103 protein-coding genes, 1 pseudogene and 1 other annotated feature (1 of these 105 only partly in view) are annotated in these 115,343 nt (G+C 51.2%); of the genes and pseudogenes, 84 read left to right on the top strand and 20 right to left on the bottom strand.

Features of this window, described 5'->3' with window-relative positions:
* Positions 1 to 113: 113 nt before the first annotated feature.
* Positions 114 to 398: pseudogene (locus T458_RS56400) on the top strand (zinc ribbon domain-containing protein); the annotation flags it as partial.
* A gap of 236 nt (positions 399 to 634) precedes the next feature.
* On the opposite strand, the gene T458_RS36315 reads toward T458_RS56400, so the two are convergent.
* Positions 635 to 1,891 (bottom strand): dicarboxylate/amino acid:cation symporter, encoded by a 1,257-nt coding sequence (locus T458_RS36315; protein WP_023555938.1) that lies wholly within the window; start codon positions 1,889 to 1,891, stop codon positions 635 to 637.
* Positions 1,892 to 2,126: 235 nt separating this feature from the next.
* On the opposite strand from T458_RS36315, the gene T458_RS36310 reads away from it, so the two are divergent.
* The 3 genes from T458_RS36310 to T458_RS36300 all read left to right on the top strand — a co-directional run bounded on the left by T458_RS36310 (position 2,127) and on the right by T458_RS36300 (position 5,121).
* Entirely contained in the window at positions 2,127 to 2,864 is a 738-nt protein-coding gene (locus T458_RS36310; protein WP_023555936.1) for a copper amine oxidase N-terminal domain-containing protein, read from the top strand.
* Positions 2,865 to 3,032: 168 nt separating this feature from the next.
* Positions 3,033 to 3,722 (top strand): response regulator transcription factor, encoded by a 690-nt coding sequence (locus tag T458_RS36305; protein WP_023555935.1) that lies wholly within the window; start codon positions 3,033 to 3,035, stop codon positions 3,720 to 3,722.
* Entirely contained in the window at positions 3,703 to 5,121 is a 1,419-nt protein-coding gene (locus T458_RS36300) for a HAMP domain-containing sensor histidine kinase (RefSeq protein WP_023555934.1), read from the top strand. The genes T458_RS36305 and T458_RS36300 overlap by 20 nt, the downstream gene beginning before the upstream one ends.
* 10 nt (positions 5,122 to 5,131) lie before the next feature.
* On the opposite strand, the gene T458_RS36295 is transcribed toward T458_RS36300, so the two are convergent.
* Complete coding sequence (locus T458_RS36295; RefSeq protein WP_023555933.1) at positions 5,132 to 6,184, bottom strand: DctP family TRAP transporter solute-binding subunit; 1,053 nt, start codon at positions 6,182 to 6,184, stop codon at positions 5,132 to 5,134.
* Positions 6,185 to 6,277: 93 nt separating this feature from the next.
* Between T458_RS36295 and T458_RS36290 the strand changes: the two genes are divergently transcribed.
* The 6 genes from T458_RS36290 to T458_RS36265 all read left to right on the top strand — a co-directional run bounded on the left by T458_RS36290 (position 6,278) and on the right by T458_RS36265 (position 13,018).
* Complete coding sequence (locus T458_RS36290; RefSeq protein WP_023555932.1) at positions 6,278 to 7,870, top strand: ATP-binding protein; 1,593 nt, start codon at positions 6,278 to 6,280, stop codon at positions 7,868 to 7,870.
* Entirely contained in the window at positions 7,867 to 8,580 is a 714-nt protein-coding gene (locus T458_RS36285; protein ID WP_023555931.1) for a response regulator, read from the top strand. Before T458_RS36290 ends, T458_RS36285 begins: the two co-directional genes overlap by 4 nt.
* Positions 8,581 to 8,681: 101 nt before the next feature.
* On the top strand, positions 8,682 to 10,331 hold the full coding sequence (locus T458_RS36280) for a peptide ABC transporter substrate-binding protein (RefSeq protein ID WP_023555930.1): 1,650 nt from the start codon (positions 8,682 to 8,684) through the stop codon (positions 10,329 to 10,331).
* Positions 10,332 to 10,336: 5 nt separating this feature from the next.
* Complete coding sequence (locus T458_RS36275) at positions 10,337 to 11,266, top strand: S66 peptidase family protein (protein ID WP_031305515.1); 930 nt, start codon at positions 10,337 to 10,339, stop codon at positions 11,264 to 11,266.
* Positions 11,263 to 12,465, top strand: a complete 1,203-nt coding sequence (locus T458_RS36270) for a M20 metallopeptidase family protein (protein ID WP_023555928.1) — start codon at positions 11,263 to 11,265, stop codon at positions 12,463 to 12,465. Before T458_RS36275 ends, T458_RS36270 begins: the two co-directional genes overlap by 4 nt.
* A 100-nt stretch (positions 12,466 to 12,565) precedes the next feature.
* Positions 12,566 to 13,018: a Dps family protein gene (locus tag T458_RS36265; protein ID WP_023555927.1), complete on the top strand. Its 453-nt coding sequence runs from the start codon at positions 12,566 to 12,568 to the stop codon at positions 13,016 to 13,018.
* Positions 13,019 to 13,259: 241 nt separating this feature from the next.
* Here the strand turns inward: T458_RS36265 and T458_RS36260 are convergent, their stop codons facing one another.
* Positions 13,260 to 13,634, bottom strand: a complete 375-nt coding sequence (locus T458_RS36260; protein ID WP_023555926.1) for a hypothetical protein — start codon at positions 13,632 to 13,634, stop codon at positions 13,260 to 13,262.
* A 245-nt stretch (positions 13,635 to 13,879) separates the two neighbouring features.
* Here T458_RS36260 and coaA point away from each other — a divergent pair, with 245 nt between their 5' ends.
* Together coaA and T458_RS36250 are read left to right on the top strand one after the other, a co-directional pair.
* A complete protein-coding gene (gene coaA / locus T458_RS36255) occupies positions 13,880 to 14,806 on the top strand; it encodes a type I pantothenate kinase (RefSeq protein WP_023555925.1) in 927 nt (308 codons plus the stop codon).
* 61 nt (positions 14,807 to 14,867) lie between these two features.
* Positions 14,868 to 15,311 (top strand): 2-thiouracil desulfurase family protein, encoded by a 444-nt coding sequence (locus T458_RS36250; RefSeq protein ID WP_023555924.1) that lies wholly within the window; start codon positions 14,868 to 14,870, stop codon positions 15,309 to 15,311.
* 1 nt (position 15,312) lies between these two features.
* Here the strand turns inward: T458_RS36250 and T458_RS36245 are convergent, their stop codons facing one another.
* Positions 15,313 to 16,182, bottom strand: coding sequence for a LysR family transcriptional regulator (locus tag T458_RS36245; RefSeq protein WP_023555923.1), 870 nt, complete (start codon positions 16,180 to 16,182; stop codon positions 15,313 to 15,315).
* Positions 16,183 to 16,315: 133 nt separating this feature from the next.
* Here T458_RS36245 and T458_RS36240 point away from each other — a divergent pair, with 133 nt between their 5' ends.
* On the top strand, positions 16,316 to 17,608 hold the full coding sequence (locus T458_RS36240) for an NCS2 family permease (protein WP_023555922.1): 1,293 nt from the start codon (positions 16,316 to 16,318) through the stop codon (positions 17,606 to 17,608).
* Positions 17,609 to 18,089: 481 nt separating this feature from the next.
* On the opposite strand, the gene T458_RS36235 is transcribed toward T458_RS36240, so the two are convergent.
* Positions 18,090 to 18,755, bottom strand: coding sequence for a hypothetical protein (locus T458_RS36235; RefSeq protein ID WP_023555921.1), 666 nt, complete (start codon positions 18,753 to 18,755; stop codon positions 18,090 to 18,092).
* Between the two features lie 19 nt (positions 18,756 to 18,774).
* Positions 18,775 to 19,320, bottom strand: a complete 546-nt coding sequence (locus T458_RS0128560) for a papain-like cysteine protease family protein (RefSeq protein WP_023555920.1) — start codon at positions 19,318 to 19,320, stop codon at positions 18,775 to 18,777.
* Between the two features lie 803 nt (positions 19,321 to 20,123).
* Here T458_RS0128560 and T458_RS0128555 point away from each other — a divergent pair.
* Positions 20,124 to 20,639, top strand: a complete 516-nt coding sequence (locus T458_RS0128555) for a ferritin family protein (RefSeq protein ID WP_051410029.1) — start codon at positions 20,124 to 20,126, stop codon at positions 20,637 to 20,639.
* A 166-nt stretch (positions 20,640 to 20,805) separates the two neighbouring features.
* Positions 20,806 to 21,486: a queuosine precursor transporter gene (locus T458_RS36225; protein ID WP_023555918.1), complete on the top strand. Its 681-nt coding sequence runs from the start codon at positions 20,806 to 20,808 to the stop codon at positions 21,484 to 21,486.
* 777 nt (positions 21,487 to 22,263) lie between these two features.
* On the opposite strand, the gene T458_RS36220 is transcribed toward T458_RS36225, so the two are convergent.
* A complete protein-coding gene (locus T458_RS36220; protein WP_023555917.1) occupies positions 22,264 to 22,872 on the bottom strand; it encodes a hypothetical protein in 609 nt (202 codons plus the stop codon).
* 19 nt (positions 22,873 to 22,891) lie between these two features.
* Entirely contained in the window at positions 22,892 to 23,407 is a 516-nt protein-coding gene (locus T458_RS36215) for a matrixin family metalloprotease (protein ID WP_023555916.1), read from the bottom strand.
* 52 nt (positions 23,408 to 23,459) lie between these two features.
* On the opposite strand from T458_RS36215, the gene istA reads away from it, so the two are divergent.
* Positions 23,460 to 24,941 (top strand): IS21 family transposase, encoded by a 1,482-nt coding sequence (istA, locus tag T458_RS36210; protein ID WP_252989790.1) that lies wholly within the window; start codon positions 23,460 to 23,462, stop codon positions 24,939 to 24,941.
* On the opposite strand, the gene T458_RS36205 is transcribed toward istA, so the two are convergent.
* Positions 24,925 to 26,048, bottom strand: a protein-coding gene (locus T458_RS36205; protein WP_144083812.1) for an IS3 family transposase whose coding sequence is annotated in 2 segments (ribosomal slippage) — positions 24,925 to 25,799 and positions 25,799 to 26,048 — 1,125 coding nt in all. Because the reading frame shifts where the segments join, the coding sequence is not laid out codon by codon here. The genes istA and T458_RS36205 overlap by 17 nt on opposite strands.
* 211 nt (positions 26,049 to 26,259) lie before the next feature.
* On the opposite strand from T458_RS36205, the gene istB reads away from it, so the two are divergent.
* Positions 26,260 to 27,027: an IS21-like element helper ATPase IstB gene (gene istB, locus T458_RS36195; RefSeq protein ID WP_023555913.1), complete on the top strand. Its 768-nt coding sequence runs from the start codon at positions 26,260 to 26,262 to the stop codon at positions 27,025 to 27,027.
* 496 nt (positions 27,028 to 27,523) lie between these two features.
* Positions 27,524 to 28,474 carry an IS4 family transposase gene (locus T458_RS36185; RefSeq protein ID WP_051410028.1) on the top strand — a complete coding sequence of 317 codons (951 nt, stop codon included), beginning with the start codon at positions 27,524 to 27,526 and terminating at the stop codon, positions 28,472 to 28,474.
* Positions 28,475 to 28,741: 267 nt separating this feature from the next.
* Here the strand turns inward: T458_RS36185 and trpS are convergent, their stop codons facing one another.
* A complete protein-coding gene (gene trpS, locus T458_RS36180) occupies positions 28,742 to 29,728 on the bottom strand; it encodes a tryptophan--tRNA ligase (RefSeq protein ID WP_023555911.1) in 987 nt (328 codons plus the stop codon).
* Positions 29,729 to 29,800: 72 nt separating this feature from the next.
* Positions 29,801 to 30,071: a binding site (T-box leader), on the bottom strand.
* A gap of 129 nt (positions 30,072 to 30,200) precedes the next feature.
* Here trpS and T458_RS36175 point away from each other — a divergent pair.
* From T458_RS36175 to T458_RS36140, 9 genes are all read left to right on the top strand, one after another.
* Positions 30,201 to 30,785, top strand: coding sequence for a TetR/AcrR family transcriptional regulator (locus T458_RS36175; RefSeq protein WP_023555910.1), 585 nt, complete (start codon positions 30,201 to 30,203; stop codon positions 30,783 to 30,785).
* A gap of 43 nt (positions 30,786 to 30,828) precedes the next feature.
* Positions 30,829 to 31,362, top strand: a complete 534-nt coding sequence (locus T458_RS0128545; RefSeq protein WP_031305509.1) for an HXXEE domain-containing protein — start codon at positions 30,829 to 30,831, stop codon at positions 31,360 to 31,362.
* Positions 31,363 to 31,482: 120 nt separating this feature from the next.
* Positions 31,483 to 32,718: a Zn-dependent hydrolase gene (locus T458_RS36170; protein WP_023555909.1), complete on the top strand. Its 1,236-nt coding sequence runs from the start codon at positions 31,483 to 31,485 to the stop codon at positions 32,716 to 32,718.
* 27 nt (positions 32,719 to 32,745) lie between these two features.
* Positions 32,746 to 33,930 carry a M20 family metallopeptidase gene (locus T458_RS36165; RefSeq protein WP_023555908.1) on the top strand — a complete coding sequence of 395 codons (1,185 nt, stop codon included), beginning with the start codon at positions 32,746 to 32,748 and terminating at the stop codon, positions 33,928 to 33,930.
* Positions 33,931 to 34,389: 459 nt separating this feature from the next.
* Complete coding sequence (gene ltrA, locus T458_RS36160; protein ID WP_023555536.1) at positions 34,390 to 35,802, top strand: group II intron reverse transcriptase/maturase; 1,413 nt, start codon at positions 34,390 to 34,392, stop codon at positions 35,800 to 35,802.
* A gap of 207 nt (positions 35,803 to 36,009) precedes the next feature.
* Positions 36,010 to 36,696 carry an ABC transporter ATP-binding protein gene (locus T458_RS36155; protein WP_023555907.1) on the top strand — a complete coding sequence of 229 codons (687 nt, stop codon included), beginning with the start codon at positions 36,010 to 36,012 and terminating at the stop codon, positions 36,694 to 36,696.
* A complete protein-coding gene (locus T458_RS36150) occupies positions 36,647 to 37,843 on the top strand; it encodes an efflux RND transporter periplasmic adaptor subunit (RefSeq protein WP_023555906.1) in 1,197 nt (398 codons plus the stop codon). Before T458_RS36155 ends, T458_RS36150 begins: the two co-directional genes overlap by 50 nt.
* Before the next feature lie 20 nt (positions 37,844 to 37,863).
* Positions 37,864 to 40,731: an ABC transporter permease gene (locus T458_RS36145; protein ID WP_252989820.1), complete on the top strand. Its 2,868-nt coding sequence runs from the start codon at positions 37,864 to 37,866 to the stop codon at positions 40,729 to 40,731.
* A 4-nt stretch (positions 40,732 to 40,735) separates the two neighbouring features.
* A complete protein-coding gene (locus tag T458_RS36140) occupies positions 40,736 to 41,599 on the top strand; it encodes an ABC transporter ATP-binding protein (protein WP_023555904.1) in 864 nt (287 codons plus the stop codon).
* On the opposite strand, the gene T458_RS36135 is transcribed toward T458_RS36140, so the two are convergent.
* Complete coding sequence (locus T458_RS36135; RefSeq protein WP_023555903.1) at positions 41,596 to 42,201, bottom strand: MerR family transcriptional regulator; 606 nt, start codon at positions 42,199 to 42,201, stop codon at positions 41,596 to 41,598. The two genes, T458_RS36140 and T458_RS36135, sit on opposite strands and share 4 nt — an antisense overlap.
* 282 nt (positions 42,202 to 42,483) lie before the next feature.
* On the opposite strand from T458_RS36135, the gene T458_RS36130 reads away from it, so the two are divergent.
* The 3 genes from T458_RS36130 to T458_RS36120 all read left to right on the top strand — a co-directional run bounded on the left by T458_RS36130 (position 42,484) and on the right by T458_RS36120 (position 44,278).
* Complete coding sequence (locus T458_RS36130; protein WP_023555902.1) at positions 42,484 to 42,672, top strand: LSm family protein; 189 nt, start codon at positions 42,484 to 42,486, stop codon at positions 42,670 to 42,672.
* 201 nt (positions 42,673 to 42,873) lie between these two features.
* Positions 42,874 to 43,509 carry a cyclase family protein gene (locus tag T458_RS36125; RefSeq protein ID WP_023555901.1) on the top strand — a complete coding sequence of 212 codons (636 nt, stop codon included), beginning with the start codon at positions 42,874 to 42,876 and terminating at the stop codon, positions 43,507 to 43,509.
* 73 nt (positions 43,510 to 43,582) lie between these two features.
* On the top strand, positions 43,583 to 44,278 hold the full coding sequence (locus tag T458_RS36120; protein ID WP_031305507.1) for a metal-dependent hydrolase: 696 nt from the start codon (positions 43,583 to 43,585) through the stop codon (positions 44,276 to 44,278).
* Positions 44,279 to 44,352: 74 nt separating this feature from the next.
* Here the strand turns inward: T458_RS36120 and T458_RS36115 are convergent, their stop codons facing one another.
* The gene (locus T458_RS36115; RefSeq protein ID WP_023555899.1) at positions 44,353 to 45,651 is read right to left on the bottom strand and encodes an amidohydrolase; all 1,299 of its coding nucleotides are present in this window, start codon (positions 45,649 to 45,651) and stop codon (positions 44,353 to 44,355) included.
* Positions 45,652 to 45,817: 166 nt separating this feature from the next.
* Here T458_RS36115 and T458_RS36110 point away from each other — a divergent pair, with 166 nt between their 5' ends.
* The 28 genes from T458_RS36110 to T458_RS35975 all read left to right on the top strand — a co-directional run bounded on the left by T458_RS36110 (position 45,818) and on the right by T458_RS35975 (position 75,858).
* Positions 45,818 to 46,681, top strand: coding sequence for a MurR/RpiR family transcriptional regulator (locus T458_RS36110; protein WP_031305506.1), 864 nt, complete (start codon positions 45,818 to 45,820; stop codon positions 46,679 to 46,681).
* A 16-nt stretch (positions 46,682 to 46,697) separates the two neighbouring features.
* Positions 46,698 to 47,744: a serine hydrolase domain-containing protein gene (locus T458_RS36105; RefSeq protein ID WP_023555897.1), complete on the top strand. Its 1,047-nt coding sequence runs from the start codon at positions 46,698 to 46,700 to the stop codon at positions 47,742 to 47,744.
* 64 nt (positions 47,745 to 47,808) lie between these two features.
* A complete protein-coding gene (locus T458_RS36100; RefSeq protein WP_023555896.1) occupies positions 47,809 to 49,143 on the top strand; it encodes an ABC transporter substrate-binding protein in 1,335 nt (444 codons plus the stop codon).
* Positions 49,144 to 49,263: 120 nt separating this feature from the next.
* A complete protein-coding gene (locus T458_RS36095; RefSeq protein WP_035316157.1) occupies positions 49,264 to 50,160 on the top strand; it encodes a carbohydrate ABC transporter permease in 897 nt (298 codons plus the stop codon).
* A gap of 48 nt (positions 50,161 to 50,208) precedes the next feature.
* A complete protein-coding gene (locus T458_RS36090) occupies positions 50,209 to 51,033 on the top strand; it encodes a carbohydrate ABC transporter permease (protein ID WP_031305503.1) in 825 nt (274 codons plus the stop codon).
* Positions 51,020 to 52,009 carry an N-acetylglucosamine kinase gene (locus T458_RS36085; RefSeq protein ID WP_023555893.1) on the top strand — a complete coding sequence of 330 codons (990 nt, stop codon included), beginning with the start codon at positions 51,020 to 51,022 and terminating at the stop codon, positions 52,007 to 52,009. The genes T458_RS36090 and T458_RS36085 overlap by 14 nt, the downstream gene beginning before the upstream one ends.
* Positions 52,002 to 52,904, top strand: coding sequence for an N-acetylmuramic acid 6-phosphate etherase (gene murQ, locus T458_RS36080; RefSeq protein ID WP_031305501.1), 903 nt, complete (start codon positions 52,002 to 52,004; stop codon positions 52,902 to 52,904). The genes T458_RS36085 and murQ overlap by 8 nt, the downstream gene beginning before the upstream one ends.
* A 209-nt stretch (positions 52,905 to 53,113) precedes the next feature.
* Complete coding sequence (locus T458_RS36075; RefSeq protein ID WP_023555891.1) at positions 53,114 to 53,428, top strand: DUF3870 domain-containing protein; 315 nt, start codon at positions 53,114 to 53,116, stop codon at positions 53,426 to 53,428.
* Between the two features lie 24 nt (positions 53,429 to 53,452).
* Positions 53,453 to 54,664, top strand: coding sequence for a sensor domain-containing diguanylate cyclase (locus tag T458_RS36070; protein WP_023555890.1), 1,212 nt, complete (start codon positions 53,453 to 53,455; stop codon positions 54,662 to 54,664).
* Between the two features lie 5 nt (positions 54,665 to 54,669).
* A complete protein-coding gene (locus T458_RS36065) occupies positions 54,670 to 55,110 on the top strand; it encodes a hypothetical protein (protein ID WP_023555889.1) in 441 nt (146 codons plus the stop codon).
* A gap of 197 nt (positions 55,111 to 55,307) precedes the next feature.
* Positions 55,308 to 55,739, top strand: a complete 432-nt coding sequence (locus T458_RS36060; RefSeq protein ID WP_023555888.1) for a MarR family winged helix-turn-helix transcriptional regulator — start codon at positions 55,308 to 55,310, stop codon at positions 55,737 to 55,739.
* Positions 55,740 to 55,744: 5 nt separating this feature from the next.
* Entirely contained in the window at positions 55,745 to 57,022 is a 1,278-nt protein-coding gene (locus T458_RS36055) for an MFS transporter (RefSeq protein ID WP_023555887.1), read from the top strand.
* 629 nt (positions 57,023 to 57,651) lie between these two features.
* Positions 57,652 to 58,995, top strand: a complete 1,344-nt coding sequence (gene ltrA, locus T458_RS36050) for a group II intron reverse transcriptase/maturase (RefSeq protein WP_023555885.1) — start codon at positions 57,652 to 57,654, stop codon at positions 58,993 to 58,995.
* Between the two features lie 362 nt (positions 58,996 to 59,357).
* The gene (locus T458_RS36045; protein ID WP_023555884.1) at positions 59,358 to 60,281 is read left to right on the top strand and encodes an NAD(P)/FAD-dependent oxidoreductase; all 924 of its coding nucleotides are present in this window, start codon (positions 59,358 to 59,360) and stop codon (positions 60,279 to 60,281) included.
* Between the two features lie 27 nt (positions 60,282 to 60,308).
* Positions 60,309 to 60,557 carry a glutaredoxin family protein gene (locus T458_RS36040; RefSeq protein WP_023555883.1) on the top strand — a complete coding sequence of 83 codons (249 nt, stop codon included), beginning with the start codon at positions 60,309 to 60,311 and terminating at the stop codon, positions 60,555 to 60,557.
* Positions 60,558 to 60,626: 69 nt separating this feature from the next.
* Complete coding sequence (locus tag T458_RS36035) at positions 60,627 to 61,178, top strand: peroxiredoxin (protein WP_023555882.1); 552 nt, start codon at positions 60,627 to 60,629, stop codon at positions 61,176 to 61,178.
* A 114-nt stretch (positions 61,179 to 61,292) separates the two neighbouring features.
* Positions 61,293 to 61,718 carry a DUF2935 domain-containing protein gene (locus tag T458_RS36030; RefSeq protein WP_023555881.1) on the top strand — a complete coding sequence of 142 codons (426 nt, stop codon included), beginning with the start codon at positions 61,293 to 61,295 and terminating at the stop codon, positions 61,716 to 61,718.
* Positions 61,719 to 62,126: 408 nt separating this feature from the next.
* Positions 62,127 to 64,316, top strand: coding sequence for a hypothetical protein (locus T458_RS36025; protein ID WP_051410027.1), 2,190 nt, complete (start codon positions 62,127 to 62,129; stop codon positions 64,314 to 64,316).
* A gap of 18 nt (positions 64,317 to 64,334) precedes the next feature.
* A complete protein-coding gene (locus T458_RS36020; protein WP_023555879.1) occupies positions 64,335 to 65,510 on the top strand; it encodes a HEAT repeat domain-containing protein in 1,176 nt (391 codons plus the stop codon).
* A gap of 17 nt (positions 65,511 to 65,527) precedes the next feature.
* On the top strand, positions 65,528 to 66,970 hold the full coding sequence (locus T458_RS36015) for a glycosyltransferase family 2 protein (RefSeq protein WP_023555878.1): 1,443 nt from the start codon (positions 65,528 to 65,530) through the stop codon (positions 66,968 to 66,970).
* On the top strand, positions 66,967 to 67,755 hold the full coding sequence (locus tag T458_RS36010; protein WP_023555877.1) for a response regulator transcription factor: 789 nt from the start codon (positions 66,967 to 66,969) through the stop codon (positions 67,753 to 67,755). The genes T458_RS36015 and T458_RS36010 overlap by 4 nt, the downstream gene beginning before the upstream one ends.
* A gap of 26 nt (positions 67,756 to 67,781) precedes the next feature.
* A complete protein-coding gene (locus T458_RS36005) occupies positions 67,782 to 69,143 on the top strand; it encodes a nucleotide sugar dehydrogenase (protein WP_023555876.1) in 1,362 nt (453 codons plus the stop codon).
* Between the two features lie 49 nt (positions 69,144 to 69,192).
* Positions 69,193 to 71,025 (top strand): glutamine--fructose-6-phosphate transaminase (isomerizing), encoded by a 1,833-nt coding sequence (glmS, locus tag T458_RS36000; protein ID WP_023555875.1) that lies wholly within the window; start codon positions 69,193 to 69,195, stop codon positions 71,023 to 71,025.
* A 49-nt stretch (positions 71,026 to 71,074) separates the two neighbouring features.
* Positions 71,075 to 71,281, top strand: coding sequence for a hypothetical protein (locus tag T458_RS35995; RefSeq protein WP_023555874.1), 207 nt, complete (start codon positions 71,075 to 71,077; stop codon positions 71,279 to 71,281).
* On the top strand, positions 71,278 to 72,654 hold the full coding sequence (gene glmU / locus T458_RS35990) for a bifunctional UDP-N-acetylglucosamine diphosphorylase/glucosamine-1-phosphate N-acetyltransferase GlmU (protein ID WP_023555873.1): 1,377 nt from the start codon (positions 71,278 to 71,280) through the stop codon (positions 72,652 to 72,654). The genes T458_RS35995 and glmU overlap by 4 nt, the downstream gene beginning before the upstream one ends.
* Entirely contained in the window at positions 72,651 to 73,571 is a 921-nt protein-coding gene (locus T458_RS35985; protein WP_023555872.1) for a hypothetical protein, read from the top strand. Before glmU ends, T458_RS35985 begins: the two co-directional genes overlap by 4 nt.
* A gap of 9 nt (positions 73,572 to 73,580) precedes the next feature.
* A complete protein-coding gene (locus tag T458_RS35980; protein WP_023555871.1) occupies positions 73,581 to 75,278 on the top strand; it encodes a hypothetical protein in 1,698 nt (565 codons plus the stop codon).
* A gap of 58 nt (positions 75,279 to 75,336) precedes the next feature.
* Complete coding sequence (locus T458_RS35975) at positions 75,337 to 75,858, top strand: hypothetical protein (RefSeq protein WP_031305497.1); 522 nt, start codon at positions 75,337 to 75,339, stop codon at positions 75,856 to 75,858.
* A gap of 79 nt (positions 75,859 to 75,937) precedes the next feature.
* Here the strand turns inward: T458_RS35975 and T458_RS35970 are convergent, their stop codons facing one another.
* The 6 genes from T458_RS35970 to T458_RS35945 form a co-directional block, all read right to left on the bottom strand.
* Entirely contained in the window at positions 75,938 to 76,846 is a 909-nt protein-coding gene (locus tag T458_RS35970; protein WP_023555869.1) for a hypothetical protein, read from the bottom strand.
* A 110-nt stretch (positions 76,847 to 76,956) separates the two neighbouring features.
* A complete protein-coding gene (locus tag T458_RS35965) occupies positions 76,957 to 77,433 on the bottom strand; it encodes a GNAT family N-acetyltransferase (RefSeq protein ID WP_023555868.1) in 477 nt (158 codons plus the stop codon).
* A 12-nt stretch (positions 77,434 to 77,445) separates the two neighbouring features.
* A complete protein-coding gene (locus tag T458_RS35960; protein WP_023555867.1) occupies positions 77,446 to 78,756 on the bottom strand; it encodes a YheC/YheD family endospore coat-associated protein in 1,311 nt (436 codons plus the stop codon).
* A 42-nt stretch (positions 78,757 to 78,798) separates the two neighbouring features.
* Positions 78,799 to 80,175: a YheC/YheD family endospore coat-associated protein gene (locus T458_RS35955; protein WP_023555866.1), complete on the bottom strand. Its 1,377-nt coding sequence runs from the start codon at positions 80,173 to 80,175 to the stop codon at positions 78,799 to 78,801.
* Between the two features lie 13 nt (positions 80,176 to 80,188).
* Positions 80,189 to 81,265, bottom strand: a complete 1,077-nt coding sequence (locus T458_RS35950) for a YheC/YheD family endospore coat-associated protein (RefSeq protein WP_023555865.1) — start codon at positions 81,263 to 81,265, stop codon at positions 80,189 to 80,191.
* Positions 81,266 to 81,270: 5 nt separating this feature from the next.
* Positions 81,271 to 82,686: a YheC/YheD family endospore coat-associated protein gene (locus T458_RS35945; protein WP_023555864.1), complete on the bottom strand. Its 1,416-nt coding sequence runs from the start codon at positions 82,684 to 82,686 to the stop codon at positions 81,271 to 81,273.
* Positions 82,687 to 82,779: 93 nt separating this feature from the next.
* Between T458_RS35945 and T458_RS35940 the strand changes: the two genes are divergently transcribed.
* From T458_RS35940 to T458_RS35930, 3 genes are all read left to right on the top strand, one after another.
* Positions 82,780 to 83,937: a DUF445 domain-containing protein gene (locus T458_RS35940; protein WP_023555863.1), complete on the top strand. Its 1,158-nt coding sequence runs from the start codon at positions 82,780 to 82,782 to the stop codon at positions 83,935 to 83,937.
* A 204-nt stretch (positions 83,938 to 84,141) separates the two neighbouring features.
* Positions 84,142 to 85,452, top strand: coding sequence for a DRTGG domain-containing protein (locus tag T458_RS35935; protein WP_031305495.1), 1,311 nt, complete (start codon positions 84,142 to 84,144; stop codon positions 85,450 to 85,452).
* A 427-nt stretch (positions 85,453 to 85,879) separates the two neighbouring features.
* Positions 85,880 to 86,500 (top strand): DUF2087 domain-containing protein, encoded by a 621-nt coding sequence (locus T458_RS35930; RefSeq protein ID WP_023555861.1) that lies wholly within the window; start codon positions 85,880 to 85,882, stop codon positions 86,498 to 86,500.
* Positions 86,501 to 86,659: 159 nt separating this feature from the next.
* On the opposite strand, the gene T458_RS35925 is transcribed toward T458_RS35930, so the two are convergent.
* Positions 86,660 to 86,971, bottom strand: a complete 312-nt coding sequence (locus T458_RS35925) for a YtpI family protein (protein WP_023555860.1) — start codon at positions 86,969 to 86,971, stop codon at positions 86,660 to 86,662.
* A 160-nt stretch (positions 86,972 to 87,131) separates the two neighbouring features.
* Between T458_RS35925 and T458_RS35920 the strand changes: the two genes are divergently transcribed.
* From T458_RS35920 to T458_RS35855, 12 genes are all read left to right on the top strand, one after another.
* Entirely contained in the window at positions 87,132 to 87,896 is a 765-nt protein-coding gene (locus tag T458_RS35920; RefSeq protein ID WP_023555859.1) for an N-acetyltransferase, read from the top strand.
* A gap of 78 nt (positions 87,897 to 87,974) precedes the next feature.
* On the top strand, positions 87,975 to 91,415 hold the full coding sequence (locus tag T458_RS35915; protein WP_023555858.1) for a DNA polymerase III subunit alpha: 3,441 nt from the start codon (positions 87,975 to 87,977) through the stop codon (positions 91,413 to 91,415).
* Positions 91,416 to 91,589: 174 nt separating this feature from the next.
* Positions 91,590 to 92,834 (top strand): NADP-dependent malic enzyme, encoded by a 1,245-nt coding sequence (locus tag T458_RS35905; RefSeq protein WP_023555856.1) that lies wholly within the window; start codon positions 91,590 to 91,592, stop codon positions 92,832 to 92,834.
* Positions 92,835 to 92,924: 90 nt separating this feature from the next.
* Positions 92,925 to 93,596, top strand: a complete 672-nt coding sequence (locus tag T458_RS35900; protein ID WP_023555855.1) for a FadR/GntR family transcriptional regulator — start codon at positions 92,925 to 92,927, stop codon at positions 93,594 to 93,596.
* A 79-nt stretch (positions 93,597 to 93,675) separates the two neighbouring features.
* Entirely contained in the window at positions 93,676 to 93,858 is a 183-nt protein-coding gene (locus T458_RS35895) for a hypothetical protein (protein ID WP_023555854.1), read from the top strand.
* A gap of 21 nt (positions 93,859 to 93,879) precedes the next feature.
* On the top strand, positions 93,880 to 94,833 hold the full coding sequence (gene accD / locus T458_RS35890) for an acetyl-CoA carboxylase, carboxyltransferase subunit beta (RefSeq protein WP_023555853.1): 954 nt from the start codon (positions 93,880 to 93,882) through the stop codon (positions 94,831 to 94,833).
* A complete protein-coding gene (locus tag T458_RS35885) occupies positions 94,797 to 95,753 on the top strand; it encodes an acetyl-CoA carboxylase carboxyltransferase subunit alpha (RefSeq protein ID WP_023555852.1) in 957 nt (318 codons plus the stop codon). The genes accD and T458_RS35885 overlap by 37 nt, the downstream gene beginning before the upstream one ends.
* Positions 95,754 to 95,969: 216 nt before the next feature.
* Positions 95,970 to 96,929, top strand: coding sequence for a 6-phosphofructokinase (pfkA, locus tag T458_RS35880; RefSeq protein WP_031305492.1), 960 nt, complete (start codon positions 95,970 to 95,972; stop codon positions 96,927 to 96,929).
* 40 nt (positions 96,930 to 96,969) lie between these two features.
* A complete protein-coding gene (pyk, locus tag T458_RS35875) occupies positions 96,970 to 98,724 on the top strand; it encodes a pyruvate kinase (protein WP_023555850.1) in 1,755 nt (584 codons plus the stop codon).
* A gap of 353 nt (positions 98,725 to 99,077) precedes the next feature.
* Positions 99,078 to 101,339, top strand: coding sequence for a ribonucleoside-triphosphate reductase, adenosylcobalamin-dependent (nrdJ, locus tag T458_RS35870; RefSeq protein WP_023555849.1), 2,262 nt, complete (start codon positions 99,078 to 99,080; stop codon positions 101,337 to 101,339).
* Positions 101,340 to 102,063: 724 nt separating this feature from the next.
* Positions 102,064 to 102,498 carry an acyl-CoA thioesterase gene (locus T458_RS35860; protein WP_023555847.1) on the top strand — a complete coding sequence of 145 codons (435 nt, stop codon included), beginning with the start codon at positions 102,064 to 102,066 and terminating at the stop codon, positions 102,496 to 102,498.
* A gap of 22 nt (positions 102,499 to 102,520) precedes the next feature.
* Positions 102,521 to 102,916 (top strand): FxsA family protein, encoded by a 396-nt coding sequence (locus tag T458_RS35855; protein ID WP_031305491.1) that lies wholly within the window; start codon positions 102,521 to 102,523, stop codon positions 102,914 to 102,916.
* A 55-nt stretch (positions 102,917 to 102,971) separates the two neighbouring features.
* On the opposite strand, the gene ytvI is transcribed toward T458_RS35855, so the two are convergent.
* Positions 102,972 to 104,105, bottom strand: a complete 1,134-nt coding sequence (gene ytvI / locus T458_RS35850) for a sporulation integral membrane protein YtvI (RefSeq protein ID WP_023555845.1) — start codon at positions 104,103 to 104,105, stop codon at positions 102,972 to 102,974.
* Between the two features lie 419 nt (positions 104,106 to 104,524).
* Here ytvI and citZ point away from each other — a divergent pair, with 419 nt between their 5' ends.
* From citZ to T458_RS35790, 11 genes are all read left to right on the top strand, one after another.
* The gene (gene citZ / locus T458_RS35840; RefSeq protein ID WP_023555843.1) at positions 104,525 to 105,637 is read left to right on the top strand and encodes a citrate synthase; all 1,113 of its coding nucleotides are present in this window, start codon (positions 104,525 to 104,527) and stop codon (positions 105,635 to 105,637) included.
* Positions 105,638 to 105,780: 143 nt separating this feature from the next.
* Entirely contained in the window at positions 105,781 to 107,064 is a 1,284-nt protein-coding gene (gene icd / locus T458_RS35835; protein WP_023555842.1) for an NADP-dependent isocitrate dehydrogenase, read from the top strand.
* 54 nt (positions 107,065 to 107,118) lie between these two features.
* Entirely contained in the window at positions 107,119 to 108,057 is a 939-nt protein-coding gene (gene mdh, locus T458_RS35830; RefSeq protein ID WP_023555841.1) for a malate dehydrogenase, read from the top strand.
* A gap of 139 nt (positions 108,058 to 108,196) precedes the next feature.
* Entirely contained in the window at positions 108,197 to 108,892 is a 696-nt protein-coding gene (locus T458_RS35825) for a response regulator transcription factor (protein WP_023555840.1), read from the top strand.
* A 15-nt stretch (positions 108,893 to 108,907) separates the two neighbouring features.
* A complete protein-coding gene (gene pnpS, locus T458_RS35820; protein WP_023555839.1) occupies positions 108,908 to 110,683 on the top strand; it encodes a two-component system histidine kinase PnpS in 1,776 nt (591 codons plus the stop codon).
* Positions 110,684 to 110,761: 78 nt separating this feature from the next.
* Positions 110,762 to 111,418, top strand: coding sequence for a phosphate signaling complex protein PhoU (phoU, locus tag T458_RS35815; protein WP_023555838.1), 657 nt, complete (start codon positions 110,762 to 110,764; stop codon positions 111,416 to 111,418).
* 172 nt (positions 111,419 to 111,590) lie between these two features.
* The gene (locus T458_RS35810) at positions 111,591 to 112,679 is read left to right on the top strand and encodes a PRK06851 family protein (protein ID WP_023555837.1); all 1,089 of its coding nucleotides are present in this window, start codon (positions 111,591 to 111,593) and stop codon (positions 112,677 to 112,679) included.
* 51 nt (positions 112,680 to 112,730) lie between these two features.
* Positions 112,731 to 113,666, top strand: a complete 936-nt coding sequence (locus T458_RS35805; protein WP_023555836.1) for a VanW family protein — start codon at positions 112,731 to 112,733, stop codon at positions 113,664 to 113,666.
* Positions 113,667 to 113,803: 137 nt separating this feature from the next.
* Positions 113,804 to 114,232: a MarR family winged helix-turn-helix transcriptional regulator gene (locus T458_RS35800; protein WP_023555835.1), complete on the top strand. Its 429-nt coding sequence runs from the start codon at positions 113,804 to 113,806 to the stop codon at positions 114,230 to 114,232.
* A 9-nt stretch (positions 114,233 to 114,241) separates the two neighbouring features.
* Entirely contained in the window at positions 114,242 to 114,901 is a 660-nt protein-coding gene (locus tag T458_RS35795) for an HlyD family secretion protein (RefSeq protein WP_023555834.1), read from the top strand.
* 5 nt (positions 114,902 to 114,906) lie between these two features.
* Positions 114,907 to 115,343 carry the beginning of an efflux RND transporter periplasmic adaptor subunit gene (locus tag T458_RS35790; protein WP_023555833.1) on the top strand. Its footprint extends 781 nt past the window's final position, so the window shows 437 of its 1,218 coding nt (coding positions 1–437); it begins with the start codon at positions 114,907 to 114,909; the stop codon falls past the right edge of the window.

Genomic DNA, 115,343 nt, shown 5'->3' with positions numbered 1-115,343 from the left:
TCCTTGCCTGGCAGCTTTTCTGGGCGTAAGGCGTAGTGAGCCATATAGAACCCTCCAGAACAAATTTTACAGTAATTGCCGACTGAAAGCCCATGGTTTAAATCGTGGGATGAAAGAAGTCGGCAAGAACAAGCCGTAAAAACGCAAAGAATCTGCATCGTTGGACTTTCTATCAGCTTCAACAATTCATCTCCCACAAAGCAAGCCTTGTCTGCATAAAGGTTGTGGAGGTTAATCCTGCCTACACTTCTCAATCATGTCCTGTCTGCGGGGAGAGAAACCAAGCAAGAGACAGAAAGTACGAATGTTCATGTGGATTCAACACTCATCGTGATCGGGTTGGAGCCATCAATATCATGCGCCAACCTGTGGCAGATGGTAACAGTCTGCCAGCCTAAGATGCTATACGCACTGTCTTAGGACGGGCTGATAAGACAGCCCTGAACCTGGGGGAACTACGGTTAGCAGAAATGCACTACCGACTACCACCCAAGAATCCCACTGATACTAAAGGTGTCAGCTTGCCCCTGTAGGGGTGGGAGTCTCAATTGATTATAGCATGGGTTGAAAAAGAGGATCTCTCGTCACTTTTCTGACGATCAAGATCCTCTTTCTGTTCAGCTAGAGCCAATTTTTACGCTGTCATAGGTGCGGAGGAATTCTCCTCCTGCACGGGGTTTGGATTGAATTCGCCTTCTGTCTTGGCGATCACGACGGTTGCGACTCCATTTCCGATCAGGTTGGTGATCGCGCGAGCCTCAGACATGAAACGGTCCACCCCAAGCAGCAGTGCCATCCCTTCGACCGGAATCATCGGGAAGGCAGCCAGGGTTGCGGCCAAGGTAATAAAACCGGAACCGGTCACACCCGCAGCTCCTTTGGAGGTAATCATCAAAATTCCGAGAAGCGTCAACTGCTCCCAGACGCTCAGGTCGACACCGTAGGCTTGCGCGATGAAAAGGGCAGCCATCGACAGGTAGATGGAGGTGCCGTCCAGATTGAAGGAATACCCGGTCGGAATGACCAGTCCGACAACCGATTTGGAACAGCCGTACTTTTCGAGACGATCCATCATGCGCGGCAGGGCTGATTCGGAAGAGGAGGTGCCCAGTACCAGCAAAACCTCTTCACGGATGTATTTGATGAACGTAAAAATGTTGAACTGGTAGTAGCGAGCGATTGCACCCAAAATGAGAACGATAAACAGAAACATGGTGATATAGACGGCTGACATCAGAAGGCCCAGCTTGGTCAAGGAGCCGAGGCCGAATTTTCCGATCGTATACGACATGGCCCCGAAAGCTGCGATCGGAGACACTTTCATGATCATGTTGACGACGCCGAAGAATCCGTGAGAAAGCTTATCGAACAAATCAATAACCGGTTTCGCTTTTGAGCCCATGGCTGCCAGAGAAATACCGAAGAGTACAGCAAAGAACAAAATGGGGAGCAGGTCTCCGCCAGCCATCGCTCCGACTACGTTTTCCGGAATGATCCCCATCAAAAAGTCGATGACGCCTTGGCTTTCAGCGGCTGCCTTGGTGTAGTTCGAAACATCGCCTTCCAAGCCGGATTTGTCAAAACCAACTCCTGGCTTGATCAGATTGACGACCAAAAGACCGATGGCCAGCGCAATGGTGGTAACGATTTCAAAATAAAGCAAAGCCTTTCCGCCGATCTTGCCGACCTTTTTCATGTCTCCCATACTGGCAATTCCGTTTACCACCGTAAAGAAAATGATAGGAGGGATCACCATTTTGATCAGCTTGATGAAAACATCAGCCAGCACCTTGAGCTGTGCCCCGAACGCAGGCGCGTAATGCCCGACAAGAATACCGATGATGATAGCGATAACGACTTGTACAGTCAGATTTCGAAAATTGATTCTCATGCCATTCTTCCTTTCTTTTGTTGTTGTGAAAGCGCTTTTTTATTTTCTTGCATTGTAAGGAATGGCAGGAGTGATTTGAATAATATGGTCATATTGTTTGTTTTGGTCTTTTTGGTCTTTTTCTACATCAAAGAGAATTGCGATTTGACATCCTCTCGACATGTTCAATCTGTAATGTAGATGATGTACATAGCATCGCGTCAGAAAAACATCGGGAGAAATGGAGGAGTTTGTTATGTTTAAGAAACATTATCTCGCTACAGCGGCTGCTGGTTTGCTTCTGGCGACAACGCTGATTCCATCTGGAGCGAGCGCAGAGGTAGCGACCAAGAATCTGCAAGCAAAATACAACAATATCAAAGTATTGAATAACGGCTATCAAATTTCCACACCTATTGAGCCATTCATCGTCAATGGCACCACGTACATCCCCTTGCGCATGATGGCTGACGTATTCAAAAAGGACGTCACTTGGGATGGAAAAACCTATACGATCAACGTTATCGATAAGCCTGATGCGAGCGTACAATCACAACTTGCAATCAAAGACGCGGAAATTGCAAGATTGAAAAATCAAATCACTTCGTTGAATGATGAAATCGATAATCTGGAAAGTAAATTGAACAAAAAGAGCAGCAAAGATGACGATTTCGATGACGATCTGGCAGACTTGGAAGACTATTTAAATGATGAGTTTGAGGATTGGGAAGGTCTTGAATGGGTTATCACACTGGACGGCGACGACGAAGATGAGATCGAAGTAGAAATCGAAATCGATCTGGACGAATACGGCGATGATTATGATGAACTGACGAAGAGCGAACTGAAAGCATTTGTCCAAGACATCATCGATGAGATCTGGGAAGAGTTTGAAGCGGACATCACAGGCTACATCATCGACAGTGATGAAGATGAAAGGCTGTATGAATTCGATGCCGAGTATGATGATGATCTTAACTTCAGCAAATACTAATATTCTCTAAATACCAACACCAAGCCTTGCTTCTCTCACACCGAGAAAAAGCAAGGCTTTTTTCCTATTTCCATAATGAAGGAATCCCAATATAAAGAAAAAAGAGGTAGACTGGAAGAGATGTGAGGAAACCATCTATTATGTCTTTGAAATCAGGAGCGGCTTTTCATGAAACAAATTCTATTGGTGGAAGATGAGTTGGTTATCTCCCGCGTGCTGAAAGCGTATCTGCAAAAAGAAGACTATCAGGTTTGGCAAGCTGAAAACGGCAATGACGCCGTTCGCCTTTTTGAAGAACAAAAACCGGATCTCGTCCTGCTGGATGTCATGCTTCCGGAAATGAACGGTTGGGAAGTCCTGAAGTACATAAGGGAAAGAAGTGCCTGTCCTGTCATCATGATGACGGCCTTGGGACAAACCGATCAGAAATTGAAGGGATTCAATCAGGGAGCGGACGACTACATTACCAAGCCGTTTGTGGCCGAGGAGGTCGTAGCGCGGGTAAACGCCGTCCTGCGCCGTTCCGCGATTCTTGTCAAGGATCAGGAGACGCGCTTTTTTGGCGGTCTCAAAATCAATTTCAAATCGCATAGCGTGACCCTGCATGGCATCGATTTGCAGTTTCATCCGAAAGATTTGTCATTGCTGCTGTTCCTGGCGCAAAATCCCAACCGGACATTTTCCCGCGAGCAATTGATCGAGCATCTGTGGGGGATGGACTATGAGGGAAGTGATCGGGCTGTAGACCTGGCTATCAAACGGATTCGCAAAACCTTGCAAAACTGGCCTGCCTCCGAGGGGGAAATCAAAACGCTCAGAGGGGTGGGGTATCAGTTCAGTGTATTTGATAAATCATAAACCAACCTCTCTTTTGCGCTATTGGACGACCCGGTATCTGCTCACACTCTGTGTAGGCTTACTTATTATTGGCATTGTCTCCGCGATTTGGATCAAGGAGGCTGCCACGGAGAAGCAGCTCGAAGTCACCAGTTTATTCGTAGAAGAAGTAGCGGATCGGGTCGTGGACAATGAAGGTAAGCTGTATGTCGGCGAAACCTTGCACCAGATATTGGAAAACAGGCGCCGATTTATGGGCGTAGACCGCAATCTGCTGCTGTTCATCAAGGATGTGCACGGACGGATCATCTACAGCAAATCGGGCTTGCCTTCTTCCTTTCAGGAGGATGTCCCCCGCTTGCTTCTGATCGCGGAACAATCCAGCAAGGTCAAGTCGTTTCAGGGTGATACTCTCTATGTCGTAAAAAAAGATCTGGACAATGACCGCGAAAAGCTCGGGACAATCCTGTTGTTGTTCCCGGAGACGGATGTTCGCGTCAGTCCGGAACAGCTTCAATACCTGGTTATCATGCTGGGCAGCTTGGGCGTGTTGGGCTGGGCCGTGATCTATTTTCACTCCCGCAAACTTGCCAAGCCGATCGAGGATGTAGTCGCGGCCGCGAAGCGAATCGTGGAGGGCGATTACGAGGTAACGATCACCAAGCAGATCAAGGAAAAGGAAATTCACGAGCTGGTCTCGACGTTCAAGGAGATGGCGGATCGGCTGAGGCAATTGGAGAGCATGCGCACGGAGCTTTTGGCTGGCGTCACGCATGAATTGAAGACTCCGGTCACTTCTATCAGCGGCTTGATTCAGGCGATCAATGACAAGGTGGTCTCAGGAGAAGAAGAGCGGGAGTTTTTGGTGATCTGTCTGCGAGAGACCAAGCGCCTGGAGAAAATGGTGGAGGATTTGCTCGATTTCAACTCTTTTGCTGTCGGCGAAATCACGGTCAACCGAGAGTTGCAAAATGTGAACAAACTCATTTACGAGATTGCCTCCCAGTGGCAGATCGGACAGGATGCTGAAATCCTTAGACTCCATGCGACTATTCCGGAGCAGCAGTGGGTCGTGCCTGTCGATCCTGGGCGGGTGCAGCAGATCCTGATCAATCTGCTGAACAACGCGCGGCAAGCGATCGATGCGGATGGCAGGATCGAGCTGCGTCTCTATGAGACGGAGGGTGATCTGCGCTTAGATGTGACGGACAATGGCAAGGGCATCCCAGAAAACGAACAACCCTTAATTTTCGAGCGATTTTTCCGGGGCAGCAATAAAAAGGACAAGGTCCGTGGATTGGGTCTGGGGCTGTCGTTTTCCAGAATCATGGCGAGAGCCTTGGGAGGAGACCTCATTTTGACGAAAAGTGATGAGCATGGGTCTACATTCACGCTGATCCTTCCCAAAAACAGGGAATGACGAAGAAGCTTCACCTCGCAAGGTGAAGCTTCTCGATTTCCTGCATCAGCTCAGGGCCGATTTGAGGGGCAAACGAGTCATAGACTGGCTGCAACGCCTGACGCCAAGCCGCCCGCTCCTCCTCCGTCTGGATGTGCGTTTGCATCAATTCCTTCGTGAGCACCTCGTCCAACTGCTGCGCATTCATTTCCACAGACAGTTGATTGTTGAAGGCCGTCGCTTCCTGCAGCGCTTCTTCGATGGCCTGCTTCAGGTCGTCAGGAAGCTCCTTCCAAAACGGTTCGTTTACGATCACCGCATATCCCAAAAAATTGTGGTTGCTGACCGTCAGATGCTTTTGGACTTCGTACAGGCGTTTGGTATACAGATTGGAGATGGTGTTCTCCTCGCCATCTACCTTGCCAGTGGCCAGCAAGCTGTAGAGGTCGCCGAACGAAGAACCGACGGGAATCGCCCCGAGAGTCCGGTAATGGGTGTCCAGCACCTTGCTGGGAATAATGCGGATGCGTTGCCCCTGAAAATCCGTCGGCAGGATGAGTGGCTGATTCGCTGTCACCTGCTTGAAACCGCTGCTCCAGAAGGCCAGCCCCTTCATGCCGGACTTTTCCAAGGTTGAAAAGAGGATTTCTCCGATCTTTCCCTGAAAGGCGGTCTCCACTTCTTGATAATTGAGAAAGACATAGGGCAGCTCCAGGACGGACCACTGCGGAATCGTGCCGGAGAGGTGGGAGTATGCGGGGGCGATCATCTGGATCTCGCCGCTGATCAAGGCAGGAATCTCGGTTTGCTCGGAATGCAGGATGCTATTGGGAAAAACCTGGACTTCCACCTTGCCGTTCGTTTTTTCCTTCACCAGCTGCGCAAAGCGATCCACCGCCAGACCTTTTGGCGTGTACTCTGCTACGACATGACTGAATTTAATGATAATTTGTTCTGAGAGCCCTTCCTGTTCCCCATCCATATCCGATTCCCCGATGGAAAAATAATCAGGGCCGAAACCGATGAGCAGAGCGCTCGCCAGTCCAAGCAGGATGATCAGGGAAATGCTGATCCAGGACTTCATCGTCGATCACCTCCATGATCTTGCGTTGATTTGCCGGACAAGCTGTAACAAAATATATGGTAGCAGGCAACACTCGCGGAAAGGAAGAGCTTTTTGTTCAAACATCTGAAAATAAAGTGGAAGATCACCCTGCTCTCCATTGGGATTGTCCTGTTTTCTCTCATCATCAGCAGTCTGATCATGGTGGGCGGTATTATTCGCATGACGGAAACGCAGCTTGGACAACGGCTGATGACGATAGCCCGGACAGTGGCGGAGATTCCATTGGTTCAGCAGGGGGTCCAGGAGCCGAACGGGTGGGTAGCGATCAGCGAGTCGGTTCACAGAATGAGAATTGTCAATGATGTAACGTATATCGTCGTTTTAAACAAGGATCGCGTGCGCTACTCGGATCCCCTGGACAAGCGCATCGGAACAGTATTCCAGGATAAAGGGGTCGAAGCAGCCTTTGCAGAGCATTCCTATCTGCATAAGGTAAGGGGGGAGTTAGGCACCGCCCTGCGCGCGTATGTACCGATCATGGACGGGCTGCATCAGCAGGTGGGCGTCGTAGTCGTCGGAAGAGTGATGCCGAGTGTCTGGGAGATTGTGCAGGAGGAGAAGCATAATATCGCGGCGACCTTCCTGTTGTCGCTTCTTTTCGGAGTATGGGGCTCCTACTTGCTGGCACGCCATATGAAAAAACAGATGCTTGATCTGGAGCCGGAGGAAATAGCGCGGATTCTGGTGGAGCGCACAGCTACCTTTCACGCCATGCATGAAGGCGTCATTGCGATCGACACGCAGGAGAGAATCACCATTTTCAACGACAGGGCCAAAAAAATCTTTGGGATTGAGGGAGAGGTATTGGGCAAACCGATCCGCTCTGTTTTGCACGATACCCGCCTGCCCGAGGTGCTGGAGTTGCGTGAAAATTTCCTGAATACGGAAATTCATGTCGGGAATGCCCTGCTGTGGTCCAATCGCTTTTTGATCCGGGTAGACGAAAAAATAGTGGGGGCCCTCGCCATTTTTCAGGACCGGACCGAGGTTTCCCGGATCGCCGAAGAGCTGACGGGTGTGAAAGAATTCGTCAGCGCGTTGCGTGTGCAAAATCATGAACATATGAACAAGCTTCATACGATTGCCGGGCTGCTCCAGCTCAACCAGAATGAAAAAGCCCTTGCTTATCTCTTGGAGGTGAACGAACAGCAAGAAGAGCTGACCTCCTTTGTCACGGCTGCGATCGAGGACGAGAGTGTAGCCGGCCTCTTGATGGGGAAAGTAAGCCGCGGCAAAGAGCTTGGCATACGCGTGGTCATTGACCGGATGAGCTGCTTGAAGCGTTTCCCGCCGTGGATGGACCATCACAACTTCGTGCTGATCCTGGGCAACTTGATTGAAAATGCGTTTGACTCTCTGGAGAGTTCTACGCGTACGGACAAGGAAGTAACAATCAGTATCGAGCAGGATGACGAAATCTGCTCCATATTGGTGGAGGACAATGGCATCGGCATGGATGAAACGACGCGCAGGAACATGCTGGAGCGGGGCTACTCCACCAAGGATGGAGAGCATCTCGGACTTGGCCTGCATCTCGTCAATCAGCTGATTCACAAAGGAGGAGGCGAACTTGTCTGCACGTCGTCTCCTGGCGAAGGTGCGAGCTTTCTGATCACATTTCCAATGAAGGAGGTGAATGCATGAATCTTGAATCTATTCGTGTAGTAGTCATTGAAGACGACCCGATGGTCCAGGAAATCAACCGCTCGTTTATCGAGCGCGTCTCTCCTTTCCGGGTGGTCGGGGTGGCGAATAATGGCGTGGAAGGGGTGGAGATGGTCCGCGAACTTCAGCCTGATCTGGTTGTTATCGATGTGTTTATGCCCGTGCAAGACGGGATCAAGACCTTGACGCAGCTTCGCGCCGGTACGGAGACGGTGGATGTGATCGTCATAACAGCGGCCAATGACAAGCAGACGATCCAGACGATGCTTCGTTATGGTGCCATGGATTTTATAATCAAGCCCTTTCAATTTGAGCGTATCCGACAGGCATTGGAAAACTACCGGGAGTTTCGGAGTCAGCTAAGACGGGAAGGCATGGTATCGCAGTCAGAAGTGGATCAACTGTTGTTTCGCAAATGGACGGAACAGTCAAAAGACCAAACGATCGCGTTGGATAGCCTGCCGAAAGGACTTCATGCTGTCACACTGGCACAAATCGTGCGACAATTGGGCGCAACGGCAGAAGCCCTTTCGGCAGAGGAAGTGGCGGAGCGAGTGGGAATCGCCCGGGTAACAGCCAGACGGTATCTCGACTACCTGGTCAAGGCAGAGCATGTAAAGCTTGCCGTCATGTACGGTGGAGTAGGAAGGCCGACGAATCGCTATGTACTCGCACCCAGGAAGGGGTAGAACAATCGGCATCTGATCTTGAATAGAAGGCGGGAGGAAGAGGAACTCTTTTAGACTGGCAGCTTGATTTGACCAAGACTAAAAGGAGTGCGAGCAAAGTCGTGACAAAATTCCTTCTCTCTTATGTAAGCGCCTTCCTGCTGGCAGGCAGCGTACTGTCCGCCGTTGGCAGCGCAGGGAGTGCCTTCGCCTCGCAACCAGCTCTCTCAATCGCACAGGAAAAGCCCACTGCAGCCTCTCATTCCCGGGAGCAAATCCTGCGGCTTAATATGGAGGAGCCGGCGACGCTCAATCCGATATTCGCCGAGGATACAGTCTCGGGTGCCTTGATCCGCCAGCTCTACGACAGCCTGACTCGTCTGGATGAAGACGGAAATCCCGTCCTGTCTCTTGCCTCCGACATGAAGCTGTCACCTGACAAGCGGACCTATACCTTTACCTTGAGGGACGCCAAATGGTCCAACGGCGACCCGGTTACGGCCCATGATTTCGAATATACCTGGAAGCATGCGCTCGATCCGAAAACAGGCTCCCCGGCTGCCTACAACTACAACAGCATCAAAAACGCCCAAGCCTTTTCGGCAGGCAAAGCCCGAAGCGAAGACGTCGGCGTGAAGGCTCTCGATGACAAGACCCTCCAGGTTGTTTTGGAAAGCCCGATTCCCTTTTTCCCGACAATGGTCTCCTTTCTTCCTGCGGTGAATAAAGATGTGGCGCAGGCCAATCCACAGTGGGCGACGGACCCGAAGACCCTCGTCAGCAATGGTCCGTTCCGGTTGGATCAGTGGGAACACAGAAACAAAATCGTGCTGGTGAAAAACAGTTCGTATTGGGAGCAGGAAGCGGTCAAGCTGGAGCGGGTGGAGATTTTCATGATCGCAGATGCCAGCACCGAGCTTTCCATGTTTGACAAAGGCGAACTTGATTGGGCCGGCAATCCGATCAGCGGGCTCCCGATTGACGCGATCGAGCCGCTCATGAAGGAAGGCAAGCTGCGGACAAAGCCCAAGGCGACCTCGTATTACATCCGCTTCAACACGGAGCGGGAGCCGTTTACGAACGCCAAGATTCGCAAATCGTTCGCCTACGCGATCAACCGCCAGGAAATTGCCCGGCATATCGGACAGGCGGGACAAACACCCTTGATGGGCATTACACCGATCACCGCCAGCTTGCGGCCGGAAGGATTTTTTGCCGACAATCAGCCAGAGGAAGCGAAGAAGCTCCTGGAAGAAGGCATGAAAGAGCTGGGGATCGCCAAGCTACCGGAGATTACCTATTTGTACAACATCTCCGACCGCAACAAAGCGATTGCGCTTACCCTGCAGGCTACCTGGAAAAAGGTGCTGGGCGTCGAGGTAAAGCTGCAGAGCAAGGAGACAAAAGTCGTTCTGGACGATCAGGAGCGAGGCAAGTTCGCGATCACCCGCTCAAGCTGGACGGCAGATACCAACGATCCGGTCGACTTCCTGCAAAAATTCGTCGAGAAGTACAGCTCGTCCAATATTACGCGATGGCACAATCCAGTGTATGCGGAACTGATCCGCAAGTCGTACGTAGAGACAGACAAGGAAAAACGCAAGCAAATCCTGCTGGATGCGGAGGCTTTGCTAATGGAAGAAATGCCGCTGACGGGGATATTCAGTGATGTCAATGCCTGGGTACAAAGTGATAAGCTAAAAGGAGTGCGAATCGATCCGCTCAGCAAAATGGATCTGAAGTGGGCCTATCTGGAGGAAAAAGGGGAATGAGAGAGATGAACAAGGGAAGAGCATGGCGAGCAGGAGATACCATCGGGATCATCGCGACATCCAGCCCTGTCGATCAGGAGCTGTTGCCGAAGGCGATCGCCGAGGTGGAGGCGCTGGGATACAAGGTAAAAGTCGGGGAGACCTGCAAGCAAAGCTACGGGGGGTATCTGGCAGGTACCCCCGAGCAGCGGGCGGATGGACTGAATGCCATGTTCGCTGACGATGAAGTTGACGGAATTTTGTGTCTGCGCGGAGGATACGGCGCGCCGCAAATCCTGCCGTTGCTCGATTACGACTGCATCGCGCAAAATCCGAAGCTGTTCGTCGGCTACAGCGACATCACGGCTTTACATACGGTATTTGGGCAAAACGCCAATCTGGCGACCCTGCATGGACCGATGGCAGCCTCTGATCTGGCCCACGGCTTGGACGACTGGTCCAAATCGTATCTGATACGTGCGCTGTCCGAGCCAGAACCTTTGGGCGATCTGATCAATCCGCCAGGCGAAGAGATTGTTTGCATGGTGGAGGGCTGTGCCAGCGGTCCCGTAGTTGGCGGCAATCTGACGTTAGTCGCCGCTTTGATGGGGACGCCTTACCAATTGGACACCCGCGGCAAGCTGTTGTTCCTCGAAGAAATTGACGAGGAGCCGTACCGCGTAGACCGCATGCTGACGCAACTGGCTCTGGGAGGTGTGTTCGAGGATTGCGCCGGAGTGATTCTCGGGACCTGGACCAATTGCGAGTCGAAAAAGCGGGAAGGCTTCTCGGTCTGGGATGTGGTTCAAAATATTGTCGTTCCTTACGAGAAGCCGACGATTTGGAACATTCAGATCGGACACGGCGCTGTAAACATGGCGTTGCCGTTTGGAGTAGAAGCGACGCTGGATGCCACAGCCGGAAAACTTACCATAGAGGAGAGTGTAACGAGATGAGTCAAGTAGGAAAAGAGCAGGTTTGGCAGCAAGCACAGGAGATTTTGCCGTGGCTGATTGAGGTGCGCCGGGATTTTCACCAGTATCCGGAGATCGGGCTGGAGGAATTCCGCACACAGGAGCAAGTCATGCGATACTTGGATGAAATGGGCATTCCCTACACCAAGTCGGCAGGTACAGGCATCGTCGGTTTGATCCAGGGCGCACGCCCGGGAGCGACGGTCGCCCTGCGCGGAGATATGGATGCGCTGCCGATCCTGGAAGCAGAGGACCGGGAATACCGCTCGAAAATCCCCGGAAAAATGCACGCTTGCGGGCATGACGCGCATATGACCTGTTTGCTCGGGGCTGCGCGCATCTTGAACCATTACAAAGCGGAGCTGGCGGGAAATGTAAAGCTCTTTTTCCAACCGGCAGAGGAGACGGTCGGTGGCGCTTTGCCGATGATCAAGGAAGGCGTGCTGGAGAATCCCAAAGTGGATGCTGTCTTTGGCTTGCATGTATCAAGCGAGATTCCGGCGGGACATATCGGAGTCAAATACGGTCAGATGAACGCCTCCTCTGATGATTTGAGCATCATCGTACGCGGTGAAAACGGTCATGGCGCCTATCCGCACAGCGGGCGCGACGCCATCGTCATCGCGGCGCATGTCATCACCGCCCTGCAGACAATCGTCAGCCGCAACGTCGATCCGCGCAGAGCGGCGGTCATCACGATCGGGATGATTTCCGGAGGCACAGCGAACAATATCCTGGCACAGGAGGTCAAGCTTACCGGAACGATCCGGACGCTAGAGCCAAGCGTGCGTGAACAGGTGAAGGAAAGAATTCAAGAAGTGGCCGCATTGACTGCCCGCGCTCTCGGCGGCGAAGCGGAAGTCACCTATGAGGAAGGCTATACGTCCCTGATCAATCATGATGCATTGGTGGATCTGGTAAAACGAAACGGCGAGGAGCTGCTTGGCGAACAGCATGTGCGGATCAATGAACTGCCCAACATGGGGGTAGAGGATTTTGCCTACTTCGCCGAGAATGTCCCCGGTGCCTTTTTCCACCTGGGTGTACGAAACGAAGAGACGGGGTGCGTCTATCCGGTCCATCATCCAAATTTTGATCTCGATGAACGCAGTCTGGCGGTAGGTGCTGCGATGCAGGCTTTAAATACACTGGTTTACCTGAAGGAGAATGAGCAGCGATAGAGAAGGTGACGGCAAAGCGTGATCGCGAATAGGATGCGGCTCCCAGCGGGAACACTACAGACGCCATGAGATTTTTCCATGAAAGGAAGAGAGCCGTAGTATGAGCATCACGATGAGCCGTCCTGTCACCGAGGTCTTGAACAAGCAGGTTGCGAACTGGTCTGTGCTGTTTATCAAGCTGCACCACTATCACTGGTATGTGAAAGGCTCCAACTTTTTCACCCTGCACGCCAAGTACGAAGAACTGTACAACGAAGCCGCGAAATATGTGGATGAACTGGCTGAGCGTATGCTGGCCAAGGGAGGAAAACCTGTCTCGACCATGAAGGCCTGTCTGGAGCAGTCCTCCATCAAGGAGGCAGCGGGCGGAGAGTCTGCGGAACAGATGGTGCAGGCGACGATTAGCGATTTCCAAACCTTGATCAAAGAACTGAATGAAGGAATTGCCGCAGCGGAGGCGGAGGACGACGAAGCTACCGCAGACATGCTGACCGGGATGATCGGCAGTCTGGAGAAGCATGTCTGGATGCTGCAGGCTTTTGCGGGGAAATAGGCAGTAACGGAAGAGGAGCTGATCCGTCATTCGGGCGTGGTCAGCTCCTCTCAATTTGATTGACTAATTTATGTTTTTTTACCTTTTGCGAAATATTCATCAGATCCTTGTTCCCGCCGACAGCTTATTTCGATACGGGGCGCTGACCTCAAATGACAAACTATTGGTTTCATTTGGTTGTTCTAAAACAGTAGGAGTATTTCATCAAAATGCGATACCTTTGGGATGGTATTTATTTTTCTCAAATTCTTTCATCTACCTCTCCCAACGGTATTCTCACCATCATTTCTTTATCTACTGAATAATAATACAACAAAGTTATATCTTTCTTTTGTTCACTTTTCGACTTTGAAGCTACGTTAACTAAATATGCCCCCTGCGGTTTTCCATCCTTATAAATTGTTGCTGGCTGAGGAAGCGATACCATTATTACTTCATAACCATTATCTTCAGAATCTTTTTTCGCAGTCTGAGTAATATCACGTAGTTTTTCGAATGTTTTTTCATCAAGTTGTAAGGCATCTATCGCGGCTTTTTCAGGCACTTCTTCATTTGCAGAGCAAGCGGTCAAAAGAATACAGTTCAAAGCAATTTTTAAAATGTTATGCCGTTTCAAATTTATCAACACCTATCTTTTCACGGATCGCAAGTAATATTTTACCAAATGATCCTAAGATCTTGGCCGGCTTGAAGCGTTGCTCAATTGCAATGATAATCACCTTGTGCGGGATTTTTTTCGTGGAATAGCTAAATTGCCCAAAATGGATTGCACCAACATTATTCCCAAGCGGGGGCTACTGGTGTAAACTAGCTGTGTGACCGGAGGAAAGCACTTTCAAGATGGAAAGGATGTACACTTTCATGGCATCACCATACGTAACCTTTAACCGCGAGCAATGGAAGTCTCTGCGAGCTTCTACGCCGCTGACCATATCGGATGATGAGCTGGCCTGTTTACAGGGCGTCAACGAGAAGATCTCGATGGACGAGGTCTCAGAAGTTTATTTGCCACTCTCCCGATTATTGAATCTGCACGTAGGGGCGACACAGGAGCTGCATCAGGGTACGCATACGTTTTTGGGAATTCAGGATGCCAAGGTTCCTTTCATCATTGGAATTGCCGGAAGTGTAGCCGTCGGAAAAAGCACGACGGCGCGGATTCTGCAAACGCTGCTCTCCCGCTGGCCGAACCACCCCAAGGTGGAGCTGGTGACGACGGACGGTTTTCTCTATCCCAATCGCGTGTTGGAAGAGCGAGGGATCATGAAGCGCAAAGGCTTTCCCGAAAGCTACGATTTGCGCCGCTTCCTGCATTTTTTATCGGAAATCAAATCAGGAGAGCCGGAAGTATCCGCTCCTGTCTACTCTCACCTGGTCTATGACATCGTTCCGGACCAGTGGCAGACGGTAAGACAGCCGGATATTTTGATTGTAGAGGGATTGAACGTCTTGCAGCCCCCAAGGGATAAGAGTCTGTCAGAGCTGTTCGTGTCTGATTTCTTCGATTTCTCCATCTATGTGGATGCGAAGGAACAGGATATTTTCCAATGGTACGTGGAGCGGTTCAAGGTGCTGCGCCAGACGGCCTTCTCCAATCCGGCGTCGTATTTCCGCCGCTACGCAAGCCTTTCAGATGAGGAAGCGGTCGAGGTCGCGACAGGCATCTGGAAGGAAATTAATGAAATCAACCTGAGAAAAAACATCCTGCCGACTCGCGTGCGTGCGCGTCTGATTCTCGAAAAGGGACAAGACCACAGCGTGCAGCGCGTGAAGCTGCGCAGGCTGTAAAATAGAAGAAGACGACGAAGCAGGGGGCGACTCCTGCTTTTGTTGTACAAGGAGGATCAACATGAAATTGATTAGTGCCTGTTTGATCGGCTGTGAATGCCGCTACGATCAGAAATCCTGCCGTACGGATCTAGGAGAGCAGCTGCTGAGCCAGGGAAAAGCCATTCCTGTTTGTCCCGAGCAGCTGGGCGGTCTGCCACCCCCGCGCCCGCCAGCCGAGATTGTCGGAGGCGATGGCTTTGATGTCCTGGATGGAAGGGCCAAAATCGTGGACAACCAGGGCAATGATGTAACCGATATTTTTTTGGCTGGCGCTCATCAAGCATTAAAAATCGCTCAGACAGCCGGTGTGACATCCGCCATTTTAAAAGAAAACAGTCCCTCCTGTGGAAGCTCATTCATCTACGACGGCACCTTTACGGGTAAAAAAGTGCAGGGTGTAGGGCTCACTGCCGCACTCTTCCTGCGAAACGGGATTGAAGTGAGCTCGGAGCGGAGGGAGTAGTCTACGAAAACATCCCGATAAAGCGCTTGGCTGCCTTGGACAAATGGCGTCCCGACTGCCAGACGACAGCGGCAGCGGACTGAATTGAGGTTCCGGTAATCTCGATCCCGCGTATCTGTTCGCTGCGGTGGGTCTCCCAGGCCGAGCGCGGGACGATGGAGCAGCCGACTTGTGCCGCCACCAGATTGACTGTCAGGGAGATGTCGGGGCACTCGCAGATGACGTGCGGAGCTGCTCCCAGCCGCTCGAACTCCTTGACGAGCAGATCGTAAATGCCCAAGCCCGGCGTGCTCGGCATGATCAAGGGCAGCGCGGCGATTTCGCTCATGTGGATCTGGTCAGCCGTTGCATAGGAGGAGGCGGTCGGAACGATCAAGACAAAGGGTTCTTCCTCCATGGGAATTGTCGTGCAGTTCGGCAGGGAGTGAGGCAGCCTGACGACAGCGACCTCAATCACTCTTCGCTCCAGCCACTGTGTCAGAAGCTGGGTATCCCCCTTCCACACCTTGTAGGTGATCAACGGGTATTTTTGCTGAAACAGCCGGATTTGTTCAGGCAGGAAATAGGCAGACAGGGCGCTCACACCGATGGAGAGGGTGCCGCGGATGCCTTCGCCTGTCTCTTTCACTTCCGCGATGGCTTCCTCCATCTGATGGACGATGTTGACCGCCTGCTTGTACAAGGAGTGGCCGGCTTCGGTCAGCTCGATGCGTTTTCCCGAGCGCTCCACGAGAGGAGTCCCCAGTTCTTCCTCCATCTGCTTCAGCTGTTGGCTGAGCGGCGGTTGAGCCATGTTCAAGCGCTTGGCGGCTGCCGTGATCTGTCCTTCCTCGGCGATGGCAATAAAATAGCGCAGTTGGCGAATATCCACGATGCAGTTCTCCTTTCCAATAACCATATGAAAATGATATGAAAGATAGATGTAACGGATATTTTTCATATTGATAAGGCTATGATAGCATAGTTCCGTAGCTTCATATGGAAAAGAAAGAAGGGAACAACCTGTGCGTACGTGGCTAGAAAAAGTCTTTCACTTACGCGCTTGCGACACGACGTTTCGACGGGAGCTCATGGCCGGAGGAGTCGGCTTTATCACCGTTGTCTACATCATTGCCGTAAACGCATCGATTCTTGAGGACGCTGGAATACCGCTTGCTGCGGGGATTCTGGCAACAGTTCTGACTGCCTTTGCGGGCGCGATCCTGATGGCATTCTGGGCCAATGCCCCAATTATTTTGGTTCCTGGAATGGGGATTAACGCGCTCTTTACCTATACGTTATGTCATTCGATGGGGCTCAGCTGGCAAGAGGCGCTGGCGGCTGTTCTCGTCTCGGGTCTGATCTTTAGCGCCTCTGCCTTTACACGAGCAGCACAGCTCATCTCCAATGCGATACCGGCTTCGCTGAAGGAAGCCATAACGGTCGGGATCGGATTGTTCCTGACGTTCATCGGGCTGCAAAAAGGCGGATTGATTGTCACCAATCCTACAACTATCGTGGCGTTGGGAGACTTGTCCAGCCCGGCTGTAATCGTGACGATTGTGACGTTGATTATTACGCTGATCCTGTTTGTCCGCAATGTTCCGGGCAATTTGCTAATCGGGATTGCGGCAGGGACAGGTCTGGGGATCCTGCTCGGGGTAGTGGAGCCGGGATCAGGAGGCTCGTTTTCCCTGGCGGAGTACGGCGAGGTATTCGCTGGCTTCTCCTTCGCCGGGATCGGAAAGCTGACGTTCTGGATCGCGACTTTTTCACTGGCGATGGTGATCGTGTTTGAAAATATCGGCTTGATTCACGGCTATACCACCATGATTGAAAAGCCCCAGAAATTTCGCCGCTCATTGCAAGCGAACGCTGTATCTGCTGCTCTCTCCGGTGTGATGGGAACCAGCCCGACGGTCGCGACCGCTGAGAGCGCTGCGCTGATTGCCGCAGGCGGGAGGACAGGCATGGCGCCACTGGTGACGGGAGCCTTACTGCTGCTGTCGCTTGGGCTCTTGCCGGTGGTTCAACTGATTCCTGACGGAGCGATCGCGCCTGTACTGATTATTATCGGGGCCCTGATGCTGCAAAACGTAGAGAAGATCAATCTGAAGGATTTCAGCGAGGGCTTCCCGGCGTTTTTGATCATTGCGATCATTCCTTTGTCTTACAGCATTGTGGATGGCATCGCGTTCGGCTTCGTTGCGTATCCGCTGCTGAAGATGGCTTTGGGGAAAAGACGGGAAGTGCCAGCCCTGCTGTACGTGATTGCCGGATTGTTTTTATTGAATTTGATCCTGCCTGTGTTGGCTTGATGGGAGGACTTTGCGGTACGGGAGTTGATTCCAGGATGATGGCTGGAAGTGGCAAAAGGGCAGCCGGAAGCGGTCCGTTGCGCCCGGGCTTGATGAAGCTCGAACAGAAGAGAGAACGCTCGTCAAGCTGCTGTGAGTCGACGATTTGTCGTCTCTGTATGTACATTTCGTAGTAATTGCCAGAGCGATAATCGCCCGAATAATGAGGATTCGGACGTCACGTAACAGTGGTTTTTATCAAATCGGTTTTCAATGCTTTAATAGACAGCCGGATCAGAAGCATTGTGACAAGTAAATAGACACGGCTCTCAAGGTTTGGTCGTCTCATCTCCCGCATGTAAGAAACGGAGGGGGAGAGGTATGGCAATTACACACGAGATGTTATCTCCCTTAGCGTTGAAAGCCACAATTTGTTGACGGAAACCCTAATACAAAAATAAAGGAGCTTTAAGCTCCTTTTTATTTTTGTAAATCAAAACGATTATTTAACTGTATAGCCTCGTGTGCCTTGATTATTTTCCTGAATTTCCTTCAATACATCAACAACTTTAGAAGATGATGTAAATTCTTGGTTAGACAGTGTGCCTTGAAAAAGTGGATTGTTAATCGAAACTACAGGTAGGACAAGCTCCTCTTTGCTATTTTTATCGACCAAATAGAAGGTAGGACCCGCCTTTACAAGTTTTGGTTTTTTATTTTTGGCTTTTTTGAACTTTTCGACGGAGACTTGGTATACTTCTGGGTTACCCCCAAATCGAACTACTTGATACTCTCCGTCTTCAAGGGCAATTGTCAGGAATGATTTAGATTGACCATTCAGATCATCTACTGTAAACTGCCATACGTCGGATTCCTCCGATATATCAAGCAGACTCCCCTTTTTATCTGCTTTTAATTTATCTCCGTTGACATAATGAATTTGATAACCTTCACCCAGAGTAACATCTTTAACTTCATCAGCGTCTTTATATCCGTATAATTCCGGCTTTAGGGATACCTTTGATTTAAATAAGTCTATCCCTTCTTCTGCTGCTTTCTGAACATCATCAGGTACCTCTGATTTAGCTCCAGTAGCAGGAACTACCAATAGAGACAAAATCAACAATGTAACTGGAATTATTTTTGAAAATAAAGATTTTTTGTTCATAATCAAAAACCTCCTCCGTTTAGTTCATTTTGTACAAGGTTCCATCCCAAACATGATCAGAAGAGGATCCTCCCTTAAACCATGTATATGTTTCTGTGTAATGTGATCCATCCAAAGGGTCCATATATTCTACATAATTTTTTGATCCCTCATCATATCCATCAATGACTACAGCATGTCCGCCGCCGGAATTCCAAGACCATCCTGAGTAAATTGGTCGCTCGTGGACATATATTTCATTTTTAATTGATGAAAACGATAAAGATGATGCTGTTCTAGTACTGGTTACGCCCCAATTATCTAGTCCATCTTGTGCCTCTGCATCCGTCCCGCCTTGATTTACAACACTCCCTTTAACAGCAATGACGACTTCGCGCTGGGTAACAGTTTCCCCAAAGTAATCCAGAATTGAAACATCTGAAGCTGCCCAACACCAATTACTTCGCTGTTGAGCTTCGCCAGCAACACCTATCGAGTAGAAGTCAGGTGCTGCCAAAACTTGAGGCGAATATGAAAATAATGCTGCTAAAGACATGATTGTAATAGGTATGCTTTTAATTCTCATGAAATGCTTGCCTCCTTATATTTCCTAAATAACCTTAACAAGTAAGTATTATATATGGTAATTTTAGGAAAGTAAACAGAAGAGAGTATATTTTTGGAATATAAACAAATATATGGATGATAATTGTAATAAAAGGTCGATCTTACCTTAGAGCACAGGAAATCGGCCTTATTCTTGCAAAAAGTGATCAGTATAAAGTTAATCCAAACGCAACCTAACGACAGGTTGTTGGAATATTGGGTCTTGATAAAACGAACGGCCTTTTAGGCACGAATTTTACAGGAGATGGTGAAGTCTTCTTGTATCCAGGTACGAAAAAGCATGTGATGAAACATCACCAGGGTATATTGGAAGCCTTTTCTGTGCAAGGAACCGAAAACCTTGTACAGACAGTCTTTTTCATGAGTGAAGGGAGGAATGTACATCCTGGAGAATGGACAAGCTGCTTTGCTCTAGGACCATCGGATACTGCCTTGTTTTTTCAGGTGACAATTGTTGTACTTGCTCATAGACCGCGGCAGAGGCGTAAAAGTTAATCAGCAGAATGGACGAGCTGTTGCAGTAAGTCGGTTTGCTCGATACCGACGGGAATGCTGTTCATATGATCGATGCCGACCTCGGCGACTTTTCGCAACCCTAAGCCAATTGGCTAAGGAAAAACTGCTTCGTGTCTCTCGCCTATGCATTCACTCGCATGGCGCTGTCCTTGCACTGAACGCCGTGCCTGAATTTTCCACGGAAAGGCTCCATTCGAAAGAAGTGCGCATATCCTGAAACGAAAATGGGCAAAGGAGAATGTCAGTATGTCTATGAATCCTGTATGGTACCCCCCTTTCGTATATGCAGGCTACGATCCGTATTCCTATCCTGCTCCCTTTCCGTATCTGCCTGTAGCTGAGACACAAAATGATGGGCTCCAGCTCGTCTTGCGTTTGATCCAGGAATCAATCGCGGATGAGCGGCATGACGAAATGTTTTATGATTATCTGCTGAGTGTCGCTCCAAGCGAGAAGGATAAGCAAATCATCACAGGCATCCGAAATGACGAGCGAAAGCATAATCGATGGTTCCGTCAAATATACACCGAATTGACCGGCCAACCTCCGCAGGAGATGCCGGAGAGGGAAGAGTTCCAAAAACCGGAGAGCTATTTGGACGGAATTGAAAAAGCTCTAATGGGCGAATTGAAGGCGTTTGAAAAGTATCGGGTCATTTATCAAAACATTCCGGAGCAATTCCGCGACACGATTTTTGTCATCATGACAGATGAGATGAAGCATGCCAGCTACTATAATTTTTTGTACGCGAAAAACAAATAACGGCGATTTGACAGCCCGTTGTAAAGGAACGGTATTATCCCGGTGCCTGTGCGCCGGGTTTTTCATTTGCCAAAGAAAATGAAAAACCGTAGAATGACAGCATGCCCGCATCAGGGGTGCAGATTCTACAGCTTTTGCGAGCTAAGCCAGGAGGCCGTTTTACCCGATGTACAATCTAACTCTCGGAGTGCTGTTTGCGCTCGTCAACTTTGGACTATTTCTTCTTTGTTACCGCATGTTTGGCCGAATGGGTCTTTATGCGTGGGTTGGGGTAGCTACCGTTCTCGCCAACATCCAGGTCGTGAAGACCATTGAAATGTTTGGACTCGTGATGACGCTTGGCAATACGATCTATGCGTCGATTTATCTGACAAGCGATCTTCTCAATGAGAAATACGGTGAAAAGGCGGCGAAAAAAGCCGTCTGGTTCGGTTTTTTCACCCTGATCGCGACGACGATCATCATGCAGTTGGTTATTCTTTTTGACCCTACGGAGACAGATATAGCCCAGCCGTCGCTGGAAGCCTTGTTCGGATTGATGCCGCAGCTGGCCTTGGGCAGCTTGTGCGCCTATCTGCTCAGCCAATTCGTCGACGTGAAAATCTACACCTGGCTGAAGAAAAAATGCCCGCACCCCAATCAATTGTGGATTCGCAACAACGGCAGCACCATGATCAGCCAGTTGCTCGACTCCTTGACGTTTTGTACCATCGCCTTTTGGGGACTCTATCCCTTCGGCGTCTGGGCCGAGATTCTTTTGACCACCTACCTGATCAAATTCGTCGTCTCTGCTGCGTCGACGCCAGTGCTGTATATTGCAAGGAATATGAAAGTTCCAGAGGAATGAAAAAGAGGGGAGTTCCTAGGTAGTTTTTATTAGCTGCCTGGGGAACTCCATTTTTACTAATAATTGTTACAATAAAACTCACTTCAAGTTGTCATCTAAAAATTTTACGTAATATTCGGGGCATTTTGAGGATTTTTTTGCAGAGTAAAAGTCTCTAATTTTACAAATACAGAGGTGATGACCTATTTTTTGATCCGGTATTAAAGGTTAACAGTAACTTGATTAAGGTAGATTATTTTCGTTTCCTTCTATAAACTAGACGTAGAATCTTCTTTGTGACAAGAACAAAAAAGAACGCGTCGATTCGGTATTTTTATGATCGTTCTGTTCCCGAGGGTAGCCCTATTAAACTACCTTTTGGCTGGTGATCCGTTTTTAGCTATTTGAAAATCGAATCACATTCAGAAAAAACTAATTATTATACCCAGGATTTTTTTATGCAACGCTAGCTGACAAATAAATCTATATCCTCGTCTAAGAGTGACAAATCGGCCCAAGTAAAGTTGGGGCAATGAGATTATTATCCAACTTTTTTCTTTCTGTTATTTCACTCATGAAGCATAAATTTGTACGACTGGCGGCAACGTCTCCATTGATAACCATATTTCACTTTATAAAGATTATTGCTACTTAGGCAACATATCATTAAGACATAAAAAAATGACTCCTGATCGTTACAGAAGCCATTTTTTTATAAGTCTGGATCACATTGAATGAAAATCTTGATTTTAGTAACAACTAAGGTACAGTATTATCAAAGCCACTTTGAATAGCCTGTTAATTATTCAAACTATTTTCGAGTGTACTTTCAAGTTCATCAAGACTTTCAATTTCTTTATATTTCTCATTTACAACTTTAATTTCTTGACTACTAATGTTATTTTTATTCGACTTATTTTTTATTTCAAAGATTCCCTGGGCTCCACCCTCGATTGCATATGCACCATCTTTCTTAGGATAAACACTTGGCTTTAAAAATAAGACATACGACTCTCCTTCACTTACAGTAAATTCAGAATGCTGAACAACATCATCGATTTCTCCTTCTAGTATACGAACTAATATCTCATCACCTGATTTTACATCTGATCCTTTGTAGACTTTCTCTACCTTGAATACCTTATTTGTATAAATTATTTCGTCAAAATCTTCATCTTCTCCTTTTGCATTGTCATATACTACCTTTTCAACTTCTTTTATATCAACAACCTTCCCTTTAATAACCAATGGTGCTTTAGTAGCTAAGTCTTCAACATTTTTGTAATTAATCTCAACAGTACTTACTGTTGCGACAACTTTGTTATTCCCATAACTATATAAGGAAAATATTGTGGCCATAATTATGTTAGCCAGTATACCAAAGCCTAACATTTTTTTTAATTTCATTTCGGTTACCCCTTTCTTTTTATGGATACATTGTTTGAGCCGCATCTATATCTTCATAAGACAATTTGACTTTTTTTTCACCATAGTCTATATATCCATACATCATAGCATCAGAATACATATCATCGTATGTGTCCCTCAATCTAAACCAATGCCCAAATTCATGAATCGCCACGGTAAGAGCATCCAATTCATCTGGATCAGGGTCTGCTAGGATAGCGGTGTTCCATTGTTCTAGTTCATTAAAGTAGGTATTAACTTCTATAATCTTATTGTCTGTACTATATATTTGTGTAACCGCTGGATTATCTAGTTCCCTCATACCCCAATCATTAAATGATGTGCCAGAATATTCAAATTCTAAACTTGATACACCATTCCAAACCATAACCCCAGCATGATCAACGGCATTTTTAAATCCTCTGCTAAGATCACTTCCAAGATCATACGTAACTTTTGTATTGCTCCATTTTGTAACTGCTAAACTAAATTCAACAGTATCCGCCAAATAGAAATGAACACTTTTTTCTTTCACTTGGTAACCCAGTTAAGCTATGATTACTTGTTCAACATAGCTTGGCTGGGGGATGGGAAAGGTGGAAAAATTACTGTTGTATCTTCAGGTTCATCAATTAAAAGAGCAAGGATTTAAGGTGGCAGCCATCGCAAGGAAATTGGATCTGTCGAGGAACACGGTCTATAAATATCTAGATATGACTTTTGAGGAGGCATCAGATTGGGTCAATTCCCTTGGTAACAGAAGCAAAAAGTTGAATCCCTACCGGGATAGGATTCTCAGTTGGTTACATGAACATCCAGATCTGTCTTCTTCTCAGGTCGAGGACTGGTTAAAGGAGAAATATCCTTCCATTAAGATTGGAGGAAGCACAGTTCGATCCTATGTTAGTGAGCTAAGGGAAATATACCATATTCCGAAAATTGTACATATTCGTGATCACGAAGCAGTGGACGAGTTGCCAATGGGCCAACAGGCTCAAGTGGATTGGGGAGAAGTCACGGTTAAAAATATGGAAAAAAAGGACGTGAGATTATACTTCATCACTTTTGTTCTCTCCCACTCCCGTTTCAAGTATGTAGAGTGGCAAAGCAGACCCTTTACCACAAGGGATGCAATCAGATGCCATGAAAACGCATTCGTATTTTTCGGAGGAATGCCAGAGGAATTGGTTTATGACCAAGATCACCTGATCACCGTAAGTGAAAATGCAGGAGACATTATCCTGACGAGTGAATTTCAGTCTTATAAGCAAGAACGTGGATTTCGCCTTTATTTATGCCGCAAGGCAGATCCGCAAAGTAAGGGCAAGATAGAAAACGTAGTGAAATTCGTGAAAAGAAACTTTGCCAAACACAGGGTTTTCTCCAATATCGATGCATGGAACGAACGGTCTCTGGCCTGGCTATCACGGACAGGCAATTACAATGTGCACCATACAACAAAAAAGAGACCGGTTGAAGTGCACGCCCTCGAAAAGCAACACTTGAAGCCAGTCTCTCCCCTGCTCTCTTTCGAGAGCAACCGTGGATCCAGTATAACAAGAACTGTCCATAAGGACAATGTGATTAAATATAAATCCAATCGGTACTCCCTTCCTTTAGGGACATACCGTCCAAGGGGAGAGAATCAAGTATTTATCGAGATTCATGAAGAGGAACTGATTGTCAGAGCAACTCCGCAAGGAGAAGTTCTTGCACGACATCGGCTTTGCCACGGAAAAGGAGAGCTTATAAAAAGTAGACAGCACTCACGTGATCGATCTAAAGGGATTCATGCTTATAAGGAGACCATTATCCGCCAATTTCACGATCAAGAAAAAGCAATGCTGTTTATTCATGAGATAAGCGTTCGGTATCCGAGGTATGTACGTGATCATTTGCAAATCGTTCAATATGCCATCACCCATTTCCAACCTGATATTGAGGAAGCCTTGGATGTATGTGTAAAAGACCATTTATGGAGTGCAAATGACCTCCGGGATGTTGCACAGCACCTTTCCCGACTAAAAGATACCATGGATTGTCAACACCTGACTAGACAGATTTCTTAAGTGCCTTCTCTTTGTACGCTAATGGGCTTAGATATCCTAGTGTGGAATGAATCCTTGCTTCGTTAAACCATTTGACGTATGTTCCTAGCTCTTGCTTTAACTGAGATAGCGATTCAAATTTGCGATTTCTCACGAACTCGGCTTTGATCAGCTTAAAGGTTGCCTCCGCAACTGCATTGTCATAGGGACAGCCTTTCATACTCAATGAACGCTTGATCTTGAACGTGTTGATCACTTCATCAATCGTGAGATTTCTAAACTCACTGCCACGATCTGTGTGAAAAAGCTGGATTTGGCGTAGATCTCCTTTTACGCTTGCAAATGCTTGATAGACTAGTGCGGCATCTTTAAATTTTCCGCAGCTGTAACCGATGATCTCCCGATTAAATAAGTCCACGAGCAAACAAATATAGTGCCATTTATTTGCGACCCGAACGTATGTCAAGTCACTCACAACGGCTTCCAGTGGTGCTTCTTTCGCAAACTCGCGATTCAGTTCGTTCTGGATCGGCGATTCGTTACATGACGACATATGCGGTTTATACTGCGCCACTGTGTAGACCGAGACCAGGCCGTTTTTCTTCATCAGACGTCCAATGCGCCGTCTGGAAACCGTCATTCCCTCTTCTTGAAGTTTTGCTTTGATTTTCCTTGCTCCATACACGCGCTGATTCTCTTCAAAAATACGGATAATTGCTTGTTCTACTTCATCATTGACAGATGATTGCTCATTACTCTCGTAGTAGTAGGTACTCCTATTGACCTGAAGGATCTTGCACATGGCCGATATGGGATACTTATGAGCGTTTTGCTGGATTACCGTTAATTTCGTCCGAAGATCAGCGCTGCTTGCTTTAAAATATCGTTTTCCATCTTCAACCGTTGGATTTCCTTACGCAGCGCTCTGAGTTCCTTTTCTTCCTCGGTTCGGTTGTCTTTTTCTTTGAAAGAACCTGTTGTTCTACTCTGTTTGACCCAACGGTCAAACGCAGATGCACTCAGATCATATTCTCTCAAAATATCTGCACGCGGTTTCCCATTCTCGTAAAGTTGAACCATCTGCTGCTTGAACTCGTCTGTAAATGACCGACGCTCACGTTTCTGCATGACATTCTCTCCGTTCCTTGTCGATTTGATTTCAATCTACTAGACCTTAAGAGAATTGTCCAATTCAGTGTAGCCGATCCACCAAGCCCTCCTCAGAACCTCGTTTCGATCAAGCAATACCAAGCAACTTCCGCAACCTCTCCGCATTACAAGCCACTTCACCAACGAGGGAAATGGATAAATATTTAAAAATACTAGGGGGCATTTGACGTTGAACAGCACCGTACAGACCATGCAAAATTACTTCCGCCATCTTCGGATGGCGGAGACAGCCAATGAACTGCCTGAATTCCTTCGTAAAGCTGAAAAATTCTCTTGGACCTATCAGGAATTTCTAGAAGAACTCTTAACCTATGAATTGAAACGGAGAGAAGCAAAAAATGCGGAGAGGAGATTGAAATGGGCCAAGTTTCCCTATCAAAAGACCTTGGATGAATTTCAGATCGATGAGCAAAAGTCAATCAGTTCCCGCCAAATCAAACAGTTGAAGGAACTGAATTGGCTAGAACAACAGTACAATCTGATCCTTCTTGGTCCTCCAGGAGTGGGCAAAACCCACATTGCAATTGGACTTGGGTTAGAAGCGATACAAAAGGGTTTTCAAGTTACCTTTTCAACCATGGGAGAGTTGATCCATCTATTGAAAACCCAAGAGTACCTCACAAAATCACAAACGCAGCTTAAAAGAATAAACGAATCCGATTTGGTCATTATTGATGATCTCATGTATATGGCAATGGATCAAAGGGAGGCAAACCTATTTTTCCACCTCATAAACAACCTGTATGAACGAAGTTCAATCATATTAACATCCAACAAAGGACCCGAACAGTGGGGAGAATTAATAGGTGATCAAGGAATTACGACGGCTATATTAGATCGATTGCTTCACAGAGTGGAAGTGATCCAACTAAACGAAGACAGCTACAGAATCAAATACAGGAGCTCTATTTTCGGAGAAAAAAGTGTTCAAACTTAATGAGCAAAAAGTGTTCAAAACTACTTGACGGTTACACATTTCTGTTTTGTTACCAAAGGACTATCTCCTACGCCAGCTAAAGCATCCTTAATGATAAATCCATTGGTAACCAAGGTTGCAATAAATACAATACTCATTAACCTAATAGAATTGAATGATTTTAGCATTGGTAACCTCATAAATAGATACACCCCTTTTTTAACTTTTTTCCATTTTAATACAATAAAAATCATTATTCAACATATTTTGGTATTTTCCCACCATTTTGTAAAAACTCTCAGATTAGATTAATCGAGTTAATTAAGTTTTGTAGAGTATTCATTCATTCCTTATCACTAGCGTTGCATTAATCTAGTCAAAATACACAAAAGACTCGGTCTTGTTCTCACTGAAAATAAAAATATCCTTTACAATGGAATGGTCAGGTAGTTTCTGTCCAAATCCACTGAAAGGATAAGCGCATGGACAAGAATACCTTACTCTCGTCATTTGGTAAATGGGTTTCTCCCATTTTTCGAAAAAGTTTTATCAAGATCTAGCTTTGAGTGATCAGGACAAGTACGTAAAAAAGCTGACTACTCCGGCTTATCTGCTGTTATTCTTGCATGCCCAATTGCAACAACGAAAAGGATTACGGGCGATTGCTGACGATACATTAGGGAAAAAATTTCAGCGAGAGCTAGGCTTTGCGTCGATCAGTCCTTCGCAGCTTTCACGCAAACATCAACAGACCCATTCTGAACTGCTTCAACGTGTTTTTACGGATTTGGTTCAACGGATTCGATTATGTTCGGTACCTCCTACTATGAAGCGAGATTTCCGTATTGTGGACTCGACCACAATTCCACTGTGCCTCGAAAGGTATAAATGGGCGACGTTTCGTGAGACAAAAGCTGGGGTGAAACTCCACTTTCGGTTGGCATTTTCTTCTCCGGAAGACGTCTATCCAGAAGCTGTTCAGATGACCTCAGCCCGCTCTCATGACCGGACTCAACTAGATGCTCTTGTAAACAAATCCGGCACCACGTATGTATTCGATCGGGGATTTATTGACTATACCAAGTTTGATGAGTATTGTGACCGTAGAATCTTCTTTGTGACAAGAACAAAAAAGAACGCGTCGATTCGGTATTTTTATGATCGTTCTGTTCCCGAGGGTAGCCTTATTACAAGGGATTGTATCGTAGAGTTGGGAAAACAACAGAAACGAATGAAGCATCTTCTACGCCTTGTGGAGACAACGGATTCACAAGGAAATCCCATCATGTTAATCACAAATCGGCTGGAGTTGTCAGCACAAGAAATAAGTGAGATGCATCGTAGTCGCTGGGACATCGAAATCTTTTTCAAATGGTTGAAGCAGCATGTGAAGATCACTTCATTTTATGGAAAGAGCCAAGAGGCACGGAACTACCTTTTGGCTGGTGATCAGTTTTTAGCTATTTGAAAATCGAATCACATTCAGAAAAAAATAATTATTATACCCAGGATTTTTTATGCAACGCTAGTGACATTATTTATATTACAGAACTATTTCTATTAATGCCCGGAAGCAATAAAAATCCCCACCTTATGTAAAGATGAGGACTCGTAATCAATATTTAAACATGTTACGATTCAACGAACGTGCGAGTTCAATAGACGTAATTCATACAAATTATGCTGATTCTTATCCTTGTAGGTAGATTTTGTAACGTCACTGTTGAAAGCTAGATTACACCCGCGCCATTCCCATCGCTTGCTCTACTTTATGCAGCATCCGGTTAGCCGCTTCATTGGCTTTCCGGGCACCATCCGACAGAATATCATCCAGCTCCGAAGTATGGAAAAGCTGCTCGTATCGCTCCTGAATCGGACGCAGAGTCTCGACCACGACTTCCGCCAGATCCGTTTTAAACGCGCCGTAGCCTTTTCCTTCGTACATGGCCTGGATCTCTTCCAGCGATTTGCCGGAGCAAAGCGAGTAGATGGTCATCAGGTTGGACACGGCAGGCTTCTCGTCTTTATCATAGCGCACCTGGCTGTCAGAGTCCGTCTGCGCCCGTTTGATCTTTTTCGTAATCGTATCCGGATCATCCAGCATGGAGATGAATCCGCCCTGGTTGGCATCCGATTTGCTCATTTTCTTGGTGCCGTCTTGCAGGGACATGATGCGTGCGCCTGTCTCCGGCAAGCGAATATCAGGAACCTTGAAGATCTCGCCGTAGCGGCTGTTGAAGCGGTTGGCCAGATCGCGCGTCAATTCCAGGTGCTGCTTCTGGTCTTCGCCGACAGGCACGAAGTCGGTGTCATACAGCAGGATGTCGGCTGCCATCAGCGGCGGATACGCCAGCAGTCCGCCAGGGATGGATTCGCCGCGTCCATCCGATTTGTCTTTGAACTGCGTCATCCGCTCCAGCTCGCCGAGGTAGGAGGTGCAAAGCATGATCCAGCCCAGCTTGGCGTGAGCGGGCACCTCGGATTGGATGAACAGCGTCACCTTGTTCGGATCGAGACCGACAGCCAGGTACAAAGCTGCCAGACGGCGGATGTTTTGTTTCAGGACAGCAGGGTCTTGCGGTACGGTGATCGCATGCTGGTCGACGATGCAGTAGTAGCAGTTGAATTCTTCCTGCAGCGGGACAAAATGCTTCATCGCCCCCAAATAGTTGCCCAAAGTGAGGATGCCGCTTGGTTGAATCCCGGAAAAAATGGTTTTCATTTTCATCATACTCCTTTCATTTTTCCATCTTGATCGCTTGCAAATGAACGCAAAAAAGGTCCATCCGCCCTGGACAGGGACGAATGAACCGTGGTGCCACCCTTTTTATTCTGCACATGCCAAAAACATGCACAAAATCACTTTGCTCCGTACCCGAGATCGATACGGTGTCCGCTGGTAACGTACGGACGCTACGCCAAAGCCTACGCGCCGCTTTTTGCAAAAGGCGGGTTCGGTCTGGAGCTCGGAAGCCCATTCAACATTCACTCGACGCTGATTCGCACCACCCATCAGCTCTCTGAAGCCTCGTTAAATGCCTACTCTTCTTCCTCATCGCTGTGCAATCTTCCTTTGATCGATTATTCTACAGAGTCATTCTCAAAAAAGCAAGTGCCACTTGTGTAAAAGCATGGGAGGCTGTTAAACTAACTATTGAGTTATATAACTAGTGAGTTAGTTTTGGGGTGACGCAATGAACAGATCGAGAACGGAAAAAGGGGAGAAAAGCCGCAAACGTCTGCTGGAAGCGGCGGCAGAGGAGTTCGCAAGCAATGGTTACGACCGTACGCGGGTCAGCGATATTGTGAAGCGTGCTGGCCTGACCCAAGCGGCCTTTTATCTCTACTTTCCCAGCAAGGAAGCCGTCTACGGGGAGCTTCGGGATGCATTTTTCACGCAACTGAGTGAGCTGGCGGATGCCGGCAAGCAGGTGACGCCGCTCCCCAAGGAGATGACCGTGCCGAAGATCAGGGAGAATCTGCTTGGACTCTTCCAGTTTTTTCGTGCAAGACCCAGACTGACGCAGGTGTTTCTGGCTGCTGCACAGGAAGGGGAGCGATTGCATCAGCAAATGGCGAAGCTCGTAGCGGAAAATCTGCGCACCAACCAGAATGCCGGACATGTGCGCCCGGAGCTTTCGCCTGAAGTCGCGGCTGAAGCCATGGTCGCGGTCTTGTATCGGCTGACAGAGCGTTTTTTGCTGACGGAAGTGATGACGGCAGAGGAATTGGCAGACCATGCCACTGAATTGCTGGCACGCGGCATCGTTGCACCGTAACGTTCCATAAATCCCAAGAACCGATAGAAAGGGGAAAGCAAGCATGGAATTGACGCATGTGATCTGGATGTTCCTGATCGTGTTTGTCCTGCATGACCTGGAAGAGATCATCGTCGTGGAAAATTGGCTGATTCGCCATCGCGAACGGCTTGCTCGAAGCATACCCGCTTTTGCGCAAAAGACGTTCCAGCCGATGCTGTCCATGAGCACCGCCCAGTTCTCGGTGGCGGTCACCTGCATCTTTGCGGTATTGTCTGCCGCTGTCCTCCTGACGGTTCTGACCTGGCCTGCTGGCACGTACTTGCCTTTCTTCCTGGTCTGCCTGCACGTTCTTTTTCTGCATGTCTTTACCCATATCGGACAAAGCCTGCTGTTTCGCACCTACACCCCTGGCGTCGTCACAGCAGTGGTACTGGTACTTCCCTACAGCGTGTACACCTATTACCGCTTGCTTGCGGAAGGATGGATCAGCTGGTCGTTGATCGGAGAGACGCTACCTTTTTCGCTGCTGGTGATTCCGGTTCTGTATGTGGCCCTGACACTGGGAGAAAAAGCGATCAAGCCGCTGAAAGGGTAGTTGGCAAAAGGAAAACTGGACTGGCGACCTTTCCAAAATTGACAGACTATTCTACAATGGGGAGGACAAACAAAGCGTGGCAACACAACAAGAACAGGCAGATACAGGAGGTGCGCATACGTGATTGATGCAGAACGTCTGTGGGAACGGCTGATGCAGCTTGGCACGATTGGCAGACAAGCAGAAGGAGGGGTAACCAGACTTTCCTTTACCCCGGAGGAACGGGCGGCCAAAGATTTGGTAACACGCTTTATGCAGGAGGCCGGATTAGCCGTAAGAGAGGACGAGATCGGCAATCTGATTGGCCGTAAAGAGGGGAAGAATCCTGCGGCACCGGTAGTGCTGGTCGGCTCCCATATCGATTCGGTGCCGAATGGCGGTGATTTTGATGGACCGCTTGGCGTCCTTGCCGGAGTAGAGATCCTGCAAGCGATGAACGAGAGCGGCGTGGAGACAGAGCACCCCATCGAGGTCATTGCTTTTACCGACGAAGAAGGAACGCGCTTCGGCTATGGCATGCTCGGGAGCCGGGCGCTTGGAGGCCGGCTGCAGATCGAGGAGCTGGAAGCCCAAGACGAGGAAGGGATCTCGATCGCGGAAGCCATGCGGCAAAACGGACTCGATCCCGCACAGATCGACCGCGCGAAGCGGGAGCCTGGCAGCGTCAAGGCGTACGTGGAATTGCACATCGAGCAGGGAAAAGTCCTCGAGAGCCGCGGCTTGTCTGTGGGCGTCGTCAAGGGGATCGCAGGACCGATCTGGGTCAAATTCACGCTCGACGGTGAAGCAGGCCACGCTGGTACGACACCGATGACGATGCGCCGCGATCCGCTGGCAGCGGCATCAGAGATCATGCTGGTCATCGAAAGGGAAGCGGCTCGGACAAATAGCACAGTCGGAACGGTCGGCAAGCTGCAAGTATTTCCCGGCGGGGCGAATGTCATCCCGGGGCGCGTCGAGTTTACGCTTGACCTGCGTGACGTCGATGAAGCAGTGCGTACCCGTGTAGAAGAGAGCATTTTGCGGGAGGCCAAGGAAATCTGCGAGCGCCGCGGGGTCAAGCTGCTGGTAGAAGACCTGCAGCGCATGGCTCCCGTGATCTGCTCCCAGGAGGTGCAGCAGGCAGCTTTGGCAGCATGCGAGGCAGAAGAGCTGGAGACCATGATCCTGCCAAGCGGCGCCGGACATGACGGCATGCAGTTGGTAGACTTTTGTCCTGTCGGCATGATTTTCGCCCGTTCCCGGGATGGCATCAGCCACAACCCGGCGGAATATACGTCCAAAGAGGATTGTGCGAAGAGTGCCGCGGTTTTGTATCGGACGGTACTCGCATTGGCGTCACCATCACCCCGATAAAAGTTCCTATTTGAGGAGGAGAACAGGATGACAACGACCGTCGCAACGCTGAATCAAGCTGTAGAGGAGATCAAGGAGCAGGTCATTGCGTGGAGGAGGTATCTGCATCAGCACCCGGAGCTGTCTTTCCACGAAGAAAAAACGGCACAGTTCGTCTATGATACGCTGCAATCCTTTGGCAATCTGGAGATTAGCCGTCCGACCCAGACGAGTGTCATGGCTCGCCTGATCGGCCCGGAGCCGGGAACTGTGCTGGCGATGCGCGCTGATATGGATGCGTTGCCGATAACCGAAGAGAACACATTCGAGTTCGCCTCCCAAAATCCCGGTGTGATGCACGCCTGCGGTCATGACGGGCATACCGCCATGCTGCTTGGGGCGGCTAAGCTGCTCGCGGGGATGAAGGATCAGGTAAAAGGAGAAATCCGCTTTTTATTCCAGCACGCAGAAGAACTGCATCCCGGCGGAGCAGAAGAGATGGTCCAGGCTGGCGTCATGGAAGGCGTCGACCTGGTGATCGGGACGCATCTGTGGGCTCAGATGGAGTACGGCAAGGTTGGCATTAGTTCGGGTCCTGTGATGGCGGCTCCCGACACCTTCTGGGTTACGGTGCAGGGAAAAGGCGGCCATGCCGCAATTCCGCACCAGACGATCGACAGCATTGCCGTCGCGGCTCAGGTCGTGACCAATCTGCAGCATATCGTTTCCCGCAATACCGATCCTTTGGACAGTCTCGTGATTTCCGTCACACAATTTGTTGCCGGGACCACACATAATGTCATTCCGGGTTCGGTCGAGCTATGCGGTACGGTGCGCAGCTTCGACCCAGCCTTGCGCGAAAGCGTCCCCGGCTTGATGGAGCGCGTGATCAAAGGGATTACAGAGGCGCATGGAGCTTCCTATACCTTCAAGTACGTAAATGGCTACCGTCCCGTCATCAATGACGAGGAGGTCAGCCGTCTGATGGAAGAAGTCGTCGTCGAAACACTGGGTCCGGAGTGGGTTGTAAAAAGCCGCCCGACGATGGGCGGGGAGGATTTTTCCGCCTTCCAGCAAAAAGCGCCTGGCTGCTTCTTTTATATCGGGGCCGGCAATCAGGAGAAGGGCATCGTTTATCCGCATCACCACGCTCGTTTCACGGTGGACGAGGACGCGCTCGAGATCGGCGTGAAGACTTTCGTCAATGCGGCCAGAAAGATTGTGATGGGGTAAAGTCAAATTTCGTACAGATATACGTCAGTCGCCAAAGTGCGGCTGACTTTTTTTGGTGTGCCACGCATGGCGATTAACTAGGTGGTGAAAGTCCACTGTGGGGGTTTGTAGTTACCAACCACTAGCCAAGAGCAAGGGTGTCCACCGCGAGGTGGAATCCAAAGGAAGCTGGAGGCAAACTTCCGGCCCAAGGAACACGAACATCATCAGGCATAGGATACGGGATGAGTCTGCCAAACAAGACGAAGTCCAATTAACTACACGGACGTACCAATGTAAATGATGTGGGTATATGGAAGGAAAGTGAATCGTCTTACCGTGGGAGGTCTCATGGACGTGAGGAGATGCACTTCGAATCACGGTTGAAACAAGATTTATCATGAGAAGTCAGCAGACGCCATAGTACCGCATGCAGTCGACAACATGCGGGAAGGGCCGAACCTAAGGAGGTGTGAGTCAATGAAAGTTACCAAAACAGGAGCAAAGGGCAGCCAACTTCCAACGGAAGGCTTCACGCAGAAAGATAGTGCGGAACACGAAGGATATGCGGGAGCGCACATTCCTGCGAGGATAACTGAAACGGATAACACCAACACAGACTTGCCGAAGGATGGATTGCTCGAGAAAATTGTGAGCAGGAACAATCTGAACGAAGCGTTCAAGAGAGTCAAAGCGAACAAAGGCTCCCACGGAATTGATGGGATGGGAGTGGATGAACTTCTACAACATCTCAAAGAGAATGGGGAGACACTCAGGCAATCAATCCTGGACGGGAAATACCGTCCGAACCCCGTTCGGAGGGTAGAAATCCCCAAAGAGAATGGAAAGAAAAGAAACCTGGGAATCCCGACGGTTGTTGATCGAGTCATCCAACAAGCCATAGCGCAAGTGCTTACGCCGATCTATGAGAAAGAGTTCTCCGAGAATAGTTTCGGCTTCCGCCCCAAACGAAGCGCACATGATGCAATCAGAAGAAGTCAGGCGAACATACAAGAAGGGTACAAATACGTGGTGGATATGGACTTGGAGAAATACTTCGACACCGTGAATCAAAGTAAACTCGTCGAGGTATTATCGAGAACCATCAAGGACGGGCGGGTCATCTCACTCATACACAAGTACCTAAAAGCTGGCGTCATCGTGAAGCATAAGTTTGAAGAAACGGAAGTCGGTGTACCGCAAGGGGGCAATCTGAGTCCAATACTTAGCAATATCATGCTGAACGAATTGGACACAGAACTGGAAAACAGAGGTCATAGGTTCGTCCGCTATGCGGACGATCTGCTCATCTTCTGCAAGAGCAGAAAAAGTGCTGAGCGAGCGCTGAGGAACATCCTCCCCTTTATCGAGAAGAAACTCTTCCTCAAAGTAAATCGGGAGAAGACGGTCGTGGATGAGGCGAGGAAGGTCAAATTTCTTGGTTTCTCATTTTACTCCCTCAAGGGGCAGACGAGAGTCAGAATCCATCCGAAATCCATCGTGAAGATGAAAACCAAGGTTAAGGAGTTGACCGCAAGAAGCAACGGAATAGGAAACGAAGACAGAGCCGTGAAGCTCAGACGATATATCATGGGCTGGGTGAACTATTTCAAAATTGCCGACATGAAGAAACTGCTCCAAACCACGGATGAATGGATGCGAAGGCGAATTCGCATGATCTACTGGAAGCAATGGAAACGGATAAGGACAAGGTTTAAAATGCTGAAATTATTCGGAGTCCAAGACCAGAAGGCATGGGAATACGCAAACACAAGAAAGAGCTACTGGAGAACCTCCAATAGTCCCATCCTCGCCCAATCCCTCGGAAACAACACGATCAAAGGACTCGGTTTCATATTCTTTTCAGATTATTATCGACAAGTCACTGCGTAAACTTAGGAACCGCCGTATACCGAACGGTACGTACGGTGGTGTGGGAGGTCGGCTGCCCAAATAATGGGTAGCCTCCTACCCGATTTCGCCAAAAAAGTTTATTTCTCTTTATTTTCAGTTAATTCCAACTTAAGGCAATTATGCTATAATTTATTCTTCGAAAAGTCTATCTATTTCGAGTGATTATGCAAAAAGCGGGGGGTTTTCATGCCGTTTATCACGGAGACAAAAGATCTGGGCCGCATTTTTGGAAGCGGTTCTGCTGCGGTTCACGCCTTGCAAGGAATTGATCTGCAGGTCGAAAAAGGGAAGCTGCTCGTGCTGAGAGGCCGTTCCGGTTCCGGAAAAACGACCTTGCTCAATCTGCTTGGCGGATTGGACCGACCGACCAGCGGGGAGGTTTACTTCCAGGGAACAGAGATTGGGAGACTGCCAAATCGAAATCGCACAAAAATCAGAAGACAAGGCATGGGATTTATTTTTCAATCGTTTGGCTTGTTTCCCTTGATGTCAGCGGCGGAGAATGTAGAATTCGGCCTGCGTCTGTCAAAGGTCGCCGCGCGAGAATGGAAGACGAGAATCAACGAATCGCTGGAGTTGGTCGGGTTGAGCAAAAGAGCTCACCATCGGCCTTATGAGATGTCGGGCGGAGAACAGCAGCGCTGCGCGATTGCCCGGGCAGTGGCTCATCGACCGCAGCTGCTGTTGGCCGATGAACCAACGGCAGAATTGGACAGCAAAACGGGCAGAAAAATCAGTCGCGTTTTTCGCAAGCTGGTGGAAGAGGAAGGGATGAGCATTATCATGACTACGCATGATCCGAGTGTGATGGAGGTGGCCGATATTGTATACGAATTGGAAGACGGAACCATCCGTCAAAGCATGCTTGCCTAGCCTGATGAGGCATGCAGCGATCGTATCCGCCTTCGCAACGCTGCTGTCAGGCTGCTCCCTGTTGCCCAAGGAAGAGCCAATCCTCGCTCCTCCCCTGGTGGAACCTGTCCAGGTCACGTATGACGTAGCAGAAGTCACGCTCGGAACGATCAAGAGGAGTATCAGAGGAACAAGCACCTTTACCACTGTCGACAAAAAGGAGCTCTCTTTTCCCGAGAGCAAGGGCTTGCGACTGAAGACGCTCAATGTCAACAGCGGAGATATGGTGAAGGCGGGGCAGGTTCTGGCCGAACTGGATGCAACCGAGCTGGAGCGAAGCATCGAGATGGCGAAGTATGAAGTAGACAAAGCGAAGCTGGAGCTTTTGGAGGCGCAGCAGGATAACCAATACGAGGTGGAAGAGGCCAGGTTGAATGTCCTCAAGGCAGAGATGAACGCCAAGGTCAGCGAGACCAAACTCGCTCAGATTGAACTGGATCAAGCCAAGTTGAAGCTGGCGGAGCTGGAAGATCCCAAACGGCGGGAATACAAGATCGAGCGTGCGAAGCTGAATGTCAAGCAACGGGAGATGGATCTGTCCAGTCTGCAAAAAAGATTGGCGGATACCAAACTGGTCGCCCCGATGGACGGATTGGTTCTTTTCGTCAGCAATGAGCAGGTCGGGGACGAGATAGATGCCTATCAAACGCTGGTGACCATCGGTGATCCAAACAAGCTGCATGTCCTCTATACGGCTCCGGAACGAGATGCGATCAAGGACGTGAAGGACGGGGTAAAAGCGCTCATCAAGCTGCCGGATGGGACGGATGTTGAAGGAATTGTCGTACAGACTCCCTTGAATGTACCCGATGATGTGCCTGAGGAACTGAAGCGCTTGTACCACCGCAGCCTGCTCATCGCGCCAGTCAAACCGCTGCTGGGAATCGAAGTGGGCACTTCCGTGTTCTTCGAGATCGTCGTGGAGCAGCAAGAAAATGCGGTGATTATCCCGATGAAAGCATTGCGCGGATTCAATGAGAGAATGTATGTCCATGTACTGGAAGAGGACGTGAAAAAGGAAGTTGATGTCACAGTGGGCATCAAGACCGAGGCCGAAGTAGAAATCATTAGCGGTCTGCAGCCAGGCCAGTTGGTTATTTTGGAATAAGGGGGGGAAGCATCGTGGCTATGCTGCAGATGATTCTGCGAAAAATGCTGAATAACCGCTGGCTGGTCGGCAGCCTCCTGCTCGGGCTTGTCGTCGCGGTCGGGCTGATGTCCAGCATCCCCGCGTTCACGAATGGCGTACTGCAACGTTTATTCGTCAAAGACATGGAAGAGTATCAGCGGGTAGTGAAAAATTTCCCTGGCGGCCTTTTGGTCTCCATCAACCAGGACATTGGCGCCCAAAATGGAGCCAAAGTGCTTGCTCACTTGACGAATACCCTCCAAAACGACGTCATACCGTCCTTATCCGCACCATTGCTCGATCAAGTGACTGTCATGCGGTCGATTCCCTTCAAGGCGATATTGCTGGATCAGAAGGAAGAGTCTCCAGAGACAGGGATTTTGTATTCGATGAGCAATCTGGATCAGCACATCACCATGATAGACGGCCGTCTTCCCGCGGCAGAACCTGTTGACGGGATCTATGAAGCGCTCGTGACCGAAAAAGGGATGATGGACCGCAAGATGGTGCTCGGCCATCTATACGAGCTGACAGCGAGCAGCGCGGAGGACGCGACCTTTCGCGTCAAACCGGTAGGAGTCTTCAAGGAAAAGGAGGGCAATGATCCGTACTGGTTCGCCAAATCCTCCGAGTACAACAAAGGGTTTATCTTGAATGAGGATCTGTTTCGCAAAACGATATTGGAAGAGAAAAATCTGGTCACCGCAATCCGCTATTACGCGGCCTTTCAGTATCAGGCTTTCCAATTCACTGACAAAGAAAAACTGGTGTCAGTCGTGCCTGATTTGGAAGCAAATCTGATGCAGTTCGGTCTGAAAAAATCGGATCTGAGCTTTCAGTTTCCCGTCGGCTCGATCACGACAAAATACGATGAGCAGAATCAGCATTTTCGGACGATTTTGTGGTCCATGTACGTTCCTATTTTTGTCATGCTCATCATTTATCTGGTCATGGTCTCAGGGCTGATCATAGAGAGACAGCGAACCGAGATCGCCGTTCTCGGGAGTCGAGGAGCGGGGAGAGCACAGATTTTTGGCATCTATTTTGTAGAAATTCTGATTTTGGGGCTTCTCGCGCTGCTGATCGGACCATATGTCGGCATCCAGCTGAGCAAGATTCTGGGAATCTCCAACGGATTTTTGGAATTCGTCGATCGGACAGGGATTCAGGTCAAAATGAACGGCGAGGTATTGGCCTACGCGGTTTGGACGGTTCTCGCTTGCATGTTCCTCTTGCTTATCTCTATCTTTTTCGCGACACGGCAAAACATCGTGACCCATAAGCAAAATGCCGCCAGAATGACAGGGCAGGCCATGTGGCATCGGCTTTTTCTGGATGTACTGCTCTTGCTGATTGCCGCGTACGGCTGGTATTCCTATCAAAATATACTCGAAAATGTCGAAAAGACGACAGAAGGCTCGATGGTCATGTCTGTGGACGTCCTGCTGTTTTTTGTACCTGTCTTGTTCTCTCTCGGATTTGGTCTGTTCTGCCTGCGCATCTACCCTTTGTTTTTGCGGGGAATCTACTGGCTGGGACGAAGGATTTGGCCGATTTCGGTACATACCACTCTGGTACAGGTAGGACGCGCTTCGCGGCAATACCAGTTTTTGATGGTGTTTGTGACCATCACTGTGGCAGTCGGGATGTTTAGTGCGAGTACGGCGCGCACAATCAATCTCAATGCTGAGGAGCAAGTTTTTTACCAAAATGGTACAGACGTGCGTCTTATGGTGAACTGGGCAAGCGACAAACCGTTTGTGTTTATCCATCGGAACCCCAACATGCAGTTCGAGGGAGCCAAGATCGCGCCGGAGCCCGTCAGGCCACCGATTCAGTACGAGGAGCCCGATTTTGAACAGTTTCAACGGCTTCCTGGTGTCGAGCACGCAACCCGGGTCTTTATTCACGACATGGCAGAAATAAGCGAAGGGCAAAAAAGCGTCAGGGAAGTAAGACTGATGGGCATCGACCCGAAGGAGTTCGCCCAGACGATCTGGTGGAAGCAGGGGCTGCTGCCCCATCACATCAATGACTATCTCAATGTATTGGGGAAAAAACCGAATGCCGTGTTGATTTCCCGCACCTTGGCCAACAAGATGAATGTAAAAGAAGGAGACACCGTCATGGTCGGGTGGAAGCGGATTCGCCCGGTAGAAATGATCGTTTACGCCATCGTTGACTATTGGCCGGGGTGGAGTCCGGTCGGTCCGCGTTCCTCCTCCTCTTCCGCGATGGAGGAAAAGTATCTCATGGTGGCCAACCTTCCTTTCATCCATACCAAATTGCATCTGGAGCCTTATCAGGTCTGGCTGAACATGCAGCCGGGAGCCACGTCTGAAGCGCTGTACAACGGGCTGGTGCAAAATGATGCCAAGCCCATCTTTATCAGCAATGCCCGCCAGCAGTTGATCGAGATCAAGAACAGTGCGTTCTATCTGGGGGTAAATGGATCATTGACGCTCGGTTTTTTGTTGTCGATGCTGATTACTTTCATTGGATACGTGATGTACTGGGTGCTCACGCTGGGGGCGCGCAAACTGCAATACGGGGTTTTTCGCGCGATGGGCATGTCATTTGGCAGTCTCTTACGCATCATTGCCTGGGAGCAGTTTTTTACCTTCGGCGTTGCTTTCGCGATGGGTATGGCAGCGGGCAAGCTGGCGAACATGCTGTTTCTTCCGGCGCTCAGTCTGTATCTGCATGCAGAAAAACAGGTTCCCCCCTTTACGATCACTTCCGCTGCGGAGGACGAGTGGATGATCTATTCCTTCGTCGCCATTACGTTGGTAGTTGGTATCGGAATCGTCGGGGCCATCCTGTCACGCATGCAGATCCATCAAGCCGTGAAGCTGGGGGAGGATTAGGAGCATGATCGTATGTGAAAACCTGGTGAAAATCTACAAGGCTGCTGATTTGGAGGTCGTGGCCTTGCAGGGCTTGGATCTGATCGTGGAAGACGGCGAGCTGATGGGCATCATCGGCAACAGCGGCAGCGGGAAATCCACCTTGTTAAACATGCTGGGCGGATTGGATCGTCCCTCTGCAGGGAAGCTGTTCGTGGCAGGGAAAAACCTTTTTCAGTTAAACCAAGCGGAGTTGATCCAGTATCGCCTGCGCACGGTGGGCTTCGTCTGGCAGAATAATGCGCGCAACCTGATTCCCTACCTTTCAGCCCAGCAAAACGTGGAGCTGCCGATGCTGATCGCGGGACAGCGAAAGAGGGATCGCGCCCGTGAACTGCTGGAGATCGTCGGTTTGGGACATCGGAAAAGAAACAAGCTGAGTGAGCTGTCGGGCGGGGAACAGCAGCGTGTAGCCATTGCGATTGCCCTCGCCAACGAGCCGAAGCTGCTGTTGGCCGATGAACCTACCGGCAGCGTGGACAGCAAAACGGCTGCGATGATCCTGGACCTTTTTAAAGAATTGAATCGGACAATGGGACTTACGGTTGTGATCGTGACCCATGATCCCGAGATCGCCAAGAAGGTAGATCGCGTCGTAGCGATTCGCGATGGAAAAACCTCCAGTGAAATTCTGCGTAGAGAGGCTTCCGGGGCGCAGGACGAAGGGGAGTCCGAGAATACGCATGAGGAGTGGGCAGTGCTCGATCAGGCTGGCCGTCTGCAAATTCCGCAGGAGTACCTGCAAGCGATCGGGGCAGAAGGGAAGATCAAGATCGAGTTGGAAGAAGGACGGATCGTCCTGTATCCGCCCCCTCCCAAACGCACTTAGTCCAAGCGAAACAAGCGGTGCCAGATGGAGCTTTTCCGTTGCTCGCGCTGGATCTTGGCCAGTTCCGCCTTGACAGCCAGAATATCATTCATCGTTTTGGTCAAACGCCAGTCCCGTTCCTTCAGACTGGTACGGATATAGGCTTCCTGCTTCTCCACGCGCTCGGTCAAGGCGTGGTGGGCGAGTTCTTGCTGCTGGACGTGGCAAGCCAGGGCATGCAGTCTCGCTTCCCATTCATTCGGGCGCAGATCGAGCTGCTGGGGCACTTGCGCGGATGGGGGGGCAGGTACAGGTGCGGGTGACAAAGAGGCGGCGCTTTCAGAACGGGCGGATTCAGGAGAATGTTGACTGGCGATCATGAGGGCGGCTTCCTCCTGGGGAAAAAGCTGGTCCTTGGTCAAGCGGTAAAAGCGCTCCAGCGCGGCCACGTCAACCTGACGATATTCCCGGCGGTTCTGGCTGTCGCGTACGAACCAGTACCCTTGTTGCTCCAATAAAAGGCTCCATTTGCGCAAGGTGCTCGCACCGATTCCCAGCTTTCGGGCTACCTCTTTGCCCGTGTAGGTTCTCTCCCTGGCGACCAATTCAATAACGTTTCCCATCGATCATCCCTCCTGTCTCAACGATTCCTTCTTCTTAATTAGGCTTTTCGTTGCGAAACGGGCATATCCTGTTGCCAATCGTGCGACAATTTCTAGCAGCCTTCGTACGGGACGCAACGGTTGTGTCGACTGGCGTCAATCCCTGATTTCGTAGGGCAGCCGCACGCATGCAGAGGACATTGGACTAGGGGGTACACGTACATTTTCGGTCAATCTCCGCTTTTGCTCTAGGTAGGCACTGCCAAACGTACATAGGATGCAGAAGAAGGAGGGATTGATGACATGGCATTTAAAGACCAGGTAAGAAAATTTGAAGGGCGACAGGTCAGAGTAGAAACGGTCGATGGAACCTTCACCGGCAGACTGGTTGAGGTCAAATCCAATACGATTACTCTGCGCGAAAGTGACAATCGTCGTACTATTATTCGTAATTCCAAGATTGTTGGCGTTACTGAGCAAGACGACTGCTAAAGCTTGATGGCTCATGACTACATTATCAGGAAGTCCTAGTACCTAAAGGCTGTCGAGAAATCGGCAGCCTGTTTGCTCGTTGCCGCATGATTGTGGGAGGGAGTAGGAAAGATGAGGTTGCCACGGGAGTTTGTAATGATTGATAATATAAGAGTTAGGCATATAATTCCAAAAAATCGTTCGCTGTGAGGAGGGATTTGATTGCGGATTATTGATTTGTCGCAAACGATGGAAACGGGCATGCCGCAGTATCCAGGACAGCCAGATGCCAGCTTTGTTCAGGTGAGTCGCGTGGAAACAGACGGGTTTCAGGTAACAGATGTTCATTCTGTCGTCCACGTTGGTACGCATTGCGACGCGCCTGCTCATTTTATTTTGCATGGCGAGACGATTGAAACAAACCCGCTGGACCGGTTCGTCGGCGAGGCGGTAATCGTCGATGTTCCTCCATCGTCAGAGCGCGAATTACAGCCGAATGTGCTGGATGGCGTCGCCTTTTCACCGGGAGACATCCTGTTGTTTCGCACAGGCACCAGCGCCAAATGGGGAACGGAGGCCTACAAAAGCCAAGCGCCGTACTTCGGCGAAGAGCTGGCTTTGGAGTTGGTCAGGCGTGGTGTCAAAACGATCGGGCTTGATTTTATCTCGCCGGACCCCGTGGAGACAGAGACCTTCCCAGCCCATCATATTTTTCTCGAGGCTCGACTCGGCATTGTCGAGAATCTGATCAACCTGGAACAACTGGATCGCCCCCGGGTATTCTTCTCGGCAGCTCCGATCAAGATCAAGGGAAGCGACGGGGCCTTTGCCCGCGCATACGCCGTCTTGTTTGACTAAGGGATGCGAGGAGGTGGGCCTTCGTGGTAACATGGAAATGTTGGGCCAACATTCCAGGAAGGCAGGAGAACCTATGTTAGAGATCAGATTTCACGGACATTCTACCGTACAACTGTCGAGCGAAGGACACTCAATCATCATCGACCCGTTTATCACCGGGAATGGGCAAGCGACGACGAAACTGGCAGACATCCAGGTTTCCTACATATTATTGACTCACGGACATCAAGACCACATCCTGGACGCCGTAGAATTGGCGAAACAGAACGAAGCGACGATTGTCACGACTCACGAGCTGGCGACGTATCTGGGCTGGCAAGGAGTACAGACGATCGGAATGAACCTGGGCGGATCGCTTGAGCTGCCGTTTGGAAAAGTAAAAATGACGCAGGCTTTCCATAGCTCCGGTGTGATCTTGGACGATCAAAAACAAATCGTCTACATGGGGATGCCAGGCGGATTTATCATTGAGATGGGCGGAAAAACCGTCTATCACGCAGGGGATACAGGTTTGTTCGGCGACATGAAGATGCTGGGTGAATTGCATAAAATTGATCTGGCCTTCCTCCCGATCGGAGATTTGTTTACGATGGGACCCGAGGATGCCGCTCTGGCTGCACAGTGGGTCAGAGCCGACTATGTCGTGCCGATTCACTACAATACGTTTCCGCCGATCGTACAAGACGGGGATGCGTTCGTCGCGGGACTGGCGAAGAAGGACATCCAGGGCAAGGCATTAAAGCCGGGAGAAGAGCTGCGCCTGCCATAAAAGAAAATCGAATCGATGCAAAAGCGAGAGCCGCGATCCCGAACGGATGGCGGCTCCCTTTCTGCACAGCCTTGTTACAGCCCCTCGACCAGACGTGCTGCACGTTCTGCAGCTTCCCGGCGCAGCTCCTCCCAGGAAAAGCGCGTAAACTGGCGACCTCGCATCAGAACCTGACCGTTGACGATCGTCGTGTCTACATCTGCTCCGGTGGCGCTGTAGGCGATCAGGGCGCTAAGATCGTGAACGGGCTGCAAATGCGGCTTATTCAAATTCAACAGGATCAAATCCGCCTTTTTGCCTGGCTCGAGCGTCCCGACCTCGTCTTCGATTTGCAGCAGCTTGGCGCTTTCGATCGTAGCCATCCGCAGCACCTGCCAGGCTGGCAGCAAGGTTGGGTCTCCGTGCTGCAGCTTTTGCAGCCAGGTAGCGGCCTTGATTTCGGCAAACATGTCCAGCGTCGTGGCACTTCCGGCTCCATCCGTTCCAAGACCTACTGTGATGTTCTGCTCCAGCATCTCTTTTACAGGAGCGATCCCGCAGCCCAGCTTCAGGTTGCTGACCGGATTGTGGGCGACACCGCCGCGCATGCCGGACAGCAGCCGCACGTCCGCGGCATCCAGATGGACAGCGTGGGCGAGCAGGACGTGATTATCCTCGAACATGCCGAGCTCATGCAGGTATTCGGTGGGAGTCTGATTGTACCGTTCGCGAATTTTCACCACTTCCTCACGAGTCTCTGCCAGATGGATGTGCAGCGGTATCTGTCGGCTGCGGGCGATCTGGATAATCTCGCTCAACGGCTGCGGGGGGCAGGTATAAGGAGCATGCGGGCCGAGCATGGTGGTGATCCGTCCTTCTCCCGCACCAGTCCAGGTGTCGATGAGATGAAGCGCCTCCGTCATCCGCTTTCCTCCGTCATCCTGCAAAAAGACGACGCCGCGTGTCAGCGATGCTCGCATGCCGCTGTCCACGACAGCTTGTGCCACCTGATCCATGTGGACGTACATGTCGGCGAAGCTGGTCGTTCCGGATGCAATCATCTCAGCCGTACCGAGCATTGTCCCCCAGTAGACATCCTCGGGAGTCATCCGCGCCTCGGCAGGCAGCATTTTTTTGTCCAGCCAATCCATCAGCTTGAGATCGTCGGAGAAGGCGCGAAGCAATGACATGCTGGCATGGTTGTGGGCATTGATCAACCCGGGCATCGCCACCAGATCTTTGCCAGCGATCACCTCGTCCGCTGGTTGCTCCAGCTTCAGTTCAGGCCCGATCGCAGCGATCCGCTCGCCTTCGATGAGCAGATCTCCGACGAAGGGAGCATCTCCTTCGCACATGGTGAGAATGGTACAGCCTGTGATCAAGGTTCGTTTCATGGTTCTTCCCTCCTGAGATTCGTTCGCTATTACGGTAAAGCTTGACGTGGCGGGAAGGTCAAGAGATGAAATTCTATGAAATTTTGTTTAATATTTGGCGATTGACGAAAGAAATATTACTTCCTAAAATAGAAGGTAAGATTTGGGTGAAAGTGACGGTGGCAACATGCTAAATGGGGGACTTGTCAGTTTGCAGGCGATATTGGAAGAATTGAAGCCATCTGAGCAAAAAGTCGCCCAGTATATTTTGGCGCATCCGGAAGAGGTCGTGAAGCTCTCCGTGCAAAAGCTGGCTGAGCTGAGCGGCGTATCGGAAGCGACGATTATTCGCTTGGCCCGTTCACTCAATATGAAAGGGTATCAGGAGCTCAAGCTGCGGATCGCAGGCGATTTGAACAAACAAGTCACGAACAATCTCGGCAGCTACCAGGAAATCATGATGGAGGGCTCGATCGAGTCCATCATGCAAGCGGTGAGCTGGAACAATATCCAGTCCATTCAGGATACGCTGTCTGTTCTGTCCAGCGATGAAGTAAAACGGGCAGCAGATGCACTTTCCAGGGCGCGCAAAATCGATGTATATGGCGTTGGCGCTTCCGCGGTGATTGCCGCTGACATCAAACAGAAATTTTCGCGGATCAATCTCTGGTGCGAAGCCTACGCGGATTTTCATGCTCAGTTGACTTCTGCTGTCAATCTGACAGAGCAAGACGTCGTGATCGGCATTTCATACTCCGGACAGACGGAAGATATCATCCAGTCCTTGACGGAAGCCAGACAGCAGGGAGCGACGATTATTACCTTGACCAAATTCGGCCCTTCTCCCGTCGCGGAGCTGGCTGACATACGCTTGTTCACGAGTTCTGTGGAAAAAAGCATTCGCAGCGGTGCCATGGCATCGCGCATCGCCCAGTTGAACGTCATCGACATTTTGTTCATTACCATGGTGAGCAGGCAGCAGGAGGAGGTCATCCCTCTGCTGGAAAAAACGCGGGTGGCGGTAAGCAGGACAAAGCGCTCATCCGGATGAGGAATGGAGGAGGGGCATGGACAAGGTAAATGATTTATTGCAGGAATGGGTCCGTGAAGGATTGCTGCCGGGAGCAGCATTGCGGGTTGTGCATAAACGCAAGGTCTGGTTCGCCTGCGAGGCAGGGACGACTTCTGTCAGCAAGGAGCAGCCTGTCACGTCCGAGACATTATATGATCTGGCTTCCTTGACCAAAGTGACGGCGACGTTGCCCGCGATCTTGTGGCTGATGCAGGAGAAACAGCTTGCGCCAGAGGATCCGCTCGGCCGGTTTTTTCCGGATTGCCCGGCTGACAAGAAAGGGATTACCGTCGCGCATCTTCTTACACATACATCCGGCTTGCCGGCAGATTTGGAACAGCGGAATCGCGATGATACCTTGGCCTTTCCGGAGTTGATCTATCAGCAGACGTTGCAAAGCGAACCAGGCACGAATGTTGTCTACAGCGATCTCGGGATGATCTGGCTGGGTTTGTTGATCGAGAGGCTTAGCGGCGAATCGCTGGATGCATTTGTGCAAAAGCGTATCTTCCGTCCTTTGCAGATGAATCACACCCTTTATTGTCCGAATAAAAACCATTTTCAAAATATTGCATCTACAGAGTATTCTCCCTTGATCGGTGGCTATATCCGCGGAGAGGTTCATGACGAAAAGGCGTACGCGATGGGGGGAGTAGCCGGTCATGCGGGTCTGTTTGCGACTGCTGACGATATGGCCGTCTATGCGCTCAGCTGGCTGGATGAGGAGCGGGCGATCCTGGAATCGAAATGGCGGTCCATCGCGATCCGCTGCCATACCTTGGGTCGCGGCGGAACGCGCGGCTTCGGCTGGGATTTGAAAGGACCAGACCGTAAGAGCAGCTGCGGAGTGCGTTTCCATCCGACCAGCTTTGGTCATACAGGCTTTACCGGAACGAGCCTTTGGATGGATCCGGTACAAGAGATCGCGGTTGTGTTCCTGACAAATGCGGTTCATCTCGGACGAGACCATCAGCTTCGCCGTTTGCGGCCGCTTCTTCACGACGCTGTCACGGCCCATCTTCGCAAGGGCCTGACCGAATAAACCTGCGAGTCCATCAGGGATGGCAGGAAAAGACCAGTTTTATCATTCAGGGGGAGGGTTTGGCATGAAGCAATTCCGTTCTCGCGTGGCGGCATCTTTTTTTCTGGCTGCTGTCATGACACTGGTTGGATGTAGTGGAGGAGGCAGTAGTACTGCCGATCCCGGCGGAGGTACTACAGCGCCGGGAGGTCAAACGGCTGAAGGCTCGAGTGGCGGCAGCCAAGGCGGGGGTGAACAAGTCACCGTCTCCATGCATAGCTGGCGGGTAGAGGATACAGCAGGCTACGCCAAGCTGATCGAGGCATTTGAAGCGGAGAACCCCGGCATCAAGATTGACTTCAAGCCGTTCAAGGCGACCGAGTACAACACGATTCTCAATACTGCCCTGCAAAGCGACAGCGGACCGGACATATTGCAGCTTCGTCCCTACGCTCCGGGAATCTCGTTGGCAACAGCAGGGTATCTGGAGCCGCTAGACAATTTGCCTGGCATCGCTCAATTCCCCAAAGATGTCCTGGCTGCTGCTACCGGCAAGGATGGCAAGGTATACGGAGTGCCGTTGTCACTGAACTCCACGCAATTTTACTACAACAAAAAAATCTTCGAGGACAATGGCCTGCAGGAGCCCAAAAGCTGGGATGAGTTGATTGCCATTTCCAAAACACTCAAGGAAAAAGGCATCACGCCGATTTCTTTCGGCGCCAAGGAGGGCTGGCTGCTTTCGCTCAGCCACGGTGTCATCGCTCCTGGTACCTACAATGGCAATCCATTCGTAGAGAAGCTGGTCAAAGGAGAGGTTGACCTGACCAGTCCAGAGTTCTTGAAGTCCATCGAACGAATGAAGGAACTGGTGCCTTATTTCCCGGAAAATTATGTGGGGTTGGAATTAAATGATATGCGCACCTTGTTTGCGACCGGAAAAGCAGCCATGTTTATCAATGGAAGCTTTGAACTCGAAGGGATTCAGAAGCTCAATCCGGATCTGCAGCTCGACTTCTTCCCAATGCCGACAGAGGATGGAAAAGCGGTGCTGACTACGTGGGTAGACGGCTCCTATGCGGTGAACGCCAAGGCGAAGCACAAAGCCGAAGCGCTGAAATTCCTGGAGTTCATGACCACACAAAAATTTGGCGAGCTGTTTGCCAATGAGTTCAAGCGGATCAGCGCGGTTCCCGGCGTCAAGACAACCGACCCGCTCGTCAACAAGATGGCGGAGCTGTCGCAGTCCAGCTCTACTCCGTACATCATGGTGGTTCATTTTGCAGAGGGGAACCCGACGACGAAGCAGACACTCGAAAATGCTTTGCAAGGGATGTACCTCGACAAGATGACGCCGGAGCAGGTTGTGCAGGAAGTGCAAAAATCGGCTGCTTCCTGGTTTGAGCCGTTCAAGAAATAGGCATTTGCGAGGGCAATGACAGGGGTGAATGGCATGATGCCCTTCGCCCCTGTGACTCTGTGATAGGAGGTGGCGAACATCGGTGTTCCCAAAAGACAAACGATTACGCCAAAGGGACGGCTGCGCTGGATCGTCCATCTTTTTCCTTTGCCGGCCCTTATCATCTACGCCATGTTTGTCGTCTATCCCATTTTCTCCGCCTTTACCTACAGCTTGTATGAATGGAATGGCATCAAACAGGGAGTGTTCGTCGGTCTTAAAAACTTTCTTACGCTGTTTTCCGTTGAGCCGTTCAATACGATGTTCTGGAACGCCTTTGGCCATAATGTGATCTATTTTCTGGTGGAAATGATCGTCCAGAACGGCATTGCGTTTACACTTGCCTTCTTTATCTATCGCAAGCTGCGCGGTTCGGGCTTTTTAAAGGTGGCGTACTTCATGCCACGCCTGCTCTCGGTGATTGTAGTTGGGTTTTTATGGAAATTGATTCTGAACCCGAATTACGGGGCTCTCAATACTCTATTGACCAATCTCGGGCTGGGCTCTTGGGCAAAGCCGTGGCTGGGTGATCCCGATACCGCCTTGCTGGCGATCATTCTGGTCAATTGCTGGTTTGGCATCGGATTTGCCATGCTGATTTTCCTGGCTGGCCTTCAGTCGATCCCGGAGGAGCTGATCGAAGCAGCACGTCTGGATGGGGCCAAAGGGATCAGCATGCTGGTAAAGATCATTTTGCCGCTTTGCATGCCCGCTATCACGATTATGACCATTTTTACCTTTATTCAGGCATTTGAAGCCTTTGAGCTGGTGTATGCCATGCAGGGGTCGATGGGAGAGCCGTTTCGCTCTACCGATACCCTGGCAGTCTATTTCTACCGGCTGGCGTTCAGCAGTGCCGGAGGCGGGGACGTGGCGATTGGGTTGGGCTCAGCTTTGGCAGTCGTACTATTTGCGATTGTCGCCTCGGTGTCGGCCTTGTCCTTGTATTTGATGCGAAAACGGGAAGTGCAGCATTGACCGGGTGAACACCATCATCGGCAGTCTGAATAAAAGGGGGAATTGGACCTGAAAACGAGTGTGAGTACCCGGGCGATCCAGTACGCGCTTGCCTATCTGTTTGTCCTGGTGGCGCTATATCCCATCGTGCTGATGGTCGCTTCTTCATTCAAGACGAACATGGAGATCTTTGCGAATCCGCTCTCCTTGCCCCAGTCCTTCAGCCTGGATATATACCGGAAGCTGTGGGAGGTTGTGCCTTTTGGAGATTTTCTGCTCAACAGTGTCATCGTTAGTGTCACATCGGTGGTTCTGATCGCGGTCTTTTCGGCGATGGCAGCCTTTTACGTCGCACGATTTTCCTATCGCTGGACGGGAGTGCTCTACTTCTTCTTCCTTGTGGGCTTGATGATTCCGATCAAGCTGGGGATCGTGCCATTGTTTCTGCTGATGAAAGATCTCGGCCTGCTCAATTCGCTTTGGTCGTTGATCTTGATCTACACAGCGAGCGGCATTCCGATTTCGGTCTTTATCCTGACCGGCTTTTTCCGCACTCTTCCAGTCGAACTGGAGGAGGCGGCGCGAATCGATGGCTGCAATCATTTTCAGGTGTTTTGGCGGGTGCTGCTGCCGCTGATTCGCCCAGCCCTGGGCACCGTGGTCATCATTAATTTCATCAGTGCCTGGAATGATTTTTTCTTTCCGCTCATCTTCATTCAGGAGGATGCGCTCAAGACGATACCAGTCGGGATGATGGTCTTGTTCGGCGAGTACGAGACGGACTGGAGCCTGTTGTTTGCCGGTCTTACCTTGTCCGCTCTGCCGATGATCGTGGTCTTTTTGCTGGCGTCCAGGCAATTTATGGAGGGGTTGACAGCTGGTGCAGTCAAATAAGCAACGGAAACGCTGGGTGATCGGGATCGATGGAGGCGGGACCAAGACCAGAGCGGCGATCGCGGATACGAGGGGACAGGTGGCCGCAATCATGACAGGTGATGCTTCCAATCCGCTGTCGCGGCCTTGGACGGATGTGGAGCAGACGCTGCGAGAATTGATAGAGGCGTTGCTCCGCAGTGTTGAAGCGGGAAGTGAGGACGTAGCCGCACTCTATCTCGGCTTGGCAGGGGCGGACCGCGCTTTGGTAGCGAATCAGATCGCGTCAGCCTTTGGGCAGGAGTGGCAGGGGCGTCTGTTCGTCGACAACGACGCCACAGCCGCCCTCTACGCAGGGACATGGGGGGAGCCCGGCATCGTTCTGATCGCGGGGACGGGGTCGATCGCCTATGCGATTGATCGACACGAGCAGCGGCACCGCGCCGGAGGCTGGGGCTATTTGCTGGGGGACGAAGGCAGCGGATTTGACCTTGGCAAGCAGGCGGTCGTGGCTGTCCTGCGGGCATTCGATGGCAGAGGGGAAGCAACTTCTTTGACAGAGGCGCTGCTCGCCCATTTTGCCATTCGCTCACCTGTGGACGCTATCGCTCTGATTTATGGGAGTCCCAATCCGCGCAAGGAATTGGCCGATTGCAGCCGCCTGGTTGAGCAGGCTGCGCAGGAGGGCGATGCTGTTGCGAAGCGCATTATCCAGCACGCGGCAGCCTCGTTGGTGGAATTGGTTCTCGCCTGTCAGCGGCAACTGGACGAACCGCTGCCTGTCGTTCTTGCCGGAGGTTTACTGTCGGCCGATACGAGTTTGAAGCGGGAGCTGGAGAAGAAAGCGTCCTTTGAGCTGTGTCCGCCTGTTGTAACGCCCGTAGTCGGCGCGCTGGTTGCGGGAATGAGGAAAATAGGGCTTCTGCCAGACGGAGAAGTGATCGAACAGCTTCGGAAAACGCAGGCGGTTCAGGAGGGGAGCGATGTTGATGAGTGAAAATCTGCAAGAGCTTCAGACCGAGATGCGCAATCAGGCGAGTGAACGGCTCGATCAGATGTCCGCACTGGAAACGGTAATGCTGATGAACGAAGAGGACCAAAAGGTGGCGCTGGCGGTCAAGGCGGCGCTTGGCGATGTGGCAAAAGCGGTGGAGGTGATCGCCGCTGCTCTGCAGCGAGGGGGGCGGCTGCTCTACTTCGGTGCAGGAACGAGCGGACGACTCGGGGTGTTGGACGCGTCGGAGTGTCCACCTACGTTTGGCACTCCTCCCGGTATGGTGCAAGGAGTTATAGCAGGCGGGCCTGCCGCCTTGGTGGAAGCGATTGAAGGAGCCGAAGACTCGATGGAGCTGGGGCGCGAGGACGTCCAGCGGATCGGCGTGACGAGCCAGGATGTCGTAGTCGGGATCGCAGCAAGCGGCCGTACGCCATACGTGATCGGCGTACTGGAGGAGGCGAGGCACAGGCAGGCCAAAACGATCGCTCTCTCCTGCAATCCTGAGCCTGATATCAGTCAGGGGGTGGATATCGCCATCAACCTGATTGTGGGTCCCGAGGTCGTGACGGGCTCGACCAGACTGAAAGCCGGTACGGCCACCAAAATGGTGCTGAACATGCTTACGACAGCGAGCATGGTTCAGCTTGGCAAAGTATACGGCAATCTCATGGTTCATTTGCAGGCGACCAACCAGAAGCTGCGTGTGCGGGCGAAGCAGATGGTCATGCAAGCGACCGGAGCTGGCAGCGAAGAGGCAGAGCAGCTCATCGCCGAGGCTTCTGGCGATGTGCGGGTAGCCATCGTAATGAAGCTGGCGGGTTTGACGAAGGAGCAAGCAGCACAACGTTTACATAGAGCAGCTGGTAGAGTTCGGCAGGCGATCGAACAGGAATAGAAAAGCCAAGAGACCTTTGCGACACGGCTCAGGTCTCTTTTTCATCCAGCACATTCCCTATTAGAAAAAGATGGAAAAGGGGAATAGAATAAAGTAAAATAAAATTTGAATGGAAATGGATCACGGCTGAGGCTATTTCTTCTAATAGGAGTAGCCATTTTCCTATACATTTTTGGGGAAATGGCGTTCATTGTGGAGGGACGCAGTGGATGGGGAATCACACGATTTTAACAGCAGGTTTTGCGCAAATTCCCAAAGGGACAACGCTTTACGAGGTCTCTCCGATCGTAGGTTGTGTCCTGATTATCGATAAGGAACATGATGTCATATGCGATGCGAGCTTTACTTTTGTCATGGAGAAGACAAACGAGTTTCTGGCAAGTTTGCTTCTGGGAAAATCAGTTGCGCAAGGGATGAAAGAGATTACCCCGGTCGTTTCGGAACGCTTTCTGGGTCCAGGTCAGGGGGCAGTTCTCCAGGCCATTCGCGCTGCGGTGGATCGTTACCTCGAATCAAAAACATGATAGCCTATAGCCGGAGGGTTGCACATGCGTGAGGACCTTACAGAAAAAGACGTATACACTCGCCAATTGTTGGAAAAATACTGTCAATGGATCAGCAGAATCGAACAAGTGGATCAGATAGAGGTAGAATCGACGGCTAACGAAATGAAAACGAAATTGCCAGAGGCGGACAGCGCTCTGCACGGCCGTGTATTGCAAGAGATCGGAAACTTGCATGAAAAGGTAACCGAGATGCAACGAATGTCAGAACATATGAAAATTTTGCATGATTTAAGCCATACCTTTGCCATGACATTCGATGTCAATCAGATATTGTGGAAGGCATTCGAGCTGGTCTCGCGGGTAATGCGGGCAGATGCATTTTTCATCGCTTTTCTCAACGAAGGGGACAGTGAATTTCAGATCCCGATCAGCGTCGAGAGCGGGGTCAATTATGGCCCCTACACCATACCCTACGGACAGGGGTTGGTGACCAAGGTCATAGAGAGCGGAGAGACGATTCACCTTCGCACGATGAGCGACGAGCCCAGCGAGATCGAGATTGTTCGATGGGGCAGAGAGGAAATCGATACCAATACATGCCTGTTCGTCCCGTTGATGCTGGGCAAGCAGGTGATTGGCGTCATTTCCGTGCAATCGTATAAGGAGTTTGCTTACAAGCAGGATGATGAAGAACTGCTGAAAATCATCGGCTTCCAGGTGGCGAGCGCCGTAGAGAATGCGAGATTGTATGAACGGCTGTACCAGATGTCCTTCCAGGACGAGCTTACGGGTTTGGCCAACTATCGGGCCTTCCATCGGGATCTCGAACAGCTTTTGACCGAAGGCCGCCCGGTCGCTTTGATCATGCTGGATTCAGACAGTCTCAAAGCCGTCAACGACCGTTATGGCCATCATCTGGGTGACGAACTGATCAGGCGGGTTGCGGATGCGATGCGGGCCGTCGCCGAAGATGGCGATACTACCTACCGGTACGCCGGAGACGAGTTCATGCTGCTTTCCCCTGATGCGACGTTGGAGGAGGCAGAGGAGAAGGCATGCGCGATTCGCCACTATCTCGAGCAGTCTCCGCTGATTCAGGAAGATGCCTGTATTCCCATTACTGTCAGCGTAGGGATAGCCTGTTATCCATCCGATGCGAATACGGGGGACGGACTGAAACGGGCAGCAGACGAGGCATTATACAGATCCAAGCGCAAAGGAAAGAACTGTACGACTGTCTACGCGGTAGGGTGAGAGCTATGCAAAAACTAGCGGTAGGCTTGGCAATGATGACGTTTTTATATTTTGTTGTGCTTTGGACAGCGTTTGCCATGTACCATGTCATGTTTCAAACGCCATTCGATCATAATTGGGATCAATCCGGGATGTTTATCGGAATCTGGATGGTGACCATTCCTTATCTCATTCTTGGTTTCATTCTGCGATACTTCAGTGAAAGACCGGTCATGGAAGCTTTTCAAATCAGTCTTTTGACGGTTGTATGCGAGCGTGTCTCGATCTATGTGATCGGGTATGCCTATGCTTCCCATGGCTACGGCAACCCCGAACCGCTGCAATTCATCCGCGGCGAGGCGGCTCCGTACTATACCCCCGCCTATATCTTTGCGGGAGGGATCATCAGCGTATTGCTGGCTATGGTGGTTGCGAGGATTCGGGTGAATAGGGCGAATAGAGTCTGAGTTTTCAGGACGTTCATATAACGCGAGCGGCAGTCGGGATTGACCGGCTGCTTTTTTATTTGCGGATCGCTCCTGACAGGTAATGAAAAAAGAAATTTGGCAATAGATTTTCGCACACACATTATTTGTATACAAATAATGTGTGTGCATGGTATGCTTTGTCTACATGACTTTCTAATTGGAGTAAGGAGGTTCACATGGATCGGATTGAAGATTGCTATGGATTTCTGTTGGGAAAAGCGTATCAAAAGGTCTGGCAAATGGAAAAGGCAGCACTAGCTCAATACGGAATCACTCCTGTCCAGTTTGTCCTCTTACATGTTCTGTGGGAAAAAGACGGGCAAAAAGGAGTGGAATTAGGAGGTAGGCTGCGCCTAGACGGAGCAACCATTACAGGTGTCCTCGATCGATTGGAAAAAATGGGTCTCATTGAGAGGCGTCCCGATCTCAATGACCGTCGAACAAACCTGATTTTTCTGACTCCAAAAGGGAAGGAACTGGAAAAGCCGATGAATCAGGTAACCGATGTTGTGAATAAAGAGGTAATCTCGATGTTCAGTGAGGAAGAAGCGAACTTACTCAAAAGCATGCTGACCAAATTGGGTTTAGGTCAGAAAGGTGATCGTTGATATCAATGGTGAAGAAACTGCACTATGCTTGGATCATTTTGTTCGTAACCTTTTTCGCTTTATTGGCCGTACAGGGGATAAGGCTTTCTTTTGGTGCCTTTATTGAATCATGGGAGAACGAATTCTCTCTGGATCGTGGCACCATTTCACTTGTCTCCACGCTAAGCTTTATCATTTATGGAATCTCCCAACCGATTGCGGGCAGGCTGATCGATCGCTTCGGAGCTCGAACCATACTGCTATACAGTACTCTCCTGGTTGGTCTCAGCATGCTGTTCACACAATGGATCACATCAGCTTGGCAATTGTTTTTCCTCTACGGCGTAGTTGCGTCCATCGGTGTAGGGGGAGCCTCCAATGTAGCGGCGACTGTTCTTGTCTCCAATTGGTTTAACGAAAAGCGAGGCGTAGCGTTCGGAGTGCTGGAAGCCGGCTTTAGCGTCGGGCAAATGGTGGTGGTTCCTGCTGCCCTTTTCTTCATTCAGTGGTACGATTGGAAAATGGCCGTTGCCATTTTTGGGTTCTTCCTGCTTGTCGTCATCTTCCCGGTTCTGCTGTTCCTTTTGCGGAATCATCCTGCCGAAAAGAACCTGCAGCCGATCGGGGGCGCAAGAGAGGAAGCTGAACCAAGCAACCGAGTCCCTAATGACGGAGCTCCTTCGCTCGGGAGCATTTTTCGATCCAGGAATTTCTGGTACTTGATTTTACCCTTTTTTATCTGCGGATTTACTACCACTGGCTTGATGGATACTCATCTGATCCCATTTGCCCAACTTTGCGGGTTTACAACAACCGTGACAGGCTTGGCTGTAGGTCTGCTGGCTGCTTTTAACACGATGGGGACATTAATGTCTGGTTTTATTGCGGATCGCTGGAGCAGCAGAAAATTTTTGGCGACCTTGTACATATTGCGCGCTCTTTCAATCTGTTTCTTGATTGTGTTTGTAAGTGATCCCGATCTTCTGCTGTTTTTTGTTGGACATCCATCGTTGCTGCTTCTGTTCGCAATCTCGTTTGGTCTTGTGGATTTTGCCACGGTAGCGCCTACCCAACTTCTTGCAACGCAGCTTTTCAAACAATACTCCATGGGACAAGTCATGGGTTGGCTTTTTCTAAGCCATCAGGCTGGTTCAGCGTTGGGAGCATACTTGCCCGGGATGTTTTATGAACACACGGGTGATTATACGCTCGCTTTTTATGTCTCGGTCCTATTGCTTGTCGGAGCTGCTGCTTTGAATCTCTTGATGCCTGAGCCAGATAAGATTATGAATCGTAAGGCATGATTCAAGGTAAGATGACCAGGAAAAGCTGGCCCGAGGAAAAAGGAGAAAAAAGCGAAGGCATTTGGGATCTTGACCAAGCCGGAACGGAAAAGACGGAACACGCTTTTAGCGGCCAGCGCGCCCAGCAAGCCGTTAATTGCTAGTTGGTGAAAGTCCAACCGAGGTAAGAGCCAAGTCGCCTCGTAGCTGACAGGCAACTGGTGGAGAGATCCTAAGGTTGAAGCCCTGTGACAAAGTATCCCGTAAGGGAGCGAGCAAATCAGCGGACCGTAACATAAAGTGAATCCTGCCGCTTCGTTAAAGGGACCATCAGTGGATGGACAAGGAGGAGACGAGCCCGGTGGCCGCAGGCGAAGTCCATGGACGATGTGTAGAACTTGGAGACAGCATCAAGGAACCTCCCGGAGTATGGGGAGCGGTACGCTGAGAAAGTAGTTAACGGAACTGGGGAGACCCTACTCTGCACACCCCGTTGGGGTGTAAAGCGAAAGCCTATAAGCACATGCGAAAGGGTGGACGGCAGAGAGGGAGTCGGAGGGGTTTATAGTACCGTTGAACATAAGGACAACACAACCTTGTGGAGGGAAGGAACCCTGCTTTGTTCTTGGGTTGAAAGGAGGTAAGAGTGAGTGAATGCAAGTAAACTTGCTAACTACACCAATGTAAAAGCTCGACAACTTTGGACAACCCTATATCTTTGTGCCAAGGAAAATCCAAAACGGCGATTTCATGCTCTGTATGACAAAGTGTACCGGCCAGATATTCTTGCGGAAGCGTGGCGTAGAGTTCGAGCCAATAAAGGTAGCGGCGGGATAGATGGACAGACAATTGAAAGAATCGTTCAGGAGTATGGGGAAAGTAAATTTCTCAACGAAATTTATCTCGACCTGAAGGGTAAGCAATATCATCCATCTCCTGTGCGGCGCACGTACATCCCGAAAGCGGATGGGAAACAAAGACCGCTTGGTATCCCGACCATCCGAGATCGTGTTGTTCAGATGGCAACCAAGATGGTTATTGAGCCTATCTTTGAAGCCGATTTCAAAGATTGCTCATACGGATTCCGTCCCAAACGAAATGCCCACCAGGCGATTACACAAATCAAGAAAACCAGCAGGACGGCCTCCTGGGTAGTCGATGTAGACATCAAAGGATACTTTGACAACATTAATCAGGAAAAGCTCATGAAGCTAGTAGAGAAAAGGATTTCTGATCGCAGGATACTAAAGCTGATTCGGAACTGGCTCCGTGCGGGCGTCATGGAAGATGTACAGTTTCATGAAACCGAATGGGGCACTCCGCAAGGAGGGGTAATCTCTCCACTGTTGGCAAATATTTATTTGGACTACATGGACACGATTTGGGAGAAGCAATTCACTCATCTTGGGAAGCTGATCCGATATGCGGATGATTTTGTAATCATGTGTAGATCGAAACAAGACGCTTTGGAAAGTATACAAGTCATAAAAGCGGTACTAAACAAACTGGACCTTACACTTAGTAAAGAAAAGTCTCGACTGGTTAATATCTGGGACAATACGACGGGCTTTGACTTCCTTGGTTTACACCATCGAAAATTTCCCATTCTTCTCAAGGGTGGAAAGAAAATGTACGTCATGTCACACATTCCGAGCAAGAAGGCTATGAAGGAAATGAGAAGGAAAATCAAAGAGTATACCAAACCGCGCAACAAGTTGTACTGGTCACTAGACGAGCTGATACATGGGCTGAATCGAAAACTTCAAGGTTTCAAGAATTATTATTCACTTTCACCCATAGGAGCTAAGTGGTTATGTCGCATCGACTGGTATGTTCTGACAAGACTTGTGCTCTTTAACAACAAGAAAAGGAATAAACAAGCGAGACATGCGCGGATGAGAGAGATAGCAAAAGCTACAAGAGGAATTCTTGTGAAGCTTGCCGTACGCGATAACCGAATGCCAAGGAAAGAAGAACATCGGAAAGCCGTATGAGGGAGAACCTCACGTACGGTTTGATGAGGGGGAACTGAAAGGAGTAAGGCGACCAAACGGTCGCCAGAAAACGTCAGTTCTCTACTCTACACTCTGAATCACTTCCTCGAAGCGGGCTGCTTTTGGCCGCGGTTCCGCCTTTGGAGTGGGAGGCGGCCAGGAATGATCCCCCTCCCCGTAAAGATCCCAACCCGCCTGAGTGTTTTCTCCTTTTTCCGCACCTCCACTGCAGCTGGAACACCACCAACTCCTATTTAAAATCATTATAAAAAGATATTGACTTTATTCGTCGATCTAGTAAAATGAGAAATGTTCCTAGTTAATAATAATTTTAATCTGATAGAGAGAAAGGGGAGGCCTTCATGTATGACGTCATCATCATCGGCGGCGGTCCGGCAGGGGCATCGGCTGCGATCTATACAGCGCGCGGAAATCTGAAGACCTTGGTCATTGATAAGGCGCCTGGTACGGGTGCATTGGCCCTGACGCATAAAATAGCCAACTACCCGGGTGTAGAGGGTGAGTTGTCCGGTAAAGAACTGCTCGATAAAATGCGTCGCCAGGCGGAGAGCTTCGGCGCAGAATTTATCCAAACGACCATCACAGCCGTCGACGTGGAGGATGAAGAAAAAAGCGTCTTCACTGCCCACGGGACATTTGAGGCAAAAGCGATCATCGTCGCGACAGGGTCCAAAGGACGCAACCGGATGCTTCCGGGTGAAGAAGACTTGTTGGGTCGCGGGGTAAGTACATGTGCCACTTGCGACGGCGCCTTCTATGAAGGCAAACACGTAGCCGTCATTGGAGACAGCGAGGAAGCGCTGGAAGAGGCGCATGCACTGACCAAGTTTGCGGATCGCATTACCTTCCTGGTACCGCGCGCTGACCTTCAGGGGATCGAGGAAGTACCGGAGTTGCCCAAAACAGAGCTTCTGTTCCGCACGCGCCCACTGGAAATTCTCGGTGAAAAGAAAGTGGAAGGTGTCCGCATTCGCACCGCAGAGGGCCAGGAAGAAGTCCTGGATGTTGATGGCGTCTTTGTTTTCCTCTCAGGCAGCAAGCCTGGCACTGATTTCCTGGATGGACAAGTTCCACTCGATGACGAGGGCTTCATGATTCTGGATGAATTCATGCAATCCTCCGTTCCGGGTGTATTCGGCGCCGGAGAAGTACGCAAAACTCCTGTCAAACAGGCGGTCGTAGCCGCGGCAGACGGCGCGATTGCAGCGATGGCTGTCGACAAATACATCAACAAGCGTTCCAAAGTAGTTCCACAATACAAATAATCAGGCAGATAAAAGGAGAGAGACATGATGGCACAAGCAATCGTATATTCCAGCACCAACTGCAATTTTTGCAAGCAACTGAAAACCTATCTGGACGAGCAAAACATCTCCTATGAGGAGCGCAACATCGACGAGTCCGATGAATTCGCACAAGAACTGCACAATCTGGGCATCATGTCCGTGCCTTTGACTGTGATTGGCGAAAAGCAAATCCTGGGCTTCAACCCGAACCGAATCAAAAAAGCGCTGGCTGCTTTGGAAGAAAGCGCACAGTAATTCTTGCACGACTGAAGAACGAGTCCTGACGCAACCAGACCAGACAACATGAATAGGGAGAGAGTTCATATGATGACAGAGCAAGTGCAATTGCAAGTTGGGAAAAAGGCGCCCGATTTCAACCTGCTTTCCACGAAAAACATGGAGACTCTGGAAGAACGGGTGAAGCTGGACGACTACAAAGGAAAATGGCTGATTTTGTTCTTCTGGCCATTCGACTTCACCTTCGTCTGCCCGACAGAGGTCACCTCTTTTAGCGACAGCATCGAAGTGTTCCGCGATCTGGATTGCGAAGTATTGGGTGTCTCCACCGACAGTGTGCATACACACCGCGCCTGGATCAAAACTCCGCGCGACCAGAACGGAATCGGAGAGGTCAACTTCCCGCTGGCGAGCGACTTCAACAAGGAAACAGCCCGTGCCTACGGGATTCTGGATGAGACAGCAGGGGCGGCGTATCGCGGTTTGTTCATCATTGACCCGGAAGGAATGTTGCGTTACCAGGTCGTGACTGATATGAACGTAGGACGCAGTGTAGAAGAAACCTCCCGCGTGTTGCAAGCGTTGCAGGCAGGCGGACTGTGCCCTGCGAACTGGAAGCCAGGCATGAAAACATTGTAATTCCTAAAAAAAGCGATTCCGCACCTTCGATGGCTGCGGGATCGCTTTTTTGCGTGTGGGAACCACTCTGGGCGCATATGCATAGCCTGCTGATAGAACAGGGAGGGGAATCACATGCAATTTTATTATGGAGAGCAAATGCCGCTGCGCATTTTGGATGAAGGCGAATTCTGGAAGCATCAGGAAGCCGAGCATACAGAGGTGATTCGCGCACTCGTTCCCAATCTGGAGCAGCGGTTTGTGCAGGCGCTGCAAGAATGGGAGCAGGAGCTGTCACGTACGCAAGCGACATTTGTACAATATATTGAAACAGCAGTAAGGGGCGGAGCGTATCTTCAACCCGCCTTTTATGAACAGGTGCTGGAGCTGGTACAGTTTGCCTTGCAAGAAAGTGAACAATTTATCATGCTGCTAAATCAATTAGGGACGGAAAGCGAAGCATTAAAGCATAATCCAACTGCGATTACCGTACTAAACCACATCCGCCGGGAGTCGGAGTATTTTATCGGCATTGCCCGGGCCCTTTTATACAGTCAATAGCGGTCAGACATGCAAAAAAAGAAGAAAGAGGCAATTTCGAGATGTTCATATTTCGGAATCGCCTCTTTTTTGCTCCTTTTTCAATTGTGAGCAACCTACCAATTTTCCGAAGCTGTCAGAAAATACAGGATGCAACAGATGGACCTGCCGGCTTCTTGGCATTAGGGCCATTGTCCGAGAAGGTTGCAGGACTTCGTACCAAAAAAAGTAGGGCGTTCTAATCATTATCTATCAAATATTAAAATTCGATTACAAATATGAATTAAGTATGAATGGTGATTTCAGGCTATGGGAGGGTGGATTCTCTACGTATACAATTTGGGCAGAAACGGGCAACAGCACAACGGAGGTTGAAGAGGATTGGGACAGCACAGGAGACGTCGGGGGCAATGGGCCGCTTTGGCCGTCATGATCGCGGCTGTTTTCACCTCTCTCTGGTGGAATGGCAGTGGCAATCGTGTAGAAAGCATGGAAATATCGAAAGGCGTGCAGACGAAATTCCGCACGAATGGCGAGTATATCGAAGTCTACCAGAATCAAGCCTGGAAGCCCTTTTTTACCAAAGGAATCAATCTGGGCGCATCGCTGCCTGGACACTTCCCGGGGGAACTCCCCATCACCAAGGAAGATTATTTGCGCTGGTTCTCCATGATCGATGAGATGGGGGCGAATGTCATCCGGATCTATACGATCCATCCACCCGCCTTTTACGAGGCCTTGGTCGCGTTTAATCAACGCAAGGAGGGGGAGCCGCTCTATCTGATGCAGGGAATCTGGAGCCCGGAGGAATTGCTGATCGAAAAGCAGGACGCGTTCCTGCCGGAGATTCATGAACAGTTTCAACAAGAGATCCGGGATGCAGTCGGAGCCGTATACGGGGCTGTCACCCTTCCGGAAAAAATGGGGAAGGCGAGCGGAAAGTATCGGGCCAATGCAGGTCCTTACCTCATTGGCTGGCACATCGGTACAGAATGGGACCCTGTCATGGTCCAGAAAACCAACAAGCTTCATCAGGCGACGGAACCTTATCAGGGGAAGCATTTTCGCGCCACGCCGCAGGCATCGCCCTTCGAGTCCTGGTTGGCGGAGATGGTGGATCTGGTCGCGGAGGAAGAAAGCCAATATGGATGGCAGCATCCGATGACGTTTACCAACTGGGTGACGACAGATCCCATCCAACATCCAGGCGAGCCGATTTATCACGAGGACATGGTGAGTGTCGATCCGACGCATATCGAGCCGATCCAGTGGAAGGCAGGGTATTTCGCGTCCTATCACGTCTACCCCTACTATCCGGACCTGTTTCGCTATGATTCCGATTTGAAGCAGGTCAAGAACGACCAGGGTGAAATCGATACGTACAAGGCGTATTTGCGGAAATTGAAAGCCCATCACGACGGACTGCCGATCATGGTGACGGAATTCGGTGTCCCGGCTTCCTGGGGCAATGCGCATCTGGGGGAGCTGGGAAGAGACCAGGGCGGACATACCGAGGAGCGACAGGGTGAGATCGACGCCCAATTGATGCGAGAGATTCATGCGGAGGGATACGCCGGAGGCATTCTCTTCGTGTGGCAGGACGAGTGGTTCAAGAAGACCTGGAATACGATGAAATTCGAGCTTCCCGAGGACAGGCGCTCACTCTGGCTGAATGTCCTGACCAACGAGTCCTTGTTCGGCGTCCTCGGCATGCATCCGGGCAAGGAGGATTTGCTGACAATCGACGGCGACAAGGCAGATTGGGAAAAGCTGGACGAGGGTCAAAAGCAAAGGCTGGAGATGTCTAGGCCCGGCCTGTCAGAGCTCTGGGTGACGCATGATGAAGCCTATCTTTACGTCATGGCCGAGCTTTCAGAGGAATTTGATCCTAAGAAACAAACGCTCTACCTGGGCTTCGATACGCTTCCGGGAGGGAATCGGAAAGCGCCCGAGCTTTCCGGACAGACCTTGGATGAAGGACTGGAAACGCTGGTTCGTCTCGGCGATGCGCAGGAAAGCGAGATTCTCATCGCTGCGAACTATGATTTTCATACCCGTTTGTACGGCAAAAGGTATCGGATGCTGCCGGTCAAGGAGGAATCGCTGCAGGACAATTCCGGTGTTTTCGTCCCTTGGAAGCTGGCAGTGGGAATGGAGATGGAGCCGCCTGACAGCAAAGCGTACTATCCGATGGAAGAGGTCGTCGCAGGCAAGCTGCGCAGAGGGACTACGGACTCTGACAGTCCTGACTACAACTCATTGACAGCCTGGGAGGCGAAAGGAAAGATCGTGGAGCTGCGCATTCCGTGGATGCTGCTCGGCTTTACCGACCCCAGTTCCCTTCAGGTGATGAGTTATCGGGATGAGGGGGCTGCCTTTGTCACCGAGACGACGAAGGGCATTCGGATTTTCCCTTGGACCGTGGAAAGACAAGCAGCTTCCCAGGCACCGATTGCGGTAGAGTCGGACAAGCCGTATCCGTTGACGAAGCTGCCGCGCTACAAGTGGGAGCCATGGGAAGAAGTACATTATCACGAACGAAAAAAACAGAGCTACACCCGGATTCAACAGGTGTTTCAAGAATTGACCGAACCAAATCGAAAAGAGACCAAACCATGAGGGGATGGGGGTGGGGATGTGGAGACACCACTGACGATAGCCGTGTACATGCTGTACGGCCTCAGCGGAGCAGCTGTTCTGGGACTGCTCGTACTGTTTGTCCTGAAACTGCGTCATCTCGCTGCTGAGAAACGCGAGCGGGTTTGTCTGGAAAAATACCAAGACTATTTTTTCTACATCCAGGCGTACGGGGAAGAAGAGGGACGGCTGAAGCCGCCAGCAGGAGTCCTGACGCGCAGCGAAAAAAGGATCATCCAAAAAAAGCTGATTTCCCTACTGGAGCGCTTTACCGGCGTTCATCGCCAAAAACTGCTTGATCTCTGCGATGACCTGGGGTTAGTCGAAATGGATCTGAAGCGGCTGAACTCTTGGTGGAAATGGTCGCGGGTGGACGCCGCCTACAATCTCGGGATGATGCATGCGGAGCAAGCAGTCCCGGGAATTATCCGGCTCATGAAAAAAGACGATAACGATGCCAGCATGTTCATCTTCGCGCGCGCTCTGGCCAAATGCGCGCGTAAGGAAAAAGATCTGCGCGAGATGGTCGAGCTGCTGGTGGGGTACCGCCAAAACTGCCAGCCGCTGATCGTCGATATACTCAGCGACAGCCAGATCGATACCGGCCCCTTGTTTGCCTCTTTGGTGCGCGAGGAGGATGCCGATCTGGTCAAAGTCGGGCTGATTGGACTGACATCGCATGTCCAGCCCGGCATGGACTCGATCCTGGACCAACTCGTGAATTCGGCAGACAAGGAGGTCCGGATCAAGGTAGTAAAGCTGCTGTGCCGGGATATTCGTTATCTGACGAAGCGAAATGTCAGCCTGTTCTTATCGCATCCTGACTGGGAGATCCGCTCTGTGATGGCGAAGGCGATCGGTGAACTGGGATTGTCCACCTACATTCCACTTTTGAAGCGTGCGGTGAAGGATCCGCATTGGTGGGTCGCCCGCAACAGCATGAACAGCCTGGCCCAATTGCAGGTGGATGGCTTCCGGGCGCTTTGCTCGATCATGGAGGAAGAGAGGGACATCCGCATTCGCGAGATGGCCAATCAGGTCATCCAAAAGGAACTGGAGAAGGGCAGATTTCCCACCATCGATCTGGAGCAGCAGATCACGCACCAACAAAAGCTGCTTTTTTACCAAGAATGGAGCAGGAAAACACTCAGTACCGCCCATGCATTGGAAAAGTAGGCAGGAGGGAGGAAGCGATGAGAGATTTCTTGCTATACTACGGGACGTTTGCCATCTATTACGTCTTCGTCATCAACTCGCTGTATTTAATCATCATGATGTTCTCCTTCAAGAACATCATGGGTATTCTCAAAAGTTCCCTGTACTCCAGGTATCAGGCCTTGTCCGGTTCGCCGCATGTGCCGCCGATCTCAATCCTGGTTCCCGCGTACAACGAGGAGCTGACGATTATCGAGAACGTCCGGTCGCTGTTGTCGCTCAACTACCCGGAATATGAAGTGATCGTCATCAATGACGGGTCTGGCGACGAGACGCTCAACGTGCTGATCAATGAGTTCAACCTGCAGCTCTCCCATCACGCCGCTGTCTGGCCAGTGCTGAAAACGGAGAAGGTTCGCGGTGTCTACTACAATCCGGCCTTCCCCCATCTGTATCTGATCGACAAGGACAACGGAGGTAAGGCGGATTCGCTCAACGCGGGAATCAACCTGTCCCACTACCCGCTGATCGCTTCGATCGACGCCGATTCATTGCTGGAAAAGGACGCCTTGATTCGCATTGCTCGCGTCTACATGGAGAATCCGGAGGAAACCGTGGCGATTGGCGGCGATATCCGCATCGCTAACGGCTGCAAGATCGAGGATGGCATCGTCAGCGAGATTCGCCTGCCGAAAAAGCTTTTGCCCATGCTTCAGTCGATCGAATACCTCAAGGCCTTCCTGGGAGGGCGAATCGGCTGGAGTGCGATCAACGGCTTGATTATCGTCTCCGGCGCCTTCGGTGTCTTTCGCAAGGATTATGTGATCAAAGTGGGCGGTTATCGCGGCGGCTATCCCGGAGAGGATATGAACATCATCATCAAACTGCACAAATACATGCTCGAGAACAAGCTTCCGTATCGCGTCGCTTTCTGTCCCGACGCCGTCTGCTGGACGCAAGCGCCTGACACGTGGAAAATCCTGGGGAGCCAGCGCCGCAGATGGGGACGCGGAAACTTGAAAAACATGATCGAATACGGCCAGCACATGGTCTTTCGTCCCAAGTACAAAATATTCGGTCTGGTCACCCTGCCGTACAACATTTTGTTTGAGACCTTGAATCCTTATTTTCGAATCACAGGACTGTTGGCATTGATCGGCTACGTGCTGATGGACATGACGCAAGCGAATATCCTGCTGATCTATGGCGCCCTCAACATTCTCTATGGCTTTCTCTTGGGGATTGGCGCGCTGCTGCTGGAGGAAATCGCATTTCGCCGCTATCCGCGTTTTCAGGATATCGTCAAAATGCTTTTCTATACCATTCTGATGTTTTTCGGCTACCGACAAATCGGTGTCATCTGGCGGTTTTTGGGTCACATCGAATATTTGCGCAACAACAACTCGTGGGGCACGATGACCCGAACGAGCTGGAAAGCTGAGGAAAAGAAAACGATTTCCAGTCTGGAGGTAAGAGGATGAACAGTCTAATACCTGCATTTCATCAATTTCTGCGAGCGTACAGGTTAGAACACAATTCTTGCGGCATCATACTCGCTGCTTGCAAGCAGCTGAGCCCGGCATCGGTCAGCGACATCGAGGAAGCTCTCCAGCAAAAAGGCATGGGCTTGCACATGCAACTCGCCTATGACAAAAACACCCGTCTGCTGGCCGTCTATCTGGAGGGGCAAAACCGCAGCGAAACCCACTTTTTTTCCCTGCAGGTTAAGGACATCCTGCAGGAACGCGGGCTTCTGGCAGGCAGTCTCTTAATCGCCAGCTTTACTGAATCCAAACAGGCGACAAGCTACGTCCTGCAACGAATGATTCAGGAGGTCCTGAAGCTGGCCGGCTACGGGGAGATCAAGCTGTTTTTCCATCACCTCGATGGCCGGGAGGAAACGGCTGGAAGCATCCTGTTGGTCAACCACGACGAGACAGTCAATGAGTTCCTGCAAATATTTCTGCAGCAAAAGGGCTACCAGGTGACGATCGCCCAGGATGGCATGGATGGGGTGCAAAAATACCAGGAGCTGTTCCCGGATTTGGTCATCACCGATCTCAACCTGCCGATCATGGACGGCTATCAATTGATGGAGAGAATCAGGCAACAGCAGACAGGACCCGCGAGCAAAATCGTGGTTCTGACGGACAAGAAGCTGGAGGAAGATGTAAAAAAATCATTCGCTCTCGGTGCTTCCGACTACATTACCAAGCCATTTTCGCCTGTAGAGCTGGCAGCACGCGTGAAGCGACTCATTTCATAAAGAGACCATGAAGGGGAGAGACGAGTATGGGGAGATTCGAGGAACTGCAGCAAAAATTGGCGGATAAGACGGCAAGAGTAGGGGTGATCGGGCTTGGCTATGTCGGTCTGCCCCTTGCCGTGGAAACGATAAAAGGCGGATACACCGTCGTCGGGATCGACTTGGACCCAAGAAAAGTCGAGAGCCTAAAGGCGGGCGTCTCCTATGTCCAGGATATTTCGGATGAGACCTTGCGGGAATGTCTGGCAACAGATCGTTTTTTTCCGACGACAGACTACGCTGCCATTGCGGAGCTGGATGCGATCAGCATCTGCGTCCCTACACCGCTGAGTCCCAATCAAGACCCGGACACCTCCTACATTACGCATGTCGTAAACCAATTGAAGATCCATATGAAGCAGGGGATGCTGATTACGCTGGAAAGCACCACCTATCCGGGCACGACTGAAGAGCTGATTCAGTGGGAGATCGAAAAATTGGGCTTTCAGGCAGGGGTGGATTTCTTCCTCTGCTATTCTCCGGAGCGGGTAGACCCAGGCAACCGGAAATTCAACACTCACAATACGCCCAAGGTGATCGGGGGAACCACACAAAGATGCATCGATCTGGGGATGGCACTATACGGAAATCTCGTACAAGCGGTCATACCGGTCTCTTCGCCGAAAGTGGCAGAAATGTCGAAGCTGCTGGAGAATACCTTCCGCAGCGTCAATATCGCCTTTATGAATGAGATGGCGCTGATGTGCGACAAGATGGGCATCAATGTCTGGGAAGTAATCAAGGCGGCTTCGACCAAGCCTTTTGGCTACATGCCGTTTTATCCGGGGCCCGGCATCGGAGGTCATTGCATTCCGCTCGACCCGATGTATCTGTCGTGGAAGGCAAAAGGCTTTCGGTTTCACAGCAAGTTTATTGATATTGCGCAATCCATCAATGACAGCATGCCGGACTACGTTCTTCACAAGACGGTACAGGTCTTGAATCTCTATGCCAAATCGATCAACAGCTCCAAAATCCTCATTCTCGGCATGGCGTACAAGCCGGATGTGGACGATCTGCGAGAATCGCCAGGCCTGGAGATCTACGAGCTGTATAAAAAGAACGGGGCAAGCGTGGACTACTACGATCCGTACGCCAAACATTTTGTCAATAAAGCGGGGGAATCGGTTCATTCCATCGCTTACGATCTGGAGCGGTTCCGCACTTACGACTGCATGGTGCTGATCACCAATCACGGCAGCTTCGACTACCGGGAGCTGGCTGATCTGGGCGTCGCCGTCATCGATACGCGCAATGCCTTCGAAGGTGTGGAGGGTTCCCATATCTACAAGATCGGGATGGCTGTCTCGATCCCGCAGAAAAAGGAAGTCGTCAGCCTGCTCGCGTAAGGCGAGCCGGCTGCCCTACATCCATGAATGACGCGAAGGAGGAACGACTATGTGTGGAATCATGGGATATATCGGCAACAGAGAAGCGCAGCCTATCTTGATCGACGGACTGCGAAAGCTGGAATACCGCGGCTATGATTCGGCCGGAATCGCCGTGAACGATGGCACAAAGATTGCGATTCGCAAAGCGAAAGGGCGAATCGACATCCTGGAAGGACTGGTGCAGCATGCCCGTCTGCACGGCTCGATCGGCATCGGTCACACGAGATGGGCGACACACGGCCGCCCTTCGGATGCCAACTCGCATCCTCATACGGATGAGCGCGGCAAGTTCGCAATTGTTCACAACGGAATTATCGAAAACGAACAGGAAATCAGGCAGGAGCTCATACAGGAAGGGGTCACCTTCACTTCCGAGACGGATACAGAAGTCATCGCTCACCTCCTTGCGAAGCATGATCAAGGGGATCTCATTCAAACCGTTCAGCAGGTCGCGGCTCGGTTGCGCGGAGCCTACGCGCTGGCGGTTATGAGTGAAGGGGAGCCGGACAAACTGATTGCTGTCCGCTTCGCCAGTCCTTTAATTATTGGCGTGGGCGAGGGTGAGAAGTTTATTGGCTCCGACATCCCTGCGATACTCGAGCACACGCGGGATGTCTATGTCATGGAGGACGGCGATCTGGCCGTATTGACCCCAGATTCACTAGAGCTGTACGATCTCGAGACCCTGCAGCCAATCGAACGAGAGCAGGTGCGGATCACATGGGACAAGGAGCAGGCGGAAAAAGACGGTTTTGACCACTACATGCTCAAGGAAATCCACGAACAGCCGCGTTCCCTGCGCCATACGATGGCAGGCCGTATCGACGAAGCCAAGCAGATGGTCAAGCTTCCGGAACTGGACTTATCCCCGGAGACCGTGAAAGGGATTGAAAAAATCTATATCGTGGCGTGCGGCACCGCTTATCATGCTGGAATGATCGGAAAGCACGTGATCGAAAATCTCGCAAAGATCCCGGTAGAGATCGACGTCGCCTCGGAGTTTCGCTACCGCAATCCGCTTTTTGGCCAGAAGACTTTGACAGTTGTAGTCAGTCAATCCGGCGAGACAGCAGATACCTTGGCCGCTTTGCGCGAAGCCAAACGCAACGGCAGCAGCGTGCTGGCGATCACCAATGTTGTCGGAAGCTCCATCGCACGCGAGGCTGACCACGTGATGACGACCAAGGCAGGACCGGAGATTGCGGTCGCCTCCACCAAAGCCTACACGTCTCAGCTCATCGCCTTTTATCTGTTGGGCATCTATTTCGCCCAGGAGAAGAAAAGCATGGAGGCATCGGATTGTGCGGCGCTGGTGCAGGAGCTCCAGAAGCTGCCAGATCAGGTAGAAAAGATTCTCGGCCATGCCGAAGAAATCCGGCAATTCGCCATCTCCATCAAGGAAGAGAGACAGATGTTCTTTCTCGGCCGCGGGCTCGATTACGCCGTCTCTCTGGAGGGTTCTCTGAAGCTCAAGGAGATTTCCTACATCCATTCGGAGGCGTACCCGGCAGGAGAGCTGAAGCATGGGACACTGGCGCTGATCGAGGAGGGAACACGCGTGATCGCGCTGTCCACCCAGCCGCATCTGCATGAAAAGATGGTCAGCAATATTACGGAGGTAAAGGCACGCGGAGCCGTCGTGCTGGGTGTCGCATTGGAAGACAATGTGGAATTGCACCGTTCGGTAGACGAGGTGTGTCTCATCCCCGCGACCCATCCGCTGCTCGCACCGGTGCTTTGCGTCATTCCCTTGCAGTTGATTGCGTATTACACGTCGGTATCACTCGGCAATGACGTCGATCGGCCGCGGAACCTGGCCAAAAGCGTCACGGTTGAGTAAGCATCTGACTTTTGCAAGCATACCTGTGAAAAGCGAGGAGGGACACCGTATGAGCAGTTTGGAACCAAATCTGAATCAGGATACCCTGCTGCGCATCATGCTGCAGGCTTGCAAGCTTGGCAATCAGACGAAAGAGATCAACTCTCGCATGATTATAGACAGATTGACAGATGATCTGAAACCGTATTTCCAGACAAGAGAGAATACGGGTCCGGTCACACACAGCAATCGAACACAACAGGAGGCGATCGGATGAGTGTCCATGCTGTCGTATTGGCTGCCGGCAAAGGAACGCGGATGAAATCCAAACGGCACAAGGTCGTACACCCTATATGCGGCAAACCGATGATCGAGCATATCGTAGATCAATTGGAGGGTCTTTCCCTGAAGCATCTGGTCGTTGTCGTCGGTCACGGCGCAGACGATGTGAAAAAGCAGCTGGGGGAGCGCGTCGAATTCGTATATCAAGAAGCTCAGCTTGGCACGGCCCACGCGGTGCTGATGAGCGCGCCGATCCTGCAAGAGCAGGATGGCGTGACGATTGTACTAAACGGAGATACACCGCTTGTACGCAAGGAAACGTTGGAAAAACTGATTGAGCATCACCTGGGGAAGCAATCGGCTGCCACCGTGTTGACCACCATCGTCGACAATCCGACCGGTTATGGCCGGATCATCCGCGATGAAGACGGCGATGTGAGAAGAATCGTCGAGGAAAAGGACGCTACACTGGGGCAGAAAAAGGTATGTGAAATCAGCACGGGTATTTTTTGCTTTGACAACCGGAAGCTGTACCAAAGTTTGCAAAAGGTAGAAAATGGGAATGCCCAAGGGGAGTATTATCTCCCGGACGTGATTGCCATCCTGCAAGAGCAGGGAAACACGGTGTCTGCGTATGTGTGCGAAGATCCCGAAGAAGGCGCAGGAGTGAACGACCGCATACAGCTTGCCCATATCGAAAGCCTGCTGCGCAAAAGAATTCATGAGCGCCACATGCGAAACGGTGTCACGATCATCGACCCGGCCAACACCTACATTGAAGCAGACGTGGAAATTGGACAAGACACGGTGATATACCCCGGCAGTTTTTTGTGCGGCAAAACATTCATTGGTGAGGGCAGTCGCATCGGCCCCCACACCCAGGTGCATGATTGCCTGATAGAGGATGAGGTAAGTCTGTCGTTTTCTACCGTATCGGGCAGTGTCATCCGCGCCAAGGCTGTGATCGGCCCGTATGCGTACATTCGCCCGGGCTCCGAGGTTGGAAGAGGGGCGAAGGTGGGCGACTTCGTCGAGTTGAAAAAAACCAAGCTCGGTGACCACTCCAAGGTCTCCCATCTCTCCTATTTGGGAGACAGTGAGATCGGGAGCCACGTCAATATCGGCTGCGGGACGATTTCTGTAAACTATGACGGTGCGACCAAGCAGAAGACGACGATCGAGGATCATTCTTTCATCGGCTGCAATGTCAATTTGATCGCGCCAGTAACGATTGGGGCAGGCGCTTACGTGGCGGCAGGATCGACGATTACCGATCACGTACCGAGCGAGGCATTGGCGATCGCCAGGGAGCGGCAGGTGAACAAGGAAAACTACCAACAGAAAAGGAAGCAGATCCAGCTCCCATGATCCTCACTTGGCTGGGAAAATGGTTTCAGCACAAAAAAAGGATCTGGCTGCCGCTGCTGCTTTGCTTGCTGTCACTGACCCTATTGATGATGAACCAGAGCCCTCCTTTGACCAGAGCGACTTGGATCTGGGATGCCAAACAGATCATTGCACAGCCGGAAGAGATCGTTGCATTTGCGAAAGAGCACCAAATCAATCGGATTTACCTGCAGATCAAACCAACTGACATTTCTCCACAGGCTTACCGCAGCTTTATCGGCATGGCAAGCCGTGCCGGGATCGACGTCGAGGCGCTCAGTGGAGATCCCCATTGGGTCTTCACCCGCAACCGGGATAGCATCGCCAACCTCATCGCATGGGTCAAGGCGTTCAACAATCGAGCTCCAGAAAACGAACGTTTTCAGGGAATCCATGTGGATATCGAGCCGTATTTGTTGCCGGATTGGGAGAAGGACCGAGAGAACATCGTCCGGCAATGGATGGAGAACATCGAGTACCTGGTAGCCGAGACCAAGAAGGATACGGATCTGCTCGTCAGCGCCGACCTTCCGTTCTGGATCGATTCAGTGCAGGTCCCAGGGGATACCGAAAAGCTGAGCAACTGGATGCTGCAGCGCTTGGACAGCATAACGCTGATGGCCTATCGCAACTATGCGGACGGTCCCAACGGCATCCTGAGCATCGTACAGCGGATCGTGGATGACGCGAATGAGCAAAAGCAGCGGTCTGTCATCGTCGGAGTCAATATCCTGAATTCCGGAGAAGGTCCGCATGTCAGCTTTCATGAAAGGGGAACCGAGGAAATGGCGAATCAACTAGCGATCTTGCACCGGGCTTTGTCCCGGCATCCAGCCTTCGGAGGAAGCGCTGTCCACGACTACGAAAGCTGGAAGAAGGTCAGTCAGAGAGAGGAGTAACTGAACTGAATGAAAGCCAAGAGATTTACATGTAGCATCCTTTGCCTCACGATCGGCTTTTTATTCGGTTTTTCCTCTGCGGAGCAGAAAAGCAAAGCCACCTGGATCTGGCAAGCGGATAAGATCGGGGAGGAAAAGCGGGAGATTCTTGCCTTTTCCATGCAGAACCATATCGACATTCTCTATGTACGGATGGATATGAACAGACCATTCGATTATTACCGCTCCTTTATTCGCGAGGCCTCTGCACATGGGATCAAGGTGCACGCGGTTGCCGGACATCCTGCCTGGGCATTGAAAAGCCATCAGGATCGTATGCTGAAAATCGTGAATTGGGTCAAGCAGTACAATCGGGAAGCGCAGGAGGATGAGCGCATACAAGGGATTCAGCTCGATATTGAGCCGTATTTGCTGCCTGAATGGCAACAGGATCAAGAGCGGGTCATCCGCGAGTGGAAAGCCAATATCCAGGTGTTTGTAGAAGCTGCCAAAGCAGATTCGGAACTGGAGACAAGCGCAGCTATCGCCTTCTGGCTCGATGAGATCAAGGCAGAAGCAGGGAGCGATATGCCGCTGTCCGCCTGGATGATCAGCCGCTTCGATACGCTTGTTCTCATGGCTTATCGCGACAAGGTGACGGGTCCCAACGGCATCCTGGAGCAGATTGACTCCGAGATGAAGGATGGCGATCGCATGGGAAAAAATCTGTTAGTCGCCGTCAATCTGAAAAAAGGTGACGAGGACCACACGACTTTTGCGGAAGAGGGAACGGCTGAGATGCAAAAGCAGCTGGACCTGCTGTCGCAAAATCTGAACCAGCATCCATCCTTCAAGGGAGCGGCGATACACGACTACCGCTACTGGAAGGAGCTTTCCTCAGAACAGACAACGCCTGCGAAAAAGCCTTCTCCCTATATCGGCACCTATATCTGGCGAGCGGAAACCCTGCTGACAGAGAGAGAGGAAATTCTCGCATTTGCACAGGAAAAAGGTGTGAATCTTTTGTACATTCGCATCGATATGAATCTACCTTTTCAGGAGTACCAGCGATTCAATCGGGAAGCACATGCTGCGGGTATCGAGGTGCACGCGATGGGCGGCCATCCGATCTGGGCGCTGGAGGAGAGCCGAGGCAAGATTCTCAAGCTGGTGCAGTGGGTCAAGCGCTACAATGAGGCTGCATCTGAGGAAGAAAAGTGGGCGGGCATTCACCTGGACATCGAGCCGTATGTCATGCCCATCTGGCAGATGGATAAGGAAGGATTGCTTCGCCAATGGATGGAAAATATACAGGCGTTCGTCGCTGAGGCCGGGAAAAGTCCAGGTTTGAAAACCAGCGTAGATCTGGCCGCCTGGCTGGACAATTCGCCTACTCCCGGTCAGCCGGAGCTGCCGTTCAGCCACTGGATGATCAGCCAGCTGGATCATACGACGATGATGGCCTTTCGCGATCAAGCCGAAGGGGAAGGAGGCATCCTGAGCCTGGTCGACAGCGAGATCCGATATGCGGAAAGCATTGGCAAAGATCTCATCGTCGCCGTTGAAATGAAGGAAAGCCGTGAAGCAAATTACGTCACCTTTTATGAAGAAGGTAAGGCGGAGATGATGCGGCAGCTCGATCTGGTGACGCGCTCTCTGGGGGTGTACTCCTCCTTTAAGGGGATTGCGGTGCACGCGTACGAGTATTGGAAGAATGCCAAAGACTGATTTCATCCTCCCTCCTGTTGTACAATTAGGGAAACAGACAGGACAGGAGCGAGAAATCATGAGGGATGTGCCGAATCGCTATCAAGGATTGCCTCCCCGGTCGGCAGAGATGCTGTACCAGATTGTGCGGAAATTTTACCGAGGCGCCGTCAGCCATTTTGACGTGATTCAAGAAAAGAAGGCGGAGGTGCGGGCTGCCGCCAAGCTATTCCAAGAAAGTCAGGATGAAGTCCCGCTGCGCCAGACAATAAAAACCCTTTTTCTGGAATTTCACTTCTATACGACTTGCTGGCTGCAAATGGAGCTTGCTTTGTACAGGCTTGCCCGTAAAGACGAAAGGCTGGCACGGGTCCACGAAGCTTTTCAGCCTGAATGGAAGAAGCATCTGGATGTACGGGAGCGCCTGGAAGAGACCGATGCCTGTGTAAACGAGCAGTTCCAGCAGGAAGAGTCGGCCTGGATGATTGCAGAGCAGGATGCCTACCGCTTTGGAGAAATTGCCTTCACGGTTGACGAACAAGGATTGCAGGCACTCCATGACTTTTATCAAGCTATCGAGACGGTGAGAAAGTCGGGATGATGCAGGAAAAAGAGGCCGCTCCGGGTCATAGGACCGCGGAATGGCCTCTTTGTTTTTGTGCCAAACGGGTGCAGAGTGATTAGAAGCTGCCCGGGAAGATCGATCCGGTATGTGGAGCAGCTTGTCCCGCATTCAAAGCGCGTACTTCTTGAACATTGGTTCCGGCAAAGTTCGGCGAGAAGACAGCTTGTGCGCCGAATCCCAGCTGACCAGCAGTTGCTTGTGTTTGCTGCGGGTAACCGCTGAAGTAGGATTGTTGCTGCATCTGAGCCTGTGGTTGTTGGTAAAAGCTGTTGGCAAAAGCAGCACTGTTTTGGTTTTGCTGACGTACTTCCTGTGTATTGGTTCCTGCGAAACCAGGAGAGAATACGCTGTTTGCGCCGCCGCCGAAGAATTGCCCTTGTGAGGACATGCTTGCTTGCGGGAAAGAACCCAGGTTATTGCTGAGCGCATTGTAGGCGCCGCTATTGCGGGACTGTACTTCACTCACATTGGTACCTGCAAAACCAGGGGAGAAAATCGATGCGCCAAAAGCTGGCTGAGAGGATGCTTGCGACTGCATATAGCCGCCATAAGGCTGTTGGGAATAGCCATGATTAAGCTGTCTTACCTCTTGGGTGTTGGTTCCCGCAAAGCCTGGTTGGAACATGGCTTGAGCCGAAGCGTTGCCTGTGATTCCGCCAGAGGAGAAAGCGCCAAACGCGGGTGCGGCAGAAGCCTGGGAAAACCCGGTTTGATTTTGGTACTGCACCTCTTGTGCATTGGTTCCCGCAAAGCCTGGTTGGAACATCGACTGAGCCGAAGCGTTGCCTGTGTTCCCGCCATAGGAAAAAGCACCGTATGTAGGTGCGGCAGAAGCCTGGGAAAACCCGCTTTGGTTTTGGTAGCGCACCTCCTGGGAATTGGTTCCCGCAAAACCAGGTTGGAACATGGATTGAGCGGATTGTGGAAAGCTGGATTGCATCATGTTGTTAGATTGAAAGGTCATGATTGACCACCTCCTGCCATTACTTTTTACCAAGGATTGCAAGCTAATGCATGGAGGAAGGATAGAAAGAAAATTCCGACAGGTAAAAGGGAATAAACATGCCGGTTCCATCAGCCGGCATGTTTTTGCAAATCATCAGGTGTCCACTTTCCAAATGCGAGCCAGAGCGTTGGTTTGCCTGTCGGTCCAATCGAGGCTTTCACGAGTTCAAAACCAAGTCCCTGAAACAGGGCAAGACTCGCCTCATTATCCAGAGCAATGCGCACATACAGCTTGGGAAAAAGGGCACATGCATATTGGGTCAAGCCTTTGCCTATACCGCGATGCCGGTATCTTTTGTCGACGACCAGTAAGGAATGGTGTAGTCCGTATCGACTGATGGCAAACAGGCCAATCACCTGCTTGCCCCGCATCGCCAGCACAACACGGGTCTCCTGTGACTGCAAGAGCTTGGGGGTCAGCTTCTCGAGCCATTCCATTGCTTGCTTCGTAATACGGCGATCTCCTTCTTGTCGGACAAAACGGACCAGCGTTTCTTGTGATTCTGCCAAGAGCTGCGGGGGGAGGAGTCTGTATGTTGGTTTCATCAGCTTCACCCCCTAACCCGCTTGCGCCCCGTGACCGCCCTGCAAGCGGGAGACATATTGGGCATAGTGAATGAGATTGGACAGCGAATGGCGTCGAATCGTCGGCTCATCGAATTTTTCCGGCTTGGCATTGGCTTCGAAAAACCAGATATTCCCTTCCTTCGTAAGTCCCAGATCCATTGACATTTCCGCCAGATCTTTGTTCTTCTGATGCAGGGCGCGTGCTATGGAAAGTGCTGTATGATGGATCGTCGCCTCCATTTTTTTCGGATCGTCCGGGAACAGAGATTGCAGGACGCTTGCCAGCGAGTGGATGGATCCCCCGCGCGGCACATGTGTGGTAATGCTCTGAGCGCCGGCCCTGCGGATCCCCACACCGGTCACTCCCCACTCACCTTCGCCGTTTTTCTGCACAAGGACACGCAGATCAAAAGGTTTGCCCTGATAGCGGGCACGCCTGATTCCTTTCTGCATGATGTATCGCTTTTGCCGCACATGCCCCCTGACGTAGCGCCAGAGATCGTCAAGATTGGAGAAGCGGCGCGTGATGGCTTTTTGCTCCTTCAGACGCTGTACCCGCCATGCCTTGTCTTTATATTCAATCCGCATGATTCCCTCTCCCGCCTTGCCGCGCACAGGTTTGAGATAGACAAACTGATGCTCGGAGCAGAAGTGGCGGAATCGGGCGGGGGAGTCCAGCTTCTTCGTCTCAGGCAAATAGGGACAGATGTCTGGAAATTCCTCCAAAATCGCGAAAAGCTCCTGTTTGTCAAAAAAACGACGGTTAAACAGGGTGACATTGGAGAGTTGCGCGATTTTTTCCAATGTATTCCTCACCTTGGGCTGCTGTTCTGCCTTTCGTGTCGGGATGCGGTTGTAAACCACGTGGGGAAAGGGCATCGTCATCGGCTGCCAGCTTTGCTCCCGATCGTTGTACAGAAAGCCGCGGACTCTCTTTTTTTCCCAATTGATGCCATGAGGGGTGAAGACATATACGAGGGCGCCCCATTTCTTTCCGGACAGACAGATGTCCCTGAAGTTATCCCGGTTCCCGACGAAGGAGACGCTATCACCGACTGTCAGAATGCCCAGGATCGGCCCGATACGCAATGTGTTGCTGTTCATCTTCCAATTGATCCGCGTGCGGAAGCGCCCAGGCTGTTGACTGGGAAGGCCCGAGTAGAGCCGTTTGAGCTGCGAGAAGGGTCCCAGACTGGCAGTCAGCGGTTTTCGTCCATATTTGAGCTTAGCTTGTCGCGGAAGCTGGATGTACCATTTGCCGCTGGGGAGGACGGTCAGCCACCCGGAGCGCAATTGAGGCATGGGTGTTCCTCCTTCCTGAGAAAAAACGATGTCTGACATCGATCAAAAATTCGCCAGATAGCAGCTGTAGTCGACGAGAAGTTTGCGCGATTCCTGATCGGCATGCTTCAGCCGGGCATGCTTGAAGATGGAACGGCCCGGTTTGGAATTGGCCTCAAACATCCAGACATGACCGCGTGTATCAATTCCCATATCCAGGCCCAGCTCGCCCAGGTCGGTTCCTTTTGCTTGTTCGATCGCGGTAGCCAAGCGAATCGAGGCTTCCTTGATCCGCTCCGTGACGATGGCCTTCTGTCTGCCAAAGAGATGAGAGAGCAATTCATCGCCCGGGATGACCGTTCCACCTGTTCTCACATGCGTAGTGACGCTGCCCGATCCCGCCACTTTCGCCGCCGTGCAGGATACGACCCATTCGTTCAACTGGTTTTTGTGCAGATGCACCCGAAAATCAAATGGCCGTCCGTGGAAGGTCATCAGCGGTATCCCTTGCTGTGCGAGGTAATTGCGGATGCGCCGCGTACGAAACACGTGCTGGTAGAGGGAAGCCAGCTTGGTGAAGTGGCGTTTTACATTTCCGTTTCCCGTGTGATAGGAAGCTTCATAACCTTTTCCTGGTTGCTTCACCACTTTGACAATGCCGTATCCGAGACTCCCATTTTTTGGTTTCAAATAGACGATCGGGTACTTCCTCAACAGATTCCGTACTGTTTGAAGCGATGGTGCTGTATACGTCTCTGGTATGTGTTCGTTTACATCCGGATTGGGGTACAACAATTGGTGGACGCTCCATTTATTGAAAAAGCCTTGGTTGAATACCGGCAAATGCGGGTAATTCGCTAGTTTATATTTAAACTCCTGTACAGCTTCGTGCTTTTCCGCAGATCGGGACGGGATTCTGTCGTAGACTACATCCGGCATAGCCGTTGTTAATCTCCGCCAGACATACCCTCCTTTGCTGCTTTTGCGCAGGAACCAGGCAGAGACGGTGTGGTTGTGCCAGTCGACATCGTGCGGCGAGAAGATGTAGTAGAAGACCCCCTTGCCTTCTTGGGCCAGCAGGAGCTTGTGAAAAAACGAGGTACGCGGTCCAATAGGTTGACGGGGATCGCGGCGTATTCCGGTAGTGACAATGCCGATGGCGGGACCAAGGCGCAGAACCTCGCCTTCGCGCTTCAGATTGATCAATCCCCCATGGGGAATGCCCAGCTCGGATCGCAGCAGGCTGGTGACCTTGACGATGGTGCTGTCAGGATTTCTCCTGTCTTGCAGGACTGTGGCTACGACTTCCTTTTTCCCCAGCATGACCGTAATTTTTTGACGGGGCCGAAGCTGGAGCTTTTGGCAGAGATGAATCGGCAGGATGATCCCGCAGACATGAGGATGGGTAAGGAAGCGTAGCCGCACTCTGGTTATTTCCATGCTTTGTTACCTCCTACACGCTCTTCATGAGATAGTTGGCGTATCGTACCGGTTGGGTGATCGAGTGCCGCTTGGCGACCGGATCGTTTATCAGGTTGAATACATTGCGCCCTGGTCTGCTGTTGACTTCAATGACCCAGACATGGCCAGAAGTATCGATGCCGATATCAATTCCCAGTTCTACGAGTCTGCCATGGGACTGCTCCAGAAAAATGGGCAGCTCGACTGCCAACTGGTTTACCTGCTGTTCGATACGTTCCTGCATGGCCGGTTTGTAGGTACGAGCGAGAAAGGGAGAGAGCGAGACGGCCTTTCCTCCACCGTGAAGGTTCGAAGTGATGCTGCGCGGATCTCCCAGCCGCACAGCCTTGCCCGTTACCTCCCATTCGCCAAGGCCGTTTTTTTGGACGAGGACGCGAACGTCGAATGGGATACCCTCTGGCGTATGCAGCTTCAGGTACGGCTGGACGAGGAATTTACGTCCTGCTGTAAAAGAGGAGAGGAAGAGCTTCACCCCTCCCCAGTGCTTGAAAAGGCGGCTAATGGGCTGATTCTCCCGGTTCCTGCCTTTCAGTTCAAAACCGTTGTCTTTTTCGCTGATTCGCACGACGCCGATCCCGTGAGTGCCGGCGGCTGGCTTAATGATCGCGGAGCCGTGCGCGCTCAGCGTATCCTGCAGATTGGCCAGCGTAAAAATCTGCGTCGGAGGGAGGTAGGGTGCGATCTTGGGCGATTTTGCGAGGATCTGCTGCACCTGCCATTTGCCAGACAGACCGTACCCCAAAAACGTAATGGCAGGGTCGTTTTGCAACTTTTCGACAAATGGTTTATAGTGGCGGTAAGATGGGCCGATGAAGCATCGGTCATAGATGAACGCAGGCAAGGGAAAGGTGCCGCCTTGCCAGACCCCTCCCCGATATTCAAAGCCTCTGACCGTTCGAGTGGCAAAATCGACTCTGCGTGGAGAAAAAACAAAGACGCGTATGCCGTGCTTTCGTCCAAAAAGAGTCAGTTTTCTATAATAGCCCTTATCGACAAAATGGGAGCCTTGACAACGGGTCATGATGCCCAAGCTTTTGTTTGCTGCCATGGGTGTCACCTTCGTCTTGTTTTCTTTCTCGCGGTTTTTCTGTTGGGGCTAGGACGTGGAAAGCCGCTGATATACGAGGCGTATTCAAACATCCGCACGGCGGAAGGCCTAGCCCGACGCGGCGGTGCTTCAGCGCCTTCTGGGATCGGGATGGAATTGACCGTCTTGGAGGGCTTGCTGTTGACCTCGAGCAGCCATACCTGTCCGCGCACATCTACGCCGAGGTCGACACCGAATTCGGCATAGTGGCCAGGAAGAGCTTCCTCCAGCAAACGGGAGAGCTTCAATGCGACATGCTTCAACGTTTGCGGCGTGGGGCGCTGCGAACACGCCCAAGGTCCACACAGACGCAACGCATGGGCTGGCGACATCATCGACCCGCCCCGCGAGACGTTGGAGACAATGCGGTTTTGTCCGAGGCGGGCGACTAGCGAGGTGATGGACCATTCTCCTTTGCGGTCTTTTTGCACCAGAACGCGAAAATCAGCCGGTCGGTTCTGAACGCCGATTAGGGGTAAACCTTGCTGCAGCAAATAAGGTTTGCCTTTTGTTCGTTTGCTGAGATATTTGTGCAGTCCAGAAATACTGGAAAAATGTTTGTTCAATCCGCCGGGACTGGCTGCTTGATAGCCATTTTGCTTGCGGCGAAGACGGATGATGCCGCGGCCCATGCTGCCATTGGCCGGTTTGGCATAGACGGTGTGGTAGCGGGTGATCATTTCTTGTAGATCATCCTGATTCTCATAGCGGAGCATGCCTGGCAGGTGAGGTACGGCTGCTTCTTGCTTTTCCAAAGCGGTGTGGACGTGCCATTTGTTCAAAAATCTTTCATTGAAGAATGGAATGTTAGCTTCCTTGCAGCGCTGGACCCAGGCGCTCATCGCTTCGCTTCGTTCCCGTTGGCGCGAGACGAGACGATTGTAGATGCATTGGGGAAGAGGCAGCACCTGCTGTCTCCAGGAGCCGCCTTTGCGAACCAGTCCGCGGACAATGCCCGCATCCCAGTTGACGTCCTGCGGTCGAAACGCACAAATCACGCCCCCACGCTTGCGGCAGCTGTCTGCCACTTCGTTGAAAAAATGCGAGAGCGGACCGAAAGGCGCGAGCGGGTATTGGAGATTGTACGCGGAAACCAGGATTCCCATATAGGGGCCAAAAACTAGAGATTGTTGGTTCGCCTGGTAATCCACCAGCAACGGGACTCCCGTAGGCAGATGCAACGATTGGGCCATGGATGTTCGGATCCATATTCGGCTTTTGCGTTCCATGCGGCTTACGCGGGCGCGAACCGTTTTGTTCCCGAATTGGACGGTTAGTGTGGAAGGTTGCAGGTTCCATTTGCGCATATGCGCCTGGGGCAGGTAAAGGTCAACTTCTGATTTTGGCTCGATTGCTTGCACGACGGTTGGTAGGTACGACATGATTATCCCCTTCCCATCAGGCATGAAGTTAGTCTATGGTATGAGCAGCCAAATGGTTTGGTGCCATGCAGAGAAGAGAGGTTATTAGTATTTATGAACAGTTGGTTATTACTAGTGAACATTGCAGTTGGATCCGCGATTGGCGGAGTGACGAATGAGCTGGCGATTCGCATGCTTTTCCGCCCCTTGAGGCCTTGGTATATCGGGCGTTGGCGCGTTCCCTTCACGCCTGGACTCATCCCCAGTAGAAGAGACGATATTGCCATACAAATGGGCAGATTAGTAGAGGATCATCTTTTGACGACAGAAGGGATCAAACGGGCGATTGCCCAGGGAGACCTGGAGAACAACCTCAGGAGCTGGCTAGAGAGATTCGCTGCGGAGTGGATGTCCGAAGAGCGAAATCTGCGTCAAATCCTGCAGGCTACTATGCCTCAGGTTTTTGATGAAGAAGGGAAGTGGAGCGATACCGTGCGAACGCCGGTCCTGCTGCACTGGAACAGTTTCATAGAGAGGACGCTGCACCACTATGAAGATCGAGCCTTGCGAGAGCTTCTGTCCCCCGCTGGAGTGGAGCGCTTGGAAGCAGCGACGACGGCTGTGAGCCAATTGCTTTTGTCGCGTCTGCGCGGCTATCTTCACACATCTGAGGGACAACAGACCTTGCAGGAGATGATTCGCGGTCTGTTGGGTGGTGGAGGCGGCATGTTCGGCGGTCTGGTCGGGATGTTTCTTGGAGATGACAAGGTCGTCGGCAAAATTTTGCCCCGCTTGGATGAATGGCTGCAAAGCCCGGAGCTTTCCCAGCGCGTGCAGCTATTTTTGAAGCTGGAAGCGGACAAGCTCCTGGAGAAAAAGGTCGGGGAGCTGATGGAATGGATCGGACGGGATCAAGTCGATGACTGGGCGCATGCCCTTTTTGCCAGAATGGAAGCCCACAGCCTGCGTTTTATCGACGAACCGCTTTCCCGGGTGACAGCCCCGTTTCGCGAGACTATTTTGACCAAAACGATTCCGAGTCTGTCCGGCTGGATGGTGCAAAAGCTGGAGAGCAACGTGGAGCGGATCGTCAGCAAAATTTCTGTCCGTGATATTGTCACACGGCAGGTAGAAGGATTTCCGATGGAGCGGATCGAAGAGATGGTTATCGGGATTTCCGGAAAAGAGTTTCGTATGATTACGCTGCTAGGTTTTATCCTGGGTGGCGTGATCGGATTGGTGCAGGGTCTTCTCGCACTATGGCTGGGTTGAAAAACTGAAATGATAATGTAACTCCACTGTAATCTTCCTGTAATATTTCGGGGGTATGATAAAAGCACGATGAAAACCCCCTTAATGATATACTTTCTGTCGGAGTAGCTGAAAAAGCTACCCTTTTTTTTTGCTCCGCCTTCGGGTATATTGATCGAAGGAGAGCATCGACCGGATGCATGAAGAGGGGGGATGGAGGCGAAAATGGCAACCAAGCATGAACAAATTTTGCAGCATATTGATCGCCTTCCGATCGGTTCGAAGATTTCCGTGCGGCAAATCGCCAAGGACCTGGATGTAAGCGAGGGAACGGCGTACCGCGCGATCAAGGAAGCGGAAACGCAAGGATACGTAAGCACAATCGAGCGTGTAGGAACGGTCCGCATTGAGAAGAAACAAAAAGAAAACATAGAGCGGCTTACCTTCGCCGAAGTGGTCAACATCGTCGATGGCCACGTGTTGGGGGGAAGGGAAGGATTACATAAGACATTGAACAAGTTCGTCATCGGTGCCATGCAATTGGAAGCGATGATGCGCTACATCGACGCCGGGAGCCTGCTGATCGTGGGGAACCGCTACCAGGCTCACAAGATCGCCTTGCAGCAGGGCGCTGCAGTTCTGATCACAGGGGGATTTGACACCAGTGACGAGATGAAGCAGCTGGCGGATCGCCTCGCGCTCCCGATCATCTCTTCCAGCTACGACTCCTTTACCGTGGCTTCGATGATCAACCGAGCGATCTATGACCGACTGATCAAAAAGGAAATCGTGATGGTCGAGGACGTGTTGAAGCCGCTGGCGGAGACACCGGTGCTGCTGACGTCCGACACTGTTGCCAAATGGCATCAATACACCGAGCTGTATCAGGATACCCGGTTTCCCGTCGTAGACGAGCAGATGCGTCTGATCGGGATCGTCACCTCGAAGGATATCATCGGCCACGATGAAACTGCCACCATCGACAAGGTGATGACCAAAAATCCGATTACGACCTCACCGCGGGTATCGGTAGCATCCTCCGCCCACATGATGGTTTGGGAGGGCATCGAGCTTTTGCCCGTCGTGGACAATTACCGCAAGCTCGTCGGTGTACTGAGTCGCAACGACGTCCTGAAGGCTCTGCAATTTACAGCCAAACAGCCACAGATGAGCGAAACCTTTCCCAATCTGATCATGTCGCACTTCCGGGAAGAACGGCAGGCTGACGAACTGACCTATGTCGGCGAAGTGACTCCGCAAATGACCAATCACCTTGGAACCATTGCCAGCGGCATCATGACCACTGTGATGGTGGAAGCGGCATGCAATCTCCTACGTCACCATCGCCGCGGCGACATGGTGCCGGAGAACGTCACCGTCTACTTCCTCAAGCCCGTTCAGATGGAGAGCCAGATCCAGATCAAACCACGCCTTCTGGATATCGGTCGCCGCTATGGCAAGGCAGAGGTCTCTGTCTACCAGGGTGATCAGATTGTAGGGCAAGCCATGATTGCCGCACAGATTATCGAGCGCTAATAAAGAAGGTCAACCCTACTCACGGAATCAACAAGCCGTGAGGGGATTGACCTTTTTATATTTTCTTCTAGAGATGCCTTCAAGAAAACGAACTACAAAGCTGGCCGAGGAAAAAGGGGGAATAAGCGAAGGCATTTGGGATCTTAACCCAGTCGGAACGGAAAAGCGGAACACGCTCTCAGCGGCCAACCCTGATCCGCTTCTTCGAACCGGCTGCTTTTGGCCGCGGTTCCGCCTTTGGAGTGGAGACGTCCAGGAATGACCCCCAGTAAAGATCCCAACCCGCCTTGAGCGTTTCCCCCTTTTTCCTCTCCTCCACTATAGTCCGAAGACCACCAATTGACAAAGCATGTAAAGTCATCTACTTTATAATTAGATATATATCGAATTAGGTAAGCAAACAAACCGATATAGGAGGACACCGAACGTGCAACTCGATCAACTCGTTACGTTCTACAAAGCCATGGGCGACACGACGCGTATCCGCATCCTGGCCATACTGGCGAATGGTCCCTTGCATGGGCAGGCCCTGGCAGGAAAACTGGGCGTCACTCCGCCGACGATTACGCATCACATGGCGAAGCTGCGCGAAGCCGCACTCGTCTATGAGCGACGGGATAAAAACACGATCTACTTCTACCTGCATGAAGCCAACGTAAAGAGGCTGTCACAGGCGATCGTAGACGTGCTCAAGCATGCGAAAAAAGGAACGGAAGAAAGTCTTTGGGAAGAGGAAGGAAAAGAAGCGAAGGAAGGAGGAGGGAAGCCCGTGGTAGAAAGCTTACAGGTATTGCGCACGTTTTATACCGCTGACGGACGCTTGAAGCAGATCCCCGCCCAGCGCAAGAAAAAGCTGATCGTCTTTGAACACATGGTGCGTGGTTTGGAAAAAGGGCGCAAGTATACCGAAGCACAGATCAACGAATACATCCGTCAGTTTCACGAGGATTATGCGACCATCCGCAGGGAATTTGTCATGAATCATTATATGTACCGTGAAGACGGGATCTACGAGCTGAATCCGGAAGAGCTGTGGGCCAAGCCGTAGCACAAACGTGAATCCCCGGAACATAAAAAAGGACAACCGTCGGCACTGCACTCGGGTTGTCTGAAGCATTAGGATGTCACACAGGTTCATTATAGCGTAGGAAAAAGGGATTTAGCCAGAATAAACAGATGGTAAAACAGGAAAAAGCCATCCAGTCCCTTATCTCTCGCTTTTTATTTCCTTGCGCCATGCGTCGCGATAGCGAAAGTAGTTGCGAGAGCCCAAAAAAAGATTTACTGCTGCGACAAAAATCAACATCAAAGCGATTACGATGCGGATCGTATCCAGCTCTTCAAAGGTAAATTGATTGAAACCAAGCAAAGCCACGAGAATCCCCATGGAAATGTTCATCTTTCCCAGTGTCATGCGGGATTCCAACGGATGGATTCCTCGTCTGCGGGCAGTCATGCTGTAATACACGCTGGATACCAGCGTAGCGAGAACCCCGGTCATGAAAAAGGCGTTCCACATGCGAAAACGTCATCCTCTCTAGCAATCTTGTTCTATCCTATCAGATGACGGTCGGGAAGGCAATGAATCAGAAGAGAACATTCGTTCTTGTTTTGTGTCGGAAAATCTGATCAAATAAGAGTAGGCAAGATTATGAGGGAAATACGAAGGGGGCGGGAAATTGGCTTACCTGCAATTGACGAAAGACAATATCGATCGTGAACATCTGTGCTGCGCTTTGGGTGCAAAGCAATACGAGCAGGCAGTGCAAGAAAAGAAGCGTTGGCTGTCGGAGCGGATGGATGAGGGATTAGTATTTTACCGCTTGAACGAACGGGCAAAAGTCTTCATCGAGTATTTGCCGGCTGAGATGGCTTGGGTTCCTATACATGCCCCCAACTATATGTACGTGAACTGTCTATGGGTCTCCGGCAAATATAAAGACTCCGGCTACGCAAAAGCTTTGCTGCAAAAATGCAAGGAAGATGCCATCTCACGTGGAATGGATGGTCTTGTACATATCGTAGGAGCAAAAAAACTTCCCTTTTTGAGTGAGAAACGTTTCTTTGAACATATGGGATTCAGCATCGTGGATGAAGCTCGGCCTTACTTTCAATTAGCGGCTTTGCCCTTGAATGACCGTGCCGTGCTGCCTTCATTTACACGTCAGGTGCAACAAGGCACCAGCAAGGAAAAGGGCGTTGCGATTTATTATACGGCCCAATGTCCATTCGCGGTCGGCGTTTTGGAAGATTTGCGGGAAGTAGCTGACAGGCGAGGGGTCAGCTTTCGGACCGTTCGGTTGACAACCAGAGAAGAGGCTCAGCAAGCCCCAACCGTCTGGACTACTTTTGGACTTTTTTATGATGGAGAATTTATCACGCACGAAATCATGAGTGCAAACAAGTTTGAAAAATGGCTGACGTCGACATTGGAAGAATCATGAGGAGCAAGTGATTGTGCGACTCGACGTTTTCGTAACGGTATAATAGAAGAACAAATAGCAAGAGAGGAAGAGGAGACGATGAGCGCCTTTGTTCATTTGCACGTGCATACAGAATATAGCCTGCTTGATGGGGCAGCGCGAATCGATCAGTTGGTAGCGCGAGCAGCGGAATTGGGCATGCCAGCTTTGGCGATTACCGATCATGCCAACCTGTACGGGGCAATCCCGTTCTATCAAGCATGCAAGCATGCGGGGATCAAGCCGATCATCGGCATGGAAATCTACCTGATTGACGGAAACCTTCAGGATCGGGTGAGAAATGCTCCTGCGCCAAGCCACCTCGTTTTGCTCGCCGAAAACGAAGAGGGGTACCGCAACCTGCTGCAGTTGGCGACGATTGCCCATACAGAAGGAGATTACATCCTGCCGCGCGTCAACAAAGAGGTGCTGGCTCGACACAGCAAAGGCTTGATTGCACTCAGTGCATGCAGGCACGGAGAGGTGTCAAGGCTTTTGCTTGAGGGAGATGCGGGCGGTGCAAGAGAAGCGGCGCTATGGTACGCGCAGCTTTTTGGACCCGATCATTTCTATCTGGAGCTTGAGGATCACGGACTGGAAATCGAGCGAAGACTGAATACCCGTCTCGTCAAGCTAAGCGAGGAAACCGGCATTCCTTTGGTAGTGACTAACAATGTCCATTACGTCCGCCAGCAGGATCACATCGTCCACGATACTCTGCTCGCGATCGGAGAGGGCAAAACCGTCGGGGAAGAGAATCGCATGCGCTACGAGACGGATCAATACTACCTGAAAAGCGCGGAGGAGATGGCAGCATCGTTTGCCTATGCGCCTGATGCTTTTTCCCGTACAGTCGAGATCGCCGAGCGCTGCTCGCTGGAGCTTGTCTTCGGGGAGCATATTTTACCGGAATATCCGTTGCCGCATGGGGAGGATCCGACACAATTTTTGCGTCAGCTTTGTGAAAAGGGCTGTTTGGCGCGTTATGGAGAGATCAGCCCGCAAGTCAGAGAGCGCCTGGAGCATGAGCTGTCGATCATCACGCGAACAGGTTTTACCCACTATTTTCTCATCGTCTGGGATTTTATGCGCTACGCCCATGAGAAAGGGATTGCGACAGGACCTGGACGCGGCTCTGCAGCAGGCAGTCTCGTCGCTTATGTCTTGAACATTACCAATGTCGATCCGCTGCGCTACAATCTGCTTTTTGAACGCTTCCTCAATCCTGAGCGGGTGACGATGCCGGATATCGATATTGATTTTTCCGTTGAACGAAGAGATGAAGTCATTCATTATGTCGCGAACAAATACGGCCATGATCGTGTCGCGCAGATTATTACGTTCGGGACCATGGCTGCCCGGGCTGCGGTGCGCGATGTCGGGCGAGCATTGGGTCTTTCCTTGGGGCTGGTCGATCGGGTAGCAAAAATGATCCCGCAGTCGCCCGGCATGACCATCGACAAGGCCATGCAGATCAATCCCGATATCGGCAAACTTTGTGCCGAAAACAAGCAAGCAGCCCAGCTCATCGAAGCTGCCAAGGGCGTGGAAGGACTGCCGCGCCACGCCTCCACCCATGCTGCGGGGGTTGTGATCTCGCGCGATCCGCTGACACACTATGTCCCACTCCAGACCGGACACGAGGGTCTTGCCCTGACGCAGTATCCGATGGAGATCCTGGAAGAAGTCGGCCTGTTGAAAATGGATTTTCTCGGCTTGCGCAACCTGACCATTATCCAAGAAACGCTGCGGCATATCGAGCAGCAAGGGAAGCGGCTCGACCTGGACAAGATCCCGACCGACGACGCTAAGACCTTCCAGATGATCTCGCAGGGAGAGACGACAGGCATCTTTCAGCTTGAGTCTGCCGGTATGCGCAATGTCCTGCGCGAACTGAAGCCAACTGACCTGGACGACATTATCGCCGTTCTGGCCTTGTACCGTCCGGGTCCGATGGAGATCATCCCGCAATACATTGCCGCCAAGTACGGGGAGAGCAAAGTCTCGTACGCCCATCCGGTGCTGGAGCCGATTCTCAAGGAAACACATGGTTTCATGATCTACCAGGAGCAAATTATGCAGATATCCTCTACGCTTGCGGGCTTCAGTCTGGGCGAGGCAGATATTTTGCGCCGTGCCGTCGGCAAGAAAAAACGCGAGCTGCTGGCGGAGCAAAGGGAGAAATTCGTTGCCGGCTGCGTCAGACAGGGATATGGAGCAGAGCTGGGCCACGAGATCTACGATTTAATCGTTCGCTTTGCCGACTATGGCTTCAACAAGGCGCACTCTGTCGCCTATGCCATCATCTCCTATCAGATGGCGTATCTGAAGGCCAACTATCCGCTTGCGTTCATGGCGGCGCTGCTATCTCTGTCGATCGGCAACCAGAACCGCATCGCCGAATATACGGAGGAAGCGAGACGTTTGCATCTGGCTGTCCTCACTCCGGATGTGAACAAAAGCGAGGCGTTTTTTACGGTGGAGCAGGAAGCCATCCGTTTTGGACTGGCTGCCGTGAAAAACGTCGGCTACGGCGCGATTGAATCCATCGTCAAGGAGCGGGCGCATCGACCGTACCGGGACGTCTTTGATTTTTGTGCCCGTGTGGACGGCAGGCTTGTCAACCGCCGCGTAGTGGAGTCGCTGACGCTGTGCGGGGCCCTGGATTCCTTGCCGGGACACCGCAGCCAACTGCTGGTCCTGCTCGATGAAGCGGTCGGCAAGGCCAACAGCAAGCGGATTGAGCGGGATGCAGACCAGATGAATCTCTTCGCTGGAGACGAGAGCGGGGCGACAGTGCGGAAGCCGTCTGAATATCCCGAGGTGCCTCCATTTTCCCGTTCCCAGCAGCTTCAGGAGGAGCGTGATTTGCTCGGTGTCTACCTCTCGGGTCACCCCTTGGATCAGTATGCGCATCTGTTTAATCGGCCAGAGGTGACGGCGTTGGCTTCCCTGGCAGAATTGCCCCGTGACAAGACGGTCAAGGTGTTTGGCATGATTGCGCATGAACGGCGCATCCAGACGAAAAAAGGCGATCCCATGGCCTTTGTCACCCTGGAGGACAAAACGGCACAGGTAGAATTGGTCGTGTTTCCGCAGGTCTACGCCAAATACGCGGAGTTGCTGGTCAAGGAACGCATGCTGATCGCCGAGGCTCGCATCGATCATCAGGACGATACGGTCAAGCTGCTTGCTTCCCGTTTTTGGGATGCGGATGCGCTCCCCAAAGAATTGTCCCAGCCTTCGACAGAGCCTGTCCTTTTTGTCAAAATCGCTCCCGAACAGGAGCAGGATTCGACGTTGCAGCAGCTTCATCGGTTGTTTGTCGAAAAAAAAGGAACGATTCCTGTGATACTCTACTACGAGGGAAAAAAACAGACGATTCGCTTGCCGGATGCCAACCGCGTTGACGTAGATGCGTCATTTTTGGAGAAAGCGAGAGAAATTTTGGGTCCTGACAGCGTAATTCAGAAAGAATTGCCCATAAATCAGGGAGGATGAACCATGTCCTCCCTTTTTTGCTCTTTTCAGCAGGTTTACAGGACAACGGGTTTTGCTATAATGGGAGCATAATCAAAAAAGTGGTCAGACCACTTCTGATGGTGAATATGGATAAGCGGTTTTTTCACACCGAACGAAATGACAAAAAGAAAAACACGAAATGGAGTGGTTTTGATGTCTAATCTCAGAGAGGAAGCATTGGAGCTTCACAGAATGAATCAAGGGAAGCTGGAGGCAGTAACGAAGGTTCCCGTACGCAACGCACGCGATCTCAGCCTGGCGTATTCTCCAGGTGTAGCTGAGCCGTGCAAAGATATTTTTGACGACAAATCCAAAGTGTACGAATACACCATGAAGGGTAATCTGGTCGCAGTAGTCAGTGACGGTACAGCAGTACTTGGCCTCGGCAACATCGGTCCGGAAGCAGCGATGCCAGTCATGGAAGGGAAAGCGGTATTGTTCAAGTCTTTTGCCGGCGTAGATGCTTTCCCGATCTGCCTGAACACGACAGACGTGGACAAAATCGTAGAAACAGTCAAACTATTGGAGCCTACTTTTGGCGGGGTCAATCTGGAGGATATCGCAGCTCCAGCCTGCTTTGAAATCGAAGATCGCTTGAAAAAAGAGACCAACATCCCAGTATTCCACGACGATCAGCACGGTACGGCTATCGTAACTGCAGCAGGACTGATCAACGCCCTGCGCGTGGTTGACAAAAAGCTGGAGGATATTCGCGTCGTAGCCAATGGCGCAGGTGCTGCTGGTATCGCAATCATCAAGCTGCTTGTATCGATGGGCGTGAAGGATGTCATCATGTGCGACACGAAAGGTATCGTATACGAAGGCCGTCCATTCGGGATGAATCCGGTCAAGGAAGAAATGGCAAAAATCACGAACCGCAGCAAGCTGGAAGGCGACCTGGCAGATGCGCTGAAGGGCGCAGACGTGTTTATTGGCGTATCCGTAGCGGGCGCTGTTACGCAAGAGATGGTGCGTTCGATGAACCGCGATCCGATCATCTTCGCGATGGCAAACCCAAATCCAGAAATCATGCCGGACGATGCAAAAGCGGCTGGAGCCGTTGTCGTCGGTACAGGACGCTCCGACTTCCCGAACCAGGTCAACAACGTCCTCGCGTTCCCGGGAATCTTCCGCGGTGCATTGGATACGCGTGCGACCATGATCAACGAAGAGATGAAACGCGCCGCTGTGTACGCGATTGCCGATCTGATCTCTCCAGAAGAGCTGTCGGCTGATAAAGTTATTCCAGGACCATTCGATCCGCGCGTCGCGCCAAATGTGGCGGCAGCTGTCGCAAAAGCGGCGATGGAGAGCGGAGTAGCACGGATCACTGTCGATCCAGAGGCTGTCAAAGAAAAAACCAAAAAACTGACTGCGATTTCCTATCAGGAAGTGTAAAAGCCAGTCAGACTCCTGATGCTTGCCATGCGAGCTGTATGCAGCTCGCCTAGGTGCAGGCGACAGAAGTTCCAGTGAGGAGGATTCAGGGTGCTCGACTCTTCCCAAGAGCGAAAGGTGTACGAGGAGATTCTCCTGCACATCCATCAGATTGTACAGGAGCGCAACTTGCGGGTTGGCGACAAGCTTCCGTCTGAACGGGAGCTGTCGGAACTACTAGGTGCAGGTCGTTCTTCCGTAAGAGAGGCGTTGCGCGCCCTGGAGCTGCTCGGATTGATCGAGACGCGCCGGGGGGAAGGCACATTTCTCAAGCATTATCGGCATAATCGTTTGATCGATATCCTCGGTTTTTTCATTCTGCAGGATGGCAAGTCCAAGAAGGATTTGATCGAGATGCGCAGAATGTTGGAGTTGGACGCAGTTCGTCTGGCGTGCCGTCGTGCGACGGATAAGCATTTTGAGGAAATGGAGCGGATCCTGGCTGCTGCCGAGGAGCGGGTAGCGCGTGGAGAGGTTCCCGCGGAGGAAGATTACCAGTTTCATCGTGTAATCTGCCGTTCGAGCCGCAACTCGATCCTTCACCGCATCTGGGCGCCGCTGGTCGAATACAGCAACAGCGTACGCGTCGAATCTCTGTCTCGCGAAGGCAGGGCGAAGGCTGCGCTGCAGGAGCATCGGGAGATCATGGCTGCAATCCGAGCGGGGGATGTCCAGGTAGCTGTAGAGAAAATGAGGCATCATTTGGAGAACAGCAAGCTATGATTTCCCCCATTTGCGACTTGCGTTTGGGCTGTGATATGATGATCCAGACCTGTATTGGAGGATGAAGGAGGAAGCCAGCATGTGGACGGTCATCTACATCGCTCCTAGCGCAAAAATAGCAGAACGGATACAGCAACGTTTGACAGATGAAGGATTCCTGGTCAAGGTTCGGGAGGCGAAGGTTTCCAAGCAATTCGAGATTCTCGTCCCCGAAAGCGAGCTTCAAGAGGTCCAGGATGTACTTGGCACGATCCTTCACTGAAGAGAAAGGTGGGGTGCAAAGGTGCTGAAAGACCTTTTCGGCAAAAAGCGAAAATTTGCTACCGTCCCATCGGAAAACCTCACACGTGTCCCCGCTTCTGGCGATCAAGCCAAAGAAGCGGGCGTACGTGAGAAGGAAGTTCCGGAAGGACTGATGAATAAATGCCCGCACTGCGGGACGATTCACTACTCCAAAGACTTGGAGAAGAACCTGCGCGTATGCAAGGGCTGTCAGTATCACTATTCCATCTCTGCTCCGGAGCGTTTGGCCTTGCTGCTGGATGACGGTGTACTGACGGAAGAATTTGACACGGATTTGATTACCTCCAATCCCCTCGGCTTCCCGGGCTATCTGGAGAAGCTGGAGCAGGACATGGCGAACACCAATCTGAACGAAGCGGTCGTGACCGGAGAAGGCTTGCTCGAAGGCAACCGCATTGTCGTCGGAGTGATGGATTCCCGCTTCCGCATGGCGAGCATGGGTTCGGTCGTGGGAGAAAAAATTACGCGTGCAATTGAGCGGGCGATCGACCGTCGACTGCCCTTTATTTTGTTCTCTGCTTCAGGCGGAGCGCGGATGCAGGAAGGTGTCCTCAGTCTGATGCAGATGGCCAAGACGAGTGCGGCATTGGCCAAGCTGGACCGGGAGCGGTTGTTGTACATCTCCGTTCTGACCAACCCTACTTTTGGCGGTGTGTCGGCGAGCTTTTCTTCACTGGGCGATTACAATATCGCTGAGCCGGGCGCGATGATCGGGTTTGCTGGCCGGCGTGTAATCGAGCAGACAATTCGCCAGGAGTTGCCAAAAGACTTCCAAACCGCGGAATTCTTGCTGCAAAACGGACAACTGGACATGGTTGTTCACCGCAAGGAAATGCGCAGTACGCTGGCGAAGCTGGTTGAAATGCACACGTCAACGCCACGGGAAGGAGTGGAAACATGGCAGGAGAGCTCCCCTTTGAAAAGCCTCTCGTAGAATTGCACGACAAGATTAAGGAATTGCGCCGCTTCACCGAGGAGAAGGGCATCGACTTCTCCGATGAAGTAAAGCGTCTGGAACAAAAAGCGAAGGAATTGGCCGATCAGATTTACGGCAATCTCACGCCTTGGCAGCGTGTGCAGCTTGCCCGCCATCCCGAGCGGCCGACAACCCTGGACTATATTCAGCTTCTCTTTACGGATTTCATGGAAATTCATGGCGATCGCCTTTTCGGTGATGATCAGGCCATCGTCGGCGGAATTGCCAGACTGGATGGCCGTCCGGTGACGATCATCGGGAACCAGAAGGGGAAGGACACGAAAGACAATATCCGCAGAAACTTCGGAATGGCTCATCCGGAAGGCTATCGCAAGGCCTTGCGGATCATGGAGCAGGCAAACAAGTTTGGCCGTCCTATCATCTGCTTTATCAATACGTCCGGCGCGTATCCGGGCAAAGCGGCAGAAGAGCGGGGGCAAAGCGAAGCGATCGCACGCAATCTGCGTCAGATGGCTACTTTTGGCGTGCCGATTATCTGTGTGGTCATCGGGGAAGGCGGCAGTGGCGGTGCATTGGCGATCGGTGTCGGCAATCGAGTCTTCATGCTGGAGAATTCCTATTACTCCGTGATCGCGCCTGAGAGTGCGGCAGCGATTCTCTGGAGAGATTCCAGCTTGGGCATGCGCGCAGCAGAAACCATGAAGATCACGGCCCCTGATTTGCTACAGCTGGGTGTCATCGACGGGATTATCCCGGAGCCTTTTGGCGGCGCTCATCGCGATGTAGCCAAGCAGGCTGAATCGGTGAAAAACGTCCTGGTAGAGCAACTGGAACAGCTCAGCCAATTGTCTCCAGATGAATTAGTACAGGATCGTTATGAAAAGTTCAAACAGATTGGTGAGTACGCCTCCCTGTAATCGGCAGGGGGCGTTTTTTTGCTTTTTTCTATAAGGATTATCTGCTACAATCGTAATCGGATAAAGCTTTTGCCAGTTCTTTGAAAAAGTATGGCACAAAGGAAAAAAGAGTATAACAGATATCGAAATGCAACTGATACAGCATGTTTCATAGCCGCTTTGGTACATACTGAAGCCAGTTGGAAGACATGCTAGATGGATGGAGGGGATGATTCCATGCAAAAGATTGCTGTACTGACCAGCGGTGGGGATGCGCCGGGCATGAATGCTGCAGTGCGGGCCGCTGTTCGCCGGGCTGCCTATCACAATGTGCAGATGCATGGGGTGTATCACGGGTATGAAGGCTTGATGAACGGTCATATTGAAGAAATGAGTCTCGGCTCGGTCGGCGACATTATCCATCGCGGCGGCACCATTCTCTACTCGGCGCGCAGTGAGGCCTTCAAGACCGAGGAAGGCCAGCAAAAAGCCGTCGAGCAATTACGAAACAAAGGCATAGAAGGTCTGATCGTAATCGGCGGAGACGGTTCGTTTCGCGGTGCACAGAAGTTGACGGAAAAAGGAATTCCCACGATCGGAGTACCAGGGACCATCGATAATGACATCCCCTGCACGGATTTTACCATCGGGTTCGATACCGCCCTCAACACCATCGTGGATGCGATTGATAAAATACGTGATACCGCGACCTCCCATGAGCGTACGTACATCATTGAGGTCATGGGACGAGACGCCGGAGATCTTGCTTTGTGGGCAGGGCTTGCGGCGGGAGCGGAATCCATTATCATTCCGGAAGCAGAGCAGAGCATGGATGACATCCTGGAACGGCTTCACGCGGGACAGCGGCGCGGGAAAAAGCACTCCATCATCATCGTGGCAGAAGGCGTCGGGAGCGCGACATCCTATGCCGAAGCGATCACCAAAGCTACGGGCTGGGAGACGCGAGTGACAGTTCTCGGACACATCCAGCGCGGAGGTTCCCCTACTGCGATGGACCGCATGCTGGCAAGCCGGATGGGCGCAGCGGCTGTCGATCTGCTGCTGGAAGGCAAGCGGGATCGCATGGTCGGCATTCAGAACAACCAGATTGTAGACGTGGATTTCAAGGAAGCGCTGGCGAAAAAGCATCGCCTGGATTTATCCATTTACCAGTTGGCCAGAACACTGTCCATTTAGGTTTGGATGACAGGCAGGGAGCACAGAGGAGGCAGAAAGTATGTTGAGAAAGGCAAAAATCGTATGCACCATCGGACCTGCAAGCGAGTCCGTAGAAACCCTGAAAAAACTCATTGACGCGGGCATGAATGTAGCTCGGCTCAATTTTTCCCATGGCTCGCATGAAGAGCACGCTGCTCGTATCGAAAATATCCGCGAGGCTTCCAGACAGACAGGCAAGGCTGTGGCGATTCTGCTCGATACCAAAGGACCCGAAATCCGTACAGGCTCCCTCGAAGTCGATGCGGTTGAATTGATCGAAGGAAACCGGATTGTATTGACGACCGAAGATGTGGCGGGGAATGCGGAGCGCGTCTCCATTACGTATCAAGAGCTGCCAGCCGATGTGGCGGCAGGCGATACCATTTTGATCGATGACGGACTGATCGGTCTGACAGTCGAGGAAGTACGTCCTACTGAGATTGTCTGCTTGATTAAAAACGGCGGCACCTTAAAAAGCAAAAAAGGCGTCAACGTCCCAGGCGTCAGCATCAATCTGCCAGGGATCACAGAAAAGGACGCACAAGATATAGAGTTCGGGATCAAGCAGGGCGTCGATTTCATCGCGGCCTCCTTCGTGCGCAAAGCCGCAGACATCCTGGAGATCCGGCAGATTCTGGAGCAGCACGGCGCATCGATTGATATTATCGCCAAAATCGAAAATCAGGAGGGCGTGGACAATGTCGACGAAATCCTGGTCGTATCCGACGGTATCATGGTGGCGCGTGGCGACCTAGGAGTAGAGATTCCCGCTGAGGAAGTGCCCCTCGTCCAGAAGCAGCTGATTAAAAAGTGCAATGAGCTGGCAAAACCGGTCATCACGGCGACTCAAATGCTGGATTCGATGCAGCGCAATCCTCGTCCGACGAGAGCGGAGGCAAGCGATGTTGCCAATGCGATCTTCGACGGCACAGACGCAATCATGCTCTCCGGTGAGACGGCGGCAGGCAAGTATCCGGTGGAATCCGTCGAGACCATGGATCGGATCGCATTACGTGCCGAGCAGGAGCTCAATTATCGGGAAATCCTGCACAAGCAAATGATCATGAAGCATGTCACGATCACAGATGCGATCAGCCAAGCAGTGGCAAGCTCCGCACTGGACCTGAACGCAGCCGCGATCATCACCGCGACAGAGAGCGGCCATACCGCGCGAATGGTCTCCAAGTTTCGTCCGAAGGCACCGATTGTTGCCGTCACCCCGCATGCCGGCGTCATCCGCCGCCTGGCGCTCGTCAACGGCGTCTACCCTGTTCTGGGTGAGATCGCCCATACGACTGACGAGATGTTGGACAGGTCTGTCCAGGAGTCGTTGCAGAGCGGCTACGTCCGCCATGGGGATCTGGTTGTCATTACGGCAGGCGTGCCTGTGCGTGAAGTAGGGACGACCAATCTGATGAAAATTCACGTGATTGGAGATATCGTGGCAAAAGGACAAGGCATCGGACGCAAAGTCGTCTCCGGCAAGGTTGTCGTCGCCCGTTCCGCCCAGGAAGCACTGGAAAAGACTGAAGAAGGCTCGATCCTGGTTACGATTGGCACTGATTCCGATATGATCGAGGCATTCCAGAAGGCTGCAGCCGTCATTACCGAGGAAGGCGGGCTTACTTCGCATGCCGCGATTGTGGGACTCAATCTGAATGTTCCTGTCATCTTGGGAGTCCAAGCAGCTACCGATCTATTGAAAGAAGGAACAGTCGTCACCGTCGATTCAGGTCGCGGACACATCTATTCAGGGCATGCCCGGGTTCTCTAGGTAAAAAGTATTATTTTTCATCCGGAAGACAAGGAGGATGACATTGGTTCATCCTCTTTTTTATGCGTTGTGAAGACTGATTCGACAGAAAACGCCATTACTTTCCAGGGTCTAACGAGGTGTTTTAGCCGATGCTTTCAGGAGAGCGATCTGGTAAAATCGTTCGGTAACTCTTCGCTTGTCCAAAAACGAAACTAGGCATAAATGCCTGAATTCTTGTCAAGCACTTTTTTGTTTGATACACAACATATAGTGTTGTCGAAAATTATTTCGCACTATATATGGGGAAAGCTATTGAGTTTTTCGGGGAAAAAGGGTTAACTAGAGTAGATAGATTTGAAGGAGGAACCGATATGCTAGCCACTGAGACGATTACCCCAACTCGTTTTCTAGGGGATGATTTTTTAGCGAAATACCCAGATTTTCCCTCTCATATGAGCCCGTTGGGACAATTTGTTTACTACCGCACTTATTCTCGCTTTATTCCGGAAAAGGGCAGAAGAGAGACTTGGAAGGAAACTTGTCGTCGTTCGGTGGATTACAATATCAAGCTTGCCTATCAACACCTGAAGAAGATCGGATTGTATCCAGATATTCGCAAGCTGGAGGAAGAAGCAGAAGGACTGTTCGACAACATGTTCAATCTGCGCCAGTTCCTGTCTGGCCGCACACTGTGGGTAGGCGGAGCGGAGAATGGCGTCGCCGATCTGTATCCGTTGGCGAACTTCAACTGCTCATTTTTGAACATCAAATCCTGGGATGACCTGGGAGACCTGTTTTATTTGCTGTTGGTAGGAACAGGCGTCGGCTTCAAATGCACCAAGGAAATGGCTCGGGGCCTTGACCCGATCCGCACCAATGTCACCCTGCTTTCCTCCGAGTACAAGCCTTTGCCGAAGCATCAGCGCCTTGAGCGTTCCGAGCTGAATGTGCTGGACAATGGCTTTGCCAAAATTTACGTCGGAGACAGCAAGGAAGGTTGGGTAGAATCACTGCGTCTGTATTTGCAAATCCTGACCGAGAAACAGTACGAGCACATCCATACCGTAAAGATTTCCTATAATAGCGTGCGTCCAAAAGGAGAGCGTTTGATGCGCTTCGGCGGCACAGCGAGTGGGCATGAGCCGCTGCGCGAGATGTTTGAAGGCATTGACAAAGTGCTCAAAAACCAGATTGATCCGCATCTGGCCCCGATCGCATGCGACGAGAAGGGGTATGGCAAAGTCCGTCCGATACATATCCTGGACATCGGCAATCTGATCGGAGCCAACGTCGTGGTAGGCGGTGTTCGCCGGACTGCGGAGATTTTCCTGTTTGACCATGACGACTATGAGTGCATGATGGCGAAATACGGAATCAACGGCTTCTGGACGGACGAGCAGATCGCCCACCACCGTCGTGTAGGAGAGTTGCTGGGAGAAAACAAGCCGGTCTGGTTTGACAGCATTCAAAAAGTAGGCGATGGCCGTTTCGGTCTGGACCACCGCCGCATGTCCAACAACTCCATCGCTTTCATGAAGCAGCCGACTAGAGAGTTCCTGCATCTGGTATTTACCTTGATGCAATTGGAGGGCGAGCCTGGTTTCATCAATCTCGAAGAGGCCAACCGCCGCCGTCCCAATGCGGAAGGCTTGAACCCTTGCGCAGAGATCCTGCTCGACTCTTATGGCGTCTGCAACCTGACTACCGTCAACCTGGTGGAATTCGTCAAGAAAAGCCCGGACGGCTCTCACTACCTGGATCTGGACGGTCTGCTTGAAGCACAGCGCAAATCGGCGCGTGCCGGACTGCGGATGACACTGGTGACACTGGAATTGCCGCACTGGGATACCGTGCAACAGCGCGACCGTCTGCTCGGCACTTCGTTGACAGGGGTGAAGGATGCCCTCGCTACATTGGGCTATTCCGAAGCACAAGAGCTGGAGCTTTTGCGCCTGCTGGGCGATGCAGCCCGCGACGAAGCAGACCGCTACGCGTACGAGCTGCGCGTCAATTCTCCACTGCTGGTAACGACTGTGAAGCCGGAAGGGACGCTTTCCCAGGTTGCTGGAGGAGTATCCAGCGGACTGCACTGGTCCCATTCGCCATACTACATCCGCCGCATTCGCATCAACGCGCAGGATCCGTTGGCTAAAGCGGTACAAGCTCTGGGCTGGACAATTAACCCAGAGGTCGGGACTCCAGGCGACACCTTCGAGGAGCGGATGGCCAACGCGAGAACGCTGGTGATTGACTTCCCGGTAGCGTCCGGAGCCAAAGAAACCAAAAACGAGGTAAGCGCAAAGCGCCAGTTTGATACCTACTTCCGCTTCCAACAGGAGTATACGGAGCACAACTCTTCCAACACCATTACCGTGCGCAACGAAGAATGGGGCGAAGTCGAGGAAATCGTATACGCCAACTGGGATCAATTTGTAGGGGTTTCCTTCCTGCAGCTGGATGGCGGAAACTATCAGCTCGCTCCGTACGAAGAATGCACGAAGGAGCAGTACGAGCAGTTGAAAGCTTCCATGAAGCCTTTTGATCCTGCGATCCTGCAACAGTACGAAAACGGCGGAGAGGCTGATCTGTCTACGGCAGAATCCTGCGAAGGCGGAGCTTGCCCGATTCGTTAATAATAGCTAGTCCATCCATATTATATATCTGTAGATCGTAAACCCAGTGCCAATAGGTACTGGGTTTATGTGTGTCTAGAATGTAGCTGTAGTGGGGAGAAGCATGTTTCCGATCTACGCTCCGGTCTGCGTCCTGCAAGGATGTGAGACTGTCCGCTCCACAGCGATCCCTGGGGAAGCGCAAAACGGCGCGCAGCTCTGGGGTTACCTCATAGGTTGCGCTTCTGTTTCCCCGGGCTTCGCTGTTCCGCTAGGCTGGACTCCGCTAGTCGCTCGTCTGGAAACATGCTTCTCCTCCGAAACAGTAGGGTTTCAACAAGCTGAAAACCCAGAGCGATATCCTCGAACTTATCTCCAAACGCTTGAACGCACCACCGAAGCCCAAAAGAAAAGCAGGGGGACCAGTGAAAGCTGGTGAGGAAAATGGGGAAATAAGCGCCAGGCATTTGGGATCTTAACCCAGGCGCAACGGAAAAGGCGGAACCCGCCCTCAGCGTCCAACCCTGAATCCGCTTCTTCGAATCGGCTGCTTTTGGACGCGGTTCCGCCTTTGGAGTGGAGCCGGCCAGTGCTGCACCCGGCAAAGATCCCAACCCGCGTGGAGCGTTTTCCCCATTTTCCTCCCCACCACTACAGTCCGTGGACCTCCAATAAAAAGGACACAGGTGATTGAGAATAGGACGCTATGGTAAAATGAAGATATAGAGAGAAAGGGGCGAATCAGATGAGTCCAATCATCCATACCCATTCGTTGCGTGTGCGCTACGGAGAGACTGATCAGATGAGTGTCGTCTACCATACCAATTACTTGAACTGGTTTGAAGTAGGGCGTACCGAATTGATTCGAGCGGCAGGACTTAGCTATCGGCAGCTTGAAGAGAAAGGCGTGCTGCTGCCATTGACGGACGCCAGCATTTCCTATAAAAAGCCTGCAAAGTACGATGACGTTGTCGAGATTCGTACACATGTAGAACTGATTAGTCCGCTTCGGCTTACATTTGCTTATGAAATCGTTCGGTTGCCTGACGAAGAATTGCTGGTCACAGGCAAAACCATGCACGTCTTCACTACGACCGACTTGAGACCGATCCGACTCTCCAAAACCGAGCCGGAGGTATACGCTTGGCTGGAAGCTCAGCATAAGGGAGAGCAACTCTAAGGAAAAGGAGGGGATGTCGATGATGTTTCGCATCCTCATCGTCCTGTTCATCGTGGTACCCGCTATTGAATTATGGGGATTGATTGCAGTAGGGAAGGTCATCGGGGGCTGGACTACCGTAGCGCTGGTTATTTTGACAGGCGTAGTGGGAGCATGGCTCGCCAAACAGCAGGGATTGCAGGTATTTCGGCTTGTACAGCTTCAGCTCTCCCGCGGTCAAATGCCGACGGAGACGCTGATCGACGGGTTTTTGGTCCTTGTGGGCGGCATCCTGCTGATGGCACCAGGCTTTTTCAGCGACGTCATCGGACTGATCCTGCTCATCCCCTATACGCGCATGATCGTGCGCCATCTGTTGAAGCTGTGGCTGTGGAGATTGGTATCCTCTGGCCGCATCCAGCTTTTCTTTCGCCGATAATAAAGGAAAAAACCGTTAGCCTTCGCCTGGAATCAAGCGTTGGACCAGCGGTTTTTTACATAAAACGGCCTATCTTGATGTATTGCCATACATCTGAAAAAACATCTGCTTTGATCAAGGCATTGATCAGAACCAGCGCGACGGGGCCGATGATCAATCCCAGGAATCCGAACAGCTGCAGCCCGACGAACAGTGCGACAAGCGTCAAGAGAGGATCGAGACCGACGTTTTCTGCGACGACCTTTGGCTCGATCACCTGACGGAAAATAAGGACGACCCCGTACAAAATCGACAATCCAATGACGAGACTGTAGTTGCCCTTGAAGAACAAGTAGATGATCCAAGGGACAAAGACGGTTCCGGTCCCCAGGTATGGCAAGAGGTCAACCAGCCCTGTGAGCAAGCCGATGGTAATCGCGTAGTCAACGCCCAGGACCAACAGACCGATGATGACGATCGCTGCCGTGAGCGAGATCAAGGTTAGCTGAGCTTTGATAAACCCGACCAAGGCTCCCTTCAGATCGTTCAACACCTGATCGACACGGCTGTTTACGCCATTGGGCAGCAACCGGCGAAAACGTATCTTCCAAAGATAGAAGTCTTTGGAGATAAAGAAGGCGCCGATCAATGAGATGACAGACACGGTTGCCATATTGGGCAGCGAGAGCAAGAAGTTCTTCAGACCGTTGAGGAAGCGAATCATCAGATCCTGCCCGGTTTGGGTGATGGATGTAATCCCGCTTTGAACAGTACTGTCGATTTTATCCTTGGATTCCGGGTCCAAGTGGGCGTACATCCATTGTATCTGATCGTATAAGCCCATCAGAAAGTCTTGTGAAATCGTGCGTTGCAAGTAGGTTCCCAATTCTGTTGCGAAGCCGGGCAGCATTTTTGAGAGATCGTTGATTTCGGAGACCGTCTGCGTGATGATCACCGTCGCGACCCCCGCCACCACAAGCACCAGTACCAGCAAGGCGAGAAGAACGGACAGCCACCGGGGAAAGCGAAACTTGGTGCTCATGAATGTAACGGGCCGATTAATCAGGAGGGCAATGATTAAGGCAATGAGAAATGGGTAAAGTAAGGGTGTTCCGAACGAAATAATCCAATATGTTGCATAGACAAGCAAGCAAACCCATAAGAAACGAATGATCTGAAACAAGCGTTCCACCCAGTTTTCCCGATTCAAATGAGCTCTCCTCTCTGACCGAAATGTTGAAAGTATGTACGTCTTTCTATTATGCAACATGCGGATAGGCCGAGCAAGATACGCAGAAAAACAAAACCAAGTTTCATCCTTTGAAACATTTTTTCGCTTACCTTATTCACAAAATCGCAATAATCTTTTATAATTGGGTCGAATTAAGGTGGATTCTTTACCCCGCCATGCGAAAGTGGAACGTTGCCATCTGGTCATCTTTTCCCTTGCCAGCAGACACACAGCGAGAGGCAAGGATTTGCGTGGAATACATTCCCAGACAAGAGTGGTGGGTGAAAGAAACCGCTGCTTACAATTTCATAGAACTGTTTCAGGCTGTTTTACCGGTCATCGGGACAAGCGAGGCCTGAAGAGATCAACTACTCGAGTGGAAAAGGAGAGGGAATTCTATGACAGCTACCCGTGGACTGGAAGGCGTCGTTGCCGCACAATCTTCTATCTGTTCCATCGTTGATGGCGTTCTCTGCTACGGCGGGATCAACATCGACGAATTGGCGGAGCACGCAACTTTTGAAGAGGTTGTCTACCTACTCTGGCATGGAGCGCTACCGAAGCGTGATCAGCTGGAAACGTTGAAAAAGCAATTGGGTGAAAATGCGGCTGTACCTGCGCAAGTTCTGGACAGCATCCGCAACTATCCAAAAGGCGTTCACCCGATGGCCGCATTGCGCACAGCTGTCTCTTCGCTAGCTCTCTACGACCAAGAAGCGCAAGATATGACTCCTGAAGCCAACTATCGCAAGGCGATTCGCCTGATGGCGCAAACGCCTACTCTGATCGCGGCATTCGCTCGTCTGCGCAAAGGCCTGGAACCAGTCGCACCAAAAACGAATTACACCATCGCTGAGAATTTCCTCTACATGCTCAATGGGGAAGAGCCTACCGAGACAGCCGTCAAGGCGTTCAACGTAGCTTTGATCCTGCATGCAGACCATGAGTTCAACGCATCTACCTTCGCTGCCCGTGTAACCGTTGCCACGCTGACAGATATCTACTCCGGTATCGTATCTGCCATCGGCACGCTGAAAGGCCCGCTGCATGGAGGAGCCAACGAAGCGGTTGCCGCTATGCTGACTGAAATCGGTTCTATGGACAAAGTAGAAGGCTATGTACGCAACAAACTGGACAACAAAGAAAAAATCATGGGCTTCGGCCACCGCGTCTACAAAGATGGCGACCCGCGTGCAAAATGGCTCAAACAAATGTCCAAAGCGCTGACTGCACAAATCGGCCGTCCTGAGCTGTACGAGATGTCCGTAAAAATCGATGACATGGTGACAGGCGAAAAAGGCTTGAAGCCAAACGTCGACTTCTACTCCGCATCCGTCTACATCTCTCTGGGACTGGAAATCGATCTGTTTACACCTATTTTCGCGATCAGCCGTATGTCTGGTTGGACTGCGCACATCATGGAACAGTATGAAAATAATCGCCTGATCCGTCCACGTGCGGACTACATCGGTCCGGTCAACCAGCATTACGTGCCAATCGACCAACGCTAATTGATGCTATTCTTAAGCGTGGTGACAGGTGTACAGCTTTCTGTTGCACCTGATGGCGAAAGCTTGAGAACTACCACAACCAAGTGGTAGTTCTCCTACGTCTGGAAATATTTCCATTTATACTTACCATTGGAGGGATTCAATTGTTTAAAAACCTGTCTCAACCAACTGCTGGTGAAAAAATTACCGTAGACAACGGGAAATTGGTAGTTCCAAACAATCCGATCATTCCTTTTATCGAGGGTGACGGTACTGGTCCTGACATCTGGAAAGCGTCTGTTCGCGTTCTCGATGCGGCTGTAGAAAAAGCGTACAAAGGCGAGAAAAAAATCGCTTGGTTCGAAGTATTCGCCGGCGAAAAATCCTTCAACCAATTCAATGAGTGGCTGCCAGAAGACACACTGACTGCCGTTCGTGAATACCTGATTGCGATCAAAGGTCCTCTGACTACACCTGTTGGCGGTGGGATCCGCTCCATCAACGTAGCGCTGCGCCAAGAGCTGGACCTGTATGCTTGCGTACGTCCTGTTCAATACTTCGATGGCGTGCCATCCCCTGTAAAACACCCAGAACTGACTGACATGGTAATCTTCCGTGAGAACACAGAAGACATCTACGCAGGTGTAGAGTGGGCAGAAGGCACTCCAGAAGTGAAAAAAGTAATCGACTTCCTGCAAAACGAAATGGGCGTAAAGAAAATCCGCTTCCCGGAAACATCCGGTATCGGGATCAAGCCTGTTTCCAAAGACGGTACAGAGCGTCTGGTTCGCGCGGCGATCAACTACGCGATCGACAACAACCGCAAATCCGTTACCCTGGTACACAAGGGCAACATCATGAAGTTCACCGAGGGTGCGTTCAAAAGCTGGGGCTATGCAGTGGCTGAAGCTGAATTCGGCGACAAAGTATTTACCTGGGCACAATACGATCGTATCAAGGCTGAAGGCGGCGACGCTGACAAAGCGCAAAAAGAAGCAGAAGCAGCAGGCAAAATCATCGTAAAAGACGTGATTGCGGACGCGTTCCTGCAACAAATCCTGACTCGTCCGGCTGAATACGATGTCGTTGCAACCCTCAACCTGAACGGCGACTACGTATCTGACGCACTGGCTGCCCAAGTAGGCGGTATCGGTATCGCTCCAGGTGCCAACATCAACTACCTGACTGGTCACGCGATTTTCGAAGCAACACATGGTACCGCTCCGAAATACGCAGGCCTCGACAAAGTAAACCCATCCTCCGTGATTCTTTCCGGAGAAATGATGCTCCGTCACCTTGGATGGAACGAGGCGGCTGATTTGATCATAAACTCCATGGAAAAAACCATTTCCGCGAAAACCGTTACTTACGATTTCGCACGTCTGATGGAAGGCGCAACCGAGCTGAAATGCTCCGAGTTCGCGGATGCTCTGATCAACAACATGTAAGATCCGTTTCAAACATAACGGTTCGATACTCAACCAATCTGGAGGGGATTGAAAATGGCATTCCAGCGCAAAAAGATCGCAGTCATCGGTAGTGGTTTTACAGGAGCAACAACTGCTTTCATCCTGGGTCAAAAAGAACTGGGTGACGTCGTACTGGTTGACATCCCACAATTGGAAAACCCAACGAAAGGGAAAGCCCTCGATATGATGGAGTCCTCGCCTGTACTGGGCTTTGATGCCAAGATTACAGGTACATCGGACTACGCGCAGATCAAGGATGCAGACCTGGTGATCATCACCGCAGGTATCGCCCGCAAGCCTGGCATGTCCCGCGATGATCTGGTCAACACCAATGCCGGCATCATGCGCTCTGTCGCAGAGCAGGTAAAAACGCATGCGCCGAACTCCATCGTAATCGTACTCTCCAACCCTGTTGATGCGATGACGTACACCTTCTACCAAACCTCAGGCTTCCCGAAAGAACGCGTAATCGGTCAATCCGGCGTTCTCGATACGGCCCGCTTCCGCACCTTTGTGGCGATGGAGCTGAACGTATCCGTAGAAGACGTAACAGGCTTTGTATTAGGCGGGCACGGGGATGACATGGTTCCATTGGTGCGCTACTCCTATGCTGGCGGCATTCCATTGGAAAAACTGATCCCGCAAGAACGTCTGGATGCCATCGTAGAGCGTACCCGCAAAGGCGGAGGCGAGATTGTAGGCTTGCTGGGCAACGGTTCTGCTTACTATGCGCCGGCAGCTTCCCTGGTACAAATGGCGGAAGCGATCCTGAAAGACAAAAAGCGCATCTTGCCATCCATCGCTCTCTTGCAAGGCGAGTACGGCTACCAAGACCTTTACATGGGGGTACCAACCCTGCTCGGGGGCAATGGTATCGAGAAAATCTTCGAACTGGAACTGACTGCAGAAGAAAAAGCAGCCCTCGACAAATCTGCTGATTCTGTACGCAACGTCATTGCTGTATTGAAATAAGCAAAAGTACCAAACCTAAGGACGTCCTTCACGTGAGGGGCGTCCTTTTTACATCTTTACAAAAAAATTACTTGTCTTCCTCCCCCCCAATTGGCAGACTGGAGAGGAAACATTGGCATTCTAGGGGGAAAATACGAAAATGACAAAAATCTTGGTCGTGGATGACGAAGTGTCCATTGTGAAGCTGTTACAATTCAATTTGGAAAAATCAGGATACGAAGTGGTGACTGCTTTTGATGGAATGCAAGCGCTGGACATGGTGAAAAGTGAACAGCCGGATTTTATCATTCTCGATCTGATGCTGCCAAAGATGGATGGAATGGATGTATGCAAGACACTGCGACAAGAGAAAATTCTCACGCCAATTCTCATGCTGACGGCCAAAGATGACGAATTGGATAAAATAATCGGCTTGGAGCTGGGGGCGGATGACTACCTGACGAAGCCGTTCAGCCCGCGTGAGGTGATCGCCCGCGTGAAGGCGATCCTGCGCCGGATCCAGGTGACCCCTGAAGCAGCTCCATCTCCGGAGCATCTGGTGATCGCGATGGGAGAAATCCGCATCTATCCGGAAAAGTACGAGGTATATCGCCAAGACACCAAAGTGGAGCTGACACCGAAGGAATTCGAGCTGCTGCTTTACCTGGCCAATCACCAGGGACGGGTCTTGACTCGCGACCAGTTGCTCAATGCTGTCTGGAACTACGATTTTATCGGCGATTCGCGTATTGTGGACGTCCACGTGAGCCATCTTCGGGAAAAGCTGGAAGACGATACGAAAAACCCACGCTATATCAAAACCGTACGCGGGCTTGGCTATAAATTGGAAGGGTAAACGGGAGGCCGGACATTGACTCGTTTTCGCATCAAACTCACCTTGACGATCCTCGGCTTGATTTCGTTGGTTTTGCTATTGATGGGCCTCTATTTTGCCAAGGTATTGGAGAATGCCTATCTCCAGTCCCTGCACCAGCTCTTGTTACGGGAGTCGAGGCTGGTCGCACAGGTGGTGCGTTTTCCCGAAGTTTTCTTTCATCAGGGAAATCTGGCCGAGCAGGTGGAGCAGATCGCGCCTGCGGAAGAAGTACGGGTCACTGTCATCAATCGCGACGGCAGCGTGCTATACGACAACTACTCCCGGTTTCAAAAAATGGAGAATCATCTGGACCGACCGGAGTTCCAATCGGCCTTGGCGGGAGAGACGGGGATCTCGCGCCGCTACAGCGAGACGCTTGAAGAAGAGATGATCTATGTGGCAGTGCCAGTGCAGCAAGGAGACAAGACGATCGGAGCGGTGCGCTCCGCGATGTCCATCCGCGATATCACGGATACGGTGCACAACATGTGGTACAGCTTGTTTACGGGGCTGCTGGTGACACTCATCATCGGCTCGCTGGTTGTTTCCCGCATCTCCTTTTCGATTATTCGGCCGATTGAGGAGATTACCCGGGTAGCCGGGAACATCACACAGCGCCAGTTTGAAAGCAGAGTGCGCATCAAAGCCAAGGACGAGATCGGCCAGCTGGCGGGAGCAATCAACTTTATGGCTTCCAGCCTGGAGCAGCAAATGTACGAGATCTCGGAAAATCAGCAGCGCCTGTCCGGGGTGCTGAACAACATGACGAGCGGGGTTATTTTCATCTCGGAGCATCGCCGGATCATGCTCGTAAACCCAGCCGTTGAGAAAATGCTGGGGACCCCCGGGCATGATGTCGTGGGCAAGCTGCACATCGAGGCAGGAAAAAGCTTCGGGCTAAGCCAGTACATCGACCGTTGTCTGGACAAAAAGGAGAAGTTTCGCCAGGAGGTCCACATCTACTACCCGCATGAGCGCATCCTGGACGTCAACTTTGCTCCGTATATCAACTTCAAAGGGGAGTCCAAAGGGGTCGTGGTCGTGCTGCACGACATCACAGAGATCCGCCGCCTGGAGAAGATGCGCAGTGACTTCGTCGCCAACGTCTCCCATGAGTTGCGCACGCCGATTACCTCGATCAAGGGCTTTACGGAAACGCTGCTGGACGGAGCGATGCAGGATGAGGAAACATGCCGCAACTTTTTACAGATCATTTCCGATGAGAGCGAACGGCTCTACCGGATGATTCGCGACATTCTCGATCTGTCCAAGATCGAGCAGAAGCGGATTCCTCTGCAAATGGAGAGTGTCCATGTCCAGGAGGTGATTTCCTCGGCTGTGACCATCGTTCAGGAGTCCGCCCAACGCAAGCATCTGACCATTACCTGTCCGGACGAGACGCCCGAGATCTGGATGATGACCGATAAAGACTGCCTGCAGCAGATCATCCTCAATTTGCTGGCGAATGCGGTTGCGTACACGCCGGAGAACGGCAGGATTACGATCAAGACCGAGGTCACGCAGCAGCAGCTGAAATTGCAAGTAATCGATACGGGAATCGGCATTCCGGAGAAGGATATTCCGCGGATCTTTGAGCGCTTTTACCGAGTGGACAAAGCGCGAAGCCGGGATTCCGGCGGAACGGGTCTGGGTCTGGCCATCGTCAAGCACCTGATCGACAATTTGAACGGACAGATTTTTGTCGACAGCGTAGAAGGAAAAGGGACGACATTTACCATTCTTCTGCCAGGCGTTAAAAAATTTACGTAAAGAACACAATCCCTTCATGCTGGCTAGACAATTGCCATATACAGTGGTAATGAGATCCGTTTTGGAGGGGGAAACCGCATGACGCGTCATGCCTTTGAAGAACAACTTGATGTGCTTCATCGCAAGTTGATGACGATGGGGACACTGGTAGAAGAAGCCATACACAAATCCATTAAGAGCCTGGTAGAAAGAGATAGTACCTTGGCGGATGAAGTGGTAGCCAACGATCGGCTGATCAACGAGCTTGAACACGAGATTGAGGGCGGCTGCTTCCAATTGATTGCTTTGCAGCAGCCGGTCGGTCATGATTTGCGCCGTCTGGGGACGATGCTCAAGCTGGTAACGGATCTGGAGCGGATGGGCGACCACGCGGTGTCGATCGCCAAGACCACACGTCGTCTGAAGAATGAGGAGTACATTAAGCCCCTGATCGATATTCCCTTGATGGGTGATCACGTCAAGCAGATGGTCCGCGACTCCCTGAACGCCTACATCGCCCGTGACAAGGAAGAGGCTGAAAAGATTGCGGCCCGCGATGACGTCGTCGACAAGCTGTACTCGACGATCTTCCGCGATCTGATTGCGCTCATGACGAGGAACAGCGATTCGATCTCGCAAGCCACTCATCTTTTGCTGGTAGCGCAATACCTGGAGCGGATCGCCGACCATGTGACCAATATTTGCGAGTGGATCATCTACATGAAGACTGGGAAAATGACCGACTTGAATCAGTAAATAAGCAAAGAAGGAAGCCGTTGGGTACGCCAGCGGCTTTTTTTCCTCTTCTCCGCCACAGCTTGATGACCTCGCAACAAGATATTTGATACGAGACAGACGCCCATCGCGGCATGCCTGCATAGGATAGAGCGTACAAGAAATGTTTGACGAAGCAGCAGGAGGGATCAGGATGACAGCAGCAGAACGCCATATTTACGCGGCGGGCAACACAGCCAGAGGGTATCGCACCTTGTACGAATCCGTACTGGCGGACATGGACCGCGTCTACTTGCTGACAGGTGTCGTGGAGGGCATCACGTCTGCCTTGATTGAGAAGATGGGAAAAGAACTGCAAACACAGACAGATCAGGTGGAATGGATTCATTCCCCTTTTATGAACGGACAGTTTGACGGGATCGTACTGCCCAAACAGAGAGTCGCGATCATGGACCACAGCTACCCGCGCGTGTGGAGGCCGAAGGGACCGGGTCTGACGGAGATCCACGTCAATTTGCAGACCGCACTGATCCCTGACCGCCTTGCTCCGCACAAGGAACAGATCGCTCGGTGGTACGAGGAGATCTTTCGTTACAACCAGCAGGCATATGAGGCATATGGAGAGGCGCTGCGCATCCATGACGACTGGGAGGGCATCTACATCGGCAACCTGGACCGGGAGAAGGTGAATCAGATCACAGAAGAGTTGAAACAGCAATTTTTCGGGTCAGACAGCTTGAGCAAAACCTCCCGTGTCCGCCGCATGTACCTCGGGGCAGCGACACCGGCAGGGCCTGTCGACCACATCATGAAGCTGACCGATCATCTGGAGAAACGGTATTTTATCAAAGGACGGCCGGGTTCAGGGAAGTCGACGATGCTGAAAAAACTGGTCAGCGAGGCGGAGAGAAAGGGCTTCGATGTCGAGGTATACCACTGCGGTCTTGACCCGAACAGCCTGGATATGGTGATCTTCCCGGAAAAAAGCGTAGCGATTTTCGATAGCACGGCGCCGCATGAGTATTTTCCCAATAAAGAGACTGACGAGGTCATCGACATGTACACCCTGGCCATTACACCAGGAACAGATGAACGTTTCAGCGAAGAAATCGAAAAAATCAAGACTCGCTATACGAAAAAGGTAAAAGAAGCGACTGGTTATCTCGTAGAGGCGAAAAACAGGCGTGAACAGCTGAATGCCGTCTACTTGCAAGCGGTCGATCAGACACGATTGCATGCGGTAGGTCAGGCGATCACAAGTGTATTGATACGCGATCATTGAGAATGAAACCCGTTCGACTGCTCATACTACGGGAAGGAGGTGAGCAGCCGGATGGGTTTTTCATTGACTCTGGCGATGCTGCTGTTAGCCGCTCCCCTGGACCCAACGGATCTATTTGAGGTAGAGCTGGAAGGCAAAACGGTAGCGGTGTTGAATCGAGACGATGTTACGCTGCCATTTTCCGGTGTTCCGCTCGTGGATGTCAATCAACTGGAATCCGTCGTCGACGAGTTGGACAAGCTCAGCTACCGGGAGCCGATCAATGCGACCGTCTCTGACAGCGGCAGAATTGTGCCAGAGCAAAAGGGTCGCCGGCTGGATCGACGGGAGTTCCTCTCGCAGGTCTACCATTACTACTATGGTGCGGGATCAAAAGGGCTTCACATTCCTTTTCAGGTTATTCATCCAAAAGTAGACCGGGCATTGCTCAAACAGGTGCAAAAGAAAACGATCGGAAGGTATATCACGTACTTTAACAGTGGGAACAAGAACCGCTCCCATAACATCATGCTTGCTTCAAAGGCAATCCATAACTACGTGCTGCTGCCTGGAGAAATTTTCTCTTTCAATAAAGTAGTCGGCAAACGAACGCCAGCAAAAGGCTATTTGCAAGCTCCGGTCATCGTGCGCGGTGAGCTATCTGAAGGGATAGGCGGGGGGATTTGCCAAGTGTCCTCCACGCTGTTCAATGCGGTAGACAAGGCAGGGCTGCACATCCTGCAACGATACTCGCACAGCCGCCACGTCGCATATGTCCCTCCCGGGCGTGACGCAACCGTCAGCTGGAATGGCCCCGACTTTGTTTTCCAGAACAAATACGCTTATCCAATCCTGATCAAGGCAAGGTCCGCTAACGGACAGATGTACGTATCCATCCACTCCTTCCCGGAATTGGAGTATGACCCGCGCGATGTGCCAAGCGTACAGGAGCATCTCCCCGAGGAAGAGCCAATCAATCCCTCCTTAACGGATCAACCAGCACCCTGAAAGAAAAGAGGTGCTGTTTTTTGTACTTTTTTACACTTTTGAAGAAAAGAAATAGTTGCCATCCAGCCAAAATAGGCGTATAGTGTTGGCTGTGATTCATTTCGCGTACGAAATATTTGAGCAGAAAGGAGAGTCAAATGAACAGGCCTTTGCATATCCGCGACTTGCTCAAGCGCTTGAATAAAACGCTGGGAGCTATGGCCACCAAAGAGTTGGCCAAATATGGTCTTACCGTCCCGCAACTGGTCGTGATCCGTCAGATCATTGAGGAACCGAAAACCATCGGGCAAATCAGTAAGGCAGTTGACTTATCCTATAGTACAACATCGGGGATCATTGATCGGCTGGAAAGGGAACAATTCGTGGCGAGAGTCCGGGATGAGAATGACCGTAGAGTCGTCTGGATATCGAAAACGGAGAAATTGAAAAATTTGTTTGCAGAAGTGGATCTATTTACAGGGGAATTTTACAAACGTAGTTTTCAAGGCTTTTCGGATGAAGAACTGAATAATATTATCCAATCATTGGAGACGTTGCTCGAGAAAATCGAAGAGAGAGAAAGCTGAGGAGAAAAGATGAAGCGAAAACTGGTATTGTACATCATTTTACTCCTACTCGTCGGAGGCGGCGGAGGGATCGGATACTATTACTGGTATCAAGGTGCGAATTATGTCACAACTCAGGATGCGCGTGTATCTGGAGATATCTATCGGGTAATGCCCAAATTGACAGGGAAACTGTCAAGCCTGGATGTCAAAGAGGGAGATACCGTTATCGCAGATCAGGCAGTGGGACAACAGGATACTGCTAATCTGGCTGCCAACATGCTGGAAAACAGCGTTCTGCGGGCACCTATCACGGGAACCGTAATCAAAACCCAGGCAAAAGTCGGGGAGGTGGTCTCGACTGGTCAAACGGTTGCACTGGTTATCGATGAAAGCCAGCTGTACATCTCGGCCAACCTGGAGGAGACAGAGATCGGCCGCGTCAAATTGGGACAAAAAGTGGAAATCAAAGTGGACGCTTATCCTGGGAAGACACTGATCGGTCACTTGTCCGAAATCGGTCAGGCGACGAACTCGATGTTTTCTTTGATGCCGGCAGTCAATACAAGCGGCAACTTTACAAAAGTAACCCAGCGCATTCCGGTAAAAATCGCCTTGGATGATACGGCAGGAATTCAACTGTCAGCTGGTTTGAATGCAGAAATCAAAGTGCATGTGAAGGAGAGGTAAGCAGGATGAAAAAAACGGCAAAAACACTCGGGCTCCTCATAGCGGCGGTATCGTTATTCGCTGCGGGCTGCAGCGAGTCATCCACCTCTTCGGCTGAGACCTTCCCGGCGGTAAAAACTTGGAAAGTAGCCTCTGTTCAGACAGGTCTGACAGCGAACGGCAAGGTCGTGGCTGCGGAAGAGGTGCAGGTGGTCTCCAAAGTATCGGGGAAGGTGGCGACCGTTCCCGTACAGGAAGGCTCTGTAGTCAAGCAGGGAGATACACTGGTCACGCTTGAAGCGAGCGATTTTCAGGAGCAGATCAACCAGGCGCAAGCGGCGATTGCAGGAGCGGAAGCCAGACTGCGCGATACAAAGGCTGGCGCCCGGACCCAACAGCTTCAACAACTGGCCAGTACCGTAGAGCAGGCACAGGCAACCTTGAAAGTGGCAGAAAACAACTA

The organism is Brevibacillus panacihumi W25 (assembly GCF_000503775.1).
Lineage (GTDB): Bacteria > Bacillota > Bacilli > Brevibacillales > Brevibacillaceae > Brevibacillus > Brevibacillus panacihumi_A.
This window is presented reverse-complemented; position numbering and strand designations above follow the sequence as displayed.

Bases quoted from the DNA above. Each gene is read 5' to 3' on its own strand.
- T458_RS36315 (WP_023555938.1), bottom strand. From the start codon at position 1,891: ATGAGAATCAATTTTCGAAATCTGACTGTACAAGTCGTTATCGCTATC.
- T458_RS36310 (WP_023555936.1), top strand. From the start codon at position 2,127: ATGTTTAAGAAACATTATCTCGCTACAGCGGCTGCTGGTTTGCTTCTG.
- T458_RS36305 (WP_023555935.1), top strand. From the start codon at position 3,033: ATGAAACAAATTCTATTGGTGGAAGATGAGTTGGTTATCTCCCGCGTG.
- T458_RS36295 (WP_023555933.1), bottom strand. From the start codon at position 6,184: ATGAAGTCCTGGATCAGCATTTCCCTGATCATCCTGCTTGGACTGGCG.
- T458_RS36285 (WP_023555931.1), top strand. From the start codon at position 7,867: ATGAATCTTGAATCTATTCGTGTAGTAGTCATTGAAGACGACCCGATG.
- T458_RS36275 (WP_031305515.1), top strand. From the start codon at position 10,337: ATGAACAAGGGAAGAGCATGGCGAGCAGGAGATACCATCGGGATCATC.
- T458_RS36270 (WP_023555928.1), top strand. From the start codon at position 11,263: ATGAGTCAAGTAGGAAAAGAGCAGGTTTGGCAGCAAGCACAGGAGATT.
- T458_RS36265 (WP_023555927.1), top strand. From the start codon at position 12,566: ATGAGCATCACGATGAGCCGTCCTGTCACCGAGGTCTTGAACAAGCAG.
- coaA (WP_023555925.1), top strand. From the start codon at position 13,880: ATGGCATCACCATACGTAACCTTTAACCGCGAGCAATGGAAGTCTCTG.
- T458_RS36250 (WP_023555924.1), top strand. From the start codon at position 14,868: ATGAAATTGATTAGTGCCTGTTTGATCGGCTGTGAATGCCGCTACGAT.
- T458_RS36235 (WP_023555921.1), bottom strand. From the start codon at position 18,755: ATGAACAAAAAATCTTTATTTTCAAAAATAATTCCAGTTACATTGTTG.
- T458_RS0128560 (WP_023555920.1), bottom strand. From the start codon at position 19,320: ATGAGAATTAAAAGCATACCTATTACAATCATGTCTTTAGCAGCATTA.
- T458_RS0128555 (WP_051410029.1), top strand. From the start codon at position 20,124: ATGTCTATGAATCCTGTATGGTACCCCCCTTTCGTATATGCAGGCTAC.
- T458_RS36225 (WP_023555918.1), top strand. From the start codon at position 20,806: ATGTACAATCTAACTCTCGGAGTGCTGTTTGCGCTCGTCAACTTTGGA.
- T458_RS36220 (WP_023555917.1), bottom strand. From the start codon at position 22,872: ATGAAATTAAAAAAAATGTTAGGCTTTGGTATACTGGCTAACATAATT.
- istA (WP_252989790.1), top strand. From the start codon at position 23,460: ATGGGAAAGGTGGAAAAATTACTGTTGTATCTTCAGGTTCATCAATTA.
- T458_RS36185 (WP_051410028.1), top strand. From the start codon at position 27,524: ATGGGTTTCTCCCATTTTTCGAAAAAGTTTTATCAAGATCTAGCTTTG.
- trpS (WP_023555911.1), bottom strand. From the start codon at position 29,728: ATGAAAACCATTTTTTCCGGGATTCAACCAAGCGGCATCCTCACTTTG.
- T458_RS36175 (WP_023555910.1), top strand. From the start codon at position 30,201: ATGAACAGATCGAGAACGGAAAAAGGGGAGAAAAGCCGCAAACGTCTG.
- T458_RS0128545 (WP_031305509.1), top strand. From the start codon at position 30,829: ATGGAATTGACGCATGTGATCTGGATGTTCCTGATCGTGTTTGTCCTG.
- T458_RS36165 (WP_023555908.1), top strand. From the start codon at position 32,746: ATGACAACGACCGTCGCAACGCTGAATCAAGCTGTAGAGGAGATCAAG.
- ltrA (WP_023555536.1), top strand. From the start codon at position 34,390: ATGAAAGTTACCAAAACAGGAGCAAAGGGCAGCCAACTTCCAACGGAA.
- T458_RS36155 (WP_023555907.1), top strand. From the start codon at position 36,010: ATGCCGTTTATCACGGAGACAAAAGATCTGGGCCGCATTTTTGGAAGC.
- T458_RS36145 (WP_252989820.1), top strand. From the start codon at position 37,864: ATGCTGCAGATGATTCTGCGAAAAATGCTGAATAACCGCTGGCTGGTC.
- T458_RS36140 (WP_023555904.1), top strand. From the start codon at position 40,736: ATGATCGTATGTGAAAACCTGGTGAAAATCTACAAGGCTGCTGATTTG.
- T458_RS36135 (WP_023555903.1), bottom strand. From the start codon at position 42,201: ATGGGAAACGTTATTGAATTGGTCGCCAGGGAGAGAACCTACACGGGC.
- T458_RS36130 (WP_023555902.1), top strand. From the start codon at position 42,484: ATGGCATTTAAAGACCAGGTAAGAAAATTTGAAGGGCGACAGGTCAGA.
- T458_RS36120 (WP_031305507.1), top strand. From the start codon at position 43,583: ATGTTAGAGATCAGATTTCACGGACATTCTACCGTACAACTGTCGAGC.
- T458_RS36115 (WP_023555899.1), bottom strand. From the start codon at position 45,651: ATGAAACGAACCTTGATCACAGGCTGTACCATTCTCACCATGTGCGAA.
- T458_RS36110 (WP_031305506.1), top strand. From the start codon at position 45,818: ATGCTAAATGGGGGACTTGTCAGTTTGCAGGCGATATTGGAAGAATTG.
- T458_RS36105 (WP_023555897.1), top strand. From the start codon at position 46,698: ATGGACAAGGTAAATGATTTATTGCAGGAATGGGTCCGTGAAGGATTG.
- T458_RS36100 (WP_023555896.1), top strand. From the start codon at position 47,809: ATGAAGCAATTCCGTTCTCGCGTGGCGGCATCTTTTTTTCTGGCTGCT.
- murQ (WP_031305501.1), top strand. From the start codon at position 52,002: ATGAGTGAAAATCTGCAAGAGCTTCAGACCGAGATGCGCAATCAGGCG.
- T458_RS36075 (WP_023555891.1), top strand. From the start codon at position 53,114: ATGGGGAATCACACGATTTTAACAGCAGGTTTTGCGCAAATTCCCAAA.
- T458_RS36070 (WP_023555890.1), top strand. From the start codon at position 53,453: ATGCGTGAGGACCTTACAGAAAAAGACGTATACACTCGCCAATTGTTG.
- T458_RS36065 (WP_023555889.1), top strand. From the start codon at position 54,670: ATGCAAAAACTAGCGGTAGGCTTGGCAATGATGACGTTTTTATATTTT.
- T458_RS36060 (WP_023555888.1), top strand. From the start codon at position 55,308: ATGGATCGGATTGAAGATTGCTATGGATTTCTGTTGGGAAAAGCGTAT.
- T458_RS36055 (WP_023555887.1), top strand. From the start codon at position 55,745: ATGGTGAAGAAACTGCACTATGCTTGGATCATTTTGTTCGTAACCTTT.
- T458_RS36045 (WP_023555884.1), top strand. From the start codon at position 59,358: ATGTATGACGTCATCATCATCGGCGGCGGTCCGGCAGGGGCATCGGCT.
- T458_RS36040 (WP_023555883.1), top strand. From the start codon at position 60,309: ATGGCACAAGCAATCGTATATTCCAGCACCAACTGCAATTTTTGCAAG.
- T458_RS36035 (WP_023555882.1), top strand. From the start codon at position 60,627: ATGATGACAGAGCAAGTGCAATTGCAAGTTGGGAAAAAGGCGCCCGAT.
- T458_RS36030 (WP_023555881.1), top strand. From the start codon at position 61,293: ATGCAATTTTATTATGGAGAGCAAATGCCGCTGCGCATTTTGGATGAA.
- T458_RS36025 (WP_051410027.1), top strand. From the start codon at position 62,127: ATGATCGCGGCTGTTTTCACCTCTCTCTGGTGGAATGGCAGTGGCAAT.
- T458_RS36015 (WP_023555878.1), top strand. From the start codon at position 65,528: ATGAGAGATTTCTTGCTATACTACGGGACGTTTGCCATCTATTACGTC.
- T458_RS36010 (WP_023555877.1), top strand. From the start codon at position 66,967: ATGAACAGTCTAATACCTGCATTTCATCAATTTCTGCGAGCGTACAGG.
- T458_RS36005 (WP_023555876.1), top strand. From the start codon at position 67,782: ATGGGGAGATTCGAGGAACTGCAGCAAAAATTGGCGGATAAGACGGCA.
- glmS (WP_023555875.1), top strand. From the start codon at position 69,193: ATGTGTGGAATCATGGGATATATCGGCAACAGAGAAGCGCAGCCTATC.
- T458_RS35995 (WP_023555874.1), top strand. From the start codon at position 71,075: ATGAGCAGTTTGGAACCAAATCTGAATCAGGATACCCTGCTGCGCATC.
- glmU (WP_023555873.1), top strand. From the start codon at position 71,278: ATGAGTGTCCATGCTGTCGTATTGGCTGCCGGCAAAGGAACGCGGATG.
- T458_RS35985 (WP_023555872.1), top strand. From the start codon at position 72,651: ATGATCCTCACTTGGCTGGGAAAATGGTTTCAGCACAAAAAAAGGATC.
- T458_RS35980 (WP_023555871.1), top strand. From the start codon at position 73,581: ATGAAAGCCAAGAGATTTACATGTAGCATCCTTTGCCTCACGATCGGC.
- T458_RS35975 (WP_031305497.1), top strand. From the start codon at position 75,337: ATGAGGGATGTGCCGAATCGCTATCAAGGATTGCCTCCCCGGTCGGCA.
- T458_RS35970 (WP_023555869.1), bottom strand. From the start codon at position 76,846: ATGACCTTTCAATCTAACAACATGATGCAATCCAGCTTTCCACAATCC.
- T458_RS35965 (WP_023555868.1), bottom strand. From the start codon at position 77,433: ATGAAACCAACATACAGACTCCTCCCCCCGCAGCTCTTGGCAGAATCA.
- T458_RS35960 (WP_023555867.1), bottom strand. From the start codon at position 78,756: ATGCCTCAATTGCGCTCCGGGTGGCTGACCGTCCTCCCCAGCGGCAAA.
- T458_RS35955 (WP_023555866.1), bottom strand. From the start codon at position 80,175: ATGGAAATAACCAGAGTGCGGCTACGCTTCCTTACCCATCCTCATGTC.
- T458_RS35950 (WP_023555865.1), bottom strand. From the start codon at position 81,265: ATGGCAGCAAACAAAAGCTTGGGCATCATGACCCGTTGTCAAGGCTCC.
- T458_RS35945 (WP_023555864.1), bottom strand. From the start codon at position 82,686: ATGTCGTACCTACCAACCGTCGTGCAAGCAATCGAGCCAAAATCAGAA.
- T458_RS35940 (WP_023555863.1), top strand. From the start codon at position 82,780: ATGAACAGTTGGTTATTACTAGTGAACATTGCAGTTGGATCCGCGATT.
- T458_RS35935 (WP_031305495.1), top strand. From the start codon at position 84,142: ATGGCAACCAAGCATGAACAAATTTTGCAGCATATTGATCGCCTTCCG.
- T458_RS35925 (WP_023555860.1), bottom strand. From the start codon at position 86,971: ATGTGGAACGCCTTTTTCATGACCGGGGTTCTCGCTACGCTGGTATCC.
- T458_RS35915 (WP_023555858.1), top strand. From the start codon at position 87,975: ATGAGCGCCTTTGTTCATTTGCACGTGCATACAGAATATAGCCTGCTT.
- T458_RS35905 (WP_023555856.1), top strand. From the start codon at position 91,590: ATGTCTAATCTCAGAGAGGAAGCATTGGAGCTTCACAGAATGAATCAA.
- T458_RS35895 (WP_023555854.1), top strand. From the start codon at position 93,676: ATGTGGACGGTCATCTACATCGCTCCTAGCGCAAAAATAGCAGAACGG.
- T458_RS35885 (WP_023555852.1), top strand. From the start codon at position 94,797: ATGGCAGGAGAGCTCCCCTTTGAAAAGCCTCTCGTAGAATTGCACGAC.
- pfkA (WP_031305492.1), top strand. From the start codon at position 95,970: ATGCAAAAGATTGCTGTACTGACCAGCGGTGGGGATGCGCCGGGCATG.
- pyk (WP_023555850.1), top strand. From the start codon at position 96,970: ATGTTGAGAAAGGCAAAAATCGTATGCACCATCGGACCTGCAAGCGAG.
- nrdJ (WP_023555849.1), top strand. From the start codon at position 99,078: ATGCTAGCCACTGAGACGATTACCCCAACTCGTTTTCTAGGGGATGAT.
- T458_RS35860 (WP_023555847.1), top strand. From the start codon at position 102,064: ATGAGTCCAATCATCCATACCCATTCGTTGCGTGTGCGCTACGGAGAG.
- T458_RS35855 (WP_031305491.1), top strand. From the start codon at position 102,521: ATGTTTCGCATCCTCATCGTCCTGTTCATCGTGGTACCCGCTATTGAA.
- citZ (WP_023555843.1), top strand. From the start codon at position 104,525: ATGACAGCTACCCGTGGACTGGAAGGCGTCGTTGCCGCACAATCTTCT.
- mdh (WP_023555841.1), top strand. From the start codon at position 107,119: ATGGCATTCCAGCGCAAAAAGATCGCAGTCATCGGTAGTGGTTTTACA.
- T458_RS35825 (WP_023555840.1), top strand. From the start codon at position 108,197: ATGACAAAAATCTTGGTCGTGGATGACGAAGTGTCCATTGTGAAGCTG.
- phoU (WP_023555838.1), top strand. From the start codon at position 110,762: ATGACGCGTCATGCCTTTGAAGAACAACTTGATGTGCTTCATCGCAAG.
- T458_RS35810 (WP_023555837.1), top strand. From the start codon at position 111,591: ATGACAGCAGCAGAACGCCATATTTACGCGGCGGGCAACACAGCCAGA.
- T458_RS35805 (WP_023555836.1), top strand. From the start codon at position 112,731: ATGGGTTTTTCATTGACTCTGGCGATGCTGCTGTTAGCCGCTCCCCTG.
- T458_RS35800 (WP_023555835.1), top strand. From the start codon at position 113,804: ATGAACAGGCCTTTGCATATCCGCGACTTGCTCAAGCGCTTGAATAAA.
- T458_RS35795 (WP_023555834.1), top strand. From the start codon at position 114,242: ATGAAGCGAAAACTGGTATTGTACATCATTTTACTCCTACTCGTCGGA.